Here is a 90,359-nt window from a genome sequence, read left to right as displayed (position 1 = left end):
CAATTTTTGGGTATTTAAAAATAAAACCTTGCTCAGTTAGCTTAGTAGGCTTGATCGCTAAACTTTTAGTTAGAACCTGGGATCCTTCACCAAATATAAGCTTTAATTGCCACTCAAAAGTTGTTAAATAAAATGGACGTCTTAACGTTTTAGCAAAAGTTTTTCCAAATGTTTTTTGAGTAATTAAGTCTGGAGAGGTTAAATTATAAATTCCAGTTAAATCTTTATTAATTCCATAAGAAAATGCACGAACTAAATCCTTAATATAGATCCAAGGAAAGCATTGCTCTCCTGAACCAATAGGACCTCCAAGTCCTAACTTATACATAGGAAGCATTTCTTTTAATGCACCTGCTTTCTTACTCAGAACTACACCAAATCTAAAAATTAACGCATCATTTGAAATTTCTTTAGCAAGCTCTTCCCAGCGAATAGATAGCAAAGACAAGTAGTCTGAACCAGGCTCACTAAAACTTTCATCCAAGGCAGCATTGCAATAAGACTCAGGGTAGTAGCCCACTGCAGAAGCAAAAATTAGCTTGGGCTTGTTTTTTAATGTGGAGAAAATATCAACTAATTGCTGGTTGGTTTTAATACGGCTATCCCAAATTTCTTGTTTGTAACTTGCAGTCCATCTTTTAGCAACAGTTGCACCACTTAGTTGAATTAAAATATCTGACCATTCAATCTTTTCAGTTAAGAGTTTTGTGGAGGAGTATATATCTCTTCCAAAAGCTTGTACTTGATGATCATCTTGAAGAGTTTGATGAAGTGCCTGACCTACCAGACCAGTACCTCCTAAAATTAAGATATTCAATGCTTTAACCAGTCTTGGGTTTTGTCTTCAACAATACCATATAAACAATCAATATGGTCTTTTCGGTTATTCAATGCAGGAATATATTGATACTTTTCACCACCAGCCTCCATAAAATACTCCTTATTCTCTTCTTCAATTTCTTCAATAGTTTCAAGACAGTCGGCAGAAAACCCTGGGCAAATAACCTGAATATTCTTAACACCCTTGTCTGGCAATCCTTTAAGAGTCTCATCGGTGTAGTCTTTCATCCATTCTTCTCTACCAAAACGAGATTGAAATGTCATCTTATATGTATCTGGCTCCATCTCTAGTTTCTTGGCTAATAGATAAGTAGTTTGACAACAATGACAAGGATAGCTATCTCCGTTGTTAAAATACCTTCTTGGTATCCCATGATAAGACATTAGTAATAAATCCGGCTTTTCATTTTCCTTTTGAAAGTCTTTTACGCTATTTGCTAATGCGCTAATGTAACGTTCATCATTAAAATAATGATTAACAAATCGCATTTCAGGAACTCTTCTCCAGGTTTTGATTTCGTCGGCTACTGCATCAAAAGTAGACCCTGTAGTTGCTGAAGCATACTGAGGATATAAAGGTAGTACAATAATTTTATCGCACTCTGATTTTTCTAAAATTCTCAATGCGGATTTGACCGAAGGATTACCATAACGCATGCCTAGCTCTACTTGATACTTGCCCGGATGAATTTTATCAAATTGAATCTGGAGTGATTCTTTTTGCTGTTTTGAAATATCAAATAATGGGGATCCAGTGCCAAAGGTACCCCATACTGTCTCATACGCTTGGGCGGATTTTTTGGGTCTAAAGTTAAGGATAATGAAATTTAATATCATCTTCCAAATCCATCTAGCTGGAGGCGGCTCAACTACTCTTGTATCTGATAAGAATTCTTTTAAGTAAATTTTAAGCCCAGATTTAGTTGGGGCATCTGGTGTACCTAAATTAGTAACCAAAACTCCGATTTTGTCCTGTCCAATAGGCTCATAACGTGTCGTACATTTATACATAATTCTTCTAGTTAAATGTTGGCTCTAAGCGCCAATTCTTTAGGATAAGGGTTGAGATAATATTGAGTTGATAAATAATCATTTTTGTACCTTCTTTGAAATAGGTTTAAAAGCGCCATAGGAGTTGATAGTGGTACTTCATAATTTTTATAGGAATCAAAGACAGATAATAACTCTTGCTTTGAATCAGTGTCTAATTCATTTTTAAAATATCCCATTATATGTTGCATAGTATTAACATGCTTGTTTCTTGAAGCTTGAATCTTCATAATTTGCATAAACTCTTTGAAATACACATCTCGAATTTCTTCTATATTCTCATGGCGAGCACTAGCAGCGATTCTTCCTAGAATGGAGGGATATTGAGAGCCTCTTGCCATAATGGAGTATTTATAAGATGCATGAAAGTCTAGCAAATCACTAACGGTCTTTTTAGTCATGGAAAAACGATAGTGCGCATATACCCGCTCTAAAAAATTCTCCTTAATCTTACTATCATTCAATCTACCTTCATCTTCGATTGGGATATTCGGATTAACTTGTGTAAAAATTTGAGTGAATGAACCAATACCACTGTAATCTGGCATTTTATTTCCATCTTGATAGATTGGCACTCTTTCAATACCACAGCTAGGTGATTTACTTTTAAAGATAAAGCCATTCAACTGATTGGCTAATAGTAAAGATTCCTTTTGTGCAAATTCATGCATAGGCTCACTATAGTCAATAGTATGATCATCCCTATCTACTAAGAGAATCCCTTGATTAGAATTGTACAAATGTATTGGCGGTCTAGGTGTGCCCATTCCAGCACCTACTTCAGGGCAAACAGTAACAGGATTAAAATAATGACTAGCCACTTCATTAACAAATTTATTGTTTTTATGACTACCATCAAAACGGACCTTATGCCCCATTAAACAAGCACTAATTCCTATATCTGGCTTAGTTTTATTGTTGTCAAAATTTTCCATGATTTAAATTATATACAACAACCTTAACAAATACTTATACAAAAATAAATTTATTGTATAATTTAATTCATATATGCAAAATAATCAACTATTCCCAATTAGAGAATTGGACTCCATTACTGGAGTAAACGCATCAACATTAAGAGCCTGGGAGAGGCGCTATGGCTTATTAAAACCTGTAAGAACACCAAAAGGGCACCGGCTTTATTCCCAAGAGGATATTGATATTGTGGAGCGAGTCAAGCAGCTATTAAATGATGGGCATGGCTTTACTAGTATTAAAAAAATTATTCAATCTTCTTCAAATTCTAGATCATTAGAGGATATACAGGATATTTGGCAAAAGCCAATACATGATATTAAAACAGCGGTATCTGATTATAGTTATGCACGTGTTGATTCTGTATTTAATGAGATTAGCTCTTTGTATCCGATCGAAATGGTGTCTGAAAAATTTATAAGGCCATTACTTGAATACTATCGAAAAAATGATTTGTTAATCGCAGAGTCAGGATTTTTTAACAAATGGCTGCAAATCCGATTTTCGGATAGATTTCAGCATGATAATTGCCTTTCTCATAAGGCTAAAAAAATCATATTCTCTGGCCCTCCAGAGCATGAGGCAGAATTAATGTTAGTGAGTAATATGATTATCTCCCAAGGCTATCAAGCGATATCTTTTGGGAGTCTTCTGCCACTGCATAACATCGCCTCAGTAGTAGAAAAATCTGCTGCAAAGGCTTTATTTATTATGCCAAATCAGCATTTGATTGAACAATTAGATGACTTTAGTCATTTAATTAAAACTCTTAATATTCCAGTTTTCTTATTTGGTGAAACTATAGCCACTGTAGGGGCAGTTAATGATGGCAGTCAAAAAGCTCATTCTACTTTAGAGAATTTTACTGTTGTTGATCGAATAATTCGATCCACCTTAGAGCCTTTAGGGGTTAAATTTCTAGGTAATAATAGCGCGGTAGCTGTTAATATTTTTCGAAAACAAATGCGTCATCAATATCATGAATAATTTAATCTGGTTTAGAAATGATTTGCGTATTCAGAATAATCTCACTCTGAAAAAAGCCATTGATTGTTCATCTCACTTAGAGGCTGTTTATATTATTCCAAAAGATACTGATTGGTATATTGGAGAGGCTGCACAATGGTATCTTCATAAAAGCCTCATTTCTTTAGAAAAGGACTTGTTAGAAATTGGCATTACTTTAAACTTCTATCGAGAAGATGTGGCCGAATTTTTCAAGAAAAAAATTGACCATGATAAAATTGAACGTATATTTTGCACTGAGTCCAATAACCCTATTCAACTTAAGATTGATCTAGAGGTCAATGAACGATTACCAAAAAACTGCCAATTGAGTTATATTGGTAGAGATACAATTATAAGCCCAGAACAAATTAAGACCAATGATGGTGGGCACTATAAAGTTTATACCCCCTTCTGGAATAAGTTTGAGAAGTTTGTAAGTCAAGAGATACTAGAAAGTCAGCAATGCGATATCTCTGTAAAAAAATACTTTAATGCAGGTGAAAAAAATACTAATATATTAGATTTAAAATTACTACCTGAAAAGGATTGGTATAAGAAATTTGATAAATACTGGCAACCTGGTGAGCGCAACTCATTAGATAATGTGGATAAATTTATTCAAAGTAATCTCTTTAAATATAAAGACCATAGAGATTTTATGTCTGATGATGCAACAGCTAAAATCTCTGCAGCTATTAATTTTGGAGAAATTTCTACAGCTGCCTTGTATCAGAGGCTTACCCAAGAACTTTATAGTGCTCATGAGTCATGTGAATTAAGCATTCATACATTTATTAAACAGATGGCATGGAGGGAGTTTGCAAAATATACTTTATTTCATAATTCTGATACTTACTTTAAATCAGCCTATAGCTATTGTGACAGTGATGTTTTATGGAATGGTGATGATATATTGTTTGAACTCTGGAAGACTTCGAAAACTGGAATTCCAATCATTGATTCAGCAATGCAGCAACTTCGTGAAGAAGGCTGGATGCACAATAGATCAAGAATGATTGTCGCTTCATTTCTAACCAAAAACCTAGGTATACACTGGCTCAAAGGTGCTACATGGTTTTGGGATAGCTTAGTTGATGCTGACCTTGCTCTTAATTCTATGGGGTGGCAATGGGTAGCTGGAACAGCACCCTATTCGGCACAATTTAGCCGTATATTTAACCCGACAATACAAACGCAAAAATATGATAAAAAGGGCGCTTATATCAATAAATATTTGCCAAAACAAAACATACTAACCACGCCAATTGTTTCGATCTCAGACTCGGCTCATGCGGCTAAACAAAGATATAAGAAAATTAAATCAATAAAATGACACAGGAGAATTTACAATGAATGCATTATTATTAGCTGCACATGGAAGCAGAAAAGAATCATCAAATGAAGAAGTTAAAGAGTTGGCTTTTCAAATGCAACGACTTACTGATGGGAAGTTTGATTTGGTTAAGCATGGTTTTTTAGAATTAGCAGAGCCTTCTATACCTGGAGCAATTGATGATTGCGTGAAATGTGGCGCTACTCATATTACAGTAGTACCTTATTTTTTAGCAGCTGGAAGACATGTAACAGAAGACATCCCTGAAGAGATTGCAATCGGCCAAAAGAACAATCCTGATGTTGAAATTACAGTTTCGGGTTATCTTGGGGCTCGTAGTGAAATTGCTGAATTATTAGTTAAAGCAGCTGTTTATGCACAAGGAGGACGCCAATAATGTCCAAATCTTATAATTTACCAGATATAAAGGGTCACTTTGGTGACTATGGTGGAAATTTTTCAGCAGAAACGCTGTTTGAGCCACTGCAGTCTTTAGCGGATAATTATGCTGAAGCCCTTAAAGATTCAGAATTTCAAGCTGAATTTGATGATGATTTAAAGCACTATGTTGGTCGCTCTACTCCACTTTATCATGCTAAAAATTTAAGCAAAAAAGTTGGTGGTGCACAGATTTATCTTAAACGTGAAGATTTAAATCATACTGGCGCTCATAAAATAAATAATGCCATTGGACAAGCATTGCTCGCTAAGAGAATGGGTAAGACTCGTATTATTGCTGAAACCGGTGCAGGACAACATGGAGTTGCAACAGCTACTGTTGCAGCAAGACTAGGAATAGAATGTGTAGTTTATATGGGTGAAGTCGATGTTGCCCGTCAGGCGCTAAATGTTTTTCGTATGAAACTCTTGGGTGCAACTGTTATTCCTGTTACATCAGGTTCGAAAACACTTAAAGATGCTCTCAACGAAGCAATGCGTGATTGGGTAACTAATGTTGATGACACATTCTATATTATCGGCACTGTTGCTGGCCCTCACCCCTACCCAATGATGGTTAGAGACTTTCAATCTGTTATTGGAAAAGAGACCAAGGCACAGTTTAATGAGCAAGTGGGTGGCTTACCTGATGCCTTAGTGGCTTGTGTAGGTGGAGGATCAAATGCAATAGGGCTTTTCCATGAATTTATCGATGATACTTCGGTCGATATTTATGGCGTTGAAGCATCGGGCTTCGGATTAGATACTGATCAGCATTCAGCACCTTTAAACAAAGGAAGGCCTGGTGTTCTTCATGGAAATCGAACCTATATAGTTTGTGATGATAAAGGACAAATTGGATCCACACATTCAATTTCTGCTGGATTAGACTACCCAGGTGTTGGTCCAGAGCATGCTTATTTAAAAGATTCTGGTAGAGCTTCATATGCATCAATTACTGATGATGAGGCATTAGCTGCATTTCATACTTTAACGAAAGTAGAGGGAATCTTACCAGCATTAGAATCTTCTCATGCTATTGCTTATGCCATAAAACTTGCCAAAGAGCTAGGCCAAGATAAAAATATCATTGTCAATCTCTCGGGTAGAGGAGATAAAGATATTGACACTGTTAGATCAATAATGAATGGGTTTTAACTGATGATTAAAGTATTTTATGACGGCAAATGTGGCCTTTGCTCAAAAGAAATTAATCATTACAAAAGTATTGCCCCAAAGGATGTTTTTGAATGGGTAGATGTCACTGAATCAGGCCTTGATTTATCTAAAGAAAATTTTTCACTAGCAGAGGCATTAAAAGTATTACATGTTAAAAATTCTAAAAATGAACTATTTTTAGGCTTAGATGCATTCATTTTAATCTGGTCCAAATTACCTAAGTTTAGGATATTAGCAACTATAACTTCTCTTCCAGTAATCAGATCTATATTGCGATTTGCTTATAAAAAATTTGCGAACTGGCGATTTAAAAAAATTAAATACTGCAATATGAACTAACAAGATATGAAAAAACAGTTAATTAAAATATTATTAAGCATTAGTGGCGCTTTGCTAATTATATTTTTGTTATCAGGAGTGATTATGAGTGATGTAGAGCAGCCAAAATATGATGTTATCGTGAATAATTCACCTATCGAAATTAGGCAATATAGCGCATTAATTGTTTCTGAAGTGGTTGTTAAAAACACTAGAAAATTATCTATTAATGAAGGATTCAAATTAATTGCTGATTATATTTTTGGTAACAATCAGCAACAAACAAAAATCAACATGACTGCGCCAGTCACTCAGCAAAAATCAGAAAACGGGTGGATTGTTCGCTTTATAATGCCAGCTGAACATTCATTAGGCACTTTGCCAAAACCAGAAAATCCTGCAGTTAAAATTAAAAAAATTGATCAAAAGAAATTCGTTGTCATTAAATTTTCAGGCTTATCCTCAGAGGATAATATTAAGCAACATGAATTAAAATTAACGCAATACATATTAGATAACGGGCTACAAACTCAGAATAGCCCTATTTATGCGTTTTACAACCCACCATGGACATTGCCATTTTTACGTCGAAATGAAATACTAATCGAACTGAAATAATTAAACTTTACCTCTAATCAAATAAACAACAATCGCAATTATAAATCCAAGGATAAATAATTCAAACATCAGTTTAATCGTTAATTGAGTAACAAGCCACACCACCCTTTTCTGAGCCTGCTGCAAACATACAGCGAGTATTCGGGTTGTCAGCCGGGATCCACTCATAAACACGAATATTCCAGCCAGCAGTTTCGATCAAATACTCAGATGACGGCTTAATAGTTGTAGCGCCCATCGTTGTCATTTTTTCCCAAATTCCTGCTTGAGAAGATACAGAAGCTGCAAATGCAATTAAGAATGTGATTGGTTTAATTTTCATATTTTTTCCATTGTTTTTAACTAGATTAGTGCATACCACGTTGTTTTTTAATAAGTTCATAGGCACTAATAATGCCTTGTGTTTTTTCTTTGGCAATTTTCATCATCTCTTCTGGTAGTCCTTTAGCCACTAACTTGTCTGGATGATGTTGTGCTAACAATCGACGATAAACTCGTTTTAATTCTTTGTCAGTAAGATTCTTATCTGCACCAAGCACTACGTAAGCATCATCGACTGTTAGTTGGCTGGTATGGCCACTAGTGACATTAAATTGTTGAATTAGATTTTCTAACTCATGGAGGGGGAAGCGTAATTTTTGTGCGATATATCTAAGAGCCTCATACTCTTTATCATCCAAAATTCCATCAGCATAAGTAGCTTGAATTTGAATCTCTAAGAACATGCGAACTAGATGCGTACGCCTATGGCTTTCAACACGGAACTGCTCAAGAACCTCATCTAGATTAAAGTCTTTATGCTTGCCTTGATTAAACAATTCTTTTGCAACTTTTTGCATATCATCTGCTAATTGCATATGTTGCATTACCTGCTGAGCCAAGAGAATCTCTTCTTTTGATACTTTGCCATCCACTTTGGCAATATAGCCCATCACTGAAAATAGGCTGCTGAAAAATGCTGCCTGAACACGCTGCTGATCGCCCAAATGATGATCTTTATTGAATCCACCAAAACTAGATTTCCCTTTTGAGAAATTACCCGCAAATGCCGCGCCAAGCATCGCACCTAGAGGTCCACCAAGCATAAAGCCAAATGCACCACCTAAAACTGTTGTCCACCAACTCATCAATACACTCTACTTTGAGACTTTTCTCTTAGGCTTTGAATCCCAAAAGCTTTTCTTCTTATTGTCTTTTTTATCTTTAGAATTGCTATTTTTTCCATATCTCGGCTTGTTTCTGGCATTGTCTTTTTTAGGTTTTTTATTTTTAGGTGCTGGCTGATTTTTGAGTGATTCAGGTAAATTATGATCCGGTACAAAATCATCAATCATAATACGCTCTAGTTTCTTTTGCGTAAGGCGCTCAATATCAAATAATTGCTTAGCTTCGTCAGCACTCACAAGTGATATTGCCTCACCTTTTGAGCCAGCACGTCCTGTTCTACCAATACGATGTACATAGTCTTCAGGCACATGTGGTAAATCAAAATTAACCACATGTGGTAGTTCAACGATATCGATACCACGTGCCGCAATATCAGTTGCCACTAAAACATTTACCTTGCCAGCTTTAAAATCTGCTAATGCCCTGGTACGAGCTGCTTGAGACTTATTGCCATGAATAGCAGCCGCTGTAATACCTTTCTTTCCAAGCTGCGTCGCAATACGATTAGCGCCGTGCTTAGTTCGACTAAATACTAATACTTGGTACCAGCCATGATCTTTAATCAGTTGCGTTAGTAATTCTTGTTTTTTAGATTTATCAACAGGGTGAATCCATTGTTTTACAGATTTAACGGCTGAATTACGCGGTGTAACGGAGATTTCAACGGGATTGCTAACTAAAGATTTTGCCAGTTTTCTAATATCATCAGAGAACGTAGCTGAGAACATTAATGTCTGTCTTTTAGGTGGTAGAGTTTTTAAAATTCTCTTAATATCCGGCAAAAATCCCATGTCTAGCATTCTGTCAGCTTCGTCAAATATAATAATTTCAAGTTCATCAAACTTAACTGCATTTTGAGAATGAAGGTCCAATAATCTACCTGGTGTTGCAACCAAAATATCAACACCGCCACGTAGTTTTTGCATTTGTGGATTAATCTTAACACCACCAAAAACTACCGCTGATTTTAGTGGCAAATTTTTACCATAAGTTCTAACACTTTCTTGAACTTGGGCTGCAAGTTCACGAGTTGGTGTCAGTATTAGAGCGCGAACCTGATTTGACTTGGTGAGTTCACCTTTTGATAAAATCTGCAAAATTGGTAGCGTAAATCCGGCCGTTTTTCCTGTGCCTGTTTGCGCCGCTGCCATGACATCTTTACCTTCTAAAATCAGAGGAATAGATTTTTCTTGAATGGGAGATGGGGTATCGTAGCCTTGATTTTTAACTGCTTCTAAGATCGAGTCTGATAAGCCTAATTTTGTAAAACCCATAATAATTTAAAATAAGAATAAAGAAGCCTATTTTACATTTTCCTTGTAAGAGCAATCTATAATACTTCGTATGAATAATTACCAAGCTATTAAAAGCCCTTGTATTGGAATTTGCAAATACAACAAAGACAGATATTGTGTAGGCTGTAAGAGACATAGCGACGAAATAACAGGCTGGATTAACTATTCAAATGACTATAAAAAAGCCATCACTGAAGATCTAAAAGATCGAACTATAGATGATTGAGCTACAAGATCACTCGATTATGTGCCCTTATTGTGGCGAGTTTATCGATATAGAGGTCGATTGTTCTGAGCCTGATCAAAGTTATATTGAGGACTGTTCAGTTTGCTGTCGCCCGATTAACATTACAACAACAATTGACTTTGATGAAAATGTTTATATATCAGCGAAACATGAAGACGAATAGCTATTAACTCATTTCTTCAGGTGTTCTTGCTTTAATGGTTAATGCATGTAATTCACCAGAATCAATTTCTGGACGAACCGTTGCCAGCACCAATTTCTGACGAGCTAGCAACGACATACCCTCAAAAACATTTGACACTACAACTGTAGAACAATTACAACCGTCACCTTGCATGGTGACGGTTGAATCCTGAACGCCTGCTTCTAGTTTTGCTTGAATTTCATCTAATGTCATTTTTTTTAAGCTCCGAACATGCCCTTAAGCATAAAGAAAAATACGATTGACATCATTGCGCCAGCTGGCAATGTGATCAACCATGAAAGAAAAATTTTGTTTATCATACGCGTATCCAATGCTGCCAAACCTCTTGCCAGACCAACACCTAAAACTGCGCCCACTAACACTTGCGTGGTTGATACTGGAAGGCCAGTACCAGATGCAATTACAACAGTGGCAGCTGCCGCTAAAGTTGCAGCAAAACCTCTTGAAGGGGTTAACTGAGTAATACCAGTTCCCACTGTGGCGATAACTTTATGACCGTAAGTTACTAGACCAAACACGATACCACCACCACCAACTAACAATACCCAAATAGGCAAGGCACTTTTCGCACCAATGAGTCCGCCACTTTCAATAACACCATAAATCGCTGCTAATGGGCCAATAGCATTAGCAACATCATTTGATCCATGAGCAAACGCCATTGCCGCTGCAGTAATAATCATTAGTACGCTGAAAATTCTTTCCATAGAGGTAAAGTGAAAGTCATCATTTTCATTAGGATCAACATGAATACGCCTAATAATAAGCGTGCCGACCAACATAACCAACAGTCCAAAACCAAACGCCAACATGTAACTGGTCGATAAGTCATAAGTTAAGCCAACATGCTTCAAGCCTTTGAAAATAGTAACAAGGGAAATAACAAAGCCCACTAAAAACATATAAAACGGCACATATTTTTTAGCATTATCAAACGGATGTTTAGTGTCGATGATTAAATTTTGTAAGCTTCTGAACAGCATAAAGGCAATGACGCCTGCCAAAATTGGAGATACAATCCAACTCATGGCAATATTACCAACTTTACTCCAAGCAACCGCATCAACACCAACACCAACAGCGCCAAATCCTACAATAGCGCCTACAATTGAGTGCGTAGTAGACACTGGCCAACCAAGATTGGAAGCGATCATCAGCCACGTTCCTGCTGCTAGCAATGAAGCGAGCATGCCGTAGACTAAAAGATGAGGGCTATCAGTAAAGATTGAAGCGTCCAAAATTCCTTTACGAATTGTGGCTGTTACTTCGCCGCCCGCTAAAATAGCACCAGCAAATTCAAAAATAACTGCAATAATAATAGCCTGTTTAATAGTAATCGCACCTGAACCTACCGAAGTACCCATAGCGTTAGCAACATCGTTTGCACCGACACCCCAAGCCATAAACAAACCAAATACAATAGCTAAAATTAATAAAATATCGCCGTAATTTGAAATAATTTCCATAATATATTCCTATTAATTAATTATTTAGCGAGAAGCACTTCTAGTCGAGACCCGACTTTTTGCGCAGAATCTGCTAACTCACCTAACCACTCAACAGCGCGATAATAAAATATCACATCAACTGGAGGTAGGCCAGCTTCTAACGGGAATAATTTAGTTCGAATGACATGTTGTATTTTGTCAGATTCACTTTCTAATTCATTAATATCACTAATAATTGAACCAACAACTTTACGTTCACGCTTACCAAAGGCTGTCTCTAATAACTCGTCCAATTCATTGACGGCTTTTAAAGCGGCTGCTGAAGTCTTAATACAAACATTGGTTAATTCGATAATATCTTCAAAGATTTCACTAGGCAGGGTCATTTTTCGATTAATCATTAGGCCAGATACATCTTTGGTTCGATTGGCAATCGAGTCTTGAATAAGAAGCAAATCAAGCAAATCTCTACGAGAGAAAGGCATCATAAAAGTAGATGGTAGACTTAAGCGAAGCTTTTTCTTCAAAATATCAGCTTCGCCTTCTTTGTCTCCAATTTTTGATTGAATTTTTACAGCTTCATCCCAATCTTGAGCATGAATGGCAATCATAAATCCTTTTAATTCAGTAATACATAAATGCACGCTGGTCATATGTTGCTGAAGTGGGCTGATTGGAGATTTTCCAAATAAACCATCAATAATACTTTTAGCCATAATTGCTACCTATTTTTTTTATTGTTTGTTAAATGCGAATTTTCTATGAAAATACATATGTGTCAACCCCTTATTTGGTATTTTTTTTTGACGGCGATTTCTCTTGGTCTTCATCAAACAAAATACGCTGACCTTCCCCCTCAAGGTCCTCAAACTGCCCACTCTTAACCCCTATCATTAAAAGGATCACAAGCACAACGCCGACAAAAATCATACTCGGTATTAACCAATAAATTACATCCATTTATTCCACTCTTTCTTGTTAAAAATTACATTGATTGTATTTATATTTGATTTCATAAATGGTTTTTTAAAGATTTAGCCATCATTTTTCTAAAATACGATCAATTATTGACTATTTTTGTCATCAAAAAATGTACAAATAACAGCACTATTATTTGATCAACAACTCTATCAAAAGTTTATTTCTCATGTTTTGTCGTTAAAAAGTTAAATTCAATATTGTTTAAGATCATTAAAGCAACAATGGTCATCATCGCACCCAAAATAGTTGTCCACTGTAGTGTTTCGCTTAAAAATATCACACTCAAGCCAATGGCAATAAAAGGCACTAAAAAAGTAAACACACTGGCTTGTTTGGAACCTAGTCTCTGAATACCTATAAAGTAAACTGTGGTTGCAAAGGTTGTAGAGCCGATAGTCACAATCAAAATACTAACCCAAAACACATAATCCATAGCCAAAATCGATCCATGTGTTGGCTCGAAGAAGAAGGTTAAATCGAGCAATGCGGTCATTAAATAAATGTAGAAGCTTAACGTGGCAGGTGCAACTGTCTTAGCAAAGGTGGTTACTATTGACATTAACGCCCAGCAAGTTGCAGCAGCCAACAAATACACGCTGGATCCAGTCAAAATTTCACTTAATTGAAATTGCCAGATATTCATGGTTACCAAGACCCCTAGAACACCTAACAATAAAGCCAGCCAATCTTTACCTTGGGTTTTGTTTTGCTTACTAAACATCATCAGTAAATACACTAACACCGGCATAAGGGTTGTGACTACTGCACCAGCCAACCCTGGGGCACCATGTTTTGTACTTAAAAAATAATACTTAGAATAATATATTAATAGTATCGCTGCTAAGCTTGCAATCAGAAAGTGCTTTAAGCTAATCTTAAAGCTTAGTTTCATCCACCAAAGCACCGGCGCCATAGACAAAGTAGTTATGATGTAGCGATAGCTAATAAACTCATGCACATTAATATAGCCTGACAATACATTGGCGATTGGCCAAGAGGCGCCCCAAAAAAACATAGCTAAAACGATCCATAAGGCTAATTTTCGATCTGCTGTCATGATAGTCCCAATAAAACACCAACAGACATCATGATAACGCCGCTGATTTTATTAATACGCTCATCCATGCCTGGCGTTGAGAACATAGCTTTAATCTGCCCAATCGCAACAATAATCATATTAATACCTGCTATTAGTCCCATACCAACCGTTAGTAAAATCTCTAATGCATAAAATAAATCAACTTGAGATAAGTCAATGAAAGCAGGAAGTATGGCAATATAAAAGATCATTACTTTAGGATTGGTTAAGCTAATTATTAACCCCGTTAAAAATTCCTTAGCATTAGTCTTGTGCTTAGCTTTTGAACTTAGCTGCACTTTATGAGCATTCCATACACTATACCCCAAATAAACTAAATATAGCCCGCCTAAGATTCTGACATAGCCCATCAATGGCATAATTGTTTCAGCGAATAAGTCAAGCGAAAAAAGTACTGCAGCCAGATACACTAAATCTCCCAGAACCATTCCTAATGACAAATAAAACGCTGGCATAAAACCTTGAGACATACTCTTTGCAAATACCGCTAATGTGCCTGGCCCAGGTGTGATTACAAATACAAAGGCAATTAAAAATAATGAGGCGAAATCAAGTAAGGTCATGGCTTTTAATATAATGCCACAAAAACACCGACTAACATCATTGTAACGCCTGTTATTTTATTAACTTTTTGAACTACGCCAGGATCTTCAATAGATTTTCTTAACTTTAGCCCGAGAATATTTGCCACACTAAGTGCGAGCAAAACCGTTAGCCCAACGATTACTATGACTTGCACTTCAGTCATGAGCGTAAGATTATTTAGGTCAATAAAAATTGGCAAAAAAGACAAATAATAAACAATGGTCTTTGGGTTGGTTCCGCCTACTAAAAATCCAGAAAAAAGCAAATGAATCACTGATTTTTTAGCGCTATCATCTTTAAAACTAACTCCCATTGATTGGTATTGCTTAAAACCAATATAAAGTAAATATGCTGCACCAAAAATTTTGACATAAGCCATGCTTTGTTCAATCGTTTGAGCCAATATTGTCAGTGCAAACATAGCAATCGAAACATACAAAATGTCGCCAATAACATGACCTATTGAAAGCCATAATGCGGCAATAGGTCCATACCGTGTTGATGTTGCCAAGACTGCAAATATCCCTGGCCCTGGGGAGATGGCATAAACAAACGTAGCGACAGTTAAAGATAGTAGTGTTAATAGTTCCATCTGCTATAATTCTTTCATTATTTAAATATTTATTTTAACGCCTTATGAATTTAGATTATCTTGATTTTGAACAGCCGATTGCTGAATTGGAAGACAAAATAGAAGCGCTTTGTAACATTAAAAATAAAGCTGATATTGCACAAGAAACTGACGCTTTAAAATCCAAAAGCACGTCACTAACTAAAAAGATATTTTCTTCTTTGTCAGATTGGCAGATCTCGCAACTCGCTCGCCATCCAAAACGCTTGTTTACGCTAGATTATGTTAATACAGTGTTTGATGAGTTTACTGAGCTGCATGGTGATCGCTCTTATGGCGACGACCATGCAATTGTGGGTGGTATTGCCAAATTAGATGGCCAACCTGTTATGTTTATTGGCCAACAAAAAGGTCGAACAACTCAAGAAAAATTAAAATACAATTTTGGGATGCCACGTCCTGAAGGCTACCGCAAGGCACTGCGCCTAATGAAAATGGCTGAGAAGTTCAACATGCCTGTCATTACTTTTATTGATACGCCCGGCGCCTATCCAGGTATTGGTGCAGAAGAGCGTGGGCAAAGTGAAGCGATTGCTAGAAATTTATTTGAAATGTCAACCTTAGCAACTCCTATTATTTCCGTAGTCATTGGTGAAGGCGGATCTGGTGGTGCTTTAGCGATTGGTGTAGCAGATACAATGATGATGTTTCAATATTCAATCTATTCCGTTATCTCACCAGAAGGTTGTGCATCTATTTTGTATAAAGATGTTAGTAAGTCCAACATTGCTGCTGAATCTTTAAAGCTTACTTCAACGCATCTTAAAGAAGCCGGCTTGATTGATATTATTATTGATGAGCCTCTAGGTGGCATTCATCGTGATCCATCTAAAGCTCAATCTTTCTTAAAGGCTGCATTAATCAAAGAACTTAACACCATCAAAAAAATCTCAACACAAGATTTATTATCTGCAAGACAAGAAAAACTCCTTGGGTTTGGACAATTTAAAGACTAAAGATACTTTTCTCGAGGGCAAAGAAATTGTCCTAGGCTTAAGTGGCGGCATGGACTCGATCGTCTTGCTGCATTATTTACATACTCACTTTCCCAATCATTTAAGAGTTGTTCACTGCAATCATCATCTATCCAAGCATTGTGATAATTGGAATGTTTTTTGCCAAAAACTATGCAAAAGCCTAAATATACCTTATAAAAATATTGATCTACATCTAGAAAAATCGTCTAATATTGAAGAAAATGCACGTAAAAAACGCTATTTTTCATTATCTTGTGATTTAAATGCTAATGAAGTATTGTGCACTGCACACCATCAAAATGATCAGGCTGAAACCTTGCTCTTGCAATTGTTTCGAGGTTCTGGCGTTGCAGGTTTAGCTTCAATGCCGCAACAAAAATCACTAGGATCAGGTATCCACTATCGCCCCATGCTGAGGATTGAAAAACAACAGATTGTCGACTATGCTACCGATCACAAACTTAACTGGATTGAAGACGATAGCAACAAAGATACTAATTTTAGACGCAATTTACTGCGAATAGACTTCATTCCCGCATTATCAAAAATTTACCAAAATCTGGTTAAATCAATTGCTCGTAGTGCCAGCCATCAATCAGAAGCACTAAAACTGACGCGCGAATTAGCACAGTTAGACATTCAGGCTAATAATCTTATAACTGATAATAACCTTATGCAAATTGAGGCGCTGATGACGCTTGAAATTCATCGAATTAAAAATGTTCTGCGCTATCATTTAAATCAAATGCAATTTCTAGCGCCTAGTGACAAAATTATGAGTCAGATTATTGAGCTATTGTCCGCCAAAGTTGACGCAACGCCGTTAGTTAGATGGGATGAGTTTGAAGTAAGGCGTTATCAGCAATCCTTGTACTTTATTAATAATTCGAACGATAAAACATTAGAAAAATGCCCAATTCATGAAGAATTGCAAAATTTGCCAAATTTTTCAATTCGCTATCGAGTAGAGGGCCAACGTATTAAATTAGCAGGTAAAAAGCACTCACAATCACTTAAAAAGGTCTTACAAGAGGCGGGAATACCGCCCTGGGAGCGAAATTCACTAAAAATGTATTATATTAACGATGAATTACGAGCGATGGAACGCCTTGGACGTATGCAAAATGCTGAATAATCATTATTTGTCAAATTTTTGAAAAACGATTATTTATAATTAATATTAGTATTACTTTTAACTGCCGGTTTAGCAATAGCAGTGGCAATTTCTTGTAAATGAATGCTACCAATAATTTCGTTATTATCATCAACAACATTCGCTGCATGGTTTTCACTATCGACAACGCCAGACAGTACATTTTCTAATACGCTACTCTGATGAAAGCTTGGACCATCTACTGTTTTGCCTTTGTTCATTATTGACTTAATGTTAATAACGCGACCACGATTAATTTCTTGAATAAAATCAACAATATAATCATCGTCTGGCTTAAGAATAATATCTTGAGGGTTTCCTTGTTGAATCACCTCACCATCACGCAAAATAGCAATAGAGTCTCCAATGCGAAGCGCCTCGTCCAAGTCATGGGTAATAAAGACAATAGTCTTATGAAGATCTTGCTGAAGGTCAAGCAAGATATCTTGCATGTCTGATCTGATTAACGGATCAAGCGCTGAGAAAGCCTCATCCATCAATAAAATATCTGCGTCAGTCGCTAGTGCTCGAGCTAAGCCGACACGTTGTTGCATGCCACCCGAAAGCTGAGCTGGATAATAGTCTTCAAATCCATCCAGTCCAACACGCTCTAACCATTTGTGCGAATCTTTTTTAGCTTGATCCAAAGAAATTCCCTGAATAACTAATCCGTAGGCTACATTTTCAGCAACTGTTTTGTGCACATGAAGGCCAAACTTTTGAAAGACCATGGAAGTTTGATGGCGCCTATACTCACGTAGTGCAATTTTAGACATGGATAAAACATCTTCACCATAAACATCTATACTGCCGTTTGTTGGCTCGATCAAACGATTAATATGGCGAATTAAAGTTGACTTTCCAGAGCCTGATAAGCCCATAATCACCGATATTTTATGGGCAGGAATATCAATGTTAATATCTTTTAATCCTAAAACATGGTTATGCTTGTCTAGTAAGTCAGCTTTTGACATACCGCCTTTTACATACTCCACCATCTTCTTTGGTCGCTTACCAAATATTTTATATAAGCCCTTAATACTAATAGCAATATCACTCATGAATGATCTCCATGACGGTGCTTTTGCAATCGTTTTCCATATTCTTGGGTGACTCTGTCAAAAATAATAGCAAGTGCCACAATAGCCAAACCATTTAACAACCCTAGTGCTAAATACTGGTTTGAGATAGAGCGTAAGACTGGCACACCTAATCCTGCAACACCAATCATTGAAGCGATAACCACCATTGATAATGCCATCATAATCGTTTGATTAATACCTGCAAAAATATTTGGTAAAGCCAAAGGTATTTGCACGCCGAATAATCGCTGACTATAGCTAGCACCAAATGCATCTGCAGCTTCTAACGCCTCTTTACTTACCAGGCGAATGCCTAAGTTAGTCAAACGAACAACTGGTGGTAGTGCATAAATACATACAGCAATTAAACCTGGCACTTTACCAATACCTAACAACATGACGACCGGAATTAGATAGACAAAAGCAGGAATGGTTTGCATGATATCAAGCAATGGTGTTACTAGTGTTTGCGCATACTTTGATCTGGCCATCAAAATTCCCATCGGAATTCCGATAACGATACAAATCAAAGTGGCAACTGAAACAATAGCCAACGTCGACATAGTATCTTCCCACATGCCAAAATAACCAATGGCGATGAATGCTAATATCGCCCCTGATGCAATTTTAATACTGCGACTTCCGGCCCAAGCAAGTGAACCAACAATAATTAGAATGATTGGCCATGGTGTGGCTAATAATAATTTTTCAAACCAAACTAAAAACCATAAAAGCGGATCAAAGAAGCTCTCTATCGCCTCTCCATACTCGCCTGTAAATTCTGAAAAACTACCATCTATACTTTTTTTAAACTCTCGAAGTTCCCCAATTTTCATTGCTGGAAACTCACTCAAAATATCAATCATAAATCCTATATTATTGTTAAAAAAAATGCCTGAAAAATCAGGCATTTATTATTTTTGAAATAGACGTACTATTTAATCGCTGCTTTAATTTTATCTGCAGTCGCTGCATCTACCCATGACTTCCATTCTTCTGGCTTGGTCGATAGGAACTCAATTGCTGCATCTGCACCACTGGCTTGATTGTCACCCATGTAGACCAACATTTCATTCATTACAGCGCCTGAATAAGTACGGTTTTTAAAGTAATTAGATACTTCAACACCACCATTCTTTTTTAGATTATCAGTCACTACTGTATGAACTTCTGACTTAGCCCAAGTTGTTTTCTTTGGATTATCACATTCTTCTTTTGCTATACAAGAGGTCCAGTGCTCAGTACCTGCAAATGGCGCACCAAAATCAAGCTTAACCATGTTGTATTTACCAATAAGCGCTGTTGGTGACCAGTAGTAACCAAACCAGTTTTGCTCACGATCATTTGCTTTTGACATTGAGCCGTCTAAACCTGCAGCAGAACCCGGATTAACAATTTTCCAACCTTTAGCTTCCATATCAAACGCTTTGAATAAATTAGCATTAGCTAATTGACAACCCCAACCAGCAGGACATGTTACAAATGCGCCTTTTGAAGGGTCTTCTTTGTCTGGGAATAAATCTGGGCGCTTAATAACGTCAAGCACTGTTTTAAATTCAGGATGTGCTTTAGCAGTATATGGTGGAATCCACCAGCCCTCGCCTAAGTCTGTAATTGGATTGCTGTTTTCTGAATGAAGCGTACCTTCTTTCATTGCTTTATAAAGTGGCTCGCGAACTGAGTTAATCCATAATTCAGGTGCAGCATCTGGCTGACCTTTAGAATTCATTGATGCAAACGTTGTTTCTGTTGCACCTGGCACTAATTCAACTTTCAAACCGTAGCCCTCTTCAAGAATGATCTTATCAACATTTGCCATTAACTCGGCTGATGCCCAGTCCATTTCGGCGATTTGGATAACGACTGCTTCATCTTTCTCAGAGGTAGTGTAATAAACCAATGACGCAATAATTACAACAGCAAGGACTGCTTGTTTGATAAATTTACTATTCACGATATAACTCCCAATTATTAAAAAATGTTAAAAAACAAAGGGAGATATTAAACTACTTGCTCACCAATTGTTTTTAGTACAATTGGTAATCTATGTTAACAGGCTCAGAGTTTAAAAGGAGCGCATGTCATAAATAAGGATTTTCAATCTGTAGTTTTTTCAGGATTTTTACCTCAAGGCTTTCCATTTTTTGCGCCTCAGACCCTTCTATATGGTCATATCCTAGTAAGTGTAATGTGCCATGAATGGCCATATGAATTAAATGGTTATTAAATGTTTTTTGCTGCATTTTCGCCTCTTCAGTTACAACTTCAACACATATAACCACATCACCCAAAATCGCCTCCTCAATTTCAATCGGTAGATTACTAAGGAAGGACAATACATTGGTGGTTTTATCTTGATGACGATAGGTTTTATTTAGATGCTGAATCTCTGGCTTATCAACAAAGCGCACGAGTAGCTCACTATCGCTTACATTAAGCTCATCTAGCACGCTTTGCAGAGTATTGGAAAACTCTGCTTCATTAATACTATTAACGCTAATACTATTTTGAATAACAATCATGCCCAAGATTTAATTGATAAAATGATTTATTTTACGTGGTTAATATTCCAGCATTCATGCCAATCATTGAAGTTGCTATTGCCGTTCCATTAAACAAAACTTTTGATTACCAAAGTGATCATGAAGTGGCTGTTGGTGCACGTGTTAAAGTGCCCTTTGGTGCTAAAAAAGTCATTGGAATTGCGCTTGCCAATAAAGATAAAAGCGATTTTAACAAGCTAAAATCCATTGTGGAAGTTCTGGATAAAGAGCCGATCCTTGATAAACCTATTCTGGATTTTCTTTTTTGGGCAGCTAAATATTATCATCACCCTGTTGGTGAAGTTTTATTGGCAGCCATGCCTAAGAATTTGCGTATTGGCAAAGAGGCAAAGATCAAAAAAGTTATTGGCTTATCGGTTAAAACCAATCAGCCTGACTTTGAAATTACCCAGGAGCAAGCACTAGCTATTGAAGCCATTTTGGCCGAACAACATAAGTATCACGGCTTTCTGCTTCATGGCGTCACCGGCAGTGGAAAAACTGAAGTTTATCTGCGCATTACCCAAGAGGTGCTTAATAAAGACCAACAAGTATTAGTATTAGTTCCAGAAATCGGCCTAACGCCTCAAATGATAGCGCGTTTTGAGCAGCGCCTAAAAACCCGTGTAGTGGCTATTCATTCGCAACTGAATGAAACCCAGAAACTTGACGCTTACCTTATGGCCAAAAGCGGAGAAGCTGGTGTGGTTTTAGGTACACGAAGTGCCATCTTTGCACCGATGCCAAATCTTGGGATGATTATTATTGACGAAGAGCATGACGGCTCATTTAAGCAACAATCAAGCTTTCGTTATTCAGCGCGAGATCTGAGCTTTATTCGTGCCAAGCAAGCTGGCATTCCGCTGATATTGGGTACAGCCACACCGAGCTTGGAAACTTTAAAAAATACTATGGATAATAAGCTCACGCGCCTAACTTTGGCCAATCGAGCTGGCGGCGTAGTAATGCCAAAAGTTAGTCTGATTGATATGCGTTCGCATACCGATGGCGCCTTATCTAAACTGCTCGTTGAAAAAATGCAGCAATACCTATCTAAAGGCAAGCAAGTGATGTTGTTTATTAACCGACGTGGCTATGCGCCAGTATTTTTCTGTACTGAATGCGCTTGGAAATCAGAATGTAGCCATTGTAATGCCAGCATGATTTATCATCGACACGTTAATCGACTTAAATGCCATCATTGTGGTGATGAAAAAATGCCAGAGCAGTCTTGCCCCGATTGTGGAGAGCAAAGTTTAGAAGTTTATGGCTATGGCACAGAAAGGCTTGAAGAAACTTTGACCTCATACTTCCCAGAAATACCAATTATTCGTATCGATCGAGATACTACAAGACGCAAAAAAGCCCTCGCAGAACATTTAGAAAAAATTAATTCCGGCGAGCCTTGTATTATTGTCGGTACACAGATGTTAGCCAAAGGCCATGATTTTTCTAATTTAGCGATGGTGGGAATACTAGATGTTGATGGAGGGTTTTTATCAACTAATTTTCGCGCAACCGAATACTTGGCTCAACTACTTATCCAGGTGTCAGGCCGAGCAGGCAGAACTGGCGACCAAGGAGAGGTAGCCATTCAAACGCGCTATCCTGATCATCCAATGTTTCACTATGTATTGTCAAATCGCTATACACAATTTGCCAGTGGCCTACTTAAGCAGCGACAAAGTGCCATGATGCCACCATTCGCTCATCAAGCGTTGTTATGTGCGAATGCTAAAAATAAACAAAATGCTGAGGATTTTTTGCGTGAAGTAGCCGGCCTATTAAAAAGTGTCAACATGGACAGTGTAGAAATTTGGGGACCAGTTACAAATTCCATTGAAAAAAAGGCTGATTATTATTACTTTAATCTTTACCTTCAATCTAACGACAGAGCCGCACTTCACCAAATGCTGGCCACTTTTAGCCAACATGTTGACACCATTAAGCTCAAAAATAAAGTACGTTGGTATTTAGACGTAGATCCGATTGATTAAAGTACTCTTTCTAAATACAAATAAACCGCGTAGGCATTCTTTCGATTAGCCGCTTCAAAAGCTGGCTCATCTTCAAATTCAGACCAGTCAATTGCCTGGTAAGTTTCATCAAATGGTGCCATGTCTTCAACGGCAGCAGTAAGCTTATCTAATAAAAAATTCAGATATCGATAAGTTAGATCCATGGTTTCTTGTGGCTGGTCTGATGCAGTTCCGTGACCAGGTACAAAATATTCCATCTCAATATTTCGAACACGATCTAGCGTTTTTGACCAAGCAATTATGTCAGCATCTCCTACAAAAGGAATTCGCCCCTCAAAGATAATATCGCCGCTATAGAGTGTTTGATCATTTAAGCTCAATAAAGACATGTCGCCTTCTGAATGAACCTTACCAAAATAACTGATCAAAAACTGATGATCACCTAAGCTAAATTTCGTATCTTTGTCAATAATACGATCTGGCTTAATTAAGCGAGTTTTGTCATTAATCCAAGGATAAAGAGAGATGCGTCTGGATGCTAATAAGTTAGGAGCTGTCTCGGAGTCAAGATAATCCCAGGTGCCTTTAGGAGCCCAAATTTCAGCCCCTTGCTCTTTAAAAACCTGAAGACCGTAAATATGATCAGCATGATAATGACTGACAATTACTATCTTGATGGGTTTGTCGGTAATTTGTCGAATTTTTTCAAGCATTGCTTGCGCCAATGATGGTGTGCCTAGTGCGTCTAGTACAACAACTCCTTCGCTAGTAACAACGAAACCTGCGTTAGAAATAAAGCCCTCATATTCGGTGGCAGATCCGGATAGGCCTGGAATATAGTAAGCGCTGCCATTGAGCTTTTCAGCAATAACTTCAACACTAACTTTTTCGTAGTCATTCGCTTGGGCTAACATCGACAGAAAGCCTAACAATAAGATAATTTTTTTCATAATGTTTCTATAACGACTTTAATCGCTTTAGTGATAAGTAACAACTCTTGCTTATTGATAATAAATGGTGGCATGGTGTACAAAAGCTTGCCGTAAGGCCTAAGCCAAACGCCGTTTTCAATTAATAAATTTTGAACAGTTTCCATGTTCATTTCTTCGGTTAATTCTACCACGCCAATAGCGCCTAATATACGCACATCAGCTACTTTTTCATGCTCTCTCAATGGGGATAATTCACTATGCAGTACTGTCTCAATATCAGCGATATTATCTTGCCAATCTGAATTTAACAGGAGCTCAATACTGGCATGAGCAACACTGCAAGCCAAGGGGTTGGCCATAAAAGTGGGTCCATGCATTAATGTGCCAACGCCTTGGGAGATCTTATCAGTCGTTAAAGTAGCAGCAAGGCTCATATAACCACCTGTTAAAGCTTTTCCAAGACATAAAATATCAGGCTCCACCTCTACATATTCCAACGCAAATAGCTCGCCCGTTCTACCAAAACCGGTGGCAATTTCGTCTAGAATAAATAAAACGTCGTGCTGCTGACAAAGTGCTTTAGCCTTAGTTAAATACTGAGGATTGTAAAGTCTCATACCTCCTGCACCCTGAACAACAGGCTCTAAAATCATGGCAGCTATCGAGTTAGAATGTTGCTTTAAAGTTGATTCCAAATCTTGCAATGCATCGTCCATTGGCTCCATTGAAGGACTCTTAAGAAAATAATGCTTTGGCAAAACGCTGGAAAATAAATGGTGCATACCATTATCAGGATCGCATACACTCATGGCGCCAAAAGTGTCGCCATGGTAACCCCCTCGAATAGTGACAAATTTATGCTTATCTGGCTTGCCTTTATTATGCCAATATTGCAATGCCATTTTAAGAGCCGCCTCCACTGCAACTGACCCTGAATCTGTGAAAAATACTTTAGTTAGATTCTCAGGTGTAATTTCAACTAAGGTTTTGGCAAGCGCAATCGCAGGGTCATGGGTTAAGCCGCCAAACATCACATGTGACATTTTGCCCAACTGTGTTGTAATTGCCTGATTTAATGTCGGATGATTGTAGCCATGAATAGCACTCCACCAAGAGCTCATCCCGTCAACGACTCGCTTATCGCTTTCTAGATTAAGATAAACACCGTCAGCTGATTTAACAACATGCGTGCTAACTTCGTTGGGGACCTTGGCATAAGGATGCCAAATATGTACTTGATCAAATGTATTCATAACAATACATTTTACTCAATTTTAATTTATGACTGTATTGTTTACTTTCAGCAAATCTTAATCACTAAAAGCATGAATATTTATAAATATTCTTTAAGTTCAGCCATAGAATCGATCACTAAATCTGGATTAGTATCTCGAATGTCGTTACCATGGTTGTAGCCGTATGACATACAGATAATTTCAAAACCAGCGGCGCGTGATGCTTTAACATCACTTACTGAGTCACCCAGCATTAATGAATGTTGAGGGTCAATGCCAAAAAACTCAGCACTATGCAATAAAGGTAGCGGATCAGGCTTTTTCTTACTTAGAGTGTCGCCCGATACCACAATACCAAAATAATCAAAAATACCTAAATCTTTCAAAATTGGCAGCGTGAACTGCTCGGCTTTATTGGTTACGCAGCCTAGCGTGTAGCCTTGCGCTTTCAAATAGTCCAACCCCTCTTTAACGCCATCATACAAACATGAGCGCACCGAAGTATTGTGAGAATATAACTCTAAAAATATTGGATAAGCTTGGTCGTACTCAGCTTGATCAGGTGTGCCTTCGAGCTCACCTGTTAAAGATCTTTCTACCAATTTTGGCACACCGTTACCAACCCAATGACGTACTTGAGCTTCACCCCATGGTTTTTTTCCCATAGCTTTCATGGTTTCATCAACACAATACGCCAAATCAGGAACGCTGTCCACCAAGGTGCCATCAACATCAATCATAATTAGTTTTGGACTGAATTTTTTTACACTCACTTTAATGCCCCTTTATATTATTTGGTAGAATAGCGACTAGACTAAATTTAAAAAACATTGTAATGAAAAATTCAACAACAATTGGTTTTATTGGCGCAGGAAATATGGCTTATGCTATTATTTCTGGATTAATCAACAACGATTTTGCCGCTGAAAATATTAAAATCAGCGATACTAACGAGTCATTATTATCCCTAAGAAAGAAAGAATTTAACCTTGAAGTCTTTACGGATAATTCAGAGCTTGTTCGACATTGCGACGTCATAGTTCTGGCAGTTAAGCCTCAAATGCTTTCTAGTGTCTGTCAATTATTAAAGCAATCGTTAAATTCTAATACATTGATTATTTCAATTGCTGCAGGTGTGCGTGTTCACGACATTAATCGCTGGCTTGATGGAGATTGTGCAATTGTGCGAACCATGCCCAACACGCCAGCCTTGTTAAATCAAGGTGTCACAGGAATGTTTGCCAATGAGCGTGTGAGTCACACTCAAAAGGCATTAGCTAGCAGCATTCTTAACAGCGTGGGTCAGAGCTTATGGGTAGCAGATGAGGTAATGCTAGATGCGGTGACCGCACTATCTGGCAGTGGCCCTGCTTATTTTTTCTTAATGATTGAATCTATGTCAAAAGCTGGTGTGGCGTTAGGATTAGACGAAAAAACTGCACAATCACTTAGCATTCAAACCGCTTTAGGCGCCAGCATGATGGCTAGTGTTAGCGATGAATCTCCTCGAGATTTACGAGCTAATGTCACCTCTCCCAATGGGACTACACAGGCCGCTATCGAGTCATTTCAGGATCAAAATTTTGATATGATTGTTGCACATGCTATGCGTGCAGCTTTTGACAGGGCGAGTAAACTAGCAGTAGAGCTTAGTGATAGCGACTGAACACGCCGCTTTCAAACTGCAGGTTTCTAAAATTTACTTAAAAACTTCAATACTTGTTCACCTGTCTGCTCTTATTGTGATTTGGCTTTATAGCTTTAATAACTACGTTAGTTTGAGTTTAAGCATTGGTCTTATGATGCATTTTTACTTTCTGAATTTAAGTATTTTTCTAAAGAAATCTAATACCATTTTGTCATTTTCCTTAAATGATAAAACACTCACTACGACTGACAAAATGGGCAATAACCAGCAATATCCTTGCGTTTACTGCGTCTATCAATCTCAATTCCTGGTGATAATAAATCTCGGTAAGAATTCATTGGTTATCTTTAAAGATTCTCTTGCTTCTCACTCTTTATCACAACTAAATAGACTGTTAAATGCTTGAGCCTGAAGACACCCTAAAACTTAATGTTTTAATCGCCACCTCAATTGCTATTCGTATTGATACTTATAAATTGGTAGTCGTTGGTCTTAATGCACAATTTAAAGAACAGACTATTGAATTACGCCCTAGTGGTGATAGTGAAGCTTATATTAAAGAAGTTAAAAAACTTTTAGTTACCCAGGTACTAGGTGCAATGGGTGGCTACCCCTCTTATTTAAAGCGCTGGTCGCGAATGGGGCAAGTGGCATCTTCAAATCTCACCTCTTTACTTAAACTGGGTGAGGTTGAGGCAGTTGTAGCAGTAGCTAATTCAACCAATCTTGATGATCAACTATTAAAGGTTACCTGGTGGTGTGCTACAAATACAGATAATCAGGCTGAAATTGGTCGTTTTTTATTAACTAAAGAATTTGTTACTTTCACTGAAACTGGCCAAGAGATTGCGCAGTATCTTCTAGAATTCCTACCTTTTGTGAATGATACAGAGCAGCTTATTGATACAACTAGTCTGGTTTTACAAAATGAGTTAATCAATCAAAAAGACAAGGAAAGGCTTTGGAAGCAAGGCCAAAGGAGAACAGCATTTTTAGTAGGATTTGTTGAAAGAATGCAGGGCAATCTCCCTAATGAGCTTAATATTCAGCCACTTGAATGTCAACACCCTGATTTGCAAATTATTAATGATCAGCAATCTCAAATTTTCTTAGCAACACTTGCGCATATTCTTAAAAAAATCAACCAAGAATATGTGCTTTATCGGGCTTTAGAGGTGTTAGGTCAATACTTAACCCATAAACAAATAACCCTGCAAGATTCTATTGATAAGATTAATGCCCAAATTGAAAGTCTAAATATTACTTCTGTTAAAGAACAAGATAAACTTAACGCTAGATTATTATTAGCAGGCGTGAATGAGCGCCTAGTAGTTAGCATAATCTCAGCTCATAATCTGACAGGATCGGCTATTCGTAAAAAATTAGCCCATGTGCTCGAGCCGATTCAAAAAGCACTGGCGATTTTAACTACCCCATAATAACTGCATATTTGCAAGCGCTGCTAATGATGCAGTTTCTGTTCTAAGCACTCTGGAGCCGAGTAACAATGGCTGAGCTCCTTGTTGAATTGTATAAGCAATTTCTTCATCGCTCAAACCTCCCTCAGGACCTATGACTATTGCTGCCTTGTTAATCTTATCAAATTCTAATAAAGATTTTTCTGCTCGATGATGTAGTACAAACACATGACCAAGATCACATTCCATTAGAAACGTTAAATCAAGCGGCTCAGAAAGTTCTGGGACCACTGATCTGCCAGATTGTTCACAAGCGCCAATGATAATTTTGCGCCAATGTTGCATGCGTTTTTTTAGCTTTTCATTTTTTAATCTAACAACACAGTGCTCAGTAAAAATAGGAATAACTTGATTAACGCCTAATTCCACAGCTTTTTGTATCAAAAAATCCATCTTGTCGCCCTTAGCAATGCCTTGTGCCAAAGTAAGATTTAGGCTTGACTCGCTTAGATTGGGCTCGCAACTGTTAATATGCACTTCGCATTGCTTTTGTGTGCTCAATACACTTGCTTGGTAATTATTACCATCACCGTTAAATAAAGTGATATCTTGTCCTTGAGGAAAGCGCAAAACCTTGATTAAATGATGCGATGCATATTCGTCAAGCATCACTTTGTCATTAATTTTCAAAGGGGCATTTTGGTACAAGCGAACGTGTTTCATGGTATCTTTGCGCTACTAAACTGAATTGAAAAATAATGATACATCAAAATAGAAGAAAAGAGCTGCTAAGCCAGATTGATGATAACGCTGTTATCGTTATTTCAACCAATCCTGAACAATTTAGAAATGGTGATGTTACTTTTCCATTTCGACCGCATAGCGATTTTTTCTATTTAACTGGGTTTCAAGAACCGCAAGCTGTCGCTGTTATAAGTCGAAGCACTTATACTATGTTTTTAAGAGATAAAGATCCTGATCGTGAAATTTGGGATGGAGAGCGCCTAGGCCTTGCAGACGCAACCGGGACTCTAAAACTCGAAAAGGCTCTAAATATCAACTTATTAGAAGATCACCTGTCACAGTTAATTACAGCAGAAAATGTGGTTTATTTTGACGAGAAGCCTTGTGATCTTGATAGAACGCTTAGCAACTTACTCTCAAGTTACACGCTTAAAAGCTTGCAAGATCCCTTGCATGAAATGCGCTTAATTAAAGATGAGTTTGAAATGAGCACCATGCAAAGGGCGGCCAACATTTCAATGGTAGCTCACGTACTTGCCATGCAAAATGTATCTCCCAATATGTTTGAATATGAACTTCAAAGTGTTTTTGACGCACACTTTGTCAAAAACAATGCGGTACATGCCTATACGCCTATTGTTGCAGGTGGTAAAAATGCCTGCATATTACACTACATAGAAAATAACCAACCACTCAATGATGGTGATTTAGTACTGATTGATGCTGGTTGTGAATTTGAAAACTATGCAAGTGATATTACACGCACTTTCCCGATTAATGGTCGATTTAGTACAGCACAAAAACAAATTTATCAAATCGTACTAGATGCTCAATTAGCTGCTATTGAAAGTATTAAACCGGGTATCAGCGTACATAAACCACATGAAATTGCTTCTAATATTATTCGACTAGGGCTCGAATCGCTAGGCTTGCTTTTACCAGGTGAGCCGCTGTCAAATTTTTACATGCATGGTACTGGTCACTGGCTAGGCATGGATGTACATGATGTCGGAAAATATCAACACAATCAACAACATCGTAAATTTGAGGAAGGCATGGTAATTACTGTTGAACCTGGTATTTACATTCGCAAGGATGATAAAATCAATCCTATTTATCATGATATTGGCATCAGAATCGAGGACGATGTTTTGGTAACAAATGCTGGTAATACGGTCTTAACTGAACAACTTGCCAAAACTATTGATGAAATTGAAACTTTAATGAGCGAAGACTAACTCCATGAATATACAACAAGCAATCAAAGCAGTTATTGCAAAACAAGATTTAAATGAGGGTGAAATGCATGATGTTATGACTGACATCATGACCGGTAAAACAACCGATGCACAAATTGGTGCGTTTTTAGTTGGTCTTTCCATGAAAGGGGAAACTGTTGCTGAAATTACTGCCAGTGCAAAAGTAATGCGCTCGCTTGCCAAGGGAGTTGAAGTTAAAAACTCAAAGCACTTGGTCGACACTTGTGGCACTGGTGGTGATGGTCTAAGCTTGTTTAATATCTCTACTGCTTGTGCTTTTGTGGTTGCCGCTGCAGGTGGCTCCGTTGCCAAACATGGTAATCGCTCTATTTCATCAAAATCTGGCAGTGCAGATGTTTTAGAGGCAGCTGGTGTTAATTTAGAGATGAGCGCAGAGCGGATCAGTAATAGCATCAAAAAAATTGGTGTTGGCTTTATGTTTGCACCTGCTCACCACTCAGCCATGAAGCACGCTATTGGTCCTCGCAAAGAGTTAGCTGTTAGAACTATTTTCAATGTGCTTGGGCCACTAACCAACCCTGCTAAAGCGCCTGCACAGGTGATGGGCGTTTATAGCAAAGAGTTGGTTGAGCCTATCGCAAACGTCTTAAAAATTTTAGGCTCTACACACGTTATGGTGGTGCACTCTAAAGATGGCCTGGATGAAATCTCTATTGCAGATGACACCTTTGTTGCTGAACTTAACAATGGAGTGGTGACTACTTATACAATCAACCCAACTGATTTTGGTTTGCCACTTGGAAACTTAGAGGATATTAAAGCAAATGATGCAGAAGACTCTCTGGCGTTAATTCAACAAGCGTTGGATGGTAAAGAAGGCTCAGCTAAAAATATCATTGCACTTAACTCAGGCGCTGCTATTTATGTATGCGGCATAAGCGACTCATTACAAGATGGCATTAACAAAGCACTCAGTATTTTAAATACAGGCTCAGCACATCAAAAACTAGACGATTTTGTACGTGAATCAACAGGCTGTTAAAGGATAAAACATGAACAAAGATACGAATTTAATTTGGATCGACCTAGAAATGACTGGCTTATTGCCAGAGCGCGATGTAATTATTGAGATTGCCACCATTGTGACAGATGCAAATCTCAATATTTTGGAAGAGGGTCCTTCTATGGTTATCCACCAAAGTAGTGAAATTTTAGCAGGTATGGATGAATGGAATACTGAGCATCACACAAACTCCGGCCTAGTTCAGCGTGTTAAAGATAGCATTATTTCTTCCAAGCAAGCCGAGAAGCAAACCATCGAGTTCTTAGAAAAACATGTCAACGCTGGTGCCTCTCCTATGTGTGGTAATACCGTTTGTCAAGATAGGCGTTTTTTATACAATTACATGCCAGAGCTAGAAAAGTTTTTCCACTATCGCCATATTGACGTAAGCACATTAAAAGAGCTTTTAGTACGATGGAAGCCACAAGCAAAAATGATTCGAGAAGGTGAGTCTGCGCACCTAGCGTTAGCCGATATTCGTGATTCAATTAATGAATTAAAATACTATCGAGATGTCTTTATTGATGTCTAGCCCTCCTAAGGTATGGCTCGCACCGGCAAAGATTAATTTATTTTTGCACATCAATAGTAAGCGCGAAGATGGTTATCATAATTTACAAACCCTCTTTCAGTTGTTAGATTATTATGATGAGTTGCAATTTTCGATTACCAATAACGGCATCATCAGTCGCACCTCAGGCAATGATGACATAGCGCCTGAATCTGATTTAATCATTCGCGCCGCAAAACTCTTACAAAATATTACCCATACTCAGTTAGGTTGTAACATTTCTATTGTTAAGCGCATTCCCTCAGGTGGCGGCCTGGGAGGCGGCTCATCTGATGCAGCAACGACATTGGTTGCGCTAAACTATATTTGGAACACAGGCTTAAACCAGCAAGAGCTTATGGAATTAGGTTTAAAGTTAGGCGCTGATGTGCCAATTTTTATTTATGCTCAAAGCGCTTGGGCAGAAGGTGTTGGAGAAATACTAAGCCCAATAAAAACTCCAAATAATCACTTTTTAGTGGTGTTTGTTAATGAGCATATTGCAACATCAAAAATTTTCTCGCATAAAGCATTGACAATGAGCCCGATGATAGGGAAAATATCCGACTTCTCTGAGCTTGAAAATACTCATAACGATTGTTTGCAAGCAGCCATTGAGCAAACAGAAGAAATTAGGTTTGCATTAGATCATCTTAATCGCTGTTCTAATATCTCAGGGAAAGCTAGAATGAGTGGGACAGGCAGTTGTGTTTTTGCTGAATTTTCCAATCAAAATGATGCTATGGTAGCATTAGAAAAAATGCCAAAAAAATGGATGAGTTTTACTGCGAAAGCAATAGACACTTCTCCGATCTTCAAATGGGCTGTCGCCAAGCGGTAAGGCACCGGGTTTTGATCCCGTCATTCGCAGGTTCGATCCCTGCCAGCCCAGCCATTTTCAAAAGCTATGTCTTAGCATTAAGGCGTAGCTTTTTTTATGTTTTTTATTTGGTCAAATTTACTCATGCAATCCACAAGCAAAAATTATTTTTGTCACTGTAACCTAGTATAATTTAATCAACTTTCAACAATCAATCACGCTTATGTCTCTTGACACGATCAAAATTTTTAGTGGTAACGCAAACCCGTTACTATCTGGTGAAATTATTTCTAGTTTAAATATTGCACAAGGAAAGGCCCTTATTGGAAGATTTAGCGATGGTGAATCTCAAGTTGAAATCTTAGAAAATGTCCGAGGCTGTGACGTCTTCATCATACAACCTACTTGCGGGCCTTCTCCAGCAGAAACTCTAATGGAGTTATTGGTTATGGCGGATGCCTTAAAGCGCTCATCAGCAGCAAGAATCACAGCAGTTGTGCCATACTTTGGCTATTCAAGACAAGATCGTCGCTCTCGTTTAACGCGCGTTCCAATTACAGCAAAACTTGCTGCTAAGATGGTTGAGGCTTCAGGAATTGATAGAATTTTAACAGTTGACTTGCATGCTGATCAGATCCAAGGATTTTTTGATATTCCAATTGACAATATCTTCGCTCAACCCGTGTTATTAGATGACATCATTAATCAAAATTACAAGGATATTGTGGTCGTTTCTCCAGATGTTGGTGGAGTTGTAAGAGCTCGCGCTGCAGCTAAGAAACTTAATGATGCAGATTTAGCAATTATTGATAAGCGTCGCCCTGCGCCTAATATGGTTAAGGTGATGAATGTGATTGGTGATGTTGAAGGAAAAACCTGTGTCTTAATTGATGATATGGTTGATACAGCTGGAACCTTGTGTCAAGCGGCAGGCATTCTAAAAGAAAAAGGTGCAAAAAAAGTTGTAGCCTATGCAACACATGCCGTGCTTTCTGGTAATGCCATTAGCACTATTGAGAACTCTGAACTTGATGAGCTAGTCACCACAAACACCATACCATTAAATGCTGAAACAGCTAAATGTAATAAAATTAGACAACTTTCTATTGCGCCAGTTATGGCAGAAGTCATCAAGCGAATTAGCGAAGAACAATCTATTATTAACATTTTTTCTGATATCCAATAGTTATTCACCTTAAAGTACGCAAGGCTATGATTTTTAATCGATAACTTTGTGTATAATCCATCACTTGGCCCGTCATAACAAGTCACTCTATGAAATCTACTACTAAAGCACATAAGCAAGCACTTCAACAACTTATCATGATTGGTAAAGAGAAAGGTTATCTAACCTACTCTGAAATTAATGATCTTTTGCCTGAGGACTTACTGACACAAGATCAAATAGAGCCTATTGTTACGATTCTAGAAGAATTAGACATCTCTGTCTCTGATACAGTTCCTGATGCTGATACCTTAGTCGTTGCAGGTGCTAAATCACAATCTACTTCTGCAGAAGCTGCAGTTGCAGCGCTTGCAGCGCTAGATTCTGAATTTGGTAGAACAACTGATCCAGTGAGAATGTACATGCGTGAGATGGGTGTCGTAGACCTATTAGAGCAAAAAGATGAAGTTCGTATTGCTAAAGAAATTGAAGCTGGTGTATTTGAAATTATGCAAGCTATTACACTTTACCCATCAATCACTGATTACTTCTTCAAGGCGCATAAACGACTAGAAGAAGGCAAGTGTAAAATTACCGATGTAATCATTGGTTATCAAGGCGATGCAGCAGATTTTGAAGCTAAAAAAGCTGCATTTGATGCCGGCGAGTTTGATGATATTGAAGAGTATGAAGACATGGAAGAAATGGAATACTCTGGCCCTGATGAAGACAAGGTAAATACCCGTTTTGAGACAGTTTTAAGCTGTTCTGAAGGTTATCAAGAACTAAAAGATAAGCATGGTTTTCGTCATAAAAAAACAATAGCTGCTCGGGTAGAGCTTTCCAAAGGTTTGTCAGACTTGCGCCTAGCGCCTAAGCTTGTTTCAACTATGATGGTAGTTATTTGTGATCGCGTCGACCAGGTCAAAAAACAAGAAAAAGTAATCCAAAGTGCCTGTCTTTATGCGGGAATGGAAAGAGTTCAATTTCTTGAGATGTTTGCCGGTAATGAAACTAACTATGATTGGTTGAAAAATGCAAAATTAGATGAAAAACTAGTTTCAGCACTCGCATCTTCTAAAGATGAAATTTTTTATGCACAGAAAAATCTTCATGAATATGAAGAAGAAATGCATTTAACTATCGCTGAATTAAAAGCACTAAATAAGCTTTATCGTAAAGGTGATCGTCGCGCTAAGAAAGCTAAGTCACAAATGACCGAAGCCAACCTAAGATTGGTTATCTCTATTGCTAAAAAATATGCAAATCGTGGCTTACAGTTCTTGGATCTTATTCAAGAGGGTAATGTTGGCTTAATGAAAGCGGTAGATAAATTTGAGTACCGTCGTGGTTATAAATTCTCAACGTACGCTACTTGGTGGATTCGTCAAGCGATTACTCGCTCAATTGCCGATCAAGCTCGAACTATTCGTATTCCAGTGCATATGATTGAGACTATAAACAAACTAAATCGTGTTCGCCGTCAATTATTACAAAAATTTGGTCGTGAAGCTTCTCCAGAAGAACTAGCTGTTGAAATGGAGTTGCCAGAATACAAGATTATTAAAATTCTTAAAATTGCCAAAGAGCCTTTATCTATGGAAACACCTGTAGGTGATGACGAAGACTCTAATATCGGTGACTTTATTGAAGACACTAATCTATCTTCACCTGTAGAAATTACTACAAAAGAAAGTCTTAGAGAGACCACAGGCGAATTATTAGCAAACTTATCTCCTCGTGAGGCAAAGGTGCTAAAAATGCGTTTTGGTATTGATATGAACACTGATCATACACTTGAAGAGGTTGGCAGACAATTTGATGTAACGCGAGAGCGTATTCGACAAATTGAAGCCAAAGCACTGAGAAAATTACGACATCCTTCTCGTGCCCATAAGCTTCAAAGCTTTTTAGATTCTTAAAAAATCCGTTTTATCGGGCCTATAGCTCAGCTGGTTAGAGCACTCGACTCATAATCGATTGGTCCTTGGTTCAAGTCCAAGTAGGCCCACCATATTTAGCAGTATTTTTCATGCTCAATGGTATGATAATATCATGATGTTTAATACGCTAACACCACACTTAATCACACTTACCACTCAAGTCGGAGAGATGATTATGTCGTATTACAAAACCAGTCTCACCATTGAGACTAAATCAGACCAAACTCCTTTGACAGTTGTTGATAAAGAAGCGCATCAGCAATTAGTTAAAGGATTAAGTCAGATAACTTCCAACATCCCTATTCTTTCAGAAGAGTCAGAATTACCTGATTTTTCAGTTCGCTCAACTTGGAGTGAATATTGGCTTATAGACCCACTTGATGGCACCAGAGATTTTATTCAACAAACGGGAGAATTTTGCATTTGCATCGCTTATATTAAAGAAAATCGCCCTATTTATGGTTTTATATATGCACCTCTTAGTAAAACACACTATTTTACTAACGAAAATTATCAAGCCTTCAAACTCACTAATAATACAACCACGTTGCTACAAGTGAATTCTAAAAAAGAACCTCTAGAGGTTGTTATTGGGCATCACTCGTTGCATAATTCAAAACTAAATGATCACTTAAATCAGATTGGGGAATGCAATATAAGCCACCTAGGTAGTGCACTAAAATTTTGTAAAATTGCTGAGGGCGAATATGACTACTATCCAAGATTTGGCCCTTGCTCTGAATGGGACACGGCCGCAGGTGTCTGTATCTTGGAAGCAGCAGGTGGGCAAGTTATTGGGGAAGATTCACAACCTCTACGTTATAACATCCAAGATGATCTCAGTAGTCCGGTGTTTTTTGCTTCAGGAAAAGCGTAATGACAAATCAACTGCCTTAATATCTTTAGTAATAATACCAGTTGAAATAAAATCAACACCCGTCTCGGCAACAGCAACAAGTGTTTCTAAATTAATATTTCCAGAAGCTTCAAGATCTAACTTACTAGAAGCCATTTGTACAGCCTGAGCCAATTCTTGATGTGAAAAATTGTCGCACAATGCTCGCGTTACACCTTCTAGTTTAAGCACTTCTGCTAATTGATCTAGCGTTTCTACTTCAACAATTAAGTCAAGCTTTGGATATTTTTCTTTAGCATTTTTCACGGCTTTAGTTATACTACCGAAAGCTATAATATGGTTTTCTTTAAGCATGACACAGTCATACAATCCAAGTCGGTGATTATTGCCGCCACCACATTTAACCGCATATTTTTGCGCCAGTCGAAGCCCAGGTAGAGTTTTTCTTGTGTCTAGTAATTTTGCTTTTGTATGTGCTATTTTGGCAACCATTAAGTTTGTTTGCGTTGCCACTGAACTCAGTGCTTGCAAAAAATTAAGTGCTACACGCTCCCCACTAATAATTGATCTTGATGAGCCTGACAAGGTTGCTAAAATTTGAGATGGCGCCACTAAATCTCCATCTTTAACTTGCCAAGAGATTTTAATATCTTTATCTAGTGAGGCGAAAGTAGCTTGAGCAAATTCAACACCACAAATGACAGCACTTTCTCGACAAATAATGGTTGCAACAGCTTGCTCATTGGGCAATAAAGTTGCCGAAACATCACCAGAGCCTAAATCTTCATCAAGCGCCAAATTAATAATTTTTTGCAGCTCTTTATTCATGGATAAATTCAAGAATAAGCTTTGCTGACTCTTGGCTGGCGTTCAAGCAAAGACTTTTATGTATTTTAGAAAACTCCTCAGTCAAATCTGAATGATCACTCTTTAGAATAGCCATTGCATGGTTGGCAATATTATCACCATTTGCTTCTTTTTGGATCAATTCTGGAACCAAGGCTTTGTTAGCAATCACATTAGGCAAACTAATAAATTTACTTTTAACTAAATTTGAAGCGATAAAATAACTCAGCTTAGACAGCTTATAAACCACCACCATTGGCACACCAATTAAGGACAGTTCTAGTGTTGCGGTCCCCGATGCGACCAACACCAAATCTGCGTTTTGCATATGCTCATGCGCCTTATTAACTGAAAGACTTATATCTTGTTGACCGATAATATCTTTAGCCCATTCAAGTAATTCCTCATTCGCTAATGCTAAATGAAACTTAAATGATGGATCTTGATGTGACATCGATTTCGCTGCAAGGAGCATCTCAGGCAAAAGACGCCTTACCTCTCCCGCTCTTGAGCCAGGCATGAGTAAAATATTTTTACCTGATTGGTGGTTCTTTCTAGGGGTGAGTTTCTCTGCTAAAGGATGACCAACAAATACAGCCCTCTGATTATGATGCGCGTAAAAATCTACCTCAAAAGGGAATAGGCATAATATTAAGTCGCTAGAACGCTTGATTTTTTTAACCCGTGATGCACGCCACGCCCAAACTGAAGGCGAAATAAAGTGAACTGTCTTAATTCCGAGGCCTTTAAGCTTTCTTTCAATAACAAAATTGAAATCAGGCGCATCTACCCCAATAAATACATCTGGTTTATGTTGAGAGAAATACTCGACAATAGATTTTCTTAGCCTTAATAGCGATGGAAGTTTTTTTAGAACTTCGCTGAATCCCATGACATTTACTAGGCTCATATCCCAGTGTTTTATACAGCCCTGAGTCTGCATTTTTTCACCACATAACCCTTCAATATTAAGAGTTGGATCTTGGGCTTTTAGCGCTTGAACTAATGTTGATCCAATTAGGTCACCTGAAGTTTCGGCAGCACTAATTGCAATCTTAATCATTTTGAATTATTTTTTTGGAAGGATGATTTGAGGATCTTTATCAAATGCACGATAAATGACCATAACACTTCCAATAACCTGCACTAAGTGTGCATGGGTTGCTTGAACAATCTTATCAATTACATGTTGCTTATCTTCACGATCATCGCCACGAACCTTGATCTTTAATAATTCATGGGTTTCTAGACTTGATTCAAGTTCTGATAAAACGGCCTCACTCAGTCCGTGTTGTCCAATCATCACAACAGGTTTAAGGCTGTGACCTTTGGATCTTAAAAATTTCTTTTGGTTATTGGTAAGCTTAGTCATTGATTAGATACTCTGTATTAAATAAATCTTGGATGGTTTCACGCTTACGGATAAGGTGGTGTTCACTATCTGACACCATTACCTCAGCTACGCGTGGTCTGGAATTGTAATTTGAACTCATGGTAAAACCATATGCCCCTGCGGACATTAATGCTAAATAGTCACCTTCAGATAAAGACAAATGCCTATCTTTAGCTAAAAAATCTCCTGTTTCACAAATAGGGCCTACAAGATCCCATTTGGCATCAACCCCTATGGAATTTTCACTAACTGGTAATACATGATGATACGCATTATAAAAAGCGGGGCGCAAGAGATCATTCATTGCACCATCAATCAGTGCAAAAGATTTATCTGAATTTTGCTTTAGAAACTCTACTTTAGTAATAAAAATACCTGCATTACCAACAATCGCCCTACCGGGTTCTAAAATAATCTCTAAATCTCCAACTTTTTTTAATACCTGGGCAATGTAAGCTGAAATATCTAACGGCACTTCATTATCATAAGTAATACCAACGCCGCCGCCTAAGTCTAGGTGCTCGATATCAATACCTTGGGCTTTAAGCGTCTTAATTAAGCTTAGCACTTTGTCTAGTGCATCTAAAAATGGAGAAACGTCTGTAATCTGTGAACCAATATGGCAATCTAAACCTTTAATCAGCAAATGCTCAGACTGGTGCGCTGTTTTATACAACTCAAGTGCGTCATCGATATCAACACCAAATTTGTTTTCTTTTAAGCCTGTTGAAATATATGGATGTGTTTTTGCATCGACATTTGGATTGACGCGTATTGAAATGGATGCTTGGATGTTTAAACTCGACGCCACTTGCTCAATACGTACTAGCTCAGCAGCAGACTCTACATTAAAGCAACGAATACCAACCTCTAGGCCGCGCTCAATTTCTACTTGGGTTTTAGCCACACCAGAAAATACGCATTTTGAAGCTTCTCCGCCTGCAGCCAAAACGCGCTCCAATTCACCAATAGAAACAATATCAAATCCTGCACCAATTCTAGCTAATACATTCAATACGGCAATATTAGAATTAGCTTTGACTGCGTAACAAACCAGGTGCGGATGCTGTCCAAAGGCTGAGTCAAACTCGCGCCAATTCTTTTCAATATCAGTGCGTGAATATACATATAACGGAGAGCCGTAGCTCTGCATTAAATCTGCAATATCAACAGATTCAGCATGTAAGGATTGGTTTTTGTAGGAAAAGCTCAAGTTTTATTTTGAGTTATGCGGCAAAATATCTAGTTCTGGTGTTACTGCCACCTGACTAACGGCTACTTGAACTGGTTTAACAGTCTCTAATTCGCCCATTCTCCCACAAGCAGAAATGCCAGCAATTACAAAAATTAGCGCTGTTAATTTGATTAATTGTCCCATATAGATTCTCATTTGGTAGTTTTGTAAAATTAGTCGCTATTTTACAGTAATTCTTTAAGACTTTGAATGAACGCGCGACGCTCAATATTAAAGGCACCAAGGCTGTTTAGATGAGGACTCTCAACTTGGCAATCGATCAATGAATAGCCCATCTGTTCTAATAGATGAACAAAGGCTATTTTTGAGCTGTCTTTGACCAATGAAAACATCGATTCACCAAAAAATACGTTGCCTAATGACACACCATATAATCCGCCAACTAATTTAGATTGTTGATATACGCCAATACAGCGAACAAAGCCTTGTTCGAATAGCTTTGTGTAAGCAAATACCATATCCTGGTCAATCCAAGTGCCCGTCTGGTCTTTGCGTTGAACCGTTTTACAATGATGAATAATTTGCTCAAAATCAGTATCGATCTTGAGTTGAAATTTACTTGAATTTAATGTTTTTCTTAAGCTTTTAGACACATGCAGCTTATCTGGAGTAATCACCATTCTTGGGTTTGGGCAGTACCATAGAATTGGGTCTTGCTCACTATACCAAGGAAAAATACCACGACTATAGGCATCCAATAATCGTTGAGTTGTTAAATCACCCCCTATAGCAATAAGGCCATTGGGCTCTTCTAAGGCGCGTTCAACATCGCAAAAAGGGGTATCTGAATCTGTTAATACAAAATCTTTTGGAATTTCAATCACTTATATTTTGTTGTCTAATTAATTCTTTAGCCATGTAAAGAGCGGCAATACTTCTGGCTTCCGTTAAATTATCATCATAAACCAGGCTTTCCAAATCAGCTAATTTATGCTCAACTACTTCAAGCGGTTCTGGCTCATCACCCTGTGCACTCGCTGCGTACAAATCTTGTGCCAAAACAATATGTGTTTCACTAGACTGATAGCCTGGTGCAATGCTCAAAGGTTTAATATAAGTAAGTCTTTTGGCACCATAGCCAATTTCTTCAATGAGCTCTCTATTGGCGGCCTCTAAAGGCGTTTCACCATCATCAATTTTGCCCTTAGTGAGTGCTAGCTCATAACGATCTGTGCCACCAGAATATTCATAAATCATTAATACGGTTTCATCATCCAACATTGGAATTACTAAAACTGCACCATTGCCAGGTGGCTTCAAACGCTCATATTGCCTCTTCTCTCCATTAGAAAATTCAACATCCATGGATTGAATATTAAAAAATCGTGTTTTTGCTATATCAGTAATATTAGTCAATGTGGGTTTTTTTCGCATAATTAACATTATAACATTAGCTATAATAATTAACTTAATATAGAGGAAAGACAGGCATGAACAAATTGGTATTACTATTTGCATTAACATTCTCAAGCTTCGTAAATGCTTGGGTGATTAATGGTGTGGGCGATTTTAAATTTGAACAACTAAATGATCAAGTTCATGTCATACATGGGCCTATTGCCAGCCCTAGCGAGAAAAATCATGGCTTTATGAACAACCCTATTTTTATTGAAGGAGATAATGGTTTAATCATTATTGACCCTGGTAGTTCAAAATTTGTTGGGGACAATATTCTTAATGAGGTAGAAAAAGTATCATCAAAACCAGTTGTGGCTGTTATAAACACGCATGTGCATGGTGACCATTGGCTTGCAAATCATGCTATTAAAGATAAATACCCAGATGCTAAATTCTACGCCCACATGAACATGATCCGAGAAGCGGAATACGGTGAAGCTGAACGTTGGATAAAGATATATAGTGACATTACTAATAAAGCAAAAGGAACAATCGCTGTTATACCAACTTATTCAATTGGCCATAAAGACGCACTAACGATCGAAGGACAAAAGTTCATTATTCACTCGCCACTCCCATCATCTCACTCATCTTCAGATATTATGATTGAGCATGTAAATTCCAAAACTCTTTTTACTGGTGACAATGCCTTTACTGATCGAATGGGAAGATTTGATGGACAGTCAAGCATGCTAGACAATATCAAAATCTTAGATTATGCTAAAAACTTAACTATTGACACTTATGTTCCTGGACATGGTTACTCAGGAGCTGTTACCCAATCGATTGATCCCTATCTAAATTACCTTAAAATTATCGAACAAGAATCTAGAAAAGGATATGACGAAGATTTGGCCGACTACGAAATCAAACCTTTTGCCGATAAACATCTAACAGCATATAAAGACTGGAGTGGCTATGATCAACAATTAGGTGTGCATATTAACAAAATGCTACTGGAAATTGAGGCGCTAGATCTGTAAATCTTCGCCGCTCAACCTTACAAAATGACGACAACATGTCGTCATTTTTTTTAGCCATTTTTATTCCTTAAGTTGAAATTTTGGTAAGCCTAAGTTAAAGCGAAGTGCTAATAAGCGGGTAATAAAAATAGATAGGCCAGCAATAATAGCGCTAATAGTAACACTAATACCAGAATCAACAAGTACAATAAATCCTAAAGAACCTATCCAGGCAGCCGTTGCATATAGTGGACTTTTAAACACAATCGGCGTTTCGTTGCTTAATAAGTCTCGAAAAATTCCGCCCATTGCTCCTGTAATAACGCCCATGAAACTGGCAATTATCCATGAGGCATCTGCCATTAGGGCCGTCATAGTTCCAGCAATACTAAAAGCTGCTAGTCCAGCTGCATCAGGAATTAAAAAAAGTTTCGAGGAAATAGGGATTAGCCTTGCACCAATGAAAATCAACACAGCACTCAAAAACGAAACAATGAAAAATATTTGATCTTCTATCCAAAAAACATCTAGACCCAACAGCATATCACGCAACGATCCTCCGCCCAAACCTGTAGTAATAGCAATAATCACCACGCCAAATAAATCAAATTTTCTAAAGCCGGATTTCAACACACCAGAGGCTGATGACACTACCACAGCTATCAACGATATCCAATACAGACTATTGGAAAATTCTTGAGTAATTTCTAAATTCATATTTCTAGTAGACTTTCTTTTCCAGTACCAATAGACGAATTGTAACGCAATTATTAAGACTTATAAACCATTTTGAATATTTGTGAAATTTTTATGTGATTGGTAAAAATAAGGGCTATATCGATGATATTCGATCGTTTTTATCCCTGAAAACACTGTTTTAACCCATTTATTGGCAATTTAAGCCCTGAAAAAGACTCATTTTCATTATTTACTAAGTTTTCAACAGGTAAGATAGACAAAAGTGTACTGATAGTAAATTTTGACAAACTTAAGGAGTTGGAATGAATTTTAAAAGCATGACCAAACAACAACTAAAAGATCATGGCCAAACAATTGGTGTTCAGCTTAATCTTAAAAACAAGAAAGACGAACTAATAGCGCAACTTAACGAAGCAGTCGAGCAAAAGGTTGAACTGAACTCTGCTCCTGTGCCAACAGAACAGACACGCCCTTCAACGGCAACTGTCACATCTTCTCAAGACGAGTTTGATGTTAAAAAGTACACCTTGCCAATTGTTATTATTGTGATATTGTTAATTTGGCTGTATTAAATACCCTCAATTAACTAATGCTAAAAACTATAGAAAAAGCATTAAGCGGTGGTAATTTTTGCCAAATTTGAGGCGTAAGGAATTTAAAAAGTGACTAATTGGAAATTTTTGATAACGAAAATAAGGGTAAAAATTAGCCTTATTTGAAAAAGCCGTCCATGTGTAGTTCTGTCAGATCACTAAACCCGCCAATATGCTTACCATCAATGGTGAGTTGTGGCACCATTCTAGCACCGTCAGTCACTTTTGAAAATTCCACCATATTGGCACGATCATCGTCAATGTATTTTTGCTCAAAAGGCAAATTCCACTTGTCTAACAGCTCTTTAGTTTTTACGCAAATTGGGCAAGTATGCGTTGAATAAACGACAATTTTCATCTTTATCCTTGAAGTGCTTTAACGACTAAGTCGCCCATCTTGTTCGTACCGACAACTGTATCGCCTTTTGCTGCGATATCTTGAGTACGATAGCCTTGATCCAGAACTGTATTAACCGCTGAATCAATTTTGTTAGCCAGTGATACCTGATCAAGTGAGTAGCGCAACATCATAGATACTGACAAAATAGTGGCTAAAGGATTGGCGACATCTTGGCCTGCAATATCTGGTGCAGAGCCATGAATTGGCTCATACATACCGAAACCATCTTTGTTTAAAGAGGCACTTGGTAGCATACCAATTGAACCAGTCAGCATAGCAGCACAATCAGACAATACATCACCAAACAGATTTGAGGTGACCATGACATCAAATTGCTTAGGCGTTCTGACTAACTGCATAGCTGCATTATCCACATACATATGAGAAAGCTCAACATCTGGATAATCTTTAGCCACTTCCTCCATCACTTCACGCCATAATTCACACACTTCTAACACATTAGCCTTGTCAACCGAACAAACTCGTTTATCTCGTTTTTGTGCAATTTTAAAAGCTGAGTGACCAATGCGTTTGATTTCAGATTCTGAATAAGTCGCACTATTAAATCCATAACGCTCACCATTACGAATTTCAATACCGCGAGGCTGGCCAAAATAAATACCTGACACTAATTCACGTACAATCATTAAATCCAAGCCAGAAACAACCTCTTCTTTAAGAGTTGATGCGCTGGCTAACTGTGGATACAAAATAGCTGGACGAAGGTTTGAAAATAAATCCATCTCAGCACGTAGCCCAAGTAGGCCACGTTCAGGGCGAAGGTCGCGCTCTAACGCCTCCCATTGATAACCACCCACAGCACCGAGTAAAATCGAATCACATTCATGAGCAGCGTCCAAAGTTGCTTGAGGCAATGGCGAGCCCGTTTCGTCATAAGCTGTGCCGCCTACTAAACCATGAACTAGCTCCATACTCAAGCCATCATTTTTGTTTAAATACTCAATAACCTTTAAGGCTTGAGCAACAATCTCTTGACCAATACCATCACCTGGCAATACTAATACTTTAGACATCTTGCTTCCTGCGAATAAATTTCCAAAATAGATATTTTACTAGATTTCTTCCATCTCAAATTGATCCTTGGTAACGCCGCAATCAGGGCAGACCCAATCCTCAGGAACATCATCCCACCTAGTACCTGGCTTAATGCCATCTTTAGGAGCGCCTAACGCCTCATCATAAATCCAGCCACACACCATACATTTTAATTTTTTCATATTGATTTCCTTGTTGTTAAATACGTAAAAAAAGGGAGCTATTTACTCCCTTTCATAAAACTGATTAATTACTACAGATTATCAGCATTTTTAGCTAGGTACTCAGCCACACCTTCTGGTGTATCCTTCATACCTTCGTCACCTTTATTCCAACCTGCAGGACATACTTCACCATGCGTTGTGTGGAAATCAAGTGCATCAACCATACGTAACATTTCATCAACATTACGACCTAATGGAAGATCATTGACTACTTGATGACGAACATTAAATTCTTCATCAATTAAAAATGAAGCACGAAGTGCGATGCCTGCTGGATGTACAATGCCATAAGCTTCCATAATAGAATGATCTGTATCAGCTACTAATGGAAAATCGATCGGACCTAGACCACCATCTGCTGGCGCTGTATTACGCCAAGCGTTATGCGTGAATTGTGAATCAACTGAAATACCGACCACTTCTACACCCTTCTCAGTAAATTGAGCTACACGATGGTGGTGTGCTAGAATTTCCGAAGGACAAACAAAAGTAAAATCTAATGGGTAGAAAAACACCATGATTTTTTTGCCTTTCAGGCTTGATAATTTAAAATCATCAACGATTGTGCCATTTGCTAATACCGCTGCGGCTGTGAAATCCGGTGCTTGTTGTGTTACTAAAACGCTCATATTTTTCTCCAGTAATTAATCTATAAAACCCGTTGATTATACAACGATGAACTGGTGTATATCTTATAAAAAATAAGGGTTTAGTAGTGACAAGTTAAAATACAAACAAATACTCAAGTAAAATGTCGACATGCTTAAAATCTACAACACACTCAGTAAACAAAAAGAAGTTTTCCACCCTATCAATCCTGACAAAATAGGCATGTATGTATGTGGCATGACTGTTTATGATTATTGTCATATGGGCCATGCTCGTGTCTTGGTTATGTTTGACGTTATTACTCGCCACCTAAGGCGTAATTTTCCAGCCGTTACTTACGTTCGCAATATTACTGATATTGATGACAAAATTATCGCTCGCGCTATTGAAAACTCAGAGGATATTTATAGTCTAACGAATCGTTTTATTGATGCTATGCATGAAGATGAGCGTGCACTTGGCATACTACCGCCTGATATTGAGCCTCGTGCTACAGAAGCAATTGATCAAATGTTTTATATGATCAAAACTTTGATAGAAAAAGGGGTGGCCTATCAAGCAAAAAATGGTGATGTCTATTATTCAGTACGTAAGTTTGATGGATACGGGAAGTTAAGTGGGAAAAATTTAGATGACTTAGAGGCTGGTGCTAGGGTTGACGTAGATTCGAATAAAAAAGATCCTCTGGATTTCGTGTTATGGAAGATGGCTAAACCGAGCGAACCAAGTTGGGAGTCACCTTGGGGTGACGGACGCCCAGGCTGGCATATCGAGTGCTCAGCAATGTCTACTCATCATCTGGGCAACCATTTTGATATTCATGGAGGTGGCATGGACTTGTCTTTTCCACATCACGAAAATGAAATTGCCCAATCTGAAGGCGCTAATAGCTGCACGTTTGTTAACACCTGGATGCATGTTGGTTTTGTCAATATTAATGATGAAAAAATGAGCAAGTCTTTGAATAATTTTTTCACCATTCGTGGCGTACTAGAAAATTATGATGGAGAAAGCTTGCGCTATTTCATCATGAGTTCACATTATCGATCGCCTTTAAACTTTTCAGATGCAAATCTTGATAACGCTAAATCTTCACTCACCCGACTATATACCGCTATTCGAGACTTACATGCAAGTGATGCAGCGCTAGATGAAGTGTCGCAACGATTTGATTTTGAAACGCGATTTAATCAAGCATTAAATGATGACTTTAATACGCCAATTGCTCTTAGTATTTTGTTTGAGCTAGCCAAACTCATCAACTCAGAGCGTAGCAAAGACATTGATAAAGCCAAAGCGCTTTCTCAACTTTTAATCAAACTAGGTGGCTTTATTGGTCTTTTACAAATGGATGCTGATGCATTTTTGAAACAAGGTGTAACTCTATCTGATGAAGATATTGAGCATAAAATAAGCCTTAGAAATAAAGCGAGAGACAATAAAGATTTTGCAACTTCTGACCAAATTCGAGATGAACTAACAGAACTAGGTATTATTCTGGAGGATGCTTCAAATGGCACTGGCTGGCGCAGAAAATAATATCGATTGGACGACTATTGATACCATCCTGCTAGACATGGACGGTACCTTACTCGACCTTAATTTTGATTTACATTTTTGGCTAGAATACTTGCCTTTGGTGTATGCAAACAAACACAACATCACTCATCAACAATCTAAGGATAAAATTCGCCCTATGCTCGAAGCCGAGCAAGGTAATTTACATTGGTATTGTCTTGATTATTGGCAGAATGTATTTGAATTAGACATTGCCAAACTTAAAGAGGATGTCTCTCACCTTATTCAAATTCATCCATTTGTACTCGAGTTCTTGGCCCAAGCAAAACAACAACAAAAACGCATTTATCTAGTCACAAATGCTCATAGAAAAACACTAAAACTAAAAATGAGGGTTACTAATTTAGAGAGCTACTTTGATGGCGTTATCAGTTCACATGACTATAACATTGCCAAAGAAGAGCAAGGATTTTGGCAACAGTTAGAGCAAGCTATTAATCTTGACAAAGAAAAAAGCATCTTTTTTGATGACTCGATTAACGTACTTAATTCTGCCAAAAAATTCGGCATCGGTACCGTGGTCGCCATTAGCAAGCCTAGTTCGAAAATTGCCACTAAACCATTAGAGGGCTTTGTGAATATCGAAACTTTTGAGCATGCATTGCCTGTCAGTAAATAAACAATAAAAAACCCGCTTCTGAGCGGGTTTTTTTATAGATAACAATTGGCCTTAATTACTCACCGCCAATAGCACCCATTAAAGCAAAACTTTTCACAAAAGGTGTTGCCATTCTTGGGTCTTTGATCATTGCACCAAAATCACCTGTTTCAAACTTCAACTTTCCCATTGTAACCGCCATACCCATTGATGCCATACCTAGAGGCTTGTCTAGCCATTTCATCCAATTTTTCTTATCAGCGCGCATATCCCAATCAACGCTCTCACCACTGTAATCTCCAGCTTTAACGCACTCACCATTTTCAACCACAAAAATACCAGTGGGCGTTCCGTCACCCTTAAAGCCGCAAGCGATAGTTGAAGAGAAGTTAATCTCAGCCAACTTACCTCGCACTTCTTCAGATGCATTCCACTCATCTTTCAATTGATTCATCCACTCTTCTGAAAATAATACTGCCATCACTAATCTCCTATTGATAGTACCAACAAAAATAAAGCAGCTTTTAGGCCTTACTTTATCCATTCTCCTCAAATTTATTCACTTTTTGAATGGCAATATTATGCCCCATAACAGTTTAAAAAAAATCATATTTTGAAACAAAGTGCCGTGACTTAATTTCACGTTAAAAACCGGTTGGCGTATAATTTATAGGCATGAAACTCCCCTTAAAAATTGGTATCCTATCTGATACACATGGCTATATCCATCCGGATATTGTCCGTCTATTTAGTCAGTGTGATATTGTTGTTCATGCGGGTGATATTATTGATGAAAAAACCTTGTCACTAATAACACCTAAACAAGGTATTGTTGCTGTTCAAGGTAATAATGATGGGCATTTAGTTCAATTAAAAACTACTGAATCTATTGAGTTGCCAGGTGGCACACTTGTGGTTAATCATGGGCACACCTATGGTCGTAAGCAGCCTTCACATAATTTGTTACGAGAGGCGCATCCTAATGTCAAAATGATTGTCTATGGACATACTCATAAGCAACTCATAGAGCAAGATACAATTCCATGGATTGTCAATCCAGGTGCTGGTGGAGAAACACGCAATCATGGTGGCTCAAAATGCCTAATGCTAACAATAAAATCTGAGCAAAATTGGCGTGTAAAACCTTATAATTTTAGCGAGTTATAAACAGCGGCTTTCGTAAAAAATGAAGTATTTCACCATATGCAATGTATAATTAGCGATTTTTATAAGTAAATAGGAATGACAATGAAAAATGCTTTTTATGCGCAATCAGGCGGTGTAACTGCAGTAATTAATTCTTCTGCATGTGGTGTAATTGAAACAGCTCGTAAATACCCAGAGAAAATCGGCAAGGTATATGCTGGTCAAAATGGCATCATCGGCGCTTTAATGGAAAATTTAATTGACACTTCGAAAGAATCTGACACTGATATTGCAGCTCTAAAACACACACCTTCTGGTGGCTTTGGTTCTTGTCGTTACAAGATGAAATCTTTAGAGGCCAACAAGGCAGAATATGAAAGATTGATCGAAGTATTTAAGGCTCATGATATTGGTTACTTCTTCTACAACGGTGGTGGCGATTCAGCCGATACGTGTTTAAAGGTTTCACAGTTATCTGAGTCCATGGGTTATCCAATTCAAGCAATTCATGTCCCTAAAACAGTTGATAACGACTTACCAGTAACAGACAACTGCCCAGGCTTTGGTTCAGTTGCTAAATACATTGCTGTTTCTACAATGGAAGCAAGTTTTGACGTAGCTTCAATGTGTGCAACCTCAACTAAGATTTTTGTTCTTGAGGTTATGGGTCGTCATGCGGGTTGGATTGCTGCAGCAGGTGGTTTATTAGATGATTCAATTCCAGTGGTTATTTTATTCCCTGAGGTTAAATTTGATGAAGAGAAGTTCTTAGCTAAAGTTGACGCTAATGTTAAGAAATTTGGCTACTGTACGATTGTTGTATCTGAAGGTACGCAATGGCCAGATGGTAGATTCTTAGCTGAGCAAGGTACTCGTGATGACTTTGGTCATGCACAATTAGGTGGTGCTGCTCCAGTTGTAGCTCAACTAATTAAAGATGCATTGGGCCATAAGTTCCATTGGGCTGTTGCCGACTACTTACAACGTGCTGCACGTCACTTAGCATCAGAGTCTGATGTTGAGCAAGCGTACGCTTTAGGTGAAGCAGCTGTTGAACTTGCAATGCAAGGCAAAAACTCAGTAATGCCAGCTATCATTCGTACCTCAAATAACCCGTACACTTGGGAAATTGGCATGGGCGAGTTAAAAGACATTGCTAATGTTGAAAAAATGATGCCAATGGAGTACATCTCTGAAGATGGTTTTGGTATTACTGACGCATGTCGTGAATACTTACAGCCATTAATTGAAGGTGAAAACTACCCTCCATACAAGAACGGCCTTCCTGACTACGTGGTTATGAAAAAAGAAATGGTTGAAAGAAAATTACCATCTTTTGATATGGATCTTTAATAGAGAAAAAACACGAGATTAATATGAATGTAATTTTACTAGGGCCACCAGGCGCAGGAAAAGGTACTCAAGCAACTAATATTTGCCAGAAGTATTCAATTCCTCAAATTTCAACTGGTGACATGCTACGCGGTGCTGTTAAAGCTGGAACACCTCTAGGCGTCGAAGCTAAGAAAGTAATGGATGCAGGTGGTTTAGTATCTGATGATATTATCATCGGTTTAGTGAAAGAAAGAATTCAAGAAAATGACTGTGAAAACGGTTTCTTATTTGATGGCTTTCCACGAACTATCGCTCAAGCTGAAGCTTTGAAAACTGACGGTGTAGCCATTGACTACGTTGTTGAGATTCAAGTACCTGATGAAGATATTGTTGCGCGTATGTCTGGTCGTCGTGCACATTTAGCCTCTGGCCGTACTTATCATGTTATTTACAATCCACCAAAAATGGAAGGTATTGATGATATTACTGGGGAAGAGTTAGTGCAACGTGCTGATGATAATGAAGCAACAGTTCGTTCACGCTTAGATGTCTATCATGAGCAGACTCAACCACTAGTAGATTACTATCAAGCTTGGATGAGTAACGCTGAAAATGCGCCTAAATATGGTGCTGCTATAGGTGTTGGGTCGCTTGATGAAGTTAGAGATCGTGTTTATGCTCAATTAGGCTAGGCTTTAACCCTTTCCTGAAAAATTAAGGGCCTATGTTGATTAAGCATAGGCTTTTTTTTACAAATTAATAATTCAAAATATATGATGAAAATTGGACCAAGGCAAATTACTACACCGTTTAGACCTATCCCTTTAGATGTACCAGAAGGAATGAAACCAAATGAATTTTTCAATTCATTTGAGAATTTAGCAGACCTTGCTCAAAATAATGGTCTACTGAGTAATAGTGAAGATTTGCTCCTGTATCGTAAAGCTCTAGGTCATTCAAATTTATTTGACTGCTCCATTATTTATAACACCTCCAAAAGCATACTAAATCCTTTAGGTAGGCCGGTAAGACGGACCCAAGTACCAAATAAAGTCAAAAATGCTTGGAATCGCATGAACCAGATAATCATTGGATTTATGCTAGAAGAGTTTCCAGATGCAGATAAGCATCTGGTGCTATGTGGTGAAGCGTCACTTGATTCAACCTGGCCAATAACATCGCCCGGTGTCCCAAGCATCCGCATGCTTCATAATCACTTTATTGTTTTTGATAAGGAACAATTAAAAAATTCTGAATTGTCAGATCCTGATAATCCAAATCTAACTGATGGCGGTCAGCACTCTTTATTTGCAAACTACATGGAAGACGTATATGCAGAGTTTCAATCAAAACTTAATTTTGAAATCTTAAAGCCAATTGATGGTTCATCATCAGGTCTTGAGTTGACGGGCTACCCTCAAGGCTTGCCAAGCTGGGAAGTAACGGGTGGCATTGATAGTCTAAAAAATGTTAAGTTTTGGGATGAATATGATTTGGTTTTAAAAGGATTTTTAGATTTTTATCGGACATTCTTTTCCCAGGTATCTTGTCGCAACTCTTCAGTGCCAAAAGCGGCTTACTTCCCAGAATTAATAGAAAGTACACTCTTATTTAACACATGCTTCCTTTCTGCTGCTAAAAAAGTCCGTGATAAATGCATTGACGATCCAAAATACTCATCATCGATTCGCTGGCAACCTGCCTTTAAACAGCTAATATATCGTAATGATCAGGGTAAATTAATTGTTACTATTTCGCAAAATTCTATTGGTAATGCAATTACAGAATTATTAGGAGTTGTGGTCAAGCGAGTACCTGATGTCCAAGGCTATGAAGCAGCTGAACCCGCTTTAATTGAGAAATTGTTAAAACTACGATCAAGACTTGTTGAAGCAGATTTAGGCGATGGTATCGAAACAAAATACTGGAAAAAAGACTAGCAATTTATTTTTCATATTTTTCATGATGGCTCGTTAATCGAGCTATTTTTTTGCCGAAAAATACTAATTCAAAAATTCAAAACTGAAGTACAATCGTTCCGAGAGAAGTAATACTATAACTTTGAGGAGAGAATATGGATGTACTAACACTCGCCATTGGGGCATCAATTATTGCTGTTTTATATGGCTTATATACAATGACCTGGATTTACAAACAATCCCCAGGATCAGACAAAATGAAAGAGATTTCAGATGCGATTGCTGAAGGTGCCAAAGCCTATCTAAATCGTCAATATACAACCATTGCTATGGTTGGTGTTATATTGTTAATTGTAATCACTTACTTCCTGGGAATTACTGTTGGAATAGGATTCCTGATTGGTGCTGTTTTATCAGGTGCAACTGGATATATTGGCATGAATGTATCAGTTAAATCTAACTGTCGTACAGCTGAGGCTGCCAAAAATGGCATTAATGCTGCTTTCCAAGTGGCTTTTAAAGGTGGCGCCATTACTGGAATGCTAGTAGTTGGTTTAGCGCTATTAGGTGTTTCTGGCTTCTATATGGGCTTATTATCATTTGATGTTGCACAAAAAGATGCGCTACATGCATTGATCGGTCTTGCTTTTGGTGGCTCATTAATCTCTATTTTTGCTCGTTTAGGCGGCGGAATCTTTACCAAGGGTGCTGATGTTGGTGCTGATATTGTGGGCAAAGTTGAAGCAGGCATTCCAGAAGATGATCCACGTAATCCAGCAGTAATTGCTGATAATGTGGGTGATAATGTGGGTGACTGTGCTGGTATGGCGGCAGATTTATTTGAAACTTATGCGGTAACGATTATTGCTACAATGATGTTGGCAGGTGTACTAGACATGGGCAATGATGCAATCCTTTACCCGCTAGCGCTAGGTGCTGTTTCTATTATTGCTTCAGTTATTGGTACGTTCTTCGTCAAAGTATCTGATGGTGGCTCTATTATGGGTGCTTTATATAAAGGCTTAATTGTATCTGCTGGCTTAGCCGCAGTGGCATTTTACTTTGTTACTTCTAATATGAATATGGGCATTGACTTATTCTATGCATCACTCATTGGCTTAGCTCTAACAGGTGTGATGGTTGTAGTTACTGAATACTATACTTCAACTGAAAGTGCACCTGTGCAGCATGTTGCTGAAGCTTCTAAAACAGGTGATGGCACTAATGTCATTGCTGGTATCGGTTTATCAATGAAATCAACAGCATTACCTGTATTAGCCGTTTGTGCGAGTATTTGGGGTGCACATGCATTAGACGGTTTGTACGGTATTGCTATTGCAGCAACAGCGATGTTATCTATGACTGGTGTAATTGTTGCACTAGATGCTTATGGCCCAATTACTGATAATGCAGGAGGTATTGCTGAAATGGCTGAACTTCCTGAAGAAATTCGCAATATTACAGATCCTCTAGATGCGGTTGGTAATACAACCAAAGCAGTAACTAAAGGTTATGCGATCGGTTCTGCTGGTCTCGCTGCACTCGTACTATTTGCAGACTTTACTAATGCATTAAACACTAGAGAGGGGTTCGAACCTATCACTTTTGATTTGTCAAACCACATGGTTATCATTGGGCTATTCTTAGGTGGCCTTGTGCCTTACTTATTTGGCGCAATGGCAATGGAAGCTGTTGGTCGAGCGGCAGGCGGCATTGTTGAAGAGGTACGTCGTCAATTTAGAGAAATGCCGGGTATTATGGATTACACTCAGAAGCCTGATTATTCTAAAGCAGTTGACATGCTAACTAAGTCTGCTATTAAAGAGATGATTATACCGTCAATGCTTCCAATCTTGTTTCCGGTAGCAGTCGGCTTGTTGTTAGGTGCTGAAGCGTTAGGTGGTTTGTTAATAGGCTCTATCGCTACAGGTATCTTTGTGGCAATTTCAATGACTACCGGTGGTGGTGCGTGGGATAACGCCAAGAAATACATCGAAGATGGTCAATTAGGTGAAGGCTATGGAAAGGGTTCAGATACGCATAAAGCGGCTGTAACTGGTGATACTGTAGGTGACCCATATAAAGATACGGCTGGCCCTGCAATCAATCCACTAATCAAGATTATCAACATCGTTGCAATAATGATTATTCCTCTACTGTAACAGTAGAATGAATTAAAAAAGGAGCGCTATTGCGCTCCTTTTTTAATGTTTGATTAGCAGCTATTAAGTACCCGCACCTTTATGAAGTTGGACATTTAAGCCTTTGGTATTTTTAGTTAATACAAAATCTGCTTGGGCTTTTAATAGTTTATCAGTGCATTCGTGTAAATCCGTATACTCATCTTGACCTGTATCAAAGCGCTTATCTTTTAAATAATAGAAGAAGCTCTTGTATTTAAAATCATCAAGCTTAATGATGATAAAAGTTGAATTTGGATCTTCCCACACAGCAGCAGGAAACAAGGTTGGCTTGTCTTCGCCCTCTTTAGTAATTTCAATATCCGCTAGATGAACTTCTTTTTTTTCTTTTCTCCAGCGATTATTCAAATTATTTTGAATGGTAACTAATTCTGATTCGTTAAATTCAATACTCATATTAATTCTGCTGTAATATTTCTTCCAAGCTTGGCTCACTATCGGTTGTACCGCCAGCCTCCATCTCTTCAATCGTTGCATCTCTCACTAGCGTGATTTCGAGCAAAAAATTGACGTCACGTCCACAAAGTGGATTATTGCCGTCGATCGTAACTGTTTCATCATCAACTTTAGTTACCAAAAAATCTTTTGGCTGACCATCTTTATTTTCCATCACCACCTTGGTACCAATTATCCGGTATTCTTGTGGAACGTTTTCGATTTTATCGATAAAGACTAGCGATTCATCCCTAGGCCCATAAAGCTTATCTACATCGATCTTAATCTCAATAATATCACCTTCTTCTCGACCTTCAAGTTCGTTAAGAACATCTTTACCAAGGACATCATTTGCACCATGCACATAGCCAACTGGATATTCAATATTTGAAAAAACATTACCCGTCTTTCGGTCAACAACTTTATAGATTAACTCAACGTATTTAGACTCTTCAATAAAATCTGCCATAATCTTTAAAAAATAGTTGCGCCAAAAATTTTAATAACATCACTTTCATAACCTAAGACTAAACGACCGAGGTATTCTCCTTTCTTTTCAATGTTGAGCTTGCCATTGTTGGTTTGTCTGTACAAAACAGTCACATGTTCTCCACGGCGGATCATGCCTAAGTAATCAGCGCCTTTATCTAAACCCTTGGTTAGTTCGCTACGAGCAAACTGTTTGCCCATTTCAACTTCATTTGCGCCTCGTAAAAAATCTTCTGAGAAGTTGCGCGTAAAGGCCCCATAGTTTGCATTGTTAGAAAATTTTATCAAATCATCCCACAATGGGTGAGCGATGGCCAAAATTTCTTCGTCTGTCTTTTCTATAATATTCATACTAATAGTTCCACATTTTTTTGTATCCCCTTAATAGGGGTAAATTATTTTTTATCTATTGTAAGTCTTTTTTTTAAAACCTACAATAGATAAAAAAGACCAAGCTGCAATAGCTTAGTCTTTTATTATCAAAATAGAAATTATACTTCTATTTCGCTTTACTCATCATTTACCAAATGGTAACAAGGAGCTTTAGACATAGTGTACTCACCAGTGTCTCGATCACGTTGAGAAACTGTCAATACATGCCAGTTTTCGTCATCTAGTTTCATCGCATCACCACGGTAGTAGTAACCAGGCCAGCGAGTTTCTTTACGGAAGAACGTATGTTGGAATACACATTCAGACGTACGATGACGATGTTTAAGCTCCCATGCACGCATTAACTGGTGTATATCTTCTGCACCTAACAATTCTAAGTCTTCTTCCATGATAGACATTTTCTGCATACCCATGTTTAGAAGTTTGTCATTAGTCATGTAAGAAACGGTTACACCACCACAGTACTCATCCATAATCTTCTGAAGACGCTGTAGACCAGGCATCGGAAGAATGTAACTTGGAGAAACTGTACCAGCTACGATTTCATTACGGCCAACTCTATAAGTTTCAAGTGGACGGTAAATCTCTTCTTTACGATCAGCGATCTGCTTATCAGAAACAACAATACCCTCACCTTTACCATCATCAATATACTTACAAGCAGCTTTAGCAGCTAGGCGACCTTCAGTAAATGAACCTGATGAGAATGCATGTGGTGTACCACCAACTGCATCACCTGCACCAAATAAACCCTCAACAGACGTCATACGGTTATAGCCCCAGAAGTACTCTTCAGGAGATAAATCCTCAGGACCTGAACACCATGCACCACAACCAGTCGCGTGTGAACCCATTACATATGGCTCAGAACACGTTAACTCTGGGTTGATGTACTTAGGATCAATATCTGTTGCAGCCCATAATACAGCTTGACCAACAGTCATACCTAAGAAGTTCTCCCAACCAACTTCCTCTAAATGTGGGTCTTGGAATGCTTCCATTGTTACCATGTGAATTGGGCCACGACCTGCGTTCATTTCTGAAATGATTGCAGATGTACGTAGACAAGTCGGAATTGGGCGAGCAGAAACATGAGACGCTTCAGTATTCAAGTAACGCTTACCAACCATTTCCTCTAATTGAGGGAACCAGTTTGATTCATACTCATCACCATAACCATTTTGAGTGTAAGTATGAAGATGCAAGAAGTATGCGCCAACAGGACCATAACCATCTTTGAAACGAGCAAGAACGATACGGTTTTCCATTTGTGTCATTTGCGCACCAGCTTCGATCATTAGACCATAAGCAGAACCAGAAGACCATGGAGCATACCATGTACGTCCTGCACCTTCACCTACTGAACGAGGTTTAAAGATGTTTGAGGCACCACCAGCACCAACAATAGTTGTCTTTGATTTAAATACATGGTAGTTACCAGTACGTACGTTAAAGCCAACACAGCCTGCAACACGGTTATCTTTAGCATCGTCCATTAACAAGTGGGTAACCATAATACGGTTGTACACTTTATCAGCTTGCTTTGTAGCAGCTTCGGCAACGATCGGCTTGTAAGATTCACCATGAATCATGATCTGCCACTTACCTTCACGCATGTAAGCGCCTTTTGCAAGACCTTCAGCATTTTCTTTCTTAGGATCTTTCATTAAAGGTAGACCCCATTCTTCAAATTTGTGTACTGCAGAGTCAACATGACGAGCCATGTCGAAAAGTAAATCTTCACGAACCATACCCATTAGGTCAATACGTGCATAACGCACGTGATCTTCAGGATTGTTCTCGCCAAAACGAGTACCCATGTAACAGTTAATCGCGTACAAGCCTTGAGCAACAGCACCTGAACGGTTAATGTTTGCTTTCTCAGCAATTATTATTTTTTTGTTACGGCCCCAGTATCTAGCTTCATACGCAGCACCTGTGCCGCCTAAGCCAGCACCAACAACAAGGATGTCAATGTTGTCTTCTACAATAGTTTTATAGGCTTTCATGGTACTCTGCTCCTAATTTCAATGATAGTTTGTTAGATTCTAATGTGTGTAAACCACCATCATCCATACGGATATACTTAGGCTCAAATGATAATAGCTGTGAGTTACGCATTTCATCACTAGGCTCTGCTTCATCTCTAAAGTCAGGAATCTTAGTTCCCCATGGTTGAGTTGTAATTGGCGACAAGAAATTCTTAACGCGACCATCACGGAATTTAACTCTCCATGCGATCGTGCCTTTCTCTTCATCACGAATAGTACGCACACTATGGCCTAATGGCGCAAAGTCTGCGTAACCACGTACGTCAATAGCTTGGTGTGGACATGCTTTAACACATGAATAGCACTCCCAACACATGTTAGGTTCAATGTTATAAGCACGACGATATTTATCGTCAATGTGCATAATGTCAGATGGGCAGATATCTACACAATGTCCACAACCATCACAACGAGTCATATATACAAAAGTTGGCATATTGTTTCCTCTCTTAAGTTAATTAATTAATATTAGTAGTGATTAGGCGCTTCGCGCTTAATACCAAGACCCATGTCCATTGGTGCATCTTTAAGAAGCTCCATAGAGTGTCTGTTTTGCTGGAACTCATCGTCTGCAGCAGTTTTGCCACCAAATCTAGTTTCATGCGGTAAGTTCTCGTTTGTACCATTTGCCTTAATAACGCGCTTGTTGTAACCAGCAGCAGGCTTGAAGAACATGTGAGAGAATTTAGACCAATAAACACCACCAAATAATGATGCAGTTGAAAGGATTACTAGTGCAAACCAAATACCTGTTCCACCATTTGTGGCAGACCAGCCAATAGCTGTTACCGAAGTTGCCATTAACGCTAATGAGAATGAATCTTTTCTAAGTGTAACACTTGTCCAAGGAACTCCTTCAGATTCGCTGTCTACTTTGAATGAGAACCAATACCAGAAAGAACCAATAAACAACAAAATTGCACCCGTATTCCATACTTGGGCTAATAACGTTGTTGACTCTTCACCGAAGATGATTATTGCAGTTGCTGCATTAAACAAAATAAAACCATACATTGTTAAGATATGAACTAAGCGACGAACTGGGTTTTTAAACTCACCAGCAGTAGCCACATCTATCAATAATGTGTCTACCATGATACCGGCCTTATCGCCAGCAGTAAGCTGCTTTAGTCTGCCTTCTTCTCTACCAAGTGAGCAATCTGCATCACCAGCAGCTAATAACGCCTCTGATTTTGCAACTGCGTTGTCAAAATATGTTTTACTGCCTTTATGGATTAAGTCTGCAATTGTCATACTTACCACTAGGGCAACCATAATGATTACATACATCTGCATATCTGCATATGTATACGCTGCTGAATCTATTAAAGTAGCGATTGGTGTTGTGTCAAAATTGATCATGAGTTTAATTCTCCTTAGGTTAAATCAATTACTTCTGTTTATGCCAATCTCTCAATTGGCTCTTTTTCACAGTTTTGCTCTATCTCAAACGTGAGTTACGCTTTTGTTAAAAGTTCAACTATTATACTTCTTTAAATTTTTGCCTCAATGCAAACATGACTAGTTTATAGAGATATCATAATATACCTCTTTGGTAATATTAATCTATTTCCCACGCAGTCAAGTTTTTATGAATTACTATTTAGCTGAATGACCGCTTAATTTAACTTCAACCTTGTCTTCTTCCTTGATAGTTGCATAGTACGCTTGTAATACTTTAGCAACCTCAGGGCGAGAAAACTCTTGAGGAAGATCCTCACCTTCAGACAACATCTTACGAACTTTTGTACCTGAAAGTAAAACGCGATCTTTAGCTTCATGAGGACAAGTCTTCATTGAAGACATACCGCCACATTCATGACACCAGAATGTCCAATCAATCTTAAGAGGTTGCGTGATTAGTGCGTCATCAGCGATTTCATCAAAGATATTATGCGCATCAAACGGACCATAGTAGTCGTCTACACCTGCATGATCACGACCAACAATTAGGTGTGAACAGCCGTAGTTTTGTCTAAATAGCGCATGTAATAAAGCCTCACGAGGACCTGCATAACGCATATCTAGTGGGTAGCCAGATTGAAGCACTGTATTATCAACAAAGTAATTTTCAATCAAGACTGAAATTGCTTCAGAGCGAACATCAGCAGGAATATCACCCGCTTTAAGTCCACCTAAAACTGAATGAATCATAACACCGTCACAAATCTCGACAGCAATTTTTGCTAAGTATTCGTGCGAACGATGCATTGGATTGCGAGTTTGGAATGCTGCAATTGTCTTCCAACCTTTATCATCAAAATAAGCACGCGTTTCAGCTGGTGTCATATATAAAGCACCGAACTTTTCAGGGAAGCCGCCATCTGACAATACCTTAATAGGGCCTGCAAGGTTATATTTCCCTTGCGCCTTAACCATGACAACACCTGGATGCGCATCTTCAGTTGTTTTGAAAACTTTTTCACATTCGTGTTCTTTGTCAATGACGTACTTCTCAGTCACTGTCATTGTTGCCATAATGTCGCCTGACTTGCTGCTAACGATTGTAATTTCATCACCCGCTTTAACAGATTCATCATCTGTCGATAGCGTTACTGGGATTGGCCAAAATAAGCCGTTAGCCATAGTCATGTTGTCACAAACACCTTGCCAGTCTGCTTTACCCATGAAACCATCTAAGGGATTAAAGCCACCAATACCCAACATAACAATATCACCTTCCTCTCTAGAAGAACATGTGATTTTTGCTAGAGACTCAGCTCTTGCTAACTCCGCTGTAAGCGCATCACCTGACAATGCTAACGCATTAAGTGTGTCACTACCATGTGGTGGGACTAATTTTGACATAGTACAATCCTATTTATGTTTAAAGATAGAAAATTATACCTATTGTGCTTTTTTATACGGCTTCCATATAGGGATACTCTTATATATCTCTATGGATATATACTAAAGTTTGATCTTAAACCTGACTCTTTGTAAGCCGTCTTTGGACTTATTAGCTATCACTTTGTCTTTCTTAATATCATAATCTAGCGAACCACCACTAAACGAATCGAAGCCTTGAACCAAGTGCGCATTGCCTTTTAGATGCACCATCTCTTTTTGAACCATATAGGTAATCTTATTCGCCGTTGCTTCAATAAAACGTGGCTGAGTTGGTTGGCTTTGCTGGTAATGAGCGCGCTGCTTTTTATCGCCATTGGCAATCATTTTAGTTACCTGGGTCTGGTTACTAAATAGCTGTATCTTTTCAGCACTTAAGATTAATGAGCCCTGAACCACACTAGCCTTGCCAGTATAAATACTAATACCTTTTTTTTCATCAATTAGCACCGCTTGTGCTTTAATATTGATAGGCTGAGTAGCGTCATCTTGTAAAGCTATAGACACCCCTGGCATAAGACAAACAAAGAGAAGTAGCTTTTTAATCATATTGTCCTACTACACCGCCGGTAAATTGAATCTTTTGTTTGTCTGCATCATAACGCATACCTAGAGCGCGAATATCTGCAACGCTTGATTGATAATGAATACCATTGTCTGTTGTATACACCTGTGCATTGTTTGACTGATCAATCGTTAAATCTTCAGTATCGATAGTTGATCCTGAATTTTGCAAAATATTAACCTGACCCAATAATTGGGTTGTTTTATCTTTAATGTCCATGCCGTGAGCATAAATCTTATTTTCGGTAGATAGGTAAGTGGTTTTATCATCTGAATAATAATGCTTTTGATCACTAGACTGATCAATATATAAATCTTTAGTAAGCATTTTTTGACCACTGTCCTGATTAATAACCACATCACCTGTTAGCTGCATTCTATCAATTTTTGTTTGCATGTGCATACCTTGGGAGATAATTTTCGAATCTTCTCCCAAATAAGTTACCTTCTCAGTGCTTAATAGATCATCTGTATTTGTATCAACCAGAAGCTCTTCGGTGTTCATTTTATGGCTAACTCCATTACCTGAAGAAATGTTCACCTCCCCCTTAAAGCTTACCTCGCCAGTATCAAGATAATTAGCACGCTTAGATGTTAATATATAATTAGTCTCGCCATTTTGATCATAAGTTGTTACTCTAGGATTAACCAATAAAGCGGGCTCTTCTTTAAAGTTAAGATAGATATCTGCTTGAACAAAATGAGACAAGACTCGGTTAATGCCAAATTCTTGCAACGCAAAGTTTTCAATTTTTTCCATATAACCAGATTTTTGAGAAAGTACGGGCAGGGCAAGTATTTCATCATCTTTTAATTCAATGGAATCTGTAGAATCTGGCGTTGTTAATTGGTCAAATGAATAAGACAAACCTTTCATCAAAAGCCACATTGTGGCAATAATCACTATAATAAAAGTTGTAAGTAATAAATTATGTCTTAATTGAAAATTCATTATGTCAAATTCAGTTGAAAAAATCCGTGGCATTTACGCCATTACACCAGATGTTCCTCTTAACCTCGATCAAGTTGAAAAAGTAATTACTCAGCATCATATTAGCATCTTACAGTACCGACGCAAAACCACTGATGACGGTTTAAAGCTTGAAGAAGCTACTAAACTGCGCCAATTATGTTTACAACATCATACTTTATTTATTATCAATGATGATATTAACCTTGCTCAAAAAGTTGATGCAGATGGCGTTCATCTAGGTAAAAGTGATGCTTCAATTGAACAAGCACGCCAACTACTCAAACAAGATGCCATTATTGGTGTGTCTTGTTATGATGATATAAATCTGGCAATCAATGCACAAGAAAAAGGTGCTAGTTATGTAGCTTTTGGCGCCTTATTTTCGTCCAGCACCAAACCAGACGCACCTCATTGCTCATTAGATATTATTACCCAAGCTCGGCAAATTCTCAAAGTTCCAATTGTAGGTATTGGCGGTATTGATTTTAACAATCAAGAGTATGCATTCCAGGCTGGATGCACTGCTGTAGCAATGGTTAGGGCCTTATATGAACATTAGCTTTGCATTGCGGGTACAATAACGTGATATTCGGCTATGATCTCGTTCGATCTGACCAAATTTAAAAAGTTGTCAGCTATTAAACTTGGGGGAGTTTTATGTTCAAATTAGGTCTATTCAAGCCAAAGTGTCTATCAATCGATCTGGGCACAGTTAATACATTAATCTATTTAAATGGTGAGCTGGTTCTTGATGAGCCATCAGTCGTTGCTATTCGTGATGAACCAGGCTCTTTAGAGAAAGTGGTCGTTGCAGTTGGAAGGGAAGCTAAAAATATGCTGGGTAGAACGCCAGGTGCCATCCAGGCTATTCGACCAATGAAAGATGGCGTGATTGCTGATTTTAGCATCACCAAAAAAATGCTACAGTACTTTATTCGACAGGTGATGCAACAAGGCTTCTTTTCACCTTCACCCTCAATCTTGATTTGTGTCCCCTGTGGTGCCACCCAGGTGGAGCGTCGAGCTATTAAAGAAAGTGCGGTTGAAGCAGGTGCCAAAGAAGTATTCCTAATCGATGAACCTATTGCTGCTGCATTAGGCGCGGGTATGGATATTGGTGAGTCAGCAGGACACATGGTGGTTGATATTGGTGGTGGCACTACCGAGATTGGTATTATGTCTCTTAATGGTATCGTTTATGCAGATTCAGTGCGAGTTGCTGGTGATGCTTTTAATGAGAGTATTACTAAGTATGTGCGCCAGAAGCACAAAGTTATTATTGGTGAAGTTACTGCTGAAAAGATCAAAGAAGAAATAGGATCTGCTTATAAATCTAATGCTATTAAAAAAGCTAAGTACGTAGGTAGAGGTGTTGCTTCTGGGTTGCCAACTGAGTTTATTATGACTAATGTCCAAACTCTAGATGCTTTAAGAAGTCCATTAAAAGCAGTTATAGCTGCTATTAGAGTCGCTTTAGAGAAAACACCACCTGAACTCTCTTCAGATATTGCAGAAGGTGGCGTCATGCTAACTGGTGGCGGCGCATTATTAGAGGGCTTAGGTCTACTAATAAAAAGAGAAACAAATCTTGAGGTGCATATTGCTGACAACCCACTAGTTTGTGTTGCAAAAGGTGCCAATATGGCATTAGAAATGATTAACAAGCAACAAATGGCTTTTGTCTCAGCTGAATAAACTCAATGAGGGAAATTCAAATGTTAATCAATTAAAGTTTTAGCTGAGCACAGTGATATACCTGCTCAATACGAGTTAGGCGTTATATATTTCGAAGGCGAACGTGTCGACAAAAACTTACTAAAAGCCAAGTATTACTTAAAGAAAGCTATTAAGATCCATATCATTTTCACCAGTAACCTCTCCAGTAGCAACGCATTTTTCAGAAAATTAATGTATTATTAGTTGTTAAATGATGGATTACTCTAAAAGGGATTGTACCCTGCGTCCTCTTACTTTCTGTTGATTGATCGCCACTATTAAACTTATGAACTCCTAATTTAATGGGTTTAAAATTGAATTACATCAGTGAACAATAAAATACACAAGTAGTATAAATTGAGTCAATAAAAATTATGCCGGACATTTTAGAAATTAAAAAAATCTTCAAATCTTATAGTCGTCGCGCCATTGTAAAAGATGTTTCATTTTTTGTTAAAACTGGTGAGATTGTTGGTTTAATAGGCCCTAATGGCGCTGGTAAAACTACCTGCTTTTACGTTGCTTGTGGATTGGTTAAGGCGGATAAAGGCAATGTCTATATTAATGAGATCGATATTAGTAAAATGCCTATGCATAAACGAGCTCAAATGGGGATTGGCTACCTTCCACAGGAGCCATCCATTTTTAGGAAGCTTTCTGCTGAAGATAATATTATGGCGTTGTTAGAGAATAATGCCAGCTTAGATGAGGCGCAACGCGAGCACCGATTAGAAGAGTTATTAAAAGAATTTAACATTGAGCATATTCGCCATCTTGAAGGCATAAGCTTGTCAGGTGGCGAAAGAAGAAGAGTAGAAATTGCACGTACTTTAGCGCTTGATCCAAAATTTATTCTACTTGATGAGCCTTTTGCAGGCGTTGATCCTATTTCAGTAAAAGATATACAAAGTATTATTTACCATCTCAGAGATCGCGGTATTGGCATCCTAATTACAGATCATAACTATCGAGAAATGCTGGATACTTGTGACCACTCCTATGTTCTTAATGATGGGGAGATTATCGCCAAAGGTGACAAAGAACAGATACTTGCAAATCGATTGGTTAAAACGGTTTATTTAGGAGAAAGGCGTGTTGGACAAGTCAAGTATCCGAAAAAACGGTCCATTGATAAAAATAAGGGCTTTGACTTTTAATAATAAAGCAGTTTCCAAAATTTCTGAAATTTTTAATACTTTTTTTTAATAAAGATTAATTAATACGTTAAAACTCAAAAATTGAGACGAATATCCATAAAATAGAGAAATAAAGACTAATAAATGAGGTTTTTATGATTATTTAAGCCATAAAAAGCAATTAAATACAATTTTTTATTGAATAAAGATCAATAAACGTCTTATTTGTAAAATTTTCTAAATTTTAGAGTCAATTTCTATAATTTTTTGTACGCTAGGGCAGTATAAAGCGCATTTGATTTCATACTCATAGATCTTAGCGAGCACTTCTTTATAAAATAACAGTTGCTTTGAATGCGCAATTTTTTGTCGTTGGATAAATTGCTCGATTGATTCGCACTCTGCTTGGGCGGCAGTTTTAAAATCAATAATCCATAAAATATCATTATCGATGAAATATCGATCAATAACAATACTCTGATCGTCAATAACAAACTCAGCCTCAACTTGAGTGGATTCTCGAGCTTTAAATAGCCACTCAAACTGAGGATCGCTTTGAGTATTTTGAATCATATGCATGACAGCTGCTAACTGCTGATCTAGCTGATGCTGGGCAAATCCTGCCTCAATTAAACGTAACTTAATACTGGCTTGATCAGTTGAAAATTGCTCCTGCTCAAAATATTGATGCAGCAATGTGCCCATCAAACTTTTAAACTGAACTTCGACACTCAACTGAAAATCAATCTTTTCATGTGCATGATCTTCCAGTTGTTGATAATCTGGCAATTTCTTATAACGCAATAATTCTGGCGCTTTTATTAATACTTGGTCAGCTTGTATTGTTGTTGGGCTAACTTGGTCAAACTGATATTGAAATTTAGTCGCCAATAAAGATAGCAAAGTATTTTTGCCCGCTTTATTACTTTTATTTAAAGTGCCTAGCAAATGCACTGACTGTTTGGCTCTAGTCATCGCCACATACAATAGACGCAGGGTTTCATTATTACTCTGCTGAGATTCTACATATTTAAGATAATCATACGTTGCGCTATCCTTAGACTGCACGTAAGATTTCATCGGTGCCAATAACAAAGACTGGTTGCTAGATTCTTGTAAGTGAATAATAGGCGACTGATTACTCTTTGAAGATTTACCCAGTCCAGGCATAATCACCCAATCAAACTCTAAGCCTTTGGATTCATGAATGGTCATTAGCTGAACACGGGATCGAACACTAGGTGCGTAAAGCTCCGCTAGCATTTGATTAATAGTTTTGATATTTAGCTGTTGTTGTAATTCACATTCATGAATAATTTTCATAAATTGATCTTTAATCATCGACTCTTTAACCGATAAACTCGCTTTTGGCATGAGTTGATAAAGTGCAAATTCAAGCGTTTGAACAAAGCTAAATCTTGCACGCTGTCCAATGGCTTGCTCTAAAGCACTGGCAACATGTTGTGCGCGTTTTTGACCATCTGCACTCAAATTTTTTAACCCTTGTTGGTTGCTAATAACTTCTAAGATAACCTGTTCTTCATTTTGCGATAAAGCCAATAAGTCTTCTAATAATAATCCACACCAAGGCGAGCGTAACAGACCAAGCCAGGCTGTTTTATCGCCCAGGTGAAGTAAAGCACGCGTTAGACTTAATAAGTCTTTACTGAATGGCGCCTCTTTAAGCGGCGTGGTTTTTAAAGATTCAAACTCAATCCCTGCATTTTTTAAACTGGGCGCAATATACTTTAAATGGGAGCGACTTCTGACCAAAACAGCAATCTGCTTATTGGGGTTGCTTTGGATAATATCCAAAACAATTTGCGCCTCCTGTTCATCTTCTTTGTAAGCACAAGTATGCATTTGAATGGCTGGATCATTGTTTTGATTAGCCGCGATAGAAGGCGAATAGCTAATAGCACCTAAGTACGCATCCTCTTGTTGAGGAAAAATTTTAGAAAAAATCTCGTTATTGGCTTCGACCACTGCTTTTGTAGAACGAAAATTAGTCGTTAATTGCAAAAAATCAGGTCTAATATTGGCAATACCTTGGGCGCGTACTTGCAAAAACAAACCCACCTGGGACTGTCTAAATAAGTAAATAGACTGCATGGGATCGCCCACTAAAAACAAAGTTTTATTGTCGTCTGGCTGCCAGTTCGCAATCAATTTTTCAATCAGTGAAAACTGCGTACTTGAGGTGTCTTGAAATTCATCAATTAACAAGTGTTGTATTTTATAATCTAAAAATAGCGCAATATCGCTGGTTTCATTTTGGCTCAACGCCTGATCAGCATCCAGTGCTACTTGAATAAAATCGGTGACTTGTTGTTCGTTAAATAAAATATTTAGCTGTGCAACTGCAATTTTTAAGACTTGGGCGATATCATCTAGTGCTTGAACTTGCGTGGTATCAAACTTTACATCAGGCAACTTGTTAACGTCGCGTAATAATGCGCACAAAGCTGTTTGAGCTGACAAATCTGTCAATGTTTCAAGTACAGTTTGCTTTTGAGTTTTTAAATCTACTGGAAAGCCGTTGGCCTTGGTAAGTTGCTTGCGACAATCACCGGTTGCAGTGAGACACAAATTAGCCAGATTTTTCCATTTGGGCAAGTCATTGACACTGGCACAAGGCAACTCATTAAGACTAGAGATTTCAGGCTGAGTATTATCACTCAATGCGGTAAAAAACTCAGTATTAAAATGTTGCTGAGCTTGGGTTAATAAATGCTCTAAATGTCGATTAATAATAGTCGCTGCACTATTTTCTAAATTTTGAATATTTAAAGTGTCTTGCAAATAGAGTTTTTTTAGCCATTGATCGCGTTTTTTTAGCATAGTGGTGACTAGCTGATAAAAACGATTCACATTATTATCTAGATACAACAAAGTACTGCTTATACAATCACCAAACTCCTTGTCATCTATACTCAGTAATGTTTGCTTGGCTGCCTGCAAATACAAATTATCTTGTTGCCAAATCTGGGTAATAATTTGCCTATTAACCCAATTTTGGGGCTGAGGGTATCGACTTGTAATTAAATTAGATAAACCATCAATGGTTGAGATTTTGAGCCGTTGAGGCATACTGATCAGATCCCAACCATTTACGCTTGATTGCTCTAGGACTGCTAAGGCCAAATCATAGGTTGTTTGTTTGTGCGCCTGTGTCGGGCGATCGCCAGCTGCAGATTTAAGTGCGTCAATAACCCTAGCCTTAAGCTCACTGACCGCTTTTTTTGTAAACGTCATCGCCAGTACGCTTTCAGGCGATTCACTAATGGATAAGAGTTTTAAATAACGCTGCGTGAGTAGCTCAGTTTTGCCCGAGCCCGCAGGCGCTTGAATAAGAAAAGAGCTGCTCGTATCTAGGGCTTGAGATCTTTGTGTTTGGTCATCCATACTCAAAGCCTAAGTCAATCTACATAGATTGTGGCGCACTAACGCCTAAAATACTTAAACCATTAACCAGTACTTGTTTTACAGCACTAATTAATAACAGCCTGGTTGAGCGCAGCTCAGCTTCGTCCACTAAAAATTCACTATTATTATAATAACTATGAAATTCGCCCGCTAGATCTCTTAAATAGTGAGCCAAAACATGAGGCTCATAATTGAGCGCGCTGGATTGTAATACACCCTTGTAGCGATTCAATTCTTTAATCAAAGCAATTTCCATATCACTCGTTAATCGAGACAATTCAGCAGGCGTCTCATCCTTTGATTGGGCTTGTTTAAGTACCGAACAAATTCGAGCATGGGCATATTGAATATAAAATACAGGATTTTCATTGGTTTTAGATTTAGCCAAGTCTAGGTCGAAATCCATATGCTGCTCTGATTTTCTCAAGATGTAGAAAAAACGTGCTGCGTCGTTGCCGACTTCATCGCGTAATTCTTCCAATGTTACAAATGAACCGCTCCGCGTTGACATGGCAACCTTTTTACCGCCACGATATAAATTGGCAAATTGCACCAACAATATTTCTAGCTTTTTTGGATTGTGACCGAGCGCAGCAATAGAAGCTTTAACTCTGGCAATATAACCATGATGGTCTGAACCCCAGATGTTAATTATTTTGTCATAACCGCGTTCAAACTTCTCTAAATGATAGGCAATGTCTGAAGCAAAGTAAGTATGCATGCCATTTTCTCGCACGACTACGCGATCTAAATCATCGCCAAAATCCGTGGTTTTAAACCACAAGGCGCCGTCTTTTTCATAAATATGGTTTGAGCTTTGTAAAGCTTCCACTGTCTTTTTAGATAGGCCTGAATCGACCAAAGATTGCTCTGAAAACCACTGTTGATATTCGATACCAAATTCAGACAAGTCTTTTTTTATGCCACCTAAAATGCTATCAATTGCTAACCTAAAGATTTTGAAATAATCTTTTCCGAGTGCTTTTTTGCAATTCACAATAAGTGCATCAATATGTTTTTCTTTGTCGCCACCTTCTTTTTCATCTTTACAAACACCTTTGGCGATATCGTGCTTTTCTACACCGCTAACTTGCCTGGCAATATCAAAAATATAGTCACCTTTATAGCCGTTATCAGGAAACACCTTAACGTCGCAAAAACGTAAATAAACAGAGGTCGCTAAGATATCCATTTGTCGTCCAGCGTCATTGACGTAATACTCGTTATCCACTTTAAATCCGACCGCACGCAAAAGATTTGACACCGTCGCACCATAGGCAGCACCTCGGCCATGACCTACATGCAGCGGTCCCGTTGGATTGGCTGAAACAAATTCAAGTAATACTCGTTGATCTTGGCCAATATCAGATAAACCAAATTTATCGCCTTTGGCAAGAATATCTTCAAGTACTTGATTATTTGATCCTTGAGACATAAAAAAGTTAATAAAACCGGGTCCTGCAATTTCAATTTTGTTAATCTCACTAGCATCGGCCAGCTTGTCGACAATTTTTTCAGCCAAAATTTTGGGTGCGCATTTAGCTTGTTTAGACAGAACCATAGCAATATTAGAAGCAAAATCTCCTTGAGCTTTGTCTTTAGAATGATCCAATCGAATCTCGCTTGGCGCACTCTGTAAGATGCCCTCATCGATCAATGCTTGCAATGCTTGGGTTAATAGCTGTTGTAGTTGTTGCTTCATATCAAACCTATTTATTTGTCTTTTTTAATTAGTGTGCTTCTTGCCAAGAGCTGCCAACGCCTACATCGACCTTCAAAGGGATATCGAGTAGGTAAGTGTTCTCCATTAAGTCTTGTATTTTATGGGTAAACTCTTCAGCCCTATCAGCTTTCACTTCAAACACCAGCTCATCGTGCACTTGCATGATCATCCTGATATCAGCATTATCTTGGCCAATCCAATCGTGCACATCAAGCATGGCTTTTTTAATAATATCGGCACTTGAGCCTTGCATAGGTGCGTTGATAGCCGTTCTTAATGCATGTTGCTGTAGCATTTTATTCTTGGCGTTAATTTGTGGCAGGTACAGTCTTCTACCCATGACCGTTTCAACATAACCTTGAATTTTGGCAGATTCTCTGGTGTCTTCCATGTATTGAGCGACGCTTGGGTAGTTCTCAAAATAGGCATCAATATATTCTTTAGCTTCAGTACGTGAAACATTAATTTGTTTGGCTAAACCGAAAGCGCTCATGCCATAAATCAGGCCAAAGTTAATTGCCTTCGCTCGACGACGCTGCTCCTTAGTTACCTCATCAATAGCAACTTTAAACATGGTAGAGGCTGTTGCACTGTGGACATCTTGATCATGATTAAAAGCATTTAATAAATTAGCATCCTGTGAGATGTGTGCCATAATCCTAAGCTCAATTTGGGAATAGTCCGCTGCAATGATTACACAACCTTCACTGGCAACAAAGGCGCCACGAATACGTGCACCGAGCTCAGATCTAATAGGAATATTCTGCAGGTTTGGATTGGACGAGGACAAGCGACCTGTCGCTGTCACTGCTTGATGATAAGAGGTGTGCAATCGCTTAGTATTTAGGTCTATCTGTTTTGGCAACGCCTCTAAATAGGTAGAATTAAGCTTGGTTAAAGTTCGATAGCTTAAAATCAAATCAACCAAAGGATGGTCTAATAACTTCAATGCCTCCTCATTAGTTGACGGTGCGCCTTTTGGGGTTTTCTTCTTAGGCTCAAGACCCAAACCATCCTCAGAAAATAGGATTTGTTGAATTTGCTTAGGCGACTCTAGGTTAAAAACCTCACCTGCTATTTCGTAAGTCTGCGCTTGAATACTTTCCATCTGCGCTTTAACATCGAGTTGTTGAAGGCTCAATGAATTAACATCGAGCTTGACACCGTTGCGCTCAATTTTTAGCAGCACTTTCACCATAGGTAATTCAATACGCTGATACAGCTTAACCAGCTTGGGATACTGAGCAAGATGCTCATCCAATACTTGATTTAATAAATCTGTCACAATCACATCTTCACAGGCATAAGGGCTAGCAACCTCTAGAGAAACTTGATTAAAGGTGATTTGCTTTTTTCCTTTACCTGCCACTTCAGAAAATGAAATGGTTTGGTGGTTAAGATAGTGCTCAGACAAGTCATCCATGTTGTGCCGGGTTGCCACTGAATTTAGCACATAGGATTTCACCATAGTGTCATCCGAAATACCATTTAACTCAATTTGATAATTGGCCAAAACATGGGCATCATATTTAAGATTTTGCCCCACTTTACCAATACTCGCATCTTCCAAAATAGGTTTTAGAGTATCCATAACTTGTGAAAAATTAAGTTGCTTAGGCGCATCTAGATAATTATGCATGACTGGAATGTAGAAGCTGTCATGGTCAATTAAAAATACCCAGCCCACAATTTTTGCATTCATGTAATCAAGTGAATCGGTTTCCAAATCAACCACAAAACTGTCACATCGCTTTAAGCGCTCAACCATATTGGTAAAAACCGTTTCATCCAGAATGGTAGTTTGTGAATAGCCTTTTAGAAGATTTTGTGCAGGCTTTGAGGTCTCATGAGGCTGTTCAGCGACATTGCTTGAAGAGAGCGCACCTACATCTCCTAATTGCCTGAGCCACATAGAAAATCCATACTGCTGATATAAATCAGCCAATTTAACACTATCTTCACCAGGCTCGCTCTCTAAAATATTACACGGCAAATCCACGTCAAATTTCAAACTCACCAATCGATGTGATAAGTCTAATAAATCAAAATTATCTCGTAACTTTTCACCTACTTTACCTTTGATTTCATCAGCATGGTTTTTAATACCATCAATATCTTGATAAGACGCAAGCCACTTAATGGCGGTTTTTGGGCCAACGCTTGGCACACCTGGAATATTATCCGCACTATCGCCAGTGAGTGCTAATAAATCAAGAATCTTTTCAGGCGCAACACCCATTTTTTCAATCACACCTTCGCGATTATAAGTAGTCCCCGTCATATCTAGTTGAGAGATATTATCACCCACAAGCTGCATTAAATCCTTATCACCGCTCGCAATAACGGTTTTTATATTATTTTGATCTGCGCAACGACTCAAGGTTGCAATCACATCATCAGCCTCTACACCAGGAACACACATGAAATGAAAACCCATGGCGCGAATGATCTCATACAAAGGCTCAATTTGCATAATCAGCTCTTGATCAGCGGGCTTTCTGTGCGCTTTATATTCAGGGTATATGTCATGTCGAAAGTTCTTGCCTTTTGCGTCAAAAATAGCGATTAATTTTGCTTCAGGGAATTTCCTTTGCAGATGCTTAACAGCATTAACCACGCCAAATATTGCACCCGTTGGGAATCCCTCTTGATTGCTTAAGTTTTGTTTCAATGTAGAGAAGTATGCTCGGAATAAAAACGCCGAGCCATCTAGTAATATTAGCTTGTGTGACATACGCCTAATTTTACCAATTTTTAGTCACTGCTTAAGTTGTAAAATAACATTACTTTAGTAATTATTAGCCTTATGTCAGAAGTTCTCATCCATGTCGATCAAGTTAGTCTGAGCCATCATGGGAAATCAGTTCTCGATCAGGTTAGCTTTGATCTTAAAGCAGGTGAATTTATCACCTTGATTGGGCCAAATGGTGCTGGTAAAAGCTCTTTAATTAAAATTCTATTAGGTCTAATCAAACCGGAATCAGGCAAGGTTAAAAAATCAAGCAAAATTCGCCTAGGCTACACTCCACAAAAATTTATCCCTAACGAATTCATCCCTATTACGGTGAGTGGATTTTTACAGCTTAATCAAAAAACAGAGCTAGCGTTTCTAAAAGATACTGCAAAATTAACGGGTATTGAGTCGATCCTCAAGAATGAATTAAAAAGTTTATCGGGTGGTGAAATGCAACGTGTTTTGCTCGCAAGAGCTTTGTTGGCAAAGCCTAATGTGCTTATTCTGGATGAGCCTGCTCAGAATTTAGATGTTAATGGTCAGATGCATCTATACAAACTTATTCAGGATATTCATCAGCAACAGGGCTGTGCAGTATTGATGGTCTCGCATGACTTACACCGGGTGATGAAAGAGTCGACTCAGGTACTTTGTCTATATCACCATATTTGCTGCATGGGGCAGCCTGATTCGATTTTGAAAGACTCTCAGTTTAATGATTTATTTGCCGACCAAATGGATGAACTCATGGCAACCTATGAACATCACCACAATCATTGTCATGAAGATTAAAGCATTTTATTGAGCAAACATCCGTGCAGAATTTTGCTGCAAGAAGCTACCTTTAGATATTTCAACCAATAAATCCCAGCGCCCTTTAAGGGGGAGTGTCGTCTCTAATTGGTAGGCGCCATCATCGGTTTTTATCATCGGCATTGAATAATCATGCTTCATTTCCAAAGGTCTATAAAAATAAGCAATGGCGTCGGCTTTATTAAGACGTACGTCTTGTTTAGTGCTGATAGCACGATAGGTTTGCTTAACGCCATGAGTAACAATTTCAGGTAATGTCAGCTCTAATTTCCAGCCCTGCTGAATTAACTCATCACGCTTCTTTAAGGTATTTCCATAACGCTCACCGGTTTCGTAGGCATCAGCCACCACCAAGCCTGGATGAGTTTCTATTGCCGTTATAATGCGCCAAACTGTCGCACCAACCAATGCAACAAACAAAACTAGCATTAGCATCATAATTGGAGATTTTTGAATGGTCATCGCATGCTTCTCGGAGTGAAAAATGAAGTTTTGTATTCTAATATAGATTTCTCACCTTTAACCACAAATGTTACCTCATAATCATCGCCCACATTATTTTCATAAGCAGATAGATAGACATAAATAGATTTAACATTACCTGTTGGGATCATAACTGTGTCTAGCGTATCTTTTGACTTAAGTCCTTTAATTGGACTCTTAAAACTAATGTCGACCTGCATATCTTTATCAGTTTTATTCATCACTTTAAGTTCGTATTTATTCCGAATAGAGCCATCTGATAACTTGACAAATAATGGCTGCCTATCATGCAAAACTTTTAAGTCTATCGAGGCCAATGAACTCATGCCATAAGTTAGAATGGATAAAGCAGAAACTAAAATTAAGCTGTAGACAATAACTCTTGGTCTTTTATATAAAGACTTTGGTTCTTGATTAAACTTCATTTCAGCTAAGGAAGTGTAGCGAATCAAGCCTGTTGGCTTTCCTACTTTCTCCATCACCACATCACAGGCATCAATGCACAAACCACATGTGATACACCCATATTCTTGGCCTTTACGAATGTCAACGCCCGTTGGACAAACAGCGACACACTGATGACAATCAATACAGTCACCATTACCATCAACAAAATCACCCTTTTTAAGCTTGCCACGACTCTCACCACGGTAGTGATCATAAGTTGGCATGATACTTTGACTGTCTACCATAGCACCCTGGATTCGAGCATATGGACAAACCCATAGACATGTTTGCTCGCGCATAAAGCCTGCAAAAATATAAGCGCCTAAAGTAATAACTACCGTAATAGTGAGGGTAGTTACACTGATGTTTGCATTAAAATAATCTGCCCAACTAACGCCAAAATACAACATCCAAGTCACGCCTGAAACTAGAGCGATTGACATCCAGATGGTATGTTTAATAAATTTAACCTTAAGCTTGAAAAAACTCATTGGTGATTTATCTAGTTTACGTCGTTTAAGTGGAGGGCCTTCGACTTTAGTTTCTACCCAACTGAAAATATCAGTCCAAACTGTTTGAAAGCAGAAGTAGCCACAAAAAACGCGACCTAATACAGTGGTCATGGCGGCTAGTAAAATAGCTAAAAATAGCAGCACCATAGTGAGCATCCAAATATCTTGTGGAAAGATAGTAATATCAAATAGGTGATATTGTCTATGCTCCGTGTCAAACAAAATAGCTTGCTTATCATTCCAAGTTATATATGGGCCTATAAAGAAAGGCGCCCAAACTATCATCGCTAACCACTTAAGATTGCGAAATTTTCCACCCATTCGCTTTGCATGAATTGTTTCATCACCTAGGTTTTGAACCCAATGGCCGCCTTCCTCATACAAATTTTCAAGTTGAATCTTATTATCGCTCATGGCTATATCGTCGATGTTAAAAAGAACTGCAACATAATAACATTATTCAGTTTTATTATCTTGATTTCAATCAATTAAAACTCATAAAACTGCCAGTAACTATTGAAATAATGCATCTGATATAATGTTCAATTTTTACGACAGAACATACTATGAAAGAGATTATTGAAGCTGCTTTTGAAGATAGAGCAAACATCAACCCACAAAATGTCACACCAGAAGTGAAACAAGCTGTTAATGAAGCAATTCGTATGCTTGACTCAGGTGAAGCGCGTGTTGCGCAGCAGCAAGGCGTAGGTGACTGGATAGTCAATGAATGGCTTAAAAAAGCAGTCTTACTTTCTTTCAGAATTGAAGATAATGCCCCTATGCAGGGTGGCTTTACCCAATACTACGACAAGGTTCAGTCTAAATTTGCTAACCTAACGGAGCAGGAATTTAAAGCAACAGGCGTACGAGTTGTTCCGCCTGCAAGTGCACGTCGTGGATCATTCATTGCGAAAGATACTGTTCTTATGCCTTCATACGTTAATATTGGCGCATATGTTGACTCTGGCACAATGGTTGACACCTGGGCAACTGTGGGTTCATGTGCACAAATTGGTAAAAACGTTCACCTATCGGGTGGAGTTGGCATTGGTGGCGTACTAGAACCATTACAAGCCAGTCCAACCATTATTGAAGATAATTGTTTTATCGGTGCTCGATCAGAAGTTGTTGAAGGTGTCATTGTCGAAGAGGGTTCGGTTATTTCAATGGGTGTTTACATTGGTCAATCGACTAAGATTTTCAATCGTGAAACGGGTGAAGTTACTTACGGTCGCATTCCTGCAGGTTCAGTTGTTGTATCTGGAAACCTTCCATCTAAAGATGGTAGTTACTCTCTTTACTGTGCGGTAATCGTTAAACAAGTAGATGCGAAAACGCGTTCTAAAACGAGTATTAATGAATTACTTAGGGGTATTTAGCTTTCTTCTAAGCCAAAAAAAACCCGCCTTACGGCGGGTTTTTTTGGTACTTTTATGTCTTAACTACTTACTTGTAAATAATGAATAAATGCAAAAAAAATAGTATTTAAAACATTATATTTTAAAAAAATACGAAATTTTTAGCGATAAAGCACTTATTGGGTAGTCGATAGCACAATTCCGATAAAAATCACCCAACCTATGTAATTATTATGCAAAAAAGCTTGAAAACAGGCCTTTTTTTTTCGATTTTTGATTAAAAATTGATGATAAATCATTAATATTGCACTAAAAATAACTGAAATATCATAAAAAACACTCATTTCGAAAATTTCTGAAATTTTTAATAGGACGATGATCAGCCCAATTTGCAGTCCGGCAAGAATTATTCGATCATACTGCGCAAATAAAATTGCGGTTGACTTAACCCCGATTTTTAGATCTTCATCTCGATCTGACATAGCGTACATCGTGTCATAAATGACTGTCCAAATAAGTGTGGCAACAAAAATCCACCAGGCACTTACAGGCACATCACCAATAGTTGCTGAAAAAGCCATGGGCACACTCATGGCAAAACTAGCGCCTAAAACTAGCTGAGGTAGGTGGGTCCAACGCTTAGTAAATGGATACAACGTGGCTAAAAAAGCAGCAATGAAAGCCAACTTAACGGTCAGTGAATTGGTTAATAAAACCAATCCAAAAGCAATTAAGATCAAAGCTGAAAATAACAGCAATGCTTTTGATGGTGAGATTTCACCAGATGTGATGGGTCTATGTTTTGTGCGCTCAACCAAATGATCAATCTTGCGATCCGCATAATCATTAATCACGCAACCGGCAGAACGCATCAATACAACACCTGCAACAAAAATACCAATCAACTCAATTGATGGCCAGCCACCTGCTGCTAAAAATAATGCCCATAAAGTTGGCCATAAGAGCAGATAAATACCCACTGGCTTATCCAAACGCATTAGGCGAAAGTAAGGATTCATAGTTTAGCTAGAAACTCTTGTAACTCTTTTGATAAAGGCGCTTGAACTTTTTGAATATCGCCCGTTAATGGATTGGTAAAAGTAAGCTGGTGTGCATGCAAAAATAAACGCTTAAGCCCGCGAAACTTTACTTGACGGTCAAATTCTTTATCACCATATTTATCATCACAAGCTATAGCATGTTCGGCATATTTAGCATGTGCACGTATTTGATGAGTACGCCCCGTTTCAATGGTGACTTCCACTAAAGAGGCGGAAAAATCATCCTTGGTAAAGTTTTTAAGTGGCTGAAAATGACTAACTGAATGCTTACCTTTGCTATCCACAACTGCGTATCTAGAGTTTTGGTGAAGTGGCGCATCAATAGTGTGGCGTTTTTTTGACCAAACACCTTTAACCAAAGCGGTGTATCTCTTTTCCATCTCATGCTGGAACAATTGCTCATGTAAATTTTTAAGCACGCTACGTTTTTTGGCAATTAACAATACGCCTGAGGTTGCACGATCTAGGCGATGAACTAACTCAATAGGACCTTTGTAAACTGATCTTAACACTTCAATTACACCCGTATCGACACCACTGCCACTATGAACAGCGACACCACTTGGCTTATTGATGATTAACAAACCTTTGTCTTCATAAATAATTGAATCTAGCAGTATCTTTTTTAGACTATCAGAGACATGTGTCGTCTTCTTTTCATTAACACTAACGGGTGGTACGCGAACAATATCATTTATCTCAAGCTTATAATCTGCTTTTTTTCTACCCTTGTTAACTCGAACTTCCCCTTTACGAATAACACGATAAATATGAGATTTTGGAACGCCCTTAAGAATCTTAACTAAAAAATTATCTAGGCGTTGTCCTTGAGAAAATTCATCAATTGTTTGAAAAGAAACAGCCATTATTTTGAGAAAAACAAACGATTAAAGTTGTCAGTAGTTGTGCTAGCAATTTCTTCGATGCTCACACCTCTAATTTCGGCTAACTTTTGCGCAACATAATAAGTGTATGCAGGAGAATTTGGTTTTCCTCTATTAGGTACCGGCGTCAAATAAGGAGCATCTGTTTCTACAAGTAAACGATCAGCGGGTACTTTTTTAGCCACGTCACGTAACGCTTGGGCACTTTTAAAAGTGATAATGCCAGAAAATGAAATATAAAAACCTAAATCTAGTGCCGCTTTAGCCGTCTCCCAATCCTCAGAAAAACAGTGCATAACACCAGCATTCGCTTTCTCTTCTGTCATGATTCTAATGGTATCTTGCTTGGCTTCACGCGTGTGAATAATCATTGGCTTACCTGATTGGTTTGACGCAGCAATATGGCGCCTAAAACGATCTCGCTGCCAATCAGCAGTCTCTTTTTCAACATGGAAATAGTCAAGCCCCGTTTCACCAATGGCGATAATATTATCGTCATCTGCAAGTGTCAACAATTCATCAATAGTTGGATCTTTACCTTCTTGTTCAGTAGGATGCACACCCACTGAAGCGTAGATTTGCGCATGATTTTTGGCTAATGAAAATACCTCATCAAAATGCTCTAAATCAATACAAACACAAAGAAACTCCTTAACAGAAAGCTCCTGTGCTTGTGCAAGCATGCTGTCGACACTGCCACCAAACTGTTCAAAATCAACACGGTCTATATGGCAATGTGAATCAATAATATGCATATTATAAGCCTAGCTTTTTAAGCCAATTTTTGGCTTTACCATCTAAATCATTGGTTAGGGTATTTAGCTTTCCTTCAAGTTGACGGCGCGCACTTTCTTTAATCTCTTGCTCACTGAGTTTTAACCCTTTCTTTTCAACTTCAGCTTGAATACGGGTTAAGGCAACCTTCATAATCTCTGAACCAATCTTCGCTAATGGAATGCCATTTTGTCCACCAAAGTTATTAATAATAACATCTGGCACAACAATAGTCTCTTTAAACCATTTGGTATCAACAAATAGTTGAGTATTGACAAACTTAAGTTGATTAATTTTTACTCGAAAAGATTCTTCATGATTAGGCTCATGTTCTGAAGAGTGATCGATCGATGGTTTTTGATTTGCAACTTGTGGCTGCCGATTTAACTGCTTTAATATTTCGACCAAATTTACCTGATCATTATTTTGTTCCAATGTAAATAGCAATCCGTCAAACTCAAGCCGCTCTAATACTACTAGCTCATCATGAGTTTTTTCGGATAAAGAGGCGCTTAAGTGATTTAAAACAAAGGCATTTTTATTTAAAAAGTTGGCTGGATTTGCAACCTCAATAAAATCAATATTCACCTTGGCCTGATCCCAGTCACTCCTAAATTCAGCGACGCTAACAGTGGTACCAAGTAATTTTTGTGCATAAGTTTCGGCAACATTTTTGGCAATTGTGTCAAATAAGGTGACAAAAAAGACAACACTAATAACTATAACTATTAACAAATAATAAAAGATTTTTTTCATATTTAATTGGGTTTTATTTCTAAAAAATAACGCTGATCTGATACATAAGGCACGCTTACTTGATGCGCTTGAACTGTAAAATTTTCAAGCATTTCATTCTCAAAGTGGTTTCCTTTCATCAGTAAATAATGACCATTATCACACAATAAGTGCTGAGTGAGGCTTAAGGTTTTATCGACCTCTGCAAATGCTCTGGAAGTAATCTGACCAAAACATTGTTCAGCAACATAACTCTCAACTCGCTGATGAACAACGGTTAGGTTTTTTAATCCTAGATTTGTTTTAGCAAATTGCATAAAACGGCATTTTTTACCAACTGTATCTAGCACCGTAACTCTAAGCTCTGGCTTCATAATACTAATCACAATCCCTGGTAAGCCAGCACCAGAGCCTACATCTAGTAATGGCTCTTTTGTAATATAGGGCATCACAGAAAGACTGTCTAATAAATGTTTTTTAACTCCCTCCTCTAGATGTCGAATAGCACTTAAATTAACTGTTTTATTCCACTTGATAATAAGCTCTAAATACTGCATTAACTTTGATGCTTGAACTTCATCAAGATTAATGTTCATTTTTTTTGCACCTGCTATCAATAACGCTGTATCTGTCATGTTTTCTTATAAGTTTTAAGATAAATCAATAAAATAGAAATAGAAGCGGGCGTAATACCCTGTATTCGACTTGCCTGGCCAATCGTCTCAGGCTGATACTGGGTTAGCTTTTGACGCACTTCAGTAGATAAGGCTTGAATGGTGTGGTAATCCATGCTAGCCGGTAGCGCAGTATTTTCATTTTTTCGGTATTTTTCAATCTCTTCCGTCTGACGTTTAATGTAGCCTGCATACTTGATGTTGTTTTCAACCACGCCAATGAGCTTTTCATCGTCCAAATAAGGCTTTCCAGAATCAATCTGCCTTAGAATTTTGTAATCAATTGTAGGGCGCTTAAGTAGTTCGGATAAAGAATATTCATGGCTAAGCTCTTGGCCCAGCACTTTACTTGCCTGAACATCATTCGCTTGCACCCAGGTAGTTTCTAGACGTTGTTTTTCTTGATTAATCGTTGCATATTTTTGCTCAAATATTCGGTATCTATCCTCGCCAATCAATCCCAATTTTCTAGCCACAGGTGTTAGACGTTCGTCTGCATTATCTTCACGTAAAAGTAATCGATACTCCGCTCTAGATGTAAACATACGGTATGGCTCATTAGTACCTTTGGTGATCAGATCATCCACCATAACACCTATATAGCTCTCATCACGCTTAGGTATCCATGCTTCTTTACCCTGGATCGCGCACGCTGCATTAATACCTGCTAGCATTCCTTGGGCTGCGGCTTCTTCATAGCCTGTTGTGCCATTAATTTGGCCGGCAAAATACAAATTCTTAATGCGTTTAACTTCCAATGTTTGCTTTAAACCACGTGGGTCAAAAAAGTCATACTCAATCGCATAGCCTGGGCGCACAATTTGTGCATTTTCAAAGCCTTTAATTGAATGAATAAAGTCTACTTGAACCTCATATGGCAACGAGGTCGAAATACCATTTGGATAAACTTCATTGGTCGTTAGACCTTCAGGTTCAACAAAAATTTGATGAGAATTACGCTCTGCAAAACGAACAACTTTATCTTCAATTGATGGACAATATCTCGGGCCAATGCCTTCAATGTTGCCTGTATACATTGGAGAATCTTTTAAACCGGCACGGATGAAATCATGTGCTTTTTCATTTGTATGTGTAATAAAGCATGAGATCTGATCTGGATGATCAGAATGTTTGCCCATAAAAGAGAAGCTAGGTATTGGCTGATCTCCTTTTTGCTCCTCCATGAGAGAAAAATCTAACGTCCTCCCATCTAATCTGGGTGGTGTGCCGGTTTTTAAACGACCAACACCAAGGTCATATTCACGTAATTTTTTAGATAGCGGATTAGAGGGCGCATCACCTGCACGACCGCCTTGAAAATTCTTTTGGCCGATATGAATGATGCCGCCCAAAAAAGTACCAGAAGTTAAAATTACCTTATCCGCACTAAAGGTTAATCCCATTTGGGTTACCACACCAGTGACGACATCGTTTTTAATTACCAAGTCATCAACCGCTTGCTGGAATAAGGTCAAGTTCTCTTGATTTTCTAATGCATAACGAATAGCTGCTTTATACAAGACTCTATCAGCTTGAGCGCGTGTTGCTCGAACAGCAGGGCCTTTAGATGCATTCAAAGTTCGAAACTGAATGCCAGATTTGTCAATAGCTCGTGCCATGGCCCCACCCATTGCATCAATCTCTTTAACCAAATGCCCTTTTCCAATTCCACCAATAGCGGGGTTACAGCTCATTTGCCCTAAGGTTTCAATGTTATGAGAAATGAGTAGCGTATCAACGCCCATACGAGCAGAGGCAAGCGCTGCTTCTGTTCCTGCATGACCGCCACCAATAACAATGACTGAATAATGTGGTTTTTGACTCATTTACTTTCCTTGGTAATAAAAAAAGGCCCGTTATAAACGAGCCCTTCTGATACTTGATCTTTAGGCGCTTACTTAATGTTAGCGTCTAACTCACCTGATGCGTATCTTTGACTCATTGTATCTAATGAAGATACCTTGATTTTATCAGCTTGACCGGCTGAACCGAAAGCTTCAAAACGTGCAGCACAGATTTCAGACATTGCATTTGTTGAATCTTTTAAGAACTTACGCGGATCAAAGTTTGATGTATTTTCAATCAAATGCTTACGCACTGCACCCGTTGAGGCCATACGCAAATCTGTATCAATGTTTACTTTACGTACACCATTCTTAATACCTTCTTGAATTTCAGATACCGGTACACCGTAAGTTTGCCCCATATCACCACCATGCGAGTTAATGATTTCTAACCATTCTTGTGGCACTGAAGAAGAGCCATGCATCACTAAGTGTGTATTTGGTAAACGTGTGTGAATTTCTTTAATACGGTCAATACGTAGAATTTCACCATCCGGCTCTTTAGTAAATTTGTAAGCACCGTGTGAAGTACCAATCGCAATTGCTAAGGCATCAACATTAGTTGCTCTAACAAAATCAGCAGCTTCTTCAACAGAAGTTAACAGCATATCAAGGTCTAATTTACCTTCAGCACCGTGGCCATCTTCTTCGCCCATTTCACCTGTTTCAAGTGAGCCTAAACAACCCAGCTCACCTTCTACAGAGACGCCACCTGCGTGTGCCATTTTAACAACTTCAGCAGTTACTGCAACGTTGTACTCAAATGAAGCTGGTGTTTTACAATCTGCCTCTAAAGAACCGTCCATCATTACTGATGAGAAACCTGACTGAATCGAACGCAAACATACTGCCGGCTCTGAACCATGATCTTGATGCATTACTACTGGGATATGTGGGTACATCTCAGTTGCTGCAATAATTAAGTGACGTAAGAACGGCTCGCCTGCATAACCCCTAGCACCTGCAGAACCCTGCATAATAACTGGCGAATTAGTTCTATCTGCAGCTTGCATGATTGCATGAACCTGCTCCATATTATTAACGTTAAATGCAGGCATTCCATAACCATTTTCTGCTGCGTGATCTAATAACTCTCTTAATGAAATTAACATATTTTCTCCTTTACTTGATTACTTTTTTTAATAGTTAGAGTCGCCGACACGAAGAATTTTCATCATGTTGGTTCCACCTGATTTATCTTTGTACATACCTTTGGTCAATACTACCAAATCTCCATCTTCAACAACACTTTTTTGAGTGAGTGTATCAATAACCTTCTGATTAACATCTGACCAGTCTGAGCAGGTATCTTTATCAATGCCACATGGATATACTCCACGGTACAGAGTAACTTTGCGCAATGTTCTAATATCATCTGACATTGCGTAAATTGAAATACCAGAACTAATTCTCGACATCCACATTGCTGTCTTTCCTGTCTGAGTCAACGATGCTACAACCTTTGCCCCTAAATGATTAGCAGCGTACATAGCACTCATAGCGATAGTCTCATCAACATGTTCAAATGATTCATTTAATCTATGCTGCGATTCCTTGGCAATTCGGTTTTTTTCAGCTTCAAGGCAAACTTCTGCCATAGTGCGTACTGAATTTTCAGGAAAATTTCCTGCCGCTGTTTCTGCTGAAAGCATCACTGCATCAGTACCGTCAAGTACTGCGTTAGCAACATCAAATACTTCAGCACGTGTTGGAATTGGGCTCTCAATCATTGAGTCAAGCATTTGAGTTGCAGTTATAACAATACGATCATTTTCTCGTGCCATTTGAATAAGACGTTTTTGCTGTGCCGGTAATTGTGCATCACCAATTTCAACACCCAAATCACCACGAGCCACCATAATTCCGGCAGACTCGTTAATAATATCTTGAATGGTGTCTTCTTCTAATGCTTCGGCACGTTCAATCTTTGAAATCACGCCAGCTTCACAATTAGCCTTAACTAATAAATCTTTAGTTTCACGAACATCATCACCGCTAATTGGAAATGATAAAGCGACATAATCAGCCTTTGCTTTCGCTGCAGTAAAAATATCTTTTTTATCTTTTTCGGTTAATGCATTAGCTGACAGACCTCCACCACGCAAGTTTATACCCTTCTTGTCAGATAAAACTCCGCCTTGAATTACAGTGGTGTTAATTTTACTACCTTTAATATCAATAACTTCTAGAATGATTTTGCCATCATCTAGAATTAGAATGTTGCCCGGCTTAACTTCTTGAGGTAGTTTTTTGTAGGCAATTCCAACGGATGCTTGATCGCCTAACAACTTATCTTTCTCAGCATCTAAAGCAAAAAAATCACCATTATTTAAAGTGATCTTAAGGCCATCTTTAAAAGAAGCAATTCGAATTTTTGGCCCTTGCAAGTCCATCAATACACCAATATAAGTGTCATTAGCTTCAGCCCAATCACGAACTGCCTTAACTCTGCCCAAATGCTCTTCTTCAGAGCCATGAGAGAAGTTAATACGCACAACATTAACACCTGCTTTTAGAATACTGTCTAAAACACCAGGTCTATCCGTTGCTGGACCCAGTGTTGCTAAGATTTTAGTTCTTCTTATCAAGCGTTACTCCGCTGCTCTTTGCTCTAGAATTTCCACTGCTGGTAGTTTTTTACCTTCTAAGAATTCTAAAAATGCGCCGCCACCAGTTGAGATGTAGCTAACCTTGTCTTCAATATCATATTTGTCAACTGCCGCTAGTGTATCACCACCACCTGCAATTGAAAATGCATCAGACTCAGCAATTGCCATTGCAATTGTTTTTGTACCACCTTCAAACTGATCGAACTCAAATACACCCACTGGGCCATTCCAAACGATTGTGCCAGCATTTTTCATAATATCTGCTAATTCTTGAGCTGAATTTGGACCAATATCAAAAATCATATCATCATCAACCACTTCATTTGCATTCTTAGTTTCAGCTGCAGCTGTCTCAGAAAACTCTTTGCCACAAACAACGTCTGTAGGAACAGGAATCTCACAGTCCTTCATTAGTTTTTGTGCAGTAGGAATAAGGTCATTTTCACACAATGATTTACCCACATTGTGGCCTTGAGCAGCAATGAAAGTATTAGCAATACCGCCACCAACAACTAACTGATCAACAATTTTAGATAAAGACTCTAATACGGTTAGCTTGGTTGACACTTTAGAGCCACCAACAATCGCCACCATCGGACGCTTAGGGTTATCGAGCGCCTTACCTAATGCTTCAAGCTCGCCTGAAAGTAGTGGGCCAGAACAAGCAATAGGCGCATACTTAGCCACACCATGTGTAGAAGCCTGCGCACGATGTGCCGTACCAAATGCATCCATGGCAAAGATATCACACATCATGGCCATTTGTTTTGATAATGCGTCATCATTGGCCATTTCACCAACATTAAAACGTACATTCTCACATAAAACAACTTCACCATCTTTCATGTCAACACCATTCAACCAGTCTTTTTCTAAGCGTACTGTGACGCCTAAAATCTCTGTCAAGCGATCCGCAACAGGCTGCAAAGTAAACTCATCACTGTATTCGCCTTCTGTTGGACGGCCACGGTGTGACATTAATAATACTTTTGCACCTTGTTTCATTGCCATCTGAATAGTTGGCACTGATGCTTTAATTCGCTTATCACTGGTTACCACGCCATTTTTAATAGGCACGTTTAAATCTTGACGAATTAAAACTTTTTTAGAGCCAAGATCTAGATCTGATAAATTGATAACTGACATAATTTTCTCCTAGTTTTTTATGCAATTGACTGATCAATTATATTGATCAGTGCTTGCTCAACTGGATCGATCACTAGAGATAAGTCTAAATCAGTCAATTGAGCAATATGTTTAGTGGGTGACGCCATTCCAACTTTAGTGGCGCCATCCTTTGTATATACTGAAATTCGACAAGGTAAGACACTTGCCAAATCCATATCCATTTCCAGGATATTCTTTGCAACCACTGGATTGCAAATTTCAAACACATGACATTCTTCTCTTAATGTCTGGCCTTTTGAGGCTAGTGTTTGTTTAATATCGTAAGAATGCAAAATTCCAAACTTATTGTTTGGAACCGCTTCTTTTAATTTTTCAATAACTTCTTCAACACTTAGTTGAGAGTCTTTGATGATTAAATCTGTCATATAAAACACGACTTACCAAAGTAAGTCGATATTTTAAATATTAAGCTATGTGCTGAACTAAACGAAGCATGTTACATGTGTAACCATACTCATTATCGTACCAAGAAACAACCTTAACAAATGTATCGTCAAGTGCAATACCAGCATTAGCATCAAAGATTGAAGAAGCACTAACACCGCGGAAGTCTGATGAAACCACCATGTCTTCTGTGTATTGTAATGTACCTTTCATTGAACCTTCTGAAGCCTCTTTAATTGCTGCACAAATCTCTTTATATGTTGCAGGCTTGTCTAACTCACAAGTTAGGTCAACCACTGAAACGTCAACTGAAGGAATACGGAAAGCCATGCCTGTTAATTTGCCGTTAAGCTCAGGTAAAACCACGCCTACTGCTTTAGCAGCACCTGTTGATGATGGAATAATGTTTTCAAATACTGCACGACCACCTCTCCAATCCTTCATAGAAGGACCGTCAACCGTTTTTTGTGTTGCAGTTGACGCATGAACTGTCGTCATTAAACCACGCTTTAAGCCCCAGTTATCATTGATAACCTTGGCAATTGGTGCTAAACAGTTAGTCGTACAAGACGCAGCTGAAACGATTGCTTGACCAGCATACTCAGTATGGTTAACACCATATACAAACATTGGCGTACCGTCTTTAGATGGTGCTGATTGAACAACTTTCTTAGCGCCTGCATCGATGTGAGCTTGGCAAGATTCTTCAGTTAAGAAGAAACCCGTACAATCGATAACAACTTCTGCACCAATCTCATCCCACTTAAGGTCTGCAGGGTTACGTTCAGCTGAAAGACGAACTTTTTTACCATCGATAATAAAGTTGTTACCTTCAACCGCTATTTCACCGTCAAAACGGCCTTGCGCTGTATCGTACTTAAGCATATATGCCAAGTAATCGTTCTCTAATAAGTCGTTAATACCGACTACTTCCAATTCAGGGAAGTCCTTTTTAATTGCACGAAATGCCATGCGACCAATACGACCAAAACCGTTAATACCTACTTTAATTGTCATCTTTACTACTCCTTTTACTTTTATTGCTTTATACCCAAATGGTATAAATTTTTACAAACCTAGGACAATGTGCTTAGCACGCTTACCTAAGTTAATTCTTAATTTAGCCTAATACTTTCTTAGCCGTTGCAACAACGTTGTCAACTGTAAAGCCAAACTCTTTAAATAATTCACCTGCTGGCGCAGACTCACCGAACGTTTTCATGCATACAAGGCCGCCGTCTAGTCCAACATACTTGTACCATGCATCGCCCACACCTGCTTCAATAGCTACACGCTTGACACCTGGTGTTAATACTGAATCTTTGTAAGCTTGATCTTGCTCATCAAAAGCATCTGTACAAGGCATAGAAACCACACGTACATTTGCATCCATTGCATCAGCCGCTTCAACCGCTAAACCGACTTCAGAACCAGTTGAAATAAAGATAATATCAGCATCGCCGTCACAATCCTTAAGTACGTAACCACCTTTTTCAATATTAGCTACTTGCTCAGCAGTTCGCGGCTGAGGTGTTAGCGCTTGACGCGAGAACACTAATGCCGTTGGCGCATCGTCACGTAACATAGCCATTTTCCAAGATACTGCAGATTCGATTGCATCACAACCTCTCCATGTTTGGAAATTTGGAATCATGCGGATCGTTGCAAGCTGCTCAACTGGCTGGTGAGTTGGGCCATCTTCGCCCAAACCGATAGAATCATGCGTGTAAACATAAATCGTACCAATTTTCATCAAAGCAGACATGCGTAATGCATTGCGCATGAATTCCATAAACATAAAGAACGTTGCGCCGTAAACTTTAAAACCACCATGTAGAACCATACCGTTCATCATGTGCGCCATACCAAACTCACGAACACCCCAAGAGATGTAGTTACCATTAGCATTGTCTGCATTAACTTTAACAGTACCTGACCAGTTGGTTAAATTAGAACCCGTTAAGTCAGCAGAACCACCAAACATTTCTGGCAATAATGGACCCATCGCTTCGATGGCTTTTTGAGATGCCTGACGAGAAGCAATATTTGGCATTTCTTCTTGAGTTTTGCCAATAAACTTATCCATTTCCATTTCAAAGTTAGCTGGCAGTGTGCCTGTCATACGACGCTCAAATTCAGCTGCATCAGCAGGGAACTCAGCCTTATATGCTGCAAATGCATCATTCCAAGCGCTCTCATCAGTAGCGCCTTTTTCTTTATGATCCCAGCCAGCGTAAATATCTGCAGGAATTTCAAATGGTGCTGAATCCCAGCCTAATTCTTTACGAGTCGCTTCAATCTCTTCATCGCCTAATGGCGCACCATGACAATCATGTGAACCAGATAAGTTTGGTGAACCAAAGCCAATAACTGTCTTACAACAGATTAAAGATGGTTTATCAGTAACAGCCTTAGCTTCAGTAATTGCTTTACTGATTGCATCTGCATCATGGCCATCAACTGCCACAACATGCCAATCGTATGAGTTAAAACGTCCTGGAACGCCTTTTTCCATCCAATCACCAATATGACCATCAATTGAAATATCGTTATCGTCCCAAAATGCGATTAATTTACCTAAACCTAATGTACCCGCCATCGCACATGATTCGTGCGATAGGCCTTCCATTAAACAACCATCGCCCATAAATACGTAAGTATTATGGTCAACAATTGTATGGCCTGGCTTATTAAATTGTGCGCCCAATGTACGCTCAGCAATTGCCATACCAACCGCATTGGTTATACCTTGGCCTAATGGGCCAGTTGTAGTTTCAATACCTTCAGCATAGCCATACTCAGGATGGCCTGCAGTTTTAGAATGTAATTGACGGAAATTTTTAATATCATCCATGCTTAATTCAAAACCCGTTAAATGGAGTAATGAATATATAAGCATTGAGCCATGGCCGTTCGATAAAACAAAACGATCGCGATCAGCCCACTTAGAGCTAGTTGGATTGTACTTCATGTGGTCGTTCCAAAGCACTTCAGCAATATCTGCCATACCCATTGGAGCACCTGGATGACCTGAATTTGCTTTTTGAACTGCGTCCATACTTAGGGCACGAATCGCGTTCGCTAGATCTCTGCGTGATGGCATATTTATGATTTCCTTTAATGCAAAAAAAGACTAATTATACTTA

General features: G+C 38.4%; 94 protein-coding genes and 2 tRNA genes. 36 read left to right on the top strand and 60 right to left on the bottom strand.

The features are described 5' to 3' along the window. The 3 genes from N9Y32_03650 to N9Y32_03640 form a co-directional block, all read right to left on the bottom strand. Positions 1 to 817 (bottom strand): TIGR01777 family oxidoreductase (locus tag N9Y32_03650; protein ID MDB2590107.1); only part of this gene is annotated, 817 nt, incomplete at its 3' end. After that, complete coding sequence (gene hemH / locus N9Y32_03645) at positions 814 to 1,851, bottom strand: ferrochelatase (protein ID MDB2590106.1); 1,038 nt, start codon at positions 1,849 to 1,851, stop codon at positions 814 to 816. The genes hemH and N9Y32_03650, both read right to left, overlap by 4 nt. An 11-nt stretch (positions 1,852 to 1,862) precedes the next feature. Continuing rightward, the gene (locus N9Y32_03640; GenBank protein ID MDB2590105.1) at positions 1,863 to 2,825 is read right to left on the bottom strand and encodes a DUF523 and DUF1722 domain-containing protein; all 963 of its coding nucleotides are present in this window, start codon (positions 2,823 to 2,825) and stop codon (positions 1,863 to 1,865) included. A 73-nt stretch (positions 2,826 to 2,898) separates the two neighbouring features. Between N9Y32_03640 and N9Y32_03635 the strand changes: the two genes are divergently transcribed. From N9Y32_03635 to N9Y32_03610, 6 genes are read left to right on the top strand one after another with little or no spacing between them, the layout of a single operon-like run. Further along, the gene (locus N9Y32_03635; protein ID MDB2590104.1) at positions 2,899 to 3,852 is read left to right on the top strand and encodes a MerR family transcriptional regulator; all 954 of its coding nucleotides are present in this window, start codon (positions 2,899 to 2,901) and stop codon (positions 3,850 to 3,852) included. Then, positions 3,845 to 5,206, top strand: coding sequence for a DNA photolyase family protein (locus tag N9Y32_03630; protein MDB2590103.1), 1,362 nt, complete (start codon positions 3,845 to 3,847; stop codon positions 5,204 to 5,206). The genes N9Y32_03635 and N9Y32_03630 overlap by 8 nt, the downstream gene beginning before the upstream one ends. A gap of 16 nt (positions 5,207 to 5,222) precedes the next feature. Next, complete coding sequence (locus N9Y32_03625; protein ID MDB2590102.1) at positions 5,223 to 5,603, top strand: CbiX/SirB N-terminal domain-containing protein; 381 nt, start codon at positions 5,223 to 5,225, stop codon at positions 5,601 to 5,603. Beyond that, positions 5,603 to 6,802: a tryptophan synthase subunit beta gene (gene trpB / locus N9Y32_03620; protein ID MDB2590101.1), complete on the top strand. Its 1,200-nt coding sequence runs from the start codon at positions 5,603 to 5,605 to the stop codon at positions 6,800 to 6,802. The genes N9Y32_03625 and trpB overlap by 1 nt, the downstream gene beginning before the upstream one ends. Positions 6,803 to 6,805: 3 nt before the next feature. Further along, positions 6,806 to 7,162, top strand: coding sequence for a DUF393 domain-containing protein (locus N9Y32_03615; protein ID MDB2590100.1), 357 nt, complete (start codon positions 6,806 to 6,808; stop codon positions 7,160 to 7,162). Between the two features lie 6 nt (positions 7,163 to 7,168). Further along, a complete protein-coding gene (locus N9Y32_03610; protein ID MDB2590099.1) occupies positions 7,169 to 7,759 on the top strand; it encodes a heme-binding protein in 591 nt (196 codons plus the stop codon). Between the two features lie 73 nt (positions 7,760 to 7,832). Here N9Y32_03610 and N9Y32_03605 read toward each other — a convergent pair whose 3' ends face one another. The 3 genes from N9Y32_03605 to N9Y32_03595 are packed head-to-tail and all read right to left on the bottom strand — an operon-like array spanning position 7,833 to position 10,200. Further along, a complete protein-coding gene (locus tag N9Y32_03605; protein ID MDB2590098.1) occupies positions 7,833 to 8,081 on the bottom strand; it encodes a hypothetical protein in 249 nt (82 codons plus the stop codon). Positions 8,082 to 8,106: 25 nt separating this feature from the next. After that, the gene (gene djlA / locus N9Y32_03600) at positions 8,107 to 8,886 is read right to left on the bottom strand and encodes a co-chaperone DjlA (protein ID MDB2590097.1); all 780 of its coding nucleotides are present in this window, start codon (positions 8,884 to 8,886) and stop codon (positions 8,107 to 8,109) included. 9 nt (positions 8,887 to 8,895) lie between these two features. Beyond that, entirely contained in the window at positions 8,896 to 10,200 is a 1,305-nt protein-coding gene (locus tag N9Y32_03595) for a DEAD/DEAH box helicase (GenBank protein ID MDB2590096.1), read from the bottom strand. A 70-nt stretch (positions 10,201 to 10,270) separates the two neighbouring features. Between N9Y32_03595 and N9Y32_03590 the strand changes: the two genes are divergently transcribed. Both N9Y32_03590 and N9Y32_03585 read left to right on the top strand, forming a co-directional pair. Then, on the top strand, positions 10,271 to 10,447 hold the full coding sequence (locus N9Y32_03590) for a DUF1289 domain-containing protein (protein MDB2590095.1): 177 nt from the start codon (positions 10,271 to 10,273) through the stop codon (positions 10,445 to 10,447). Then, complete coding sequence (locus N9Y32_03585; GenBank protein ID MDB2590094.1) at positions 10,440 to 10,631, top strand: CPXCG motif-containing cysteine-rich protein; 192 nt, start codon at positions 10,440 to 10,442, stop codon at positions 10,629 to 10,631. The genes N9Y32_03590 and N9Y32_03585 overlap by 8 nt, the downstream gene beginning before the upstream one ends. 3 nt (positions 10,632 to 10,634) lie before the next feature. Here the strand turns inward: N9Y32_03585 and N9Y32_03580 are convergent, their stop codons facing one another. The 7 genes from N9Y32_03580 to N9Y32_03550 form a co-directional block, all read right to left on the bottom strand. Beyond that, entirely contained in the window at positions 10,635 to 10,865 is a 231-nt protein-coding gene (locus tag N9Y32_03580; protein ID MDB2590093.1) for a BolA/IbaG family iron-sulfur metabolism protein, read from the bottom strand. Between the two features lie 5 nt (positions 10,866 to 10,870). Beyond that, positions 10,871 to 12,139 (bottom strand): inorganic phosphate transporter, encoded by a 1,269-nt coding sequence (locus N9Y32_03575; GenBank protein ID MDB2590092.1) that lies wholly within the window; start codon positions 12,137 to 12,139, stop codon positions 10,871 to 10,873. A gap of 20 nt (positions 12,140 to 12,159) precedes the next feature. Then, entirely contained in the window at positions 12,160 to 12,837 is a 678-nt protein-coding gene (locus tag N9Y32_03570) for a TIGR00153 family protein (protein ID MDB2590091.1), read from the bottom strand. A gap of 70 nt (positions 12,838 to 12,907) precedes the next feature. Continuing rightward, positions 12,908 to 13,081, bottom strand: coding sequence for a cbb3-type cytochrome oxidase assembly protein CcoS (gene ccoS, locus N9Y32_03565; protein ID MDB2590090.1), 174 nt, complete (start codon positions 13,079 to 13,081; stop codon positions 12,908 to 12,910). Between the two features lie 178 nt (positions 13,082 to 13,259). Then, on the bottom strand, positions 13,260 to 14,159 hold the full coding sequence (locus N9Y32_03560) for a DMT family transporter (GenBank protein MDB2590089.1): 900 nt from the start codon (positions 14,157 to 14,159) through the stop codon (positions 13,260 to 13,262). Then, positions 14,156 to 14,764: a LysE family translocator gene (locus N9Y32_03555; protein MDB2590088.1), complete on the bottom strand. Its 609-nt coding sequence runs from the start codon at positions 14,762 to 14,764 to the stop codon at positions 14,156 to 14,158. Before N9Y32_03555 ends, N9Y32_03560 begins: the two co-directional genes overlap by 4 nt. Before the next feature lie 5 nt (positions 14,765 to 14,769). Then, positions 14,770 to 15,378 (bottom strand): LysE family translocator, encoded by a 609-nt coding sequence (locus N9Y32_03550; protein MDB2590087.1) that lies wholly within the window; start codon positions 15,376 to 15,378, stop codon positions 14,770 to 14,772. 44 nt (positions 15,379 to 15,422) lie between these two features. Here N9Y32_03550 and N9Y32_03545 point away from each other — a divergent pair, with 44 nt between their 5' ends. Both N9Y32_03545 and tilS read left to right on the top strand, forming a co-directional pair. After that, on the top strand, positions 15,423 to 16,373 hold the full coding sequence (locus N9Y32_03545; protein ID MDB2590086.1) for an acetyl-CoA carboxylase carboxyltransferase subunit alpha: 951 nt from the start codon (positions 15,423 to 15,425) through the stop codon (positions 16,371 to 16,373). Next, a complete protein-coding gene (gene tilS / locus N9Y32_03540; protein ID MDB2590085.1) occupies positions 16,354 to 17,529 on the top strand; it encodes a tRNA lysidine(34) synthetase TilS in 1,176 nt (391 codons plus the stop codon). The genes N9Y32_03545 and tilS overlap by 20 nt, the downstream gene beginning before the upstream one ends. Before the next feature lie 29 nt (positions 17,530 to 17,558). On the opposite strand, the gene N9Y32_03535 is transcribed toward tilS, so the two are convergent. From N9Y32_03535 to ybeY, 4 genes are all read right to left on the bottom strand, one after another. After that, positions 17,559 to 18,608 (bottom strand): glycine betaine/L-proline ABC transporter ATP-binding protein, encoded by a 1,050-nt coding sequence (locus N9Y32_03535; protein ID MDB2590084.1) that lies wholly within the window; start codon positions 18,606 to 18,608, stop codon positions 17,559 to 17,561. After that, on the bottom strand, positions 18,605 to 19,495 hold the full coding sequence (locus N9Y32_03530; GenBank protein ID MDB2590083.1) for a proline/glycine betaine ABC transporter permease: 891 nt from the start codon (positions 19,493 to 19,495) through the stop codon (positions 18,605 to 18,607). Before N9Y32_03530 ends, N9Y32_03535 begins: the two co-directional genes overlap by 4 nt. A 68-nt stretch (positions 19,496 to 19,563) precedes the next feature. Continuing rightward, complete coding sequence (locus tag N9Y32_03525; GenBank protein MDB2590082.1) at positions 19,564 to 20,586, bottom strand: ABC transporter substrate-binding protein; 1,023 nt, start codon at positions 20,584 to 20,586, stop codon at positions 19,564 to 19,566. A 124-nt stretch (positions 20,587 to 20,710) separates the two neighbouring features. Continuing rightward, positions 20,711 to 21,151 carry an rRNA maturation RNase YbeY gene (gene ybeY, locus N9Y32_03520; protein ID MDB2590081.1) on the bottom strand — a complete coding sequence of 147 codons (441 nt, stop codon included), beginning with the start codon at positions 21,149 to 21,151 and terminating at the stop codon, positions 20,711 to 20,713. A 35-nt stretch (positions 21,152 to 21,186) separates the two neighbouring features. Here ybeY and priA point away from each other — a divergent pair, with 35 nt between their 5' ends. After that, positions 21,187 to 23,169 (top strand): primosomal protein N', encoded by a 1,983-nt coding sequence (gene priA / locus N9Y32_03515; protein MDB2590080.1) that lies wholly within the window; start codon positions 21,187 to 21,189, stop codon positions 23,167 to 23,169. Here priA and N9Y32_03510 read toward each other — a convergent pair. The 3 genes from N9Y32_03510 to N9Y32_03500 all read right to left on the bottom strand — a co-directional run bounded on the left by N9Y32_03510 (position 23,166) and on the right by N9Y32_03500 (position 26,091). Beyond that, positions 23,166 to 24,101 carry an MBL fold metallo-hydrolase gene (locus tag N9Y32_03510; protein MDB2590079.1) on the bottom strand — a complete coding sequence of 312 codons (936 nt, stop codon included), beginning with the start codon at positions 24,099 to 24,101 and terminating at the stop codon, positions 23,166 to 23,168. The two genes, priA and N9Y32_03510, sit on opposite strands and share 4 nt — an antisense overlap. Beyond that, positions 24,098 to 25,336: an adenosylmethionine--8-amino-7-oxononanoate transaminase gene (bioA, locus tag N9Y32_03505; protein ID MDB2590078.1), complete on the bottom strand. Its 1,239-nt coding sequence runs from the start codon at positions 25,334 to 25,336 to the stop codon at positions 24,098 to 24,100. The genes N9Y32_03510 and bioA overlap by 4 nt, the downstream gene beginning before the upstream one ends. An 80-nt stretch (positions 25,337 to 25,416) precedes the next feature. Then, positions 25,417 to 26,091: a phosphoglycolate phosphatase gene (locus N9Y32_03500; GenBank protein ID MDB2590077.1), complete on the bottom strand. Its 675-nt coding sequence runs from the start codon at positions 26,089 to 26,091 to the stop codon at positions 25,417 to 25,419. 62 nt (positions 26,092 to 26,153) lie between these two features. On the opposite strand from N9Y32_03500, the gene proC reads away from it, so the two are divergent. Both proC and N9Y32_03490 read left to right on the top strand, forming a co-directional pair. Next, positions 26,154 to 26,984 carry a pyrroline-5-carboxylate reductase gene (gene proC / locus N9Y32_03495; protein ID MDB2590076.1) on the top strand — a complete coding sequence of 277 codons (831 nt, stop codon included), beginning with the start codon at positions 26,154 to 26,156 and terminating at the stop codon, positions 26,982 to 26,984. 380 nt (positions 26,985 to 27,364) lie between these two features. Next, entirely contained in the window at positions 27,365 to 28,405 is a 1,041-nt protein-coding gene (locus N9Y32_03490; GenBank protein MDB2590075.1) for a hypothetical protein, read from the top strand. On the opposite strand, the gene N9Y32_03485 is transcribed toward N9Y32_03490, so the two are convergent. Further along, positions 28,391 to 29,107: a 16S rRNA (uracil(1498)-N(3))-methyltransferase gene (locus N9Y32_03485; protein ID MDB2590074.1), complete on the bottom strand. Its 717-nt coding sequence runs from the start codon at positions 29,105 to 29,107 to the stop codon at positions 28,391 to 28,393. The two genes, N9Y32_03490 and N9Y32_03485, sit on opposite strands and share 15 nt — an antisense overlap. A gap of 35 nt (positions 29,108 to 29,142) precedes the next feature. On the opposite strand from N9Y32_03485, the gene N9Y32_03480 reads away from it, so the two are divergent. The 9 genes from N9Y32_03480 to cysQ all read left to right on the top strand — a co-directional run bounded on the left by N9Y32_03480 (position 29,143) and on the right by cysQ (position 36,766). After that, the gene (locus N9Y32_03480; protein MDB2590073.1) at positions 29,143 to 30,366 is read left to right on the top strand and encodes an aminopeptidase P N-terminal domain-containing protein; all 1,224 of its coding nucleotides are present in this window, start codon (positions 29,143 to 29,145) and stop codon (positions 30,364 to 30,366) included. Between the two features lie 4 nt (positions 30,367 to 30,370). Further along, positions 30,371 to 31,390 (top strand): anthranilate phosphoribosyltransferase, encoded by a 1,020-nt coding sequence (gene trpD / locus N9Y32_03475; GenBank protein MDB2590072.1) that lies wholly within the window; start codon positions 30,371 to 30,373, stop codon positions 31,388 to 31,390. Between the two features lie 10 nt (positions 31,391 to 31,400). Further along, complete coding sequence (orn, locus tag N9Y32_03470; GenBank protein ID MDB2590071.1) at positions 31,401 to 31,943, top strand: oligoribonuclease; 543 nt, start codon at positions 31,401 to 31,403, stop codon at positions 31,941 to 31,943. Further along, entirely contained in the window at positions 31,924 to 32,802 is an 879-nt protein-coding gene (gene ispE / locus N9Y32_03465) for a 4-(cytidine 5'-diphospho)-2-C-methyl-D-erythritol kinase (GenBank protein MDB2590070.1), read from the top strand. Before orn ends, ispE begins: the two co-directional genes overlap by 20 nt. Next, positions 32,782 to 32,856 (top strand) — tRNA-Gln (locus tag N9Y32_03460). Before ispE ends, N9Y32_03460 begins: the two co-directional genes overlap by 21 nt. 148 nt (positions 32,857 to 33,004) lie before the next feature. After that, positions 33,005 to 33,967 (top strand): ribose-phosphate pyrophosphokinase, encoded by a 963-nt coding sequence (locus N9Y32_03455; protein MDB2590069.1) that lies wholly within the window; start codon positions 33,005 to 33,007, stop codon positions 33,965 to 33,967. Positions 33,968 to 34,056: 89 nt separating this feature from the next. Continuing rightward, a complete protein-coding gene (gene rpoD, locus N9Y32_03450) occupies positions 34,057 to 35,868 on the top strand; it encodes an RNA polymerase sigma factor RpoD (GenBank protein ID MDB2590068.1) in 1,812 nt (603 codons plus the stop codon). A 15-nt stretch (positions 35,869 to 35,883) separates the two neighbouring features. Beyond that, positions 35,884 to 35,960 (top strand) — tRNA-Ile (locus N9Y32_03445). A gap of 41 nt (positions 35,961 to 36,001) precedes the next feature. Continuing rightward, entirely contained in the window at positions 36,002 to 36,766 is a 765-nt protein-coding gene (cysQ, locus tag N9Y32_03440) for a 3'(2'),5'-bisphosphate nucleotidase CysQ (protein ID MDB2590067.1), read from the top strand. On the opposite strand, the gene nadC is transcribed toward cysQ, so the two are convergent. Genes nadC through nudE form a run of 7 tightly spaced genes read right to left on the bottom strand, consistent with a single transcriptional unit; the run spans position 36,752 to position 41,613 of the window. Then, a complete protein-coding gene (nadC, locus tag N9Y32_03435; protein MDB2590066.1) occupies positions 36,752 to 37,573 on the bottom strand; it encodes a carboxylating nicotinate-nucleotide diphosphorylase in 822 nt (273 codons plus the stop codon). The genes cysQ and nadC overlap by 15 nt on opposite strands. Then, complete coding sequence (lpxB, locus tag N9Y32_03430) at positions 37,566 to 38,654, bottom strand: lipid-A-disaccharide synthase (protein MDB2590065.1); 1,089 nt, start codon at positions 38,652 to 38,654, stop codon at positions 37,566 to 37,568. Before lpxB ends, nadC begins: the two co-directional genes overlap by 8 nt. Positions 38,655 to 38,660: 6 nt before the next feature. Beyond that, positions 38,661 to 38,963 carry a ribosome assembly RNA-binding protein YhbY gene (gene yhbY, locus N9Y32_03425; GenBank protein MDB2590064.1) on the bottom strand — a complete coding sequence of 101 codons (303 nt, stop codon included), beginning with the start codon at positions 38,961 to 38,963 and terminating at the stop codon, positions 38,661 to 38,663. Further along, positions 38,956 to 40,197 carry a diaminopimelate decarboxylase gene (gene lysA, locus N9Y32_03420; GenBank protein ID MDB2590063.1) on the bottom strand — a complete coding sequence of 414 codons (1,242 nt, stop codon included), beginning with the start codon at positions 40,195 to 40,197 and terminating at the stop codon, positions 38,956 to 38,958. Before lysA ends, yhbY begins: the two co-directional genes overlap by 8 nt. Positions 40,198 to 40,200: 3 nt before the next feature. Then, complete coding sequence (locus N9Y32_03415; protein ID MDB2590062.1) at positions 40,201 to 40,374, bottom strand: hypothetical protein; 174 nt, start codon at positions 40,372 to 40,374, stop codon at positions 40,201 to 40,203. A 29-nt stretch (positions 40,375 to 40,403) separates the two neighbouring features. Next, the gene (gene aat, locus N9Y32_03410; GenBank protein ID MDB2590061.1) at positions 40,404 to 41,063 is read right to left on the bottom strand and encodes a leucyl/phenylalanyl-tRNA--protein transferase; all 660 of its coding nucleotides are present in this window, start codon (positions 41,061 to 41,063) and stop codon (positions 40,404 to 40,406) included. Further along, positions 41,056 to 41,613: an ADP compounds hydrolase NudE gene (nudE, locus tag N9Y32_03405; protein MDB2590060.1), complete on the bottom strand. Its 558-nt coding sequence runs from the start codon at positions 41,611 to 41,613 to the stop codon at positions 41,056 to 41,058. Before nudE ends, aat begins: the two co-directional genes overlap by 8 nt. Positions 41,614 to 41,669: 56 nt before the next feature. Here nudE and N9Y32_03400 point away from each other — a divergent pair, with 56 nt between their 5' ends. After that, entirely contained in the window at positions 41,670 to 42,620 is a 951-nt protein-coding gene (locus N9Y32_03400; GenBank protein MDB2590059.1) for an MBL fold metallo-hydrolase, read from the top strand. Positions 42,621 to 42,680: 60 nt separating this feature from the next. Here the strand turns inward: N9Y32_03400 and N9Y32_03395 are convergent, their stop codons facing one another. Then, positions 42,681 to 43,316, bottom strand: coding sequence for a trimeric intracellular cation channel family protein (locus N9Y32_03395; protein MDB2590058.1), 636 nt, complete (start codon positions 43,314 to 43,316; stop codon positions 42,681 to 42,683). Between the two features lie 284 nt (positions 43,317 to 43,600). Here N9Y32_03395 and N9Y32_03390 point away from each other — a divergent pair, with 284 nt between their 5' ends. Further along, positions 43,601 to 43,870: a hypothetical protein gene (locus N9Y32_03390; protein MDB2590057.1), complete on the top strand. Its 270-nt coding sequence runs from the start codon at positions 43,601 to 43,603 to the stop codon at positions 43,868 to 43,870. Between the two features lie 139 nt (positions 43,871 to 44,009). Here the strand turns inward: N9Y32_03390 and N9Y32_03385 are convergent, their stop codons facing one another. From N9Y32_03385 to N9Y32_03370, 4 genes are all read right to left on the bottom strand, one after another. After that, positions 44,010 to 44,249 carry a glutaredoxin gene (locus N9Y32_03385; GenBank protein MDB2590056.1) on the bottom strand — a complete coding sequence of 80 codons (240 nt, stop codon included), beginning with the start codon at positions 44,247 to 44,249 and terminating at the stop codon, positions 44,010 to 44,012. Positions 44,250 to 44,251: 2 nt separating this feature from the next. Then, entirely contained in the window at positions 44,252 to 45,325 is a 1,074-nt protein-coding gene (leuB, locus tag N9Y32_03380; GenBank protein MDB2590055.1) for a 3-isopropylmalate dehydrogenase, read from the bottom strand. Positions 45,326 to 45,364: 39 nt separating this feature from the next. Beyond that, complete coding sequence (locus N9Y32_03375) at positions 45,365 to 45,529, bottom strand: rubredoxin (protein ID MDB2590054.1); 165 nt, start codon at positions 45,527 to 45,529, stop codon at positions 45,365 to 45,367. Between the two features lie 71 nt (positions 45,530 to 45,600). Continuing rightward, on the bottom strand, positions 45,601 to 46,200 hold the full coding sequence (locus N9Y32_03370) for a peroxiredoxin (protein ID MDB2590053.1): 600 nt from the start codon (positions 46,198 to 46,200) through the stop codon (positions 45,601 to 45,603). A gap of 130 nt (positions 46,201 to 46,330) precedes the next feature. Between N9Y32_03370 and cysS the strand changes: the two genes are divergently transcribed. Next, complete coding sequence (gene cysS / locus N9Y32_03365; GenBank protein ID MDB2590052.1) at positions 46,331 to 47,719, top strand: cysteine--tRNA ligase; 1,389 nt, start codon at positions 46,331 to 46,333, stop codon at positions 47,717 to 47,719. Beyond that, on the top strand, positions 47,694 to 48,377 hold the full coding sequence (yrfG, locus tag N9Y32_03360; protein ID MDB2590051.1) for a GMP/IMP nucleotidase: 684 nt from the start codon (positions 47,694 to 47,696) through the stop codon (positions 48,375 to 48,377). Before cysS ends, yrfG begins: the two co-directional genes overlap by 26 nt. Positions 48,378 to 48,432: 55 nt before the next feature. On the opposite strand, the gene N9Y32_03355 is transcribed toward yrfG, so the two are convergent. Then, positions 48,433 to 48,837, bottom strand: coding sequence for an SCP-2 sterol transfer family protein (locus tag N9Y32_03355; protein MDB2590050.1), 405 nt, complete (start codon positions 48,835 to 48,837; stop codon positions 48,433 to 48,435). A 194-nt stretch (positions 48,838 to 49,031) separates the two neighbouring features. Between N9Y32_03355 and N9Y32_03350 the strand changes: the two genes are divergently transcribed. From N9Y32_03350 to N9Y32_03330, 5 genes are all read left to right on the top strand, one after another. Beyond that, the gene (locus N9Y32_03350) at positions 49,032 to 49,523 is read left to right on the top strand and encodes a metallophosphatase family protein (GenBank protein ID MDB2590049.1); all 492 of its coding nucleotides are present in this window, start codon (positions 49,032 to 49,034) and stop codon (positions 49,521 to 49,523) included. 81 nt (positions 49,524 to 49,604) lie between these two features. Then, positions 49,605 to 50,855, top strand: coding sequence for a 6-phosphofructokinase (locus N9Y32_03345; protein ID MDB2590048.1), 1,251 nt, complete (start codon positions 49,605 to 49,607; stop codon positions 50,853 to 50,855). A 23-nt stretch (positions 50,856 to 50,878) separates the two neighbouring features. After that, positions 50,879 to 51,529: an adenylate kinase gene (gene adk, locus N9Y32_03340; protein ID MDB2590047.1), complete on the top strand. Its 651-nt coding sequence runs from the start codon at positions 50,879 to 50,881 to the stop codon at positions 51,527 to 51,529. An 84-nt stretch (positions 51,530 to 51,613) separates the two neighbouring features. Then, positions 51,614 to 52,777, top strand: a complete 1,164-nt coding sequence (locus N9Y32_03335) for a hypothetical protein (protein MDB2590046.1) — start codon at positions 51,614 to 51,616, stop codon at positions 52,775 to 52,777. A 134-nt stretch (positions 52,778 to 52,911) separates the two neighbouring features. Then, positions 52,912 to 54,918: a sodium-translocating pyrophosphatase gene (locus tag N9Y32_03330; GenBank protein ID MDB2590045.1), complete on the top strand. Its 2,007-nt coding sequence runs from the start codon at positions 52,912 to 52,914 to the stop codon at positions 54,916 to 54,918. A 63-nt stretch (positions 54,919 to 54,981) separates the two neighbouring features. Here the strand turns inward: N9Y32_03330 and N9Y32_03325 are convergent, their stop codons facing one another. From N9Y32_03325 to lptC, 9 genes are all read right to left on the bottom strand, one after another. Further along, positions 54,982 to 55,353: a hypothetical protein gene (locus N9Y32_03325; GenBank protein ID MDB2590044.1), complete on the bottom strand. Its 372-nt coding sequence runs from the start codon at positions 55,351 to 55,353 to the stop codon at positions 54,982 to 54,984. Between the two features lies 1 nt (position 55,354). After that, complete coding sequence (locus tag N9Y32_03320; protein ID MDB2590043.1) at positions 55,355 to 55,861, bottom strand: peptidylprolyl isomerase; 507 nt, start codon at positions 55,859 to 55,861, stop codon at positions 55,355 to 55,357. A gap of 5 nt (positions 55,862 to 55,866) precedes the next feature. Continuing rightward, positions 55,867 to 56,232, bottom strand: coding sequence for a hypothetical protein (locus N9Y32_03315; GenBank protein MDB2590042.1), 366 nt, complete (start codon positions 56,230 to 56,232; stop codon positions 55,867 to 55,869). Between the two features lie 158 nt (positions 56,233 to 56,390). Further along, positions 56,391 to 58,283 carry an adenylyl-sulfate reductase subunit alpha gene (gene aprA, locus N9Y32_03310; protein ID MDB2590041.1) on the bottom strand — a complete coding sequence of 631 codons (1,893 nt, stop codon included), beginning with the start codon at positions 58,281 to 58,283 and terminating at the stop codon, positions 56,391 to 56,393. Continuing rightward, complete coding sequence (gene aprB, locus N9Y32_03305; GenBank protein MDB2590040.1) at positions 58,270 to 58,761, bottom strand: adenylyl-sulfate reductase subunit beta; 492 nt, start codon at positions 58,759 to 58,761, stop codon at positions 58,270 to 58,272. Before aprB ends, aprA begins: the two co-directional genes overlap by 14 nt. A 32-nt stretch (positions 58,762 to 58,793) precedes the next feature. Next, a complete protein-coding gene (locus N9Y32_03300; GenBank protein ID MDB2590039.1) occupies positions 58,794 to 59,621 on the bottom strand; it encodes an adenylylsulfate reductase in 828 nt (275 codons plus the stop codon). A gap of 303 nt (positions 59,622 to 59,924) precedes the next feature. After that, positions 59,925 to 61,133, bottom strand: coding sequence for a sulfate adenylyltransferase (sat, locus tag N9Y32_03295; GenBank protein MDB2590038.1), 1,209 nt, complete (start codon positions 61,131 to 61,133; stop codon positions 59,925 to 59,927). A gap of 102 nt (positions 61,134 to 61,235) precedes the next feature. Further along, entirely contained in the window at positions 61,236 to 61,721 is a 486-nt protein-coding gene (lptA, locus tag N9Y32_03290) for a lipopolysaccharide transport periplasmic protein LptA (protein MDB2590037.1), read from the bottom strand. Beyond that, positions 61,714 to 62,688 (bottom strand): LPS export ABC transporter periplasmic protein LptC, encoded by a 975-nt coding sequence (gene lptC / locus N9Y32_03285; protein MDB2590036.1) that lies wholly within the window; start codon positions 62,686 to 62,688, stop codon positions 61,714 to 61,716. The genes lptA and lptC overlap by 8 nt, the downstream gene beginning before the upstream one ends. 1 nt (position 62,689) lies before the next feature. Between lptC and thiE the strand changes: the two genes are divergently transcribed. The 3 genes from thiE (at position 62,690) to lptB (ending at position 65,582) form a co-directional block, all read left to right on the top strand. Then, entirely contained in the window at positions 62,690 to 63,268 is a 579-nt protein-coding gene (thiE, locus tag N9Y32_03280) for a thiamine phosphate synthase (GenBank protein ID MDB2590035.1), read from the top strand. Between the two features lie 98 nt (positions 63,269 to 63,366). Further along, entirely contained in the window at positions 63,367 to 64,404 is a 1,038-nt protein-coding gene (locus N9Y32_03275; GenBank protein ID MDB2590034.1) for a rod shape-determining protein, read from the top strand. A gap of 395 nt (positions 64,405 to 64,799) precedes the next feature. Next, on the top strand, positions 64,800 to 65,582 hold the full coding sequence (gene lptB / locus N9Y32_03270; GenBank protein MDB2590033.1) for an LPS export ABC transporter ATP-binding protein: 783 nt from the start codon (positions 64,800 to 64,802) through the stop codon (positions 65,580 to 65,582). A gap of 216 nt (positions 65,583 to 65,798) precedes the next feature. On the opposite strand, the gene N9Y32_03265 is transcribed toward lptB, so the two are convergent. From N9Y32_03265 to polA, 3 genes are read right to left on the bottom strand one after another with little or no spacing between them, the layout of a single operon-like run. Further along, on the bottom strand, positions 65,799 to 68,966 hold the full coding sequence (locus tag N9Y32_03265) for a UvrD-helicase domain-containing protein (GenBank protein ID MDB2590032.1): 3,168 nt from the start codon (positions 68,964 to 68,966) through the stop codon (positions 65,799 to 65,801). A gap of 19 nt (positions 68,967 to 68,985) precedes the next feature. Continuing rightward, a complete protein-coding gene (gene argS / locus N9Y32_03260) occupies positions 68,986 to 70,689 on the bottom strand; it encodes an arginine--tRNA ligase (protein ID MDB2590031.1) in 1,704 nt (567 codons plus the stop codon). A 28-nt stretch (positions 70,690 to 70,717) separates the two neighbouring features. Beyond that, complete coding sequence (gene polA / locus N9Y32_03255) at positions 70,718 to 73,444, bottom strand: DNA polymerase I (GenBank protein ID MDB2590030.1); 2,727 nt, start codon at positions 73,442 to 73,444, stop codon at positions 70,718 to 70,720. Positions 73,445 to 73,516: 72 nt separating this feature from the next. Here polA and N9Y32_03250 point away from each other — a divergent pair, with 72 nt between their 5' ends. Continuing rightward, entirely contained in the window at positions 73,517 to 74,236 is a 720-nt protein-coding gene (locus tag N9Y32_03250) for an ATP-binding cassette domain-containing protein (GenBank protein ID MDB2590029.1), read from the top strand. 6 nt (positions 74,237 to 74,242) lie between these two features. On the opposite strand, the gene N9Y32_03245 is transcribed toward N9Y32_03250, so the two are convergent. Continuing rightward, entirely contained in the window at positions 74,243 to 74,719 is a 477-nt protein-coding gene (locus N9Y32_03245; protein MDB2590028.1) for a FixH family protein, read from the bottom strand. Beyond that, positions 74,716 to 76,113 (bottom strand): cytochrome c oxidase accessory protein CcoG, encoded by a 1,398-nt coding sequence (ccoG, locus tag N9Y32_03240; protein ID MDB2590027.1) that lies wholly within the window; start codon positions 76,111 to 76,113, stop codon positions 74,716 to 74,718. Before ccoG ends, N9Y32_03245 begins: the two co-directional genes overlap by 4 nt. A 152-nt stretch (positions 76,114 to 76,265) precedes the next feature. Here ccoG and dapD point away from each other — a divergent pair, with 152 nt between their 5' ends. Then, entirely contained in the window at positions 76,266 to 77,081 is an 816-nt protein-coding gene (dapD, locus tag N9Y32_03235; GenBank protein ID MDB2590026.1) for a 2,3,4,5-tetrahydropyridine-2,6-dicarboxylate N-succinyltransferase, read from the top strand. Between the two features lie 155 nt (positions 77,082 to 77,236). Here dapD and ubiA read toward each other — a convergent pair whose 3' ends face one another. The 12 genes from ubiA to tkt form a co-directional block, all read right to left on the bottom strand. Then, positions 77,237 to 78,079, bottom strand: a complete 843-nt coding sequence (gene ubiA / locus N9Y32_03230) for a 4-hydroxybenzoate octaprenyltransferase (protein ID MDB2590025.1) — start codon at positions 78,077 to 78,079, stop codon at positions 77,237 to 77,239. Continuing rightward, positions 78,076 to 78,987: an RluA family pseudouridine synthase gene (locus N9Y32_03225; GenBank protein MDB2590024.1), complete on the bottom strand. Its 912-nt coding sequence runs from the start codon at positions 78,985 to 78,987 to the stop codon at positions 78,076 to 78,078. The genes ubiA and N9Y32_03225 overlap by 4 nt, the downstream gene beginning before the upstream one ends. Continuing rightward, on the bottom strand, positions 78,987 to 79,760 hold the full coding sequence (locus tag N9Y32_03220; protein ID MDB2590023.1) for a TatD family hydrolase: 774 nt from the start codon (positions 79,758 to 79,760) through the stop codon (positions 78,987 to 78,989). Before N9Y32_03220 ends, N9Y32_03225 begins: the two co-directional genes overlap by 1 nt. 1 nt (position 79,761) lies before the next feature. Further along, the gene (locus N9Y32_03215; GenBank protein MDB2590022.1) at positions 79,762 to 80,535 is read right to left on the bottom strand and encodes a hypothetical protein; all 774 of its coding nucleotides are present in this window, start codon (positions 80,533 to 80,535) and stop codon (positions 79,762 to 79,764) included. 2 nt (positions 80,536 to 80,537) lie between these two features. Beyond that, entirely contained in the window at positions 80,538 to 81,149 is a 612-nt protein-coding gene (gene rsmG, locus N9Y32_03210) for a 16S rRNA (guanine(527)-N(7))-methyltransferase RsmG (protein ID MDB2590021.1), read from the bottom strand. After that, a complete protein-coding gene (gene mnmG / locus N9Y32_03205) occupies positions 81,146 to 83,014 on the bottom strand; it encodes a tRNA uridine-5-carboxymethylaminomethyl(34) synthesis enzyme MnmG (GenBank protein ID MDB2590020.1) in 1,869 nt (622 codons plus the stop codon). The genes rsmG and mnmG overlap by 4 nt, the downstream gene beginning before the upstream one ends. 68 nt (positions 83,015 to 83,082) lie before the next feature. Continuing rightward, the gene (fba, locus tag N9Y32_03200; GenBank protein ID MDB2590019.1) at positions 83,083 to 84,144 is read right to left on the bottom strand and encodes a fructose-bisphosphate aldolase class II; all 1,062 of its coding nucleotides are present in this window, start codon (positions 84,142 to 84,144) and stop codon (positions 83,083 to 83,085) included. Between the two features lie 27 nt (positions 84,145 to 84,171). Next, positions 84,172 to 85,620, bottom strand: a complete 1,449-nt coding sequence (pyk, locus tag N9Y32_03195) for a pyruvate kinase (protein ID MDB2590018.1) — start codon at positions 85,618 to 85,620, stop codon at positions 84,172 to 84,174. 3 nt (positions 85,621 to 85,623) lie between these two features. Then, a complete protein-coding gene (locus tag N9Y32_03190) occupies positions 85,624 to 86,787 on the bottom strand; it encodes a phosphoglycerate kinase (protein MDB2590017.1) in 1,164 nt (387 codons plus the stop codon). Positions 86,788 to 86,804: 17 nt separating this feature from the next. Then, a complete protein-coding gene (locus N9Y32_03185; protein ID MDB2590016.1) occupies positions 86,805 to 87,194 on the bottom strand; it encodes a DUF302 domain-containing protein in 390 nt (129 codons plus the stop codon). Between the two features lie 40 nt (positions 87,195 to 87,234). After that, positions 87,235 to 88,230, bottom strand: a complete 996-nt coding sequence (gene gap, locus N9Y32_03180; GenBank protein ID MDB2590015.1) for a type I glyceraldehyde-3-phosphate dehydrogenase — start codon at positions 88,228 to 88,230, stop codon at positions 87,235 to 87,237. A 103-nt stretch (positions 88,231 to 88,333) separates the two neighbouring features. Further along, positions 88,334 to 90,316, bottom strand: a complete 1,983-nt coding sequence (tkt, locus tag N9Y32_03175; protein ID MDB2590014.1) for a transketolase — start codon at positions 90,314 to 90,316, stop codon at positions 88,334 to 88,336. Positions 90,317 to 90,359 lie beyond the last annotated feature (43 nt).

Source organism: Candidatus Thioglobus sp. (assembly GCA_028228555.1).
Lineage (GTDB): Bacteria > Pseudomonadota > Gammaproteobacteria > PS1 > Pseudothioglobaceae > Thioglobus_A.
Note: the sequence above shows the minus strand (reverse complement) of the source record. Positions and strands in the feature narration are given on the sequence as shown.

Coding starts and splice junctions, on each gene's coding strand:
- hemH (MDB2590106.1), bottom strand. CDS start 1,851: ATGTATAAATGTACGACACGTTATGAGCCTATTGGACAGGACAAAATC.
- N9Y32_03640 (MDB2590105.1), bottom strand. CDS start 2,825: ATGGAAAATTTTGACAACAATAAAACTAAGCCAGATATAGGAATTAGT.
- N9Y32_03635 (MDB2590104.1), top strand. CDS start 2,899: ATGCAAAATAATCAACTATTCCCAATTAGAGAATTGGACTCCATTACT.
- N9Y32_03630 (MDB2590103.1), top strand. CDS start 3,845: ATGAATAATTTAATCTGGTTTAGAAATGATTTGCGTATTCAGAATAAT.
- N9Y32_03625 (MDB2590102.1), top strand. CDS start 5,223: ATGAATGCATTATTATTAGCTGCACATGGAAGCAGAAAAGAATCATCA.
- trpB (MDB2590101.1), top strand. CDS start 5,603: ATGTCCAAATCTTATAATTTACCAGATATAAAGGGTCACTTTGGTGAC.
- N9Y32_03615 (MDB2590100.1), top strand. CDS start 6,806: ATGATTAAAGTATTTTATGACGGCAAATGTGGCCTTTGCTCAAAAGAA.
- N9Y32_03610 (MDB2590099.1), top strand. CDS start 7,169: ATGAAAAAACAGTTAATTAAAATATTATTAAGCATTAGTGGCGCTTTG.
- N9Y32_03605 (MDB2590098.1), bottom strand. CDS start 8,081: ATGAAAATTAAACCAATCACATTCTTAATTGCATTTGCAGCTTCTGTA.
- djlA (MDB2590097.1), bottom strand. CDS start 8,886: ATGAGTTGGTGGACAACAGTTTTAGGTGGTGCATTTGGCTTTATGCTT.
- N9Y32_03595 (MDB2590096.1), bottom strand. CDS start 10,200: ATGGGTTTTACAAAATTAGGCTTATCAGACTCGATCTTAGAAGCAGTT.
- N9Y32_03590 (MDB2590095.1), top strand. CDS start 10,271: ATGAATAATTACCAAGCTATTAAAAGCCCTTGTATTGGAATTTGCAAA.
- N9Y32_03585 (MDB2590094.1), top strand. CDS start 10,440: ATGATTGAGCTACAAGATCACTCGATTATGTGCCCTTATTGTGGCGAG.
- N9Y32_03580 (MDB2590093.1), bottom strand. CDS start 10,865: ATGACATTAGATGAAATTCAAGCAAAACTAGAAGCAGGCGTTCAGGAT.
- N9Y32_03575 (MDB2590092.1), bottom strand. CDS start 12,139: ATGGAAATTATTTCAAATTACGGCGATATTTTATTAATTTTAGCTATT.
- N9Y32_03570 (MDB2590091.1), bottom strand. CDS start 12,837: ATGGCTAAAAGTATTATTGATGGTTTATTTGGAAAATCTCCAATCAGC.
- ccoS (MDB2590090.1), bottom strand. CDS start 13,081: ATGGATGTAATTTATTGGTTAATACCGAGTATGATTTTTGTCGGCGTT.
- N9Y32_03560 (MDB2590089.1), bottom strand. CDS start 14,159: ATGACAGCAGATCGAAAATTAGCCTTATGGATCGTTTTAGCTATGTTT.
- N9Y32_03555 (MDB2590088.1), bottom strand. CDS start 14,764: ATGACCTTACTTGATTTCGCCTCATTATTTTTAATTGCCTTTGTATTT.
- N9Y32_03550 (MDB2590087.1), bottom strand. CDS start 15,378: ATGGAACTATTAACACTACTATCTTTAACTGTCGCTACGTTTGTTTAT.
- N9Y32_03545 (MDB2590086.1), top strand. CDS start 15,423: ATGAATTTAGATTATCTTGATTTTGAACAGCCGATTGCTGAATTGGAA.
- N9Y32_03535 (MDB2590084.1), bottom strand. CDS start 18,608: ATGAGTGATATTGCTATTAGTATTAAGGGCTTATATAAAATATTTGGT.
- N9Y32_03530 (MDB2590083.1), bottom strand. CDS start 19,495: ATGATTGATATTTTGAGTGAGTTTCCAGCAATGAAAATTGGGGAACTT.
- ybeY (MDB2590081.1), bottom strand. CDS start 21,151: ATGATTGTTATTCAAAATAGTATTAGCGTTAATAGTATTAATGAAGCA.
- N9Y32_03510 (MDB2590079.1), bottom strand. CDS start 24,101: ATGAAAAAAATTATCTTATTGTTAGGCTTTCTGTCGATGTTAGCCCAA.
- bioA (MDB2590078.1), bottom strand. CDS start 25,336: ATGAATACATTTGATCAAGTACATATTTGGCATCCTTATGCCAAGGTC.
- proC (MDB2590076.1), top strand. CDS start 26,154: ATGAAAAATTCAACAACAATTGGTTTTATTGGCGCAGGAAATATGGCT.
- N9Y32_03490 (MDB2590075.1), top strand. CDS start 27,365: ATGCTTGAGCCTGAAGACACCCTAAAACTTAATGTTTTAATCGCCACC.
- N9Y32_03485 (MDB2590074.1), bottom strand. CDS start 29,107: ATGAAACACGTTCGCTTGTACCAAAATGCCCCTTTGAAAATTAATGAC.
- N9Y32_03480 (MDB2590073.1), top strand. CDS start 29,143: ATGATACATCAAAATAGAAGAAAAGAGCTGCTAAGCCAGATTGATGAT.
- trpD (MDB2590072.1), top strand. CDS start 30,371: ATGAATATACAACAAGCAATCAAAGCAGTTATTGCAAAACAAGATTTA.
- orn (MDB2590071.1), top strand. CDS start 31,401: ATGAACAAAGATACGAATTTAATTTGGATCGACCTAGAAATGACTGGC.
- ispE (MDB2590070.1), top strand. CDS start 31,924: ATGTCTTTATTGATGTCTAGCCCTCCTAAGGTATGGCTCGCACCGGCA.
- N9Y32_03455 (MDB2590069.1), top strand. CDS start 33,005: ATGTCTCTTGACACGATCAAAATTTTTAGTGGTAACGCAAACCCGTTA.
- rpoD (MDB2590068.1), top strand. CDS start 34,057: ATGAAATCTACTACTAAAGCACATAAGCAAGCACTTCAACAACTTATC.
- cysQ (MDB2590067.1), top strand. CDS start 36,002: ATGATGTTTAATACGCTAACACCACACTTAATCACACTTACCACTCAA.
- nadC (MDB2590066.1), bottom strand. CDS start 37,573: ATGAATAAAGAGCTGCAAAAAATTATTAATTTGGCGCTTGATGAAGAT.
- lpxB (MDB2590065.1), bottom strand. CDS start 38,654: ATGATTAAGATTGCAATTAGTGCTGCCGAAACTTCAGGTGACCTAATT.
- yhbY (MDB2590064.1), bottom strand. CDS start 38,963: ATGACTAAGCTTACCAATAACCAAAAGAAATTTTTAAGATCCAAAGGT.
- N9Y32_03415 (MDB2590062.1), bottom strand. CDS start 40,374: ATGAGAATCTATATGGGACAATTAATCAAATTAACAGCGCTAATTTTT.
- nudE (MDB2590060.1), bottom strand. CDS start 41,613: ATGCGAAAAAAACCCACATTGACTAATATTACTGATATAGCAAAAACA.
- N9Y32_03400 (MDB2590059.1), top strand. CDS start 41,670: ATGAACAAATTGGTATTACTATTTGCATTAACATTCTCAAGCTTCGTA.
- N9Y32_03395 (MDB2590058.1), bottom strand. CDS start 43,316: ATGAATTTAGAAATTACTCAAGAATTTTCCAATAGTCTGTATTGGATA.
- N9Y32_03390 (MDB2590057.1), top strand. CDS start 43,601: ATGAATTTTAAAAGCATGACCAAACAACAACTAAAAGATCATGGCCAA.
- N9Y32_03385 (MDB2590056.1), bottom strand. CDS start 44,249: ATGAAAATTGTCGTTTATTCAACGCATACTTGCCCAATTTGCGTAAAA.
- leuB (MDB2590055.1), bottom strand. CDS start 45,325: ATGTCTAAAGTATTAGTATTGCCAGGTGATGGTATTGGTCAAGAGATT.
- N9Y32_03375 (MDB2590054.1), bottom strand. CDS start 45,529: ATGAAAAAATTAAAATGTATGGTGTGTGGCTGGATTTATGATGAGGCG.
- N9Y32_03370 (MDB2590053.1), bottom strand. CDS start 46,200: ATGAGCGTTTTAGTAACACAACAAGCACCGGATTTCACAGCCGCAGCG.
- cysS (MDB2590052.1), top strand. CDS start 46,331: ATGCTTAAAATCTACAACACACTCAGTAAACAAAAAGAAGTTTTCCAC.
- yrfG (MDB2590051.1), top strand. CDS start 47,694: ATGGCACTGGCTGGCGCAGAAAATAATATCGATTGGACGACTATTGAT.
- N9Y32_03355 (MDB2590050.1), bottom strand. CDS start 48,837: ATGGCAGTATTATTTTCAGAAGAGTGGATGAATCAATTGAAAGATGAG.
- N9Y32_03350 (MDB2590049.1), top strand. CDS start 49,032: ATGAAACTCCCCTTAAAAATTGGTATCCTATCTGATACACATGGCTAT.
- N9Y32_03345 (MDB2590048.1), top strand. CDS start 49,605: ATGAAAAATGCTTTTTATGCGCAATCAGGCGGTGTAACTGCAGTAATT.
- adk (MDB2590047.1), top strand. CDS start 50,879: ATGAATGTAATTTTACTAGGGCCACCAGGCGCAGGAAAAGGTACTCAA.
- N9Y32_03335 (MDB2590046.1), top strand. CDS start 51,614: ATGAAAATTGGACCAAGGCAAATTACTACACCGTTTAGACCTATCCCT.
- N9Y32_03330 (MDB2590045.1), top strand. CDS start 52,912: ATGGATGTACTAACACTCGCCATTGGGGCATCAATTATTGCTGTTTTA.
- N9Y32_03325 (MDB2590044.1), bottom strand. CDS start 55,353: ATGAGTATTGAATTTAACGAATCAGAATTAGTTACCATTCAAAATAAT.
- N9Y32_03320 (MDB2590043.1), bottom strand. CDS start 55,861: ATGGCAGATTTTATTGAAGAGTCTAAATACGTTGAGTTAATCTATAAA.
- N9Y32_03315 (MDB2590042.1), bottom strand. CDS start 56,232: ATGAATATTATAGAAAAGACAGACGAAGAAATTTTGGCCATCGCTCAC.
- aprA (MDB2590041.1), bottom strand. CDS start 58,283: ATGAAAGCCTATAAAACTATTGTAGAAGACAACATTGACATCCTTGTT.
- aprB (MDB2590040.1), bottom strand. CDS start 58,761: ATGCCAACTTTTGTATATATGACTCGTTGTGATGGTTGTGGACATTGT.
- N9Y32_03300 (MDB2590039.1), bottom strand. CDS start 59,621: ATGCAGATGTATGTAATCATTATGGTTGCCCTAGTGGTAAGTATGACA.
- sat (MDB2590038.1), bottom strand. CDS start 61,133: ATGTCAAAATTAGTCCCACCACATGGTAGTGACACACTTAATGCGTTA.
- lptA (MDB2590037.1), bottom strand. CDS start 61,721: ATGATTAAAAAGCTACTTCTCTTTGTTTGTCTTATGCCAGGGGTGTCT.
- lptC (MDB2590036.1), bottom strand. CDS start 62,688: ATGAATTTTCAATTAAGACATAATTTATTACTTACAACTTTTATTATA.
- thiE (MDB2590035.1), top strand. CDS start 62,690: ATGTCAAATTCAGTTGAAAAAATCCGTGGCATTTACGCCATTACACCA.
- N9Y32_03275 (MDB2590034.1), top strand. CDS start 63,367: ATGTTCAAATTAGGTCTATTCAAGCCAAAGTGTCTATCAATCGATCTG.
- lptB (MDB2590033.1), top strand. CDS start 64,800: ATGCCGGACATTTTAGAAATTAAAAAAATCTTCAAATCTTATAGTCGT.
- N9Y32_03265 (MDB2590032.1), bottom strand. CDS start 68,966: ATGGATGACCAAACACAAAGATCTCAAGCCCTAGATACGAGCAGCTCT.
- argS (MDB2590031.1), bottom strand. CDS start 70,689: ATGAAGCAACAACTACAACAGCTATTAACCCAAGCATTGCAAGCATTG.
- polA (MDB2590030.1), bottom strand. CDS start 73,444: ATGTCACACAAGCTAATATTACTAGATGGCTCGGCGTTTTTATTCCGA.
- N9Y32_03250 (MDB2590029.1), top strand. CDS start 73,517: ATGTCAGAAGTTCTCATCCATGTCGATCAAGTTAGTCTGAGCCATCAT.
- N9Y32_03245 (MDB2590028.1), bottom strand. CDS start 74,719: ATGACCATTCAAAAATCTCCAATTATGATGCTAATGCTAGTTTTGTTT.
- ccoG (MDB2590027.1), bottom strand. CDS start 76,113: ATGAGCGATAATAAGATTCAACTTGAAAATTTGTATGAGGAAGGCGGC.
- dapD (MDB2590026.1), top strand. CDS start 76,266: ATGAAAGAGATTATTGAAGCTGCTTTTGAAGATAGAGCAAACATCAAC.
- ubiA (MDB2590025.1), bottom strand. CDS start 78,079: ATGAATCCTTACTTTCGCCTAATGCGTTTGGATAAGCCAGTGGGTATT.
- N9Y32_03225 (MDB2590024.1), bottom strand. CDS start 78,987: ATGGCTGTTTCTTTTCAAACAATTGATGAATTTTCTCAAGGACAACGC.
- N9Y32_03220 (MDB2590023.1), bottom strand. CDS start 79,760: ATGCATATTATTGATTCACATTGCCATATAGACCGTGTTGATTTTGAA.
- N9Y32_03215 (MDB2590022.1), bottom strand. CDS start 80,535: ATGAAAAAAATCTTTTATTATTTGTTAATAGTTATAGTTATTAGTGTT.
- rsmG (MDB2590021.1), bottom strand. CDS start 81,149: ATGACAGATACAGCGTTATTGATAGCAGGTGCAAAAAAAATGAACATT.
- mnmG (MDB2590020.1), bottom strand. CDS start 83,014: ATGAGTCAAAAACCACATTATTCAGTCATTGTTATTGGTGGCGGTCAT.
- fba (MDB2590019.1), bottom strand. CDS start 84,144: ATGTTAATTTCATTAAGAGAGTTATTAGATCACGCAGCAGAAAATGGT.
- N9Y32_03190 (MDB2590017.1), bottom strand. CDS start 86,787: ATGTCAGTTATCAATTTATCAGATCTAGATCTTGGCTCTAAAAAAGTT.
- N9Y32_03185 (MDB2590016.1), bottom strand. CDS start 87,194: ATGACAGATTTAATCATCAAAGACTCTCAACTAAGTGTTGAAGAAGTT.
- gap (MDB2590015.1), bottom strand. CDS start 88,230: ATGACAATTAAAGTAGGTATTAACGGTTTTGGTCGTATTGGTCGCATG.
- tkt (MDB2590014.1), bottom strand. CDS start 90,316: ATGCCATCACGCAGAGATCTAGCGAACGCGATTCGTGCCCTAAGTATG.